The sequence below is a fragment of the Streptomyces sp. NPDC016562 genome (genome assembly GCF_043076955.1).
Classification (GTDB): Bacteria; Actinomycetota; Actinomycetes; order Streptomycetales; family Streptomycetaceae; genus Streptomyces.
Genome location: NZ_JBIBRZ010000006.1, coordinates 303,517 through 414,709, shown reverse-complemented (window position 1 = coordinate 414,709; position 111,193 = coordinate 303,517). Strand labels below are relative to the sequence as shown.

107 protein-coding genes and 1 riboswitch (2 of these 108 running past the window's edge) are annotated in these 111,193 nt (G+C 72.7%); of the genes, 58 read left to right on the top strand and 49 right to left on the bottom strand.

Features of this window, described 5'->3' with window-relative positions:
* On the bottom strand, positions 1–485 hold the 5' portion of the coding sequence (locus ACF059_RS25500; RefSeq protein WP_392061183.1) for a glucosyl-3-phosphoglycerate synthase. Its footprint begins 466 nt before the window's first position; the window shows 485 of its 951 coding nt (coding positions 1–485); its start codon is at positions 483–485; the stop codon falls past the left edge of the window.
* A gap of 186 nt (positions 486–671) precedes the next feature.
* A riboswitch (SAM riboswitch) is annotated at positions 672–827 on the top strand.
* A 17-nt stretch (positions 828–844) separates the two neighbouring features.
* On the opposite strand from ACF059_RS25500, the gene thrC reads away from it, so the two are divergent.
* The 4 genes from thrC (at position 845) to groL (ending at position 5,002) form a co-directional block, all read left to right on the top strand.
* Complete coding sequence (gene thrC / locus ACF059_RS25495) at positions 845–2,119, top strand: threonine synthase (RefSeq protein WP_360894041.1); 1,275 nt, start codon at positions 845–847, stop codon at positions 2,117–2,119.
* Between the two features lie 40 nt (positions 2,120–2,159).
* Positions 2,160–2,438, top strand: coding sequence for a MoaD/ThiS family protein (locus ACF059_RS25490; protein WP_366869209.1), 279 nt, complete (start codon positions 2,160–2,162; stop codon positions 2,436–2,438).
* 402 nt (positions 2,439–2,840) lie between these two features.
* Positions 2,841–3,047: a cold-shock protein gene (locus tag ACF059_RS25485; RefSeq protein WP_030009783.1), complete on the top strand. Its 207-nt coding sequence runs from the start codon at positions 2,841–2,843 to the stop codon at positions 3,045–3,047.
* Positions 3,048–3,379: 332 nt separating this feature from the next.
* Positions 3,380–5,002 carry a chaperonin GroEL gene (groL, locus tag ACF059_RS25480; RefSeq protein ID WP_360894033.1) on the top strand — a complete coding sequence of 541 codons (1,623 nt, stop codon included), beginning with the start codon at positions 3,380–3,382 and terminating at the stop codon, positions 5,000–5,002.
* Between the two features lie 102 nt (positions 5,003–5,104).
* On the opposite strand, the gene ACF059_RS25475 is transcribed toward groL, so the two are convergent.
* Positions 5,105–5,677 carry a Uma2 family endonuclease gene (locus ACF059_RS25475; protein ID WP_392061228.1) on the bottom strand — a complete coding sequence of 191 codons (573 nt, stop codon included), beginning with the start codon at positions 5,675–5,677 and terminating at the stop codon, positions 5,105–5,107.
* A gap of 137 nt (positions 5,678–5,814) precedes the next feature.
* On the opposite strand from ACF059_RS25475, the gene ACF059_RS25470 reads away from it, so the two are divergent.
* Positions 5,815–6,426 carry a phosphoribosylanthranilate isomerase gene (locus ACF059_RS25470; protein WP_392061178.1) on the top strand — a complete coding sequence of 204 codons (612 nt, stop codon included), beginning with the start codon at positions 5,815–5,817 and terminating at the stop codon, positions 6,424–6,426.
* Between the two features lie 60 nt (positions 6,427–6,486).
* Here ACF059_RS25470 and ACF059_RS25465 read toward each other — a convergent pair whose 3' ends face one another.
* Positions 6,487–6,831, bottom strand: a complete 345-nt coding sequence (locus ACF059_RS25465) for a protease inhibitor I9 family protein (RefSeq protein WP_392061175.1) — start codon at positions 6,829–6,831, stop codon at positions 6,487–6,489.
* A gap of 372 nt (positions 6,832–7,203) precedes the next feature.
* Here ACF059_RS25465 and ACF059_RS25460 point away from each other — a divergent pair, with 372 nt between their 5' ends.
* Positions 7,204–8,382 (top strand): S8 family serine peptidase, encoded by a 1,179-nt coding sequence (locus ACF059_RS25460; protein ID WP_392061173.1) that lies wholly within the window; start codon positions 7,204–7,206, stop codon positions 8,380–8,382.
* 4 nt (positions 8,383–8,386) lie between these two features.
* Here ACF059_RS25460 and ACF059_RS25455 read toward each other — a convergent pair whose 3' ends face one another.
* Together ACF059_RS25455 and ACF059_RS25450 are read right to left on the bottom strand one after the other, a co-directional pair.
* Positions 8,387–8,641: a DUF397 domain-containing protein gene (locus ACF059_RS25455; RefSeq protein WP_392061170.1), complete on the bottom strand. Its 255-nt coding sequence runs from the start codon at positions 8,639–8,641 to the stop codon at positions 8,387–8,389.
* A complete protein-coding gene (locus tag ACF059_RS25450; RefSeq protein WP_392061167.1) occupies positions 8,625–9,461 on the bottom strand; it encodes a Scr1 family TA system antitoxin-like transcriptional regulator in 837 nt (278 codons plus the stop codon). The genes ACF059_RS25455 and ACF059_RS25450 overlap by 17 nt, the downstream gene beginning before the upstream one ends.
* 113 nt (positions 9,462–9,574) lie before the next feature.
* Here ACF059_RS25450 and ACF059_RS25445 point away from each other — a divergent pair, with 113 nt between their 5' ends.
* Together ACF059_RS25445 and ACF059_RS25440 are read left to right on the top strand one after the other, a co-directional pair.
* Positions 9,575–9,796, top strand: coding sequence for a hypothetical protein (locus ACF059_RS25445; RefSeq protein ID WP_366869200.1), 222 nt, complete (start codon positions 9,575–9,577; stop codon positions 9,794–9,796).
* The gene (locus ACF059_RS25440; RefSeq protein WP_366869199.1) at positions 9,793–10,479 is read left to right on the top strand and encodes a hypothetical protein; all 687 of its coding nucleotides are present in this window, start codon (positions 9,793–9,795) and stop codon (positions 10,477–10,479) included. The genes ACF059_RS25445 and ACF059_RS25440 overlap by 4 nt, the downstream gene beginning before the upstream one ends.
* On the opposite strand, the gene ACF059_RS25435 is transcribed toward ACF059_RS25440, so the two are convergent.
* The 4 genes from ACF059_RS25435 to ACF059_RS25420 form a co-directional block, all read right to left on the bottom strand.
* Positions 10,466–11,446 carry a GNAT family N-acetyltransferase gene (locus ACF059_RS25435; protein WP_392061163.1) on the bottom strand — a complete coding sequence of 327 codons (981 nt, stop codon included), beginning with the start codon at positions 11,444–11,446 and terminating at the stop codon, positions 10,466–10,468. The two genes, ACF059_RS25440 and ACF059_RS25435, sit on opposite strands and share 14 nt — an antisense overlap.
* Before the next feature lie 102 nt (positions 11,447–11,548).
* On the bottom strand, positions 11,549–13,054 hold the full coding sequence (locus tag ACF059_RS25430) for a PTS transporter subunit EIIC (protein ID WP_392061160.1): 1,506 nt from the start codon (positions 13,052–13,054) through the stop codon (positions 11,549–11,551).
* Between the two features lie 58 nt (positions 13,055–13,112).
* Positions 13,113–14,048, bottom strand: a complete 936-nt coding sequence (gene murQ / locus ACF059_RS25425; protein ID WP_392061157.1) for an N-acetylmuramic acid 6-phosphate etherase — start codon at positions 14,046–14,048, stop codon at positions 13,113–13,115.
* Positions 14,045–15,115: a MurR/RpiR family transcriptional regulator gene (locus tag ACF059_RS25420; RefSeq protein ID WP_392061154.1), complete on the bottom strand. Its 1,071-nt coding sequence runs from the start codon at positions 15,113–15,115 to the stop codon at positions 14,045–14,047. The genes murQ and ACF059_RS25420 overlap by 4 nt, the downstream gene beginning before the upstream one ends.
* A gap of 66 nt (positions 15,116–15,181) precedes the next feature.
* Here ACF059_RS25420 and ACF059_RS25415 point away from each other — a divergent pair, with 66 nt between their 5' ends.
* Together ACF059_RS25415 and ACF059_RS25410 are read left to right on the top strand one after the other, a co-directional pair.
* Positions 15,182–15,553 carry a hypothetical protein gene (locus ACF059_RS25415; protein WP_392061152.1) on the top strand — a complete coding sequence of 124 codons (372 nt, stop codon included), beginning with the start codon at positions 15,182–15,184 and terminating at the stop codon, positions 15,551–15,553.
* Positions 15,550–15,819: a DUF4031 domain-containing protein gene (locus tag ACF059_RS25410; protein WP_360893999.1), complete on the top strand. Its 270-nt coding sequence runs from the start codon at positions 15,550–15,552 to the stop codon at positions 15,817–15,819. Before ACF059_RS25415 ends, ACF059_RS25410 begins: the two co-directional genes overlap by 4 nt.
* 15 nt (positions 15,820–15,834) lie before the next feature.
* Here ACF059_RS25410 and ACF059_RS25405 read toward each other — a convergent pair whose 3' ends face one another.
* Together ACF059_RS25405 and ACF059_RS25400 are read right to left on the bottom strand one after the other, a co-directional pair.
* The gene (locus tag ACF059_RS25405; RefSeq protein WP_392061149.1) at positions 15,835–17,046 is read right to left on the bottom strand and encodes a Cmx/CmrA family chloramphenicol efflux MFS transporter; all 1,212 of its coding nucleotides are present in this window, start codon (positions 17,044–17,046) and stop codon (positions 15,835–15,837) included.
* Positions 17,047–17,119: 73 nt separating this feature from the next.
* Positions 17,120–17,776 carry a hypothetical protein gene (locus ACF059_RS25400; RefSeq protein WP_392061146.1) on the bottom strand — a complete coding sequence of 219 codons (657 nt, stop codon included), beginning with the start codon at positions 17,774–17,776 and terminating at the stop codon, positions 17,120–17,122.
* A 150-nt stretch (positions 17,777–17,926) separates the two neighbouring features.
* Between ACF059_RS25400 and ACF059_RS25395 the strand changes: the two genes are divergently transcribed.
* Positions 17,927–18,622: a copper homeostasis protein CutC gene (locus tag ACF059_RS25395; protein WP_392061143.1), complete on the top strand. Its 696-nt coding sequence runs from the start codon at positions 17,927–17,929 to the stop codon at positions 18,620–18,622.
* 67 nt (positions 18,623–18,689) lie between these two features.
* Here the strand turns inward: ACF059_RS25395 and ACF059_RS25390 are convergent, their stop codons facing one another.
* Positions 18,690–20,756 (bottom strand): HelD family protein, encoded by a 2,067-nt coding sequence (locus ACF059_RS25390; RefSeq protein WP_392061139.1) that lies wholly within the window; start codon positions 20,754–20,756, stop codon positions 18,690–18,692.
* Positions 20,757–21,080: 324 nt separating this feature from the next.
* Between ACF059_RS25390 and ACF059_RS25385 the strand changes: the two genes are divergently transcribed.
* Positions 21,081–21,266: a hypothetical protein gene (locus ACF059_RS25385; RefSeq protein ID WP_392061137.1), complete on the top strand. Its 186-nt coding sequence runs from the start codon at positions 21,081–21,083 to the stop codon at positions 21,264–21,266.
* Between the two features lie 267 nt (positions 21,267–21,533).
* Positions 21,534–22,307: a glycosyltransferase 87 family protein gene (locus ACF059_RS25380; protein ID WP_392061134.1), complete on the top strand. Its 774-nt coding sequence runs from the start codon at positions 21,534–21,536 to the stop codon at positions 22,305–22,307.
* On the opposite strand, the gene ACF059_RS25375 is transcribed toward ACF059_RS25380, so the two are convergent.
* Positions 22,265–23,908 carry a DNA repair helicase XPB gene (locus ACF059_RS25375; protein ID WP_360893984.1) on the bottom strand — a complete coding sequence of 548 codons (1,644 nt, stop codon included), beginning with the start codon at positions 23,906–23,908 and terminating at the stop codon, positions 22,265–22,267. The two genes, ACF059_RS25380 and ACF059_RS25375, sit on opposite strands and share 43 nt — an antisense overlap.
* A 109-nt stretch (positions 23,909–24,017) precedes the next feature.
* Positions 24,018–24,635 (bottom strand): DUF4291 domain-containing protein, encoded by a 618-nt coding sequence (locus ACF059_RS25370; protein WP_392061132.1) that lies wholly within the window; start codon positions 24,633–24,635, stop codon positions 24,018–24,020.
* 138 nt (positions 24,636–24,773) lie between these two features.
* On the opposite strand from ACF059_RS25370, the gene ACF059_RS25365 reads away from it, so the two are divergent.
* A complete protein-coding gene (locus ACF059_RS25365) occupies positions 24,774–24,992 on the top strand; it encodes a hypothetical protein (protein WP_392061129.1) in 219 nt (72 codons plus the stop codon).
* 11 nt (positions 24,993–25,003) lie between these two features.
* On the opposite strand, the gene ACF059_RS25360 is transcribed toward ACF059_RS25365, so the two are convergent.
* Complete coding sequence (locus ACF059_RS25360) at positions 25,004–25,633, bottom strand: DUF6368 family protein (RefSeq protein WP_392061126.1); 630 nt, start codon at positions 25,631–25,633, stop codon at positions 25,004–25,006.
* Positions 25,634–25,679: 46 nt separating this feature from the next.
* On the bottom strand, positions 25,680–28,226 hold the full coding sequence (locus tag ACF059_RS25355; protein WP_392061123.1) for a helicase-associated domain-containing protein: 2,547 nt from the start codon (positions 28,224–28,226) through the stop codon (positions 25,680–25,682).
* Between the two features lie 86 nt (positions 28,227–28,312).
* On the opposite strand from ACF059_RS25355, the gene ACF059_RS25350 reads away from it, so the two are divergent.
* The gene (locus ACF059_RS25350) at positions 28,313–29,272 is read left to right on the top strand and encodes a hypothetical protein (protein WP_392061120.1); all 960 of its coding nucleotides are present in this window, start codon (positions 28,313–28,315) and stop codon (positions 29,270–29,272) included.
* 212 nt (positions 29,273–29,484) lie between these two features.
* On the opposite strand, the gene ACF059_RS25345 is transcribed toward ACF059_RS25350, so the two are convergent.
* Both ACF059_RS25345 and ACF059_RS25340 read right to left on the bottom strand, forming a co-directional pair.
* On the bottom strand, positions 29,485–30,525 hold the full coding sequence (locus ACF059_RS25345; protein ID WP_392061117.1) for a DMT family transporter: 1,041 nt from the start codon (positions 30,523–30,525) through the stop codon (positions 29,485–29,487).
* 20 nt (positions 30,526–30,545) lie between these two features.
* On the bottom strand, positions 30,546–30,977 hold the full coding sequence (locus ACF059_RS25340; RefSeq protein WP_392061114.1) for a DUF2000 family protein: 432 nt from the start codon (positions 30,975–30,977) through the stop codon (positions 30,546–30,548).
* Between the two features lie 49 nt (positions 30,978–31,026).
* On the opposite strand from ACF059_RS25340, the gene ACF059_RS25335 reads away from it, so the two are divergent.
* Both ACF059_RS25335 and ACF059_RS25330 read left to right on the top strand, forming a co-directional pair.
* On the top strand, positions 31,027–31,851 hold the full coding sequence (locus ACF059_RS25335) for an AraC family transcriptional regulator (RefSeq protein ID WP_392061112.1): 825 nt from the start codon (positions 31,027–31,029) through the stop codon (positions 31,849–31,851).
* 164 nt (positions 31,852–32,015) lie between these two features.
* Complete coding sequence (locus tag ACF059_RS25330; protein WP_392061110.1) at positions 32,016–32,675, top strand: HAD family hydrolase; 660 nt, start codon at positions 32,016–32,018, stop codon at positions 32,673–32,675.
* Positions 32,676–32,677: 2 nt separating this feature from the next.
* Here ACF059_RS25330 and ACF059_RS25325 read toward each other — a convergent pair whose 3' ends face one another.
* Positions 32,678–32,929: a hypothetical protein gene (locus ACF059_RS25325; protein WP_392061107.1), complete on the bottom strand. Its 252-nt coding sequence runs from the start codon at positions 32,927–32,929 to the stop codon at positions 32,678–32,680.
* Positions 32,930–33,108: 179 nt separating this feature from the next.
* Between ACF059_RS25325 and ACF059_RS25320 the strand changes: the two genes are divergently transcribed.
* A complete protein-coding gene (locus ACF059_RS25320) occupies positions 33,109–33,492 on the top strand; it encodes a cold-shock protein (RefSeq protein WP_322975534.1) in 384 nt (127 codons plus the stop codon).
* A gap of 72 nt (positions 33,493–33,564) precedes the next feature.
* On the opposite strand, the gene ACF059_RS25315 is transcribed toward ACF059_RS25320, so the two are convergent.
* The 4 genes from ACF059_RS25315 to ACF059_RS25300 form a co-directional block, all read right to left on the bottom strand.
* Positions 33,565–34,440, bottom strand: coding sequence for a 1,4-dihydroxy-6-naphthoate synthase (locus ACF059_RS25315; protein WP_392061104.1), 876 nt, complete (start codon positions 34,438–34,440; stop codon positions 33,565–33,567).
* Positions 34,427–35,152, bottom strand: coding sequence for a futalosine hydrolase (locus tag ACF059_RS25310; protein WP_392061102.1), 726 nt, complete (start codon positions 35,150–35,152; stop codon positions 34,427–34,429). The genes ACF059_RS25315 and ACF059_RS25310 overlap by 14 nt, the downstream gene beginning before the upstream one ends.
* 12 nt (positions 35,153–35,164) lie before the next feature.
* Positions 35,165–35,653 carry a DUF2771 domain-containing protein gene (locus ACF059_RS25305; RefSeq protein ID WP_360893951.1) on the bottom strand — a complete coding sequence of 163 codons (489 nt, stop codon included), beginning with the start codon at positions 35,651–35,653 and terminating at the stop codon, positions 35,165–35,167.
* A gap of 192 nt (positions 35,654–35,845) precedes the next feature.
* Positions 35,846–37,216, bottom strand: a complete 1,371-nt coding sequence (locus ACF059_RS25300; RefSeq protein ID WP_366865774.1) for an MFS transporter — start codon at positions 37,214–37,216, stop codon at positions 35,846–35,848.
* Between the two features lie 327 nt (positions 37,217–37,543).
* Here ACF059_RS25300 and ACF059_RS25295 point away from each other — a divergent pair, with 327 nt between their 5' ends.
* The 3 genes from ACF059_RS25295 (at position 37,544) to ACF059_RS25285 (ending at position 40,388) form a co-directional block, all read left to right on the top strand.
* Positions 37,544–38,470 carry a DUF3027 domain-containing protein gene (locus ACF059_RS25295; protein WP_361953453.1) on the top strand — a complete coding sequence of 309 codons (927 nt, stop codon included), beginning with the start codon at positions 37,544–37,546 and terminating at the stop codon, positions 38,468–38,470.
* Positions 38,471–38,567: 97 nt separating this feature from the next.
* On the top strand, positions 38,568–38,786 hold the full coding sequence (locus tag ACF059_RS25290; RefSeq protein WP_392061098.1) for a hypothetical protein: 219 nt from the start codon (positions 38,568–38,570) through the stop codon (positions 38,784–38,786).
* Between the two features lie 126 nt (positions 38,787–38,912).
* Complete coding sequence (locus ACF059_RS25285; RefSeq protein WP_392061095.1) at positions 38,913–40,388, top strand: flotillin family protein; 1,476 nt, start codon at positions 38,913–38,915, stop codon at positions 40,386–40,388.
* 58 nt (positions 40,389–40,446) lie between these two features.
* Here the strand turns inward: ACF059_RS25285 and ACF059_RS25280 are convergent, their stop codons facing one another.
* Positions 40,447–41,469 carry a WD40 repeat domain-containing protein gene (locus ACF059_RS25280; RefSeq protein ID WP_392061092.1) on the bottom strand — a complete coding sequence of 341 codons (1,023 nt, stop codon included), beginning with the start codon at positions 41,467–41,469 and terminating at the stop codon, positions 40,447–40,449.
* 76 nt (positions 41,470–41,545) lie between these two features.
* Between ACF059_RS25280 and ACF059_RS25275 the strand changes: the two genes are divergently transcribed.
* On the top strand, positions 41,546–42,223 hold the full coding sequence (locus tag ACF059_RS25275; protein ID WP_392061090.1) for a GDSL-type esterase/lipase family protein: 678 nt from the start codon (positions 41,546–41,548) through the stop codon (positions 42,221–42,223).
* A 97-nt stretch (positions 42,224–42,320) separates the two neighbouring features.
* Here ACF059_RS25275 and ACF059_RS25270 read toward each other — a convergent pair whose 3' ends face one another.
* From ACF059_RS25270 to ACF059_RS25255, 4 genes are all read right to left on the bottom strand, one after another.
* On the bottom strand, positions 42,321–43,310 hold the full coding sequence (locus ACF059_RS25270) for an aldo/keto reductase (RefSeq protein WP_392061087.1): 990 nt from the start codon (positions 43,308–43,310) through the stop codon (positions 42,321–42,323).
* A 213-nt stretch (positions 43,311–43,523) separates the two neighbouring features.
* Positions 43,524–44,078: an RNA 2',3'-cyclic phosphodiesterase gene (thpR, locus tag ACF059_RS25265; protein ID WP_392061084.1), complete on the bottom strand. Its 555-nt coding sequence runs from the start codon at positions 44,076–44,078 to the stop codon at positions 43,524–43,526.
* 77 nt (positions 44,079–44,155) lie between these two features.
* Complete coding sequence (locus tag ACF059_RS25260) at positions 44,156–45,511, bottom strand: MFS transporter (protein ID WP_361953438.1); 1,356 nt, start codon at positions 45,509–45,511, stop codon at positions 44,156–44,158.
* Positions 45,512–45,536: 25 nt separating this feature from the next.
* Entirely contained in the window at positions 45,537–45,974 is a 438-nt protein-coding gene (locus ACF059_RS25255; RefSeq protein WP_360898601.1) for a MarR family transcriptional regulator, read from the bottom strand.
* A gap of 131 nt (positions 45,975–46,105) precedes the next feature.
* Between ACF059_RS25255 and ACF059_RS25250 the strand changes: the two genes are divergently transcribed.
* Entirely contained in the window at positions 46,106–46,288 is a 183-nt protein-coding gene (locus ACF059_RS25250; protein ID WP_030010567.1) for a hypothetical protein, read from the top strand.
* 11 nt (positions 46,289–46,299) lie between these two features.
* Here the strand turns inward: ACF059_RS25250 and ACF059_RS25245 are convergent, their stop codons facing one another.
* Positions 46,300–47,748: an NCS2 family permease gene (locus tag ACF059_RS25245; RefSeq protein WP_361953434.1), complete on the bottom strand. Its 1,449-nt coding sequence runs from the start codon at positions 47,746–47,748 to the stop codon at positions 46,300–46,302.
* 128 nt (positions 47,749–47,876) lie between these two features.
* Between ACF059_RS25245 and ACF059_RS25240 the strand changes: the two genes are divergently transcribed.
* Together ACF059_RS25240 and ACF059_RS25235 are read left to right on the top strand one after the other, a co-directional pair.
* The gene (locus tag ACF059_RS25240) at positions 47,877–48,203 is read left to right on the top strand and encodes a DUF2530 domain-containing protein (RefSeq protein ID WP_392061080.1); all 327 of its coding nucleotides are present in this window, start codon (positions 47,877–47,879) and stop codon (positions 48,201–48,203) included.
* 105 nt (positions 48,204–48,308) lie between these two features.
* Complete coding sequence (locus ACF059_RS25235) at positions 48,309–50,777, top strand: HAD-IC family P-type ATPase (RefSeq protein WP_392061077.1); 2,469 nt, start codon at positions 48,309–48,311, stop codon at positions 50,775–50,777.
* A gap of 21 nt (positions 50,778–50,798) precedes the next feature.
* Here ACF059_RS25235 and ACF059_RS25230 read toward each other — a convergent pair whose 3' ends face one another.
* Entirely contained in the window at positions 50,799–51,212 is a 414-nt protein-coding gene (locus tag ACF059_RS25230) for a nuclear transport factor 2 family protein (protein ID WP_392061075.1), read from the bottom strand.
* 111 nt (positions 51,213–51,323) lie between these two features.
* On the opposite strand from ACF059_RS25230, the gene ACF059_RS25225 reads away from it, so the two are divergent.
* Together ACF059_RS25225 and ACF059_RS25220 are read left to right on the top strand one after the other, a co-directional pair.
* Positions 51,324–51,893 (top strand): PadR family transcriptional regulator, encoded by a 570-nt coding sequence (locus ACF059_RS25225; protein ID WP_392061072.1) that lies wholly within the window; start codon positions 51,324–51,326, stop codon positions 51,891–51,893.
* Positions 51,880–52,668 (top strand): SGNH/GDSL hydrolase family protein, encoded by a 789-nt coding sequence (locus ACF059_RS25220; protein ID WP_392061068.1) that lies wholly within the window; start codon positions 51,880–51,882, stop codon positions 52,666–52,668. The genes ACF059_RS25225 and ACF059_RS25220 overlap by 14 nt, the downstream gene beginning before the upstream one ends.
* Before the next feature lie 86 nt (positions 52,669–52,754).
* Here the strand turns inward: ACF059_RS25220 and ACF059_RS25215 are convergent, their stop codons facing one another.
* The gene (locus ACF059_RS25215; protein WP_392061065.1) at positions 52,755–55,922 is read right to left on the bottom strand and encodes a sacsin N-terminal ATP-binding-like domain-containing protein; all 3,168 of its coding nucleotides are present in this window, start codon (positions 55,920–55,922) and stop codon (positions 52,755–52,757) included.
* A 193-nt stretch (positions 55,923–56,115) separates the two neighbouring features.
* A complete protein-coding gene (serC, locus tag ACF059_RS25210) occupies positions 56,116–57,237 on the bottom strand; it encodes a phosphoserine transaminase (protein ID WP_366865759.1) in 1,122 nt (373 codons plus the stop codon).
* A 142-nt stretch (positions 57,238–57,379) separates the two neighbouring features.
* On the opposite strand from serC, the gene ACF059_RS25205 reads away from it, so the two are divergent.
* The gene (locus ACF059_RS25205) at positions 57,380–58,363 is read left to right on the top strand and encodes a DMT family transporter (RefSeq protein ID WP_392061061.1); all 984 of its coding nucleotides are present in this window, start codon (positions 57,380–57,382) and stop codon (positions 58,361–58,363) included.
* 40 nt (positions 58,364–58,403) lie between these two features.
* Here the strand turns inward: ACF059_RS25205 and ACF059_RS25200 are convergent, their stop codons facing one another.
* Positions 58,404–58,790 (bottom strand): DUF4440 domain-containing protein, encoded by a 387-nt coding sequence (locus tag ACF059_RS25200; RefSeq protein ID WP_392061058.1) that lies wholly within the window; start codon positions 58,788–58,790, stop codon positions 58,404–58,406.
* A gap of 21 nt (positions 58,791–58,811) precedes the next feature.
* Complete coding sequence (locus ACF059_RS25195; RefSeq protein WP_392061055.1) at positions 58,812–59,795, bottom strand: helix-turn-helix transcriptional regulator; 984 nt, start codon at positions 59,793–59,795, stop codon at positions 58,812–58,814.
* 39 nt (positions 59,796–59,834) lie between these two features.
* Between ACF059_RS25195 and ACF059_RS25190 the strand changes: the two genes are divergently transcribed.
* A complete protein-coding gene (locus ACF059_RS25190; RefSeq protein WP_392061052.1) occupies positions 59,835–60,290 on the top strand; it encodes a hypothetical protein in 456 nt (151 codons plus the stop codon).
* Between the two features lie 71 nt (positions 60,291–60,361).
* Here the strand turns inward: ACF059_RS25190 and ACF059_RS25185 are convergent, their stop codons facing one another.
* The gene (locus tag ACF059_RS25185) at positions 60,362–61,993 is read right to left on the bottom strand and encodes a CocE/NonD family hydrolase (RefSeq protein WP_392061049.1); all 1,632 of its coding nucleotides are present in this window, start codon (positions 61,991–61,993) and stop codon (positions 60,362–60,364) included.
* Positions 61,994–62,314: 321 nt separating this feature from the next.
* On the opposite strand from ACF059_RS25185, the gene ACF059_RS25180 reads away from it, so the two are divergent.
* The 7 genes from ACF059_RS25180 (at position 62,315) to ACF059_RS25150 (ending at position 71,519) form a co-directional block, all read left to right on the top strand.
* A complete protein-coding gene (locus tag ACF059_RS25180) occupies positions 62,315–63,145 on the top strand; it encodes a TIGR03084 family metal-binding protein (protein ID WP_392061046.1) in 831 nt (276 codons plus the stop codon).
* Positions 63,142–65,058, top strand: a complete 1,917-nt coding sequence (locus ACF059_RS25175) for an acyclic terpene utilization AtuA family protein (RefSeq protein ID WP_392061043.1) — start codon at positions 63,142–63,144, stop codon at positions 65,056–65,058. Before ACF059_RS25180 ends, ACF059_RS25175 begins: the two co-directional genes overlap by 4 nt.
* Entirely contained in the window at positions 65,055–66,653 is a 1,599-nt protein-coding gene (locus ACF059_RS25170) for an acyl-CoA carboxylase subunit beta (protein WP_392061040.1), read from the top strand. Before ACF059_RS25175 ends, ACF059_RS25170 begins: the two co-directional genes overlap by 4 nt.
* 8 nt (positions 66,654–66,661) lie before the next feature.
* On the top strand, positions 66,662–68,602 hold the full coding sequence (locus tag ACF059_RS25165; RefSeq protein WP_392061037.1) for an acetyl/propionyl/methylcrotonyl-CoA carboxylase subunit alpha: 1,941 nt from the start codon (positions 66,662–66,664) through the stop codon (positions 68,600–68,602).
* Positions 68,599–69,759 carry an acyl-CoA dehydrogenase family protein gene (locus tag ACF059_RS25160; protein WP_392061034.1) on the top strand — a complete coding sequence of 387 codons (1,161 nt, stop codon included), beginning with the start codon at positions 68,599–68,601 and terminating at the stop codon, positions 69,757–69,759. Before ACF059_RS25165 ends, ACF059_RS25160 begins: the two co-directional genes overlap by 4 nt.
* Before the next feature lie 417 nt (positions 69,760–70,176).
* On the top strand, positions 70,177–70,914 hold the full coding sequence (locus ACF059_RS25155) for an enoyl-CoA hydratase family protein (RefSeq protein ID WP_392061032.1): 738 nt from the start codon (positions 70,177–70,179) through the stop codon (positions 70,912–70,914).
* The gene (locus ACF059_RS25150; RefSeq protein ID WP_366865747.1) at positions 70,902–71,519 is read left to right on the top strand and encodes a TetR/AcrR family transcriptional regulator; all 618 of its coding nucleotides are present in this window, start codon (positions 70,902–70,904) and stop codon (positions 71,517–71,519) included. The genes ACF059_RS25155 and ACF059_RS25150 overlap by 13 nt, the downstream gene beginning before the upstream one ends.
* A 71-nt stretch (positions 71,520–71,590) precedes the next feature.
* Here ACF059_RS25150 and ACF059_RS25145 read toward each other — a convergent pair whose 3' ends face one another.
* A complete protein-coding gene (locus ACF059_RS25145; protein WP_360898557.1) occupies positions 71,591–72,697 on the bottom strand; it encodes a citrate synthase 2 in 1,107 nt (368 codons plus the stop codon).
* 200 nt (positions 72,698–72,897) lie between these two features.
* Here ACF059_RS25145 and pdxH point away from each other — a divergent pair, with 200 nt between their 5' ends.
* Positions 72,898–73,560, top strand: coding sequence for a pyridoxamine 5'-phosphate oxidase (gene pdxH / locus ACF059_RS25140; RefSeq protein ID WP_392061029.1), 663 nt, complete (start codon positions 72,898–72,900; stop codon positions 73,558–73,560).
* 264 nt (positions 73,561–73,824) lie between these two features.
* Here pdxH and iscB read toward each other — a convergent pair whose 3' ends face one another.
* Positions 73,825–75,459 (bottom strand): RNA-guided endonuclease IscB, encoded by a 1,635-nt coding sequence (gene iscB, locus ACF059_RS25135; protein ID WP_392061026.1) that lies wholly within the window; start codon positions 75,457–75,459, stop codon positions 73,825–73,827.
* Between the two features lie 310 nt (positions 75,460–75,769).
* Here iscB and ACF059_RS25130 point away from each other — a divergent pair, with 310 nt between their 5' ends.
* Positions 75,770–77,074: a PAS domain-containing protein gene (locus tag ACF059_RS25130; protein WP_392061023.1), complete on the top strand. Its 1,305-nt coding sequence runs from the start codon at positions 75,770–75,772 to the stop codon at positions 77,072–77,074.
* A 46-nt stretch (positions 77,075–77,120) separates the two neighbouring features.
* Here ACF059_RS25130 and ACF059_RS25125 read toward each other — a convergent pair whose 3' ends face one another.
* Positions 77,121–77,876: an SIS domain-containing protein gene (locus tag ACF059_RS25125; protein WP_366865743.1), complete on the bottom strand. Its 756-nt coding sequence runs from the start codon at positions 77,874–77,876 to the stop codon at positions 77,121–77,123.
* A gap of 291 nt (positions 77,877–78,167) precedes the next feature.
* Between ACF059_RS25125 and ACF059_RS25120 the strand changes: the two genes are divergently transcribed.
* Both ACF059_RS25120 and ACF059_RS25115 read left to right on the top strand, forming a co-directional pair.
* A complete protein-coding gene (locus ACF059_RS25120) occupies positions 78,168–78,860 on the top strand; it encodes a metal-dependent transcriptional regulator (RefSeq protein WP_360898551.1) in 693 nt (230 codons plus the stop codon).
* A gap of 284 nt (positions 78,861–79,144) precedes the next feature.
* Positions 79,145–80,032, top strand: a complete 888-nt coding sequence (locus ACF059_RS25115) for an alpha/beta fold hydrolase (protein WP_392061020.1) — start codon at positions 79,145–79,147, stop codon at positions 80,030–80,032.
* Positions 80,033–80,115: 83 nt separating this feature from the next.
* On the opposite strand, the gene ACF059_RS25110 is transcribed toward ACF059_RS25115, so the two are convergent.
* The 3 genes from ACF059_RS25110 to ACF059_RS25100 all read right to left on the bottom strand — a co-directional run bounded on the left by ACF059_RS25110 (position 80,116) and on the right by ACF059_RS25100 (position 83,393).
* Complete coding sequence (locus ACF059_RS25110; protein WP_392061017.1) at positions 80,116–81,741, bottom strand: transporter; 1,626 nt, start codon at positions 81,739–81,741, stop codon at positions 80,116–80,118.
* A complete protein-coding gene (locus ACF059_RS25105) occupies positions 81,738–82,595 on the bottom strand; it encodes an ABC transporter ATP-binding protein (protein WP_392061014.1) in 858 nt (285 codons plus the stop codon). The genes ACF059_RS25110 and ACF059_RS25105 overlap by 4 nt, the downstream gene beginning before the upstream one ends.
* A 111-nt stretch (positions 82,596–82,706) precedes the next feature.
* The gene (locus ACF059_RS25100; RefSeq protein WP_361953709.1) at positions 82,707–83,393 is read right to left on the bottom strand and encodes a bifunctional DNA primase/polymerase; all 687 of its coding nucleotides are present in this window, start codon (positions 83,391–83,393) and stop codon (positions 82,707–82,709) included.
* Between the two features lie 214 nt (positions 83,394–83,607).
* Here ACF059_RS25100 and ACF059_RS25095 point away from each other — a divergent pair, with 214 nt between their 5' ends.
* Positions 83,608–84,990 (top strand): transcriptional regulator, encoded by a 1,383-nt coding sequence (locus ACF059_RS25095; protein WP_366865738.1) that lies wholly within the window; start codon positions 83,608–83,610, stop codon positions 84,988–84,990.
* 313 nt (positions 84,991–85,303) lie between these two features.
* Complete coding sequence (locus ACF059_RS25090; RefSeq protein ID WP_392061010.1) at positions 85,304–86,524, top strand: hypothetical protein; 1,221 nt, start codon at positions 85,304–85,306, stop codon at positions 86,522–86,524.
* A 32-nt stretch (positions 86,525–86,556) separates the two neighbouring features.
* Here ACF059_RS25090 and ACF059_RS25085 read toward each other — a convergent pair whose 3' ends face one another.
* Positions 86,557–87,843 carry an ABC transporter substrate-binding protein gene (locus ACF059_RS25085; protein WP_392061007.1) on the bottom strand — a complete coding sequence of 429 codons (1,287 nt, stop codon included), beginning with the start codon at positions 87,841–87,843 and terminating at the stop codon, positions 86,557–86,559.
* 243 nt (positions 87,844–88,086) lie between these two features.
* Here ACF059_RS25085 and ACF059_RS25080 point away from each other — a divergent pair, with 243 nt between their 5' ends.
* Both ACF059_RS25080 and purU read left to right on the top strand, forming a co-directional pair.
* Positions 88,087–88,533 carry a hypothetical protein gene (locus ACF059_RS25080; RefSeq protein WP_360898623.1) on the top strand — a complete coding sequence of 149 codons (447 nt, stop codon included), beginning with the start codon at positions 88,087–88,089 and terminating at the stop codon, positions 88,531–88,533.
* A gap of 14 nt (positions 88,534–88,547) precedes the next feature.
* Entirely contained in the window at positions 88,548–89,459 is a 912-nt protein-coding gene (purU, locus tag ACF059_RS25075; protein WP_392061004.1) for a formyltetrahydrofolate deformylase, read from the top strand.
* Positions 89,460–89,687: 228 nt separating this feature from the next.
* On the opposite strand, the gene ACF059_RS25070 is transcribed toward purU, so the two are convergent.
* Positions 89,688–90,206: an EF-hand domain-containing protein gene (locus ACF059_RS25070; protein WP_392061002.1), complete on the bottom strand. Its 519-nt coding sequence runs from the start codon at positions 90,204–90,206 to the stop codon at positions 89,688–89,690.
* Positions 90,207–90,515: 309 nt separating this feature from the next.
* Between ACF059_RS25070 and ACF059_RS25065 the strand changes: the two genes are divergently transcribed.
* Positions 90,516–91,097, top strand: coding sequence for a sigma-70 family RNA polymerase sigma factor (locus ACF059_RS25065; protein ID WP_361953691.1), 582 nt, complete (start codon positions 90,516–90,518; stop codon positions 91,095–91,097).
* Positions 91,094–92,443, top strand: a complete 1,350-nt coding sequence (locus tag ACF059_RS25060; RefSeq protein WP_392060998.1) for a maleylpyruvate isomerase N-terminal domain-containing protein — start codon at positions 91,094–91,096, stop codon at positions 92,441–92,443. The genes ACF059_RS25065 and ACF059_RS25060 overlap by 4 nt, the downstream gene beginning before the upstream one ends.
* A gap of 411 nt (positions 92,444–92,854) precedes the next feature.
* On the opposite strand, the gene ACF059_RS25055 is transcribed toward ACF059_RS25060, so the two are convergent.
* Positions 92,855–94,450 (bottom strand): class I adenylate-forming enzyme family protein, encoded by a 1,596-nt coding sequence (locus tag ACF059_RS25055; RefSeq protein ID WP_392060994.1) that lies wholly within the window; start codon positions 94,448–94,450, stop codon positions 92,855–92,857.
* 125 nt (positions 94,451–94,575) lie between these two features.
* Here ACF059_RS25055 and ACF059_RS25050 point away from each other — a divergent pair, with 125 nt between their 5' ends.
* The 4 genes from ACF059_RS25050 to ACF059_RS25035 all read left to right on the top strand — a co-directional run bounded on the left by ACF059_RS25050 (position 94,576) and on the right by ACF059_RS25035 (position 98,708).
* Positions 94,576–95,817 (top strand): amidohydrolase family protein, encoded by a 1,242-nt coding sequence (locus tag ACF059_RS25050; protein ID WP_361946904.1) that lies wholly within the window; start codon positions 94,576–94,578, stop codon positions 95,815–95,817.
* Positions 95,808–96,962, top strand: coding sequence for an acyl-CoA dehydrogenase (locus ACF059_RS25045; protein ID WP_392060991.1), 1,155 nt, complete (start codon positions 95,808–95,810; stop codon positions 96,960–96,962). Before ACF059_RS25050 ends, ACF059_RS25045 begins: the two co-directional genes overlap by 10 nt.
* Positions 96,963–96,967: 5 nt before the next feature.
* Positions 96,968–97,885, top strand: coding sequence for an acyl-CoA dehydrogenase family protein (locus tag ACF059_RS25040; protein ID WP_392060988.1), 918 nt, complete (start codon positions 96,968–96,970; stop codon positions 97,883–97,885).
* A gap of 358 nt (positions 97,886–98,243) precedes the next feature.
* A complete protein-coding gene (locus ACF059_RS25035; RefSeq protein ID WP_392060985.1) occupies positions 98,244–98,708 on the top strand; it encodes an ATP-binding protein in 465 nt (154 codons plus the stop codon).
* A 180-nt stretch (positions 98,709–98,888) separates the two neighbouring features.
* Here ACF059_RS25035 and ACF059_RS25030 read toward each other — a convergent pair whose 3' ends face one another.
* A complete protein-coding gene (locus tag ACF059_RS25030) occupies positions 98,889–99,593 on the bottom strand; it encodes a hypothetical protein (protein ID WP_392060983.1) in 705 nt (234 codons plus the stop codon).
* A 200-nt stretch (positions 99,594–99,793) separates the two neighbouring features.
* Here ACF059_RS25030 and ACF059_RS25025 point away from each other — a divergent pair, with 200 nt between their 5' ends.
* Positions 99,794–100,219 carry a VOC family protein gene (locus ACF059_RS25025; protein WP_392060980.1) on the top strand — a complete coding sequence of 142 codons (426 nt, stop codon included), beginning with the start codon at positions 99,794–99,796 and terminating at the stop codon, positions 100,217–100,219.
* A 41-nt stretch (positions 100,220–100,260) separates the two neighbouring features.
* On the opposite strand, the gene ACF059_RS25020 is transcribed toward ACF059_RS25025, so the two are convergent.
* Positions 100,261–101,187, bottom strand: coding sequence for a cyclase family protein (locus ACF059_RS25020; protein WP_366865720.1), 927 nt, complete (start codon positions 101,185–101,187; stop codon positions 100,261–100,263).
* Positions 101,188–101,317: 130 nt separating this feature from the next.
* On the opposite strand from ACF059_RS25020, the gene ACF059_RS25015 reads away from it, so the two are divergent.
* From ACF059_RS25015 to ACF059_RS25000, 4 genes are all read left to right on the top strand, one after another.
* Positions 101,318–102,229 (top strand): SDR family NAD(P)-dependent oxidoreductase, encoded by a 912-nt coding sequence (locus ACF059_RS25015; protein WP_392060977.1) that lies wholly within the window; start codon positions 101,318–101,320, stop codon positions 102,227–102,229.
* A gap of 56 nt (positions 102,230–102,285) precedes the next feature.
* Positions 102,286–103,485 (top strand): acyl-CoA dehydrogenase family protein, encoded by a 1,200-nt coding sequence (locus tag ACF059_RS25010; RefSeq protein ID WP_392060975.1) that lies wholly within the window; start codon positions 102,286–102,288, stop codon positions 103,483–103,485.
* Entirely contained in the window at positions 103,482–104,549 is a 1,068-nt protein-coding gene (locus tag ACF059_RS25005) for a Zn-dependent alcohol dehydrogenase (protein ID WP_392060972.1), read from the top strand. Before ACF059_RS25010 ends, ACF059_RS25005 begins: the two co-directional genes overlap by 4 nt.
* A gap of 102 nt (positions 104,550–104,651) precedes the next feature.
* On the top strand, positions 104,652–105,215 hold the full coding sequence (locus ACF059_RS25000; RefSeq protein WP_392060969.1) for a hypothetical protein: 564 nt from the start codon (positions 104,652–104,654) through the stop codon (positions 105,213–105,215).
* 28 nt (positions 105,216–105,243) lie between these two features.
* Here ACF059_RS25000 and ACF059_RS24995 read toward each other — a convergent pair whose 3' ends face one another.
* Complete coding sequence (locus ACF059_RS24995; RefSeq protein ID WP_392061225.1) at positions 105,244–105,867, bottom strand: flavin reductase family protein; 624 nt, start codon at positions 105,865–105,867, stop codon at positions 105,244–105,246.
* Between the two features lie 171 nt (positions 105,868–106,038).
* Between ACF059_RS24995 and ACF059_RS24990 the strand changes: the two genes are divergently transcribed.
* The 3 genes from ACF059_RS24990 to ACF059_RS24980 all read left to right on the top strand — a co-directional run bounded on the left by ACF059_RS24990 (position 106,039) and on the right by ACF059_RS24980 (position 108,649).
* Positions 106,039–106,860 carry a hypothetical protein gene (locus ACF059_RS24990; protein ID WP_392060966.1) on the top strand — a complete coding sequence of 274 codons (822 nt, stop codon included), beginning with the start codon at positions 106,039–106,041 and terminating at the stop codon, positions 106,858–106,860.
* Positions 106,861–106,928: 68 nt separating this feature from the next.
* Entirely contained in the window at positions 106,929–107,669 is a 741-nt protein-coding gene (locus ACF059_RS24985) for a hypothetical protein (RefSeq protein ID WP_392060963.1), read from the top strand.
* Between the two features lie 161 nt (positions 107,670–107,830).
* On the top strand, positions 107,831–108,649 hold the full coding sequence (locus ACF059_RS24980) for a VOC family protein (protein WP_392060960.1): 819 nt from the start codon (positions 107,831–107,833) through the stop codon (positions 108,647–108,649).
* 22 nt (positions 108,650–108,671) lie between these two features.
* Here the strand turns inward: ACF059_RS24980 and ACF059_RS24975 are convergent, their stop codons facing one another.
* Both ACF059_RS24975 and ACF059_RS24970 read right to left on the bottom strand, forming a co-directional pair.
* Positions 108,672–109,472, bottom strand: coding sequence for an enoyl-CoA hydratase/isomerase family protein (locus tag ACF059_RS24975; protein ID WP_392060957.1), 801 nt, complete (start codon positions 109,470–109,472; stop codon positions 108,672–108,674).
* A 51-nt stretch (positions 109,473–109,523) separates the two neighbouring features.
* On the bottom strand, positions 109,524–111,193 hold the 3' portion of the coding sequence (locus ACF059_RS24970) for an acetate--CoA ligase family protein (RefSeq protein ID WP_392060955.1). 565 nt of this gene lie beyond the right edge of the window; 1,670 of the gene's 2,235 nt are visible here — the last part of the coding sequence; the start codon falls outside the window, past its right edge; it ends in the stop codon at positions 109,524–109,526.

Below are 111,193 nucleotides of genomic sequence, written 5' to 3'. Positions count from 1 at the left end.
CGGTCGTACATCGCCTTGACGAAGTGCACGTCCGGCTCGGTGAGCAGCGGCCCGACGATCCCCGAGACGAAGGAGGCCGAGAAGTCCCGCAGGTCGGCGTCGACGAAGCAGACGATGTCACCGCTGGTGGCCAGCAGCGAGCGCCACAGCACCTCGCCCTTGCCGTGCAGCGCCGGGATCCTCGGCAGGATCTCGTCGCGGTGCACCACCCGCGCTCCGGCGTCCGCGGCGACCTGCGCGGTCCGGTCCTGCGAGCCCGAGTCGACGACCAGCAGTTCGTCCACCAGGGGGACGGGCGGTCCCTCGATCAGCTCGCGCCGGATCGTCTCGACGATCGCGCCGACGGTGGCTTCCTCGTCGAGCGCGGGCAGCACGACGCTGACCGTGCTGCCTGTCGCCCGTTTCCGGTCGAGCAGCTGGTCGAGCGGTCGGTCGGCGGCTGACCAGGAGCGGTCGGCCAGCCAGCGCTCCACCTCTTCCAGCACTCTCGGCACTCCCTGTTTCGTCCCCTGTATGGACCGGTTTGTGATCCATCTCGCGGTTCGGACGGCTGTCTCAACCACCCGGCCCTTCGGTTACAGTCTTGAACAACGCGAAGGACCACCGCATGCCGGGGGTCCCCGCGAACAAACGCACCGGCGCGCCACAGAGCGCGTATGCCGGTGCCATACCGCTCATCCAGAGGGGCAGAGGGACACGGCCCGTTGAAGCCCCGGCAACCCTCCAGTCGGTTCTCGTGATGCGTCACACGCATCCCCGCGAGGTCCCCGGCTAGGGAAGGTGCCAATTCCGTCTCATGGCGAAGTGCGCCATGGGGAAGATGAGGAGAAAGGGCCTCGCCATCATGGCTGCACAGACTGTCGCCACCTCTGTCGATCTCGGACCTGCCACCGGCCTCTCGTGCCGTGAGTGCGGTACCCGCTTCGAACTCGGCCCCATCTTCGCGTGCGTCGAGTGTTTCGGACCGCTGGAAGTCGCCTACGACCTTCCCACCGGTGACCCCGAAGCCCTGCGCGCCGCGATCGAGGCCGGCCCGAACAACATCTGGCGGTACGCGCCGCTGCTGCCCGTCCCCGCGGACGTGGCGTCCAAGCCGAGCCTGAACCCGGGCTTCACCAAGCTCGTGGACGCGGCCAACCTGGCCAAGGAGCTCGGCGTCACCGGCAAGCTCTACGTCAAGGACGACTCGGGCAACCCGACGCACTCCTTCAAGGACCGCGTCGTGGCCATCGCCGTCGAGGCGGCCCGCGCCTTCGGCTTCACCACCCTGTCCTGCTCCTCCACGGGCAACCTGGCCGGCGCCGTCGGCGCCGCGGCCGCCCGGGCGGGCTTCCGCTCCTGCGTGTTCATCCCGCACGACCTGGAGCAGGGCAAGGTCGTCATGGCCGGTGTCTACGGCGGCGACCTGGTCGGCATCGAGGGTAACTACGACGACGTCAACCGCTTCTGCTCCGAGCTCATCGGCGACCCGCTGGGCGAGGGCTGGGGCTTCGTCAACGTCAACCTGCGCCCGTACTACGGCGAGGGCTCCAAGACCCTGGCGTACGAGATCTGCGAGCAGCTCGGCTGGCGGCTGCCCGACCAGATCGTGATCCCGATCGCGTCCGGCTCGCAGCTGACGAAGATCGACAAGGGTCTGCAGGAGCTGATCAAGCTCGGCCTCGTCGAGGACAAGCCGTACAAGATCTTCGGCGCCCAGGCCGAGGGCTGCTCCCCGGTGTCGACCGCCTTCAAGGCCGGTCACGACGTGGTCCGCCCGCAGAAGCCGAACACCATCGCCAAGTCGCTGGCCATCGGCAACCCGGCGGACGGCCCGTACGTCCTGGACATCGCGCGGCGCACCGGCGGTTTCGTCGAGGACGTCAACGACGAGCAGGTCGTCGAGGCCATCAAGATCCTCGCCCAGACCGAGGGCATCTTCGCCGAGACCGCGGGCGGCGTGACCGTCGGCGTGACGAAGAAGCTCATCGAGAACGGGCAGCTCGACCCGGAGCTGACGACCGTCATCCTCAACACCGGTGACGGCCTCAAGACCCTGGAGGCGGTGGCCGCGGACAGCGGGCAGACCGCCACCATCCGCCCGAGCCTGGACGCCTTCCGCGCCGCCGGCCTGGCGTGACCTGACCAACCCCCTGCTCTACCGGAAAGGCAGTAGCGCCATGAGCGTCAACGTCCGCATCCCCACCATCCTGCGCACCTACACCGGCGGCAAGGCCGAGGTCCCGGCCGAGGGCGCGACCCTCGCCGAGGTCATCGAGTCCCTGGAGAAGAACCACCCGGGCATCGCCGCGCGCGTCCTGGACGACCAGGGCAAGCTGCGCCGCTTCGTGAACGTCTACGTCAACGACGACGACGTGCGGTTCGAGGGCGGGCTGGAGGCGGTGACGCCGGACGGCGCCGGTGTCTCGATCATCCCCGCCGTGGCCGGCGGCTGCTGACCTCCGCGGAATCCGACGGGACGCGAAAAAACAGAATTGCCCCCTCCGCTAAAAGCGGAGGGGGCAATTCTGCTTGATTGGGCGCGGTAGAGTTGGGGAAGTCCCCTCCGCGGTTCTTGCCCGCCGCATATGAACGGGCCGCGTGAGGGTCGACATCGGGCCAATGTGCAAGCGCGGTATGGGGCTTTGGCGAGATATGTCGGGCCCGAGTTGCCCTGGAAGATGCCAGATTTTCACTCTATTTCAATGTTTCTCGGTGCCCAGAATTCTCGTCGGATTGACCTGTTGCAGACAGCACTCGCGCAGATACATTCAGCCTCGGTCGACGCGTTCCGGCGCAAGTTCTGACCCGGGAGCGCGAAGTGCGTTCCCGCGCAAGGGCCAGTAATAGGGGAGTTAGGCATGGCTCAGGGCACCGTCAAGTGGTTCAACGCGGAGAAGGGCTACGGCTTCATCGCGGTCGACGGTGGTGCGGATGTGTTCGTCCACTACAGCGCCATCCAGATGGACGGGTACCGCACCCTTGAAGAGGGTCAGCGGGTCGAGTTCGAGATCTCGCAGGGCCAGAAGGGTCCGCAGGCGGACATGGTCAAGCTCGCGCTCGGCTAGTCCTGAAGCGGTCGACCAAGACGAACGACCAAAGACCTACGAGGGGCCCACATCCTGGACACGGGATGGGGGCCCCTCGTGCGCGTGCCCGGTGCTGACGGGGGTGCGGCGCGGTCGACACCCGGGTGTTGGCCCAAGCCGCTTGCACTCGGAGGGGTCGAGTGCTAATCATTGGCGTTAGCACTCTCCCGGTGAGAGTGCTTAAAACGAGGACCGGGTCGGTGAGGCCCGCAGGGTCCGGCGGGAAGGAACCGCCGGGCACGCAGGCCGTCCGTCGCGGGCGCGGGCGCGGTCCGGGAGCAATCCACCGCTGTCCGGGAGGACCACTTCAGATGGCCAAGATCATTGCGTTCGACGAGGAGGCCCGCCGCGGTCTCGAGCGTGGGATGAACCAGCTCGCCGACGCCGTCAAGGTCACCCTTGGCCCCAAGGGTCGCAACGTCGTCCTTGAGAAGAAGTGGGGCGCCCCCACGATCACCAACGATGGTGTCTCCATCGCCAAGGAGATCGAGCTCGAGGACCCGTACGAGAAGATCGGCGCCGAGCTGGTCAAGGAAGTCGCCAAGAAGACGGACGACGTCGCCGGCGACGGTACGACCACCGCCACCGTGCTCGCCCAGGCACTCGTCCGCGAGGGCCTGCGCAACGTGGCCGCCGGCGCCAACCCGATGGCCCTCAAGCGTGGTATCGAGAAGGCCGTCGAGGCCGTCTCCGCCGCCCTGCTCGCCCAGGCCAAGGATGTCGAGACCAAGGAGCAGATCGCTTCGACGGCCTCCATCTCCGCCGCCGACACCCAGATCGGCGAGCTCATCGCCGAAGCCATGGACAAGGTCGGCAAGGAAGGCGTCATCACCGTCGAGGAGTCCCAGACCTTCGGTCTGGAGCTGGAGCTCACCGAGGGTATGCGCTTCGACAAGGGCTACATCTCGGCGTACTTCGCCACCGACATGGAGCGTATGGAGGCGTCCCTGGACGACCCGTACATCCTGATCGTCAACTCCAAGATCGGCTCGGTCAAGGACCTGCTGCCGCTCCTGGAGAAGGTCATGCAGTCCGGCAAGCCGCTGCTGATCATCGCCGAGGACGTCGAGGGCGAGGCCCTGTCGACCCTGGTCGTCAACAAGATCCGTGGCACCTTCAAGTCCGTCGCCGTCAAGGCCCCGGGCTTCGGTGACCGCCGCAAGGCCATGCTCGGTGACATCGCCATCCTCACGGGCGGCACCGTCATCTCCGAGGAGGTCGGCCTCAAGCTGGAGAACGCCGGTCTCGACCTGCTCGGCCGCGCCCGCAAGGTCGTCATCACCAAGGACGAGACCACCATCGTCGACGGTGCCGGTGACAGCGACCAGGTCGCCGGTCGCGTGAACCAGATCCGCGCCGAGATCGAGAACTCGGACTCGGACTACGACCGTGAGAAGCTCCAGGAGCGCCTCGCGAAGCTGGCCGGCGGCGTGGCCGTCATCAAGGCCGGTGCCGCGACCGAGGTCGAGCTCAAGGAGCGCAAGCACCGCATCGAGGACGCCGTTCGCAACGCGAAGGCGGCCGTCGAGGAGGGCATCGTCGCCGGTGGTGGCGTGGCCCTGCTCCAGGCCTCCTCGGTCTTCGAGAAGCTCGACCTGTCGGGTGACGAGGCGACCGGCGCCAACGCCGTGAAGCTCGCCCTGGAGGCCCCGCTCAAGCAGATCGCCGTCAACGGTGGTCTCGAGGGTGGCGTCGTCGTGGAGAAGGTCCGCAACCTCACCGTGGGCTGGGGCCTGAACGCCGCGACCGGCGAGTACGTCGACATGATCGCCGAGGGCATCATCGACCCGGCGAAGGTCACCCGTTCCGCCCTGCAGAACGCGGCGTCCATCGCGGCCCTCTTCCTCACCACCGAGGCCGTCATCGCCGACAAGCCCGAGAAGGCCGGCGCCGGCGCCCCGGGCGGCATGCCGGGCGGTGACATGGACTTCTGATCGACCCCTGGCTCCGGCCTCTGGTTGATCGGCTGTTCTCGTACCGAGGGCGGCACCCTCTCCTGGCGGAGGGGGTGCCGCCCTCGGGCGTTTTCCGGCCCGCTAGAAGCCGGTGGTGTCCAGTTCGAAGCCGAAGGGCTCCGGGACGGGCAGCGGCTCACCGAAGGACACCGTCTTGCGGGACCGGTACCCGTGCGGGGAAGGGTCCCAGAAGCAGGTGATCTCCAAGCCCTGCATGTCCACGACCAGGTAGACCGGCACGAGCTGGCCGTACACCTCCAGCTTTTCGTTCCAGTCGACGTCCTTGGTGGAGACGGACGTGAACTCGCCGACCAGCGACAGCGCCGCTCCATCCGCGTACAGCCCGTCCTCTTCGAACGCCGCCTCGTCTGCGACGTACAGGTCCGGCCCGTAGCCGCGTTCCGACGCTGCGAATCGGAAGAGGAAGGGCGAGGTGTCCGCGAAGTGCCCCTTCGGGACGTGAGCCTGGAGCTGCTCGCGCAGCATTCGCATGCGGCGGGAATAGCGCAGTTGCGAAAACGGCGACACGACGATCTTCCCCCGGATGAGCTCGGCCTTGAAGCCGTCTGGCGTGTTCAGCTCCGCGACCGTGCGCAGGAGTGTCTCGAACGTCGGCGGTGCCGCCTGCTCTATGGGTGTGGCCCGTTCGATCATGATCGTCACCGTCGTCCTCCGCGTGGTGTGCCGTGCACTGGGCGTGGGCTCCGTTCCAGGCTAGCGGCGTGTGGATGGCCTCGCCCGGGTGCCGAGACGGATACCCACCCCTCGGGGGGTTTTGATTGACTGGGGACATGAGCGATCTGTTCGTCAAGATCTGCGGGCTGCGGACCGCGCACGACGTCGACGTGGCCGTGGCGGCCGGGGCCGATGCGGTGGGGTTCGTGTTCGCGCCCGGCAGCCCCCGTACGGTCGACGCCGCGACCGCGCGGGACCTCGCCCGGCGGGTGCCGGACGGGGTGCTGACCGTCGGGGTGTTCCGGGGGCAGCCGGTGGACGAGGTGCGCCGGTTCACCGATGACAGCGGCGTACGGGGCGTGCAGCTGCACGGCGAGGAGGGCCCGGAGGACTTCGCGGCGCTGCGCGCCGGCGGCCGGACCCTGCTGCGGGCCACCGCCGAGCGCGTGCGGCGCTGCGGCGAGTACGGCGAGGACCTGCTCCTGCTCGACGCCCCCGACCCCGGCTCCGGCACGCCGTGGAACTGGGGCTCGGCGGACTTCACCGCGCCCGAGGGGCGCTGGCTGCTGGCGGGCGGGCTGAACCCGGGGAACGTGCACCGGGCCGTCGAGGTCACCGGCGCGTGGGGCGTGGACGTGTCCAGCGGGGTGGAGCGGGAGCGCGGGGTGAAGTCGCCGGACCTGATCCGCGCCTTCATCGAAGCAGCGCGCGGCCAGGACGGCGCGTAGGCGCCCAGGGCGCGCCTCAACACCAGGGGAGTTGGGAGCGGCGCCCCGCCGGGCGGCCGGCTAGACGGCTGCGCCGAAGGAGGACGCGCTGCCGTCCTCCTCGACCGATTCCACGAGCGCCGTCGCCCGCAGGGCCTCGGCCTGCTCGGGGGAGAGGCGGGCCGCGAAGCCGTTCAGCGTGCTGCGGTAGACGTGGATCGGGGTGAGCCCGTACGCCTGGGCGACGACGGCCGGGTCGAGACCGGGGCGCACGGCCACGATGTACGTCGGCCAGTCGGCGGCCGGGGCCGTCTGAGGGGCGGGAGCGGGCGGGGCGGTGGAGGCGTGGGCGGGCAGGGCGGCGACGGCGGCCAGTGCGGCGGCGGCGACGGCCGTCGGCAGGGCCCAGCTCGGACGAGTGCGCATGGGGCGAGGCCACCACGTGCGGCCGGGCCGGTCAACGACATCCGGGGGTGTGGCGGGTGCAGGGGAGCGCACCGGCCGTGCGCCCGCTGAAGTGGGGGCGGGCCGTACGGGTGATCTTGCCGGGGCGCGCCGCGCCCGCGCGGGCCGGGACCGCGCGGGGCGCGGCCGCGACGGCACGGGGAGGGCCCTCTCCGCAGCTTGTGCGCCTGGGCGCGTTGCCGAGCCCGCCGGACGATCCGCCGGATGGGCGGGGTGGTTCAAGCCGCGCCGGGGCGGCGCCCGAAGGAAGGGGTGGCCGTCCCCGCAGAGCGTTCCTCGCCGTGGGGGCGGCTCACCCATGCCGACCCTCCACCCCGTCAGGGAGTCCTTTCCATGCGCCTGCTCGCACGTCTGGCCACCGCCACCCTCCTCGCCGTGACCCCGGCCGGGGTCACCGCGGCCTCCGCCGCCGCCCCGGAGCCGACCCCGGCCCCGCTGGTCACGGCGGCCAACCCGGTGCCCGGCAAGTACATCGTCACCCTGACGAAGGGCCAGGACGCGGCGAAGCTCGCGAAGAAGCTGGGCCTGAAGCCGTCGTTCGTCTACACGGCGGCGATGAACGGATTCGCGGTCCCGCTCACCTCGACGCAGCTGACCCTCGTCCGCACCAGCCTGGGTGTGGAGAAGGTGGAGGAGGACGCCTCGGTCCGGGCCCTGCCGACGCCGACCGCCGGGGCGAGGCGCGCTCCGTCGAACTCGTGGGGCCAGGACCGCATCGACCAGAAGAGCCTGCCGCTCGACCAGAGCTTCACCACCCAGGGCAACGGCGCCGGGGTGACCGCGTACATCCTCGACACCGGCATCGACTACCAGCACGCCGAGTTCGGCGGCCGCGCCACCTTCGGCTACGACGCGATCGGTGACGGCCGCGACGGCCAGGACTGCCAGGGCCACGGCACCCACGTCGCGGGCACGGTCGCCGGCGCGACGTACGGCGTGGCGCGCAAGGCGAACCTGGTGAGCGTCCGCGTCCTGGGCTGCGACGGCAGGGGCACCTTGTCCGGGATCATCGCGGGCATGGACTGGGTGGCGAAGAACGCCAAGCAGCCCGCCGTACTGAACGGCTCCCTCGGCGGGGACAAGTCGACTGCGGTGAACGACGCCGCGACCGCCCTGTCCGACGCGGGCGTCCTGCCGGTGATCGCGGCGGGCAATTCCGCGGTCGACGCGTGCACCATCTCACCCGCGTCCGCTGCTCGCGTGGTCACCGTCGGCGCCTCCAACCAGTGGGACGAGGAGACCTTCTTCTCCAACTTCGGCCCGTGCGTGTCCCTCTACGCGCCCGGCCAGGCCATCGTCTCCGCGAAGCTCGGCGGCGGCAGCGTGGCCCTCGACGGAACGTCGATGGCCGCGCCGCACGTCGCCGGCGTCGCCGTCCTCTACAAGCAGGCCCACCCGACGGCGGCCCCGGCGGAGATCGCCGAGTTCCTCGACGAAGAGTCCACCAAGGACTCTCTGCAGAGCCTCAGCAAGGGCAGCCCGAACCAGCTGCTGTTCACCGGCGGTCTGTGACCCGTCAGAGCGTCGCGACGAAGGTCGCCCAGGCCCGTGCGTGGAACACCACGTGCGGGCCTTCAGGCTGCTTGGAGTCCCGGACGGGGACGAGGTCGGGGTGGCCGTCGGCGACTTCGAGGCAGTTGCCTCCGTCGCCAGCGCTGTACGTCGACTTGCGCCAAGTCGCCATTTCCACGCAGCTGCCACCGTCGCCACCGCTGTAGCTGGACTTGTGCCAGACGGCTACCGACAGGTCGTACTCAGGTGTGCTGGTCATGTTCGTATTCCTCCGCCACCGACTCGATCATGGCCAGGGACTCCCGAGGAGAGAGCGCTTGGGCCGTGAGGAGATCGTAGGTCAGGGTGTGCTGAGCCACCGTGGCCGGATCGTCGAATAGTTGGCCCATCCCGACGCCATCTACATACGAGAGTGGGGGAGCGTCGCTGAAGGACATCAGCTTGAGGGTGCCCGCCAGGCCCGAGTGGAAGCCGGCGCTGAAGGGCAGTACTTGCACGATGACGCGGTGAGACCGGATCAGGCTCGCGATGTGACGGAGCGCCCCTGCCAACACCGACGGATTCTCCCCACCCCGGCGCAGTACAGCCTCGTCGAGGACACACCAGAACAACGGGGTAGTTGGATCGCGGAGCAGCTCGGCCCTCACCATCCGGTTGGAGACCAGCTCGTCGATCGCCTCCTGCGTCGCGGTCGGCTGATAGGCGCGGCAGACCTCCCGAGCGTACGAGGCCGTCTGCAACAGCCCGGGAACGATCTGCGGCGCGTACTCCCGGATAGACGTCGCCAGCGCCTCCGCCTCGGCCGCGGCCGCGAAGTGGTCCGGGTACTTGGACTTGGCCGCCGCCTCGCAGTTGCGGGTGAAGAAGCCTCCCGTGCCGAGGATTTCGTCGATCTTGATGGCGTATTCGAGGTGCATCCGGCGGGTACCGGCTTCGAGTTGGCCGATGAACGAGCCGCTCACGAAGAGGGGTTCTCCCAACTCGGCCTGACTCATGCCGGCGCGCTCGCGCGCCACGCGGAGTTCGGCGCCGAGGAGGGCGCGGGGTGAGGTGGAGGGGTCGAGGTCTTTTCCTGCCATGGCAACTCCCTGGAACACGTGGGGTTGTTGCGGGTTTCGCATTGAAAGGCTAGCGAGCGGGTCGCCACTCTGAGTGTCGAAGTCGGATACTCAGAGTAGAAAGGTGACATGTCATGGTGCTCACGCCACAGGAGCGCATGCAGGCGGCTGAGGAGGCCGTCCAGCAGCTGAGGGAGTCCCTCGCCGGGGTCGGCGTCCTCTTCCCCTCGCTGGACGTGGAGCGGGTCTCGGCCGCGGGCTCGTACGGGCTGCCGCTGGTCGATCTCGGCCGCTGCAACCTGGACACCGCGCTCCGCCTCGCCGCCGTTCTGCACGAGCGGGCGGCCGGCGCGTGAGCGAGGCGGTGGAGGCGGCGGAGTTCGCCTTCGAACTGGGCTGGAAGCTGCGCGGGCTGGAGACGGCCCTGGTCGGCGGTGCGTGGCGGCGTAAGGGCATGGGGCCTGCCGTGCGCGTGCGGAGCGCGGCGGGCGGGCTGTTCACCGCCGTCGGGGACGACGGGGAGCGGCGCGAGACGCGGTCGGCCGAGACCGCGGACGAGGCGACGGCGCTCGTGCACGAGGCGTTGGGACTGACGGCGTGGCGGCCGCTGCCGCCTCCGCCGCCGGGGTGGCAGCGGTTCACGCTGGTCCACTGCCCGGTGCAGGAGTGCCCGGAGTACGAGGACGCGCGCTACGCGTCCCTCAAGGCGCGGCCTCCGCAGGGGTGTTCGCCCGCCGAGGTCGGCGGGTACTTCGCGCTGCGCTGTGAGCGGCCGGGAGCGCGGCTGCTGGACGCGGTCGCGGAGACCTGCCGGGAGATCCGGCAGGAGCACGGCCTGCTCATGAACGACCTGGGCATCGAGAAGCTGGGGGAGTGGGCGGCGGACGGTACGGACGGCTGGGGCGCGGAGATCGTCGGCCAGCTGCTGCTGATGGCGGCCGAGCGCGGGCCCAAGCTCGGCTACAGCGAGGACGACCTGGTGCGGTTCCTGCGGGCCGCGGCCGCGGGCCCTCGGTGTGAGGCCGTCACGGGCGGCTGACCAGGTCCGTGCGCAGGCGGGCGTGGAGGTGCTCGTCGTGCCAGCCGTCCGCGTGGAGGAGGGCGCCGCGCATGGTGCCCTCCAGGGGAAAACCGGCCTTGGTGGCGATGGCGCAGGAGGCGGGGTTGGCGACCGAGTGGGTGATGCGCACGCGCTGGAGGCCCAGTTCGTCGAAGGCCCAGCGGGCGATGAGGTCCGTGGCGGTGACCATGAGCCGTTTGCCGCGTCCGGCGGGGAGCAGCCAGTAGAGGATCTCGCCGCTGCCGCCGCGGAGATCGAGGTCGGCCACGCCGATCAGGCCGACGGCCGGGCCGCCGATGGCGGGGGCGATCGCCCAGATCGCGGCCTCCTCGGCCTGCCAGAGGCCGCGGAAGCGCGCGATGCGGTCCTCGGCCTCCGCCAGGGTGCGGTGGCCGGGGCGGTTCCAGTGCTGGATGTCGGGGTCCTTGCAGGCCGCGACCAGGGAGGGGGCGTCGTACGTCTCCCAGGGCCGCATCAGCATCCCACCGGGGAGGGCGAGCCCGGGCTGGGGCAGGGAGGACATCCGGCCGGCGGGCACGACCGCGGGTATGGGCTCGCAGGCGCGGAACCGGGCCAGGAGGGCGCGGCCCTCGGGGCCGTCGGGGCGGAAGGACTGCCGGGCCAGCTCGGGCGGGACGGCCGGGCCGTGGAGGCGGGCCTCGTGGCAGCCGAAGCAGAACCGCGCCTCGAACAGCGGGGGTTCGAGCGCGTCGCGGTAGGCGCGGATCGCCCAGCCGGGGTGCCGGCCGCAGGGGTGCGGCCCGCCGGGGTGTGGTGCGCTGCTCGGCAGGGCGGCGATCAGGGTGAGGGCCGGCTGCGCCTCGGCCGGGGACCAGACGGCGACCGGCTTGCCGGGGTGGGGTTCGTCGTGGCCGGGGGGCTCGGGGTCGACGCGTATGACCTCGAAGAGGGTGGCGCGGGCGAGGACTTCGGTGGGGAGCAGCATGGGCACAGCATCGTGCGCGCCGCTCCCCACCGGCCAATCGGTGAGGGCGGGGGCGGGCGTTTTCGGCCAAGGGGGGCTTCAGGCCAGGGCCGGGGATCTACGTCAGGACGTCAGGGCCGGGGCCTTGTCGGGTTCGGTCACCGTGCCCGGGGTGGGGTCCGGGTCGGTGTTCAGGTCGGCCAGCATCCGGCTGGTGAAGCCGAAGAAGTAGGTGGCGGCGAAGCCCACGAGGTAGCCCACGGTCAGGCCGCCCGCGTAGACGGCGACGGTGGCGCCCATGCCCGAGGTGCCGTCCAGGAGGGGGAACAGGGCCCAGCCGGAGGGCCCGATGGCCGTGGAGCCGAAGGACAGGCCGAGCTGGTGGAAGAGGCCGACGAAGGCGCCGCCCGCCGCGCCGCCCACGCAGGCGGTGACGAAGGGGCGGCCGAGCGGCAGGGAGACGCCGTAGATCAGCGGTTCGCCGACGCCCAGGAAGCCCGCGGGGAGCGCGGACTTGATGGTGGCGCGCAGCGAGCGGTTGCGCGGGAGCCGGTAGTAGACGGCGATGGCCGCGCCGACCTGGCCCGCGCCCGCCATGGCGAGGATGGGGAGCAGGACGGTGTGGCCGGTCTGGTCGATGAGGGTGGTGTGCAGGGGGATCAGGGCCTGGTGCAGGCCCAGCATGACGAGGGGCAGGAACAGTCCGCCGAGGACCAGGCCCGCGAAGGCGCCGCCGGTGTCGAGCAGGCCGTTGGCGAAGGCGCCGATGGCGGCGGAGGCCTCACCGGCCAGGAACATCAGGCCGAAGAGGGTGACCAGGCCCGGGATCAGGACCGTAAGGGTGGGGGTGACCAGGACGTCCAGGACCTCCGGGACCCACCGGCGGCACCACTTCTCCACGTGCACGGCGAGCAGGGCGGCGGCGAGCGCGCCGAGGACGCCGCCCTGGCCGGGGGAGAGGGAGTGACCGAAGGCGTCGATCTTGGCGACGCCGGGGAAGACGATGATCGCGGCGACCGCGCCGCCCAGTACGGGCGTGCCGCCGAACTCCTTGGCCGTGTTGTGGCCGACGAACACCGCGATCAGCGACAGGAAGCCGGAGGCGATGGCCGTGAGGGCCGGGACGACGGCGGGCAGCCAGCCGAGGTTGCTGAGCATGCCGCCCAGGCCCGCGATGATGCCGCAGCCGATCAGGGCGGGGATGAGCGGGACGAAGATGTTCGCGAGGCGGCGCAGGAACAGTTTGAAGGGGGTGGAGTTGCGTGCCTTCTGCGCCTCCTTCAACGCGGCGCCCCGGTCGGCCAGTCCGTCGCCGGTGACGGGGTGTGGGTGCGGGTGCGGGCGCGGGGCGGCGGGGGCGGCCGGTGAGCGGCCCTCCTCGACCAATGCCTCGAACTGCGGGGTGACGCGGGCGACCGCGCCCGGGCCCAGCACGATCTGGTAGGTGTCGTCGTCGACCACGCCCAGGACCGCCGGGAGGGCGCGCAGGGCCTCGTCGTCGACGAGCGAGCGGTCCCGCAGGCCGATGCGCAGGCGGGTCATGCAGTGCGCGATCGAGGTGATGTTGTCCGGGCCGCCGACCAGGGGGAGGATCGCGGCGGCGGTGGCGCGGTTCGGGTCCGTGGACATGGAGGGTCGCCTTTGCCGTAGGGGGAGAGGGGGCAGCGGGCCTGTCGGCCGGGGTCCGTCAGCCGCTCTGTTGGCCGGTCTGGGTGAGGGCGGCGCGCAGGTGGCCCCCCGAGGCGCTGAGGAGTTCGGCGGCCCGGCGGCCGTCGACACCGCCGAGGATGACGAGGACCGCGTTCTTGACCTCGCCGTCCGTGGCGCTCAGTGCGGCTTCGATCTCCTCGTCGGGTGCGCCGGTGGCCAGTGCCACGATGCGGCGGGCTCGGGCGCGCAGCTTCTCGTTGGAGGAGCGCATGTCGACCATGAGGTTCCCGTACGTCTTGCCCAGGCGGATCATCGTGATCGTCGAGATGAGGTTGAGGACGAGCTTCTGCGCGGTGCCCGCCTTCAGGCGGGTGGAACCGGTGAGCAGTTCGGGCCCGACGACGACCTCGATGCCGTGCTCGGCGGCGGCTGCGAGCGCGGAACCGGCGTTGCAGGACAGGCCCACGGTGAGCGCGCCGCGCGTACGGGCGTACGTGACGGCGCCGATCGCGTACGGGGTGCGGCCGGAGGCGGAGATGCCGATGACGGTGTCGTCCGGGCCGATGCCGAGCGCGCTCAGGTCCTCGGCCGCCAGCTCCGCGGAGTCCTCGGCGCCCTCGACGGACCGCACCATCGCGCCGGGGCCGCCCGCGATCAGGCCGATGACCTGGGCGGGATCGGTGTTGAAGGTGGGCGGGCACTCGCTGGCATCCAGGACGCCCATCCGGCCGGCGGTGCCGGCGCCCGCGTAGACCAGCCGCCCGCCGCGGGCCATCCGGGGCGCGATGGCGTCGATCGCGGCGGCGATCCGCGGCAGCTGGCCGGCGACGGCGGCCGGGACGGTGGCGTCCTCGGCGTTCATGGTGCGGGCGATGTCGAGGGTGGGGAGCCGGTCGATCTCGGCGAGTTCGGGGCGGAAGGCCTCGGTGGTGAGGGTGGCGAGCTGGGCGCGCAGTTCGGCGGACGCGGTCATGCGGGCTCCTGGGTGTCGGGGCGGCGGGTGCGGCTGGGGTGGGGGCGGTGGGGGCGGTGGGCGAGGGCCTCGCGGGTGGCGGCGAGGGCGGGGGCGGCCCGTTCGTACGTCCGCTGCGCCACGCCGACGTACAGGCAGTCGGTGACGAGGAGCTGGCCGGTCCGCCCGGACAGGGCGGCCGGGCGCAGCGCGGTCTCGCGGGCGGCGGGGGTGGTCAGGACGAGGTCGGCGTGGCGGGTGACGGGGCTGTCCGGGCGGGTGGTGAGGGCGATGGTGGTGGCGCCGCGTGCGGAGGCGGTGCGCAGCGGCTCGATCACGTCGTCGTCGTCCGGGGCGCCGGAGGGGGTGAGGGCGAGGGCCACGTCGCCGGGGCCCAGCTGGACGGCGCCGGTGACGGCCAGCTGCGGGTCGCTGGGGGCGTGGGCGAGCAGGCCGATGCGCAGCAGCTTCTGGGCGAGGTCCTGGCCGACGGGGGCGCAGGCGCCGAAGCCGTAGACGTCGACGCGGCGGGCGGTGGCGAGGGCGGTGACGGCGGCGGCCAGCTGGGTGAGGTCGAGCCCGGCGGCGGTGTCGGTGAGGGCCTGCGCCTCCGCGTGGGCCAGCTTGGCGACGACGTCGGCGAGGGGGTCGTCGACGGCTATGTCGGCGGTGCCGGCGGGCGCGGGCGCGGGTGCGGGTGCGGCTGCGGGCGCGGGCGCGGCGCCGGCTTCGGCCACGGATTCCGGCCCGGATTCCGGCCGGGATTCCGGCCGGGTGGCGAGGGCCGCCAGGGCCGCGAGGGCGAGGCGCAGGTCGCGGTAGCCCGCGTAGCCGAGGAGGCGGGCGGTGCGGACGACGGTGGCCTCGCTGGTGCCGGTGCGCTGCGCGAGGGCGGTGACGGTGAGCCGGGCACAGCCTGCCGGGTCGGAGGCGACGGCGTGCGCCACGGCCTGCGCGGAACGGGTCAGGGAGGGCGCGAGGGCGCGGACGCGGGCCGGGAGCGCGGAAGGGGGCGGCGGGAGCTGCCCGCCGGGGCCGCGCGGGGCGGGATCGGCCGGTTTGGACGTTTCCTTCGCTTTCCTGCTCACCTGTGAAATCTATTTTCAGGCGTGCGCGCGGGCAATCCGCCATTGGGTCGGGTCCACAATGGCCCCATGGACCACGCGACCCCCCTGGAACAGGCGCTGCATGTCGCCCGCGCACTGGTTCTCGCCGATCTCGCCGCCGGCGAGGTCGCCGAGGCCGATGTCGTCTCCCTCGTCGAGGACTCGGTCACGCACCGCCGGTGGTGGGTGGAGCAGTGGCCGGAGGGGGTCGACTATCTTCCCGGACTCGTCGCCCAGGACGTGCAGGACGCGCTGTTGCACAAGTACGGGCGCTGGCCGCTCTGCCCGGTCTGCGCCCACGGCGAGCCGCACGCGCTGGACGTGGAGCCGGAGCTCGGACCCGACCCGCACTGGGTGTGCTCGGAGGCGGGCGTGAAGGTGGCGGCGGTCGGCGGCCTCGGCCCGGTCCTGCGCCGGTGACCGTCTACATAGACCCGCCGACCTGGCCGGGCCACGGCCGTATGTGGTCGCACCTGGTCAGCGACGTCTCGTACGAGGAGCTGCACGCCTTCGCGGCGAGCATCGGCTGCCCGCCGCGGGCCTTCGAGCGGGACCACTACGACGTGCCCTCGTACCGCTACGCAGACGCGGTCGCCGCGGGCGCGGTCGAGATCGGCAGCAAGGAACTCGTCCGCCGCATCACGGAGGCGGGGCTGCGCCGCCCGAAGGGCCGCCCGCAGGTGTAGACGGCGTAGGACAGCTCAGGAGGCGCGCGCCGTTTCCTGCGCCGCCGTGGCCGGGATCGAGGAGGCCACCACGCGGCCCGGCGTACGGCGGTCCAGGCGCAGGGCCAGGGCCGTGAGGGCGATCGCGGTGAGGGTCATGGCGGCGCCCGCCCAGGCGGTGGCGGAGAAGCCGAGGCCCGCGTCGATGACCGTGCCGCCGAGCCAGGGGCCGCCGGTGTTGCCCAGGTTGAACGCGGCCGTGGTGGTGGCTCCGGCCAGGGTCGGGGCCGCGCCCGCCACGTTGAACATGCGGGCGTTGAGGGCGGGGGCGGTGAAGAAGGCCGAGACGCCGAGCAGGAAGGACAGGGCGATCGCCGCCACCTGGACGGACGCGAGCAGGGCGAGCGCGGTCAGGAACACCGTCGAGGCGGTGATGCCCCAGATCATCACGCCGAACAGGTGCGCGTCCGCGACCCGGCCCCCGACGGTGGTGCCGACGAGCGCGCCCACGCCGAAGAGGGCGAGGATCCAGGGGACCCAGCGCGAGTCGAGCCCGGCCACGTCCGTGAGCAGCGGTGACAGGTAGCTGAAGGCGCAGAAGACGCCGCCCGCGGCCAGGGCGGTGATGCCGATGGCGAGCCACACCTGGCGGTCGCGGTAGATGCGCAGCTCGCGTCCCAGCGAGGGCTTCTCGGCGGGCAGCGGGATCTTCGGGATCAGCGCGAGGATGCCGACGAGGGCGACCGCGGAGGCCGCGCCGACCGACCAGAACGCGGAGCGCCAGCCCAGGTGCTCGCCGAGGAAGGCGCCGGCGGGGACGCCGAGGACGTTGGCGATGGACAGGCCGCCGATCATGACGGCCATCGCGCGGGCCCGCTGGTCCTTGTCGACCATGGCGATGGCGACGGCCGCGCCGACGGCCCAGAAGCCGGCGCAGGCCAGGGCGGAGACCACGCGGGAGGCGAAGAGGAGCTCGTAGGAGGGGGCCAGCGCGCCCGCGACCTGCCCGAGGCCGAAGAGGCTGATCAGCGCGATGAGGGTGGTGCGGCGCGGCAGGCGCAGGGTGGCCACGGCGAGCAGGGGCGCTCCGACGACCATGCCGATCGCGAAGGCCGATATCAGCAGGCCGGCCTGCGGGATGGTGACGTCCATGTCGTCGGCGATGGGCGGCAGCAGCCCGGAGAGCATGAATTCGCTGGTGCCGAGCGCGAAGACGGAGAGGCCGAGGACGTAGACGGCGACGGGCATGCGAGAGCGGCGTAGGTCATCAGCGGGCATGACTGTCATCAACCACGGCGCAGTCGATCACATTCCCCGCATGTCAGGACAGGTCGGCGAGCTCCGCGCTGAGGTTGGCCCGGGCGGGGGCCTCCCAATGCGTGGCGCCGTAGGGGGTGCGGAAGAGCCGCGGCAGGTCGAGCAGCTGGCGCAGGACGGCGGCGCGGCCGGCGCGGAAGGCGTCCTCGGGGACGAAGCCGTACTCGGCGCGGACGGCGGCGGCGTAGGCGGCGTAGGCGTCCGGGGGCCCGGCCAGGACGGCGAGGTCGGCGTCGCACAGGGCCTCGCCGTTCGTGTCGCCGGGGGCGGGGTCGTGGGTGACGGTGAGCCGGACCAGGCGGGCCACCTCGGCGGTGCGGGCGGGGCCGATGCCCAGCTCGGGCAGGGCGCGCTCGGCCAGGGCGGCGCTGCGCTCCTCGTTCTCGGAGCGGTCGGGGCGGTAGACGGCGTCGTGGAACCAGGCCGCCAGCTCGACGGCGGGCGGGTCCTCGGCGTGCGGCGCCAGTACGTCGATCCGGGCCAGTACGTCGGCCAGGTGCGCGGTGGTGTGGTAGCGGCGCTGGGGCTCGGCCCAGGCGGTGAGGAGGCGCTCGGCGTAGGGGGCGGGATCGCGGTCGGCGGGGGCGCCGGCGGCGGTGACGGTCGCCCGCCAACGGGCGTGGAGCCGCGCGGTGTCGGCGTGCGGGGTGCCTGTGTCCATGGGCACATTGTGGGGTGGCGTGATTGTGCTGGTGAAGGGCGGGGGGAGCCCCGTACCCTGAATATTGGACTAGACCTATTTCGAGACCTGTTTCGAAGACCCATTCCGACAGACCCAATGTCCCTACCGGACGACGAAGGACGGCAACGAATGAGCAACCGTGCGCTCCTGGAGGTGATCGCCCTCGACGTGGAGGACGCGGTCGCGGCCCAGGCCGGTGGGGCGGACCGACTGGAGCTGGTCACTGACATCGCCGCCGACGGGCTGACCCCGTCGCGCGAGACCTTCGCGGCGATCCGGGCCGCGGTCGACATCCCGCTGCGCGTGATGCTCCGCCTGTCCGACGGCTTCGCGGCGGGCGACGCCGACGCGGTCGCCGCACTGGTCCGGGCAGCGCGGGAGCTGCGGGCGGAGGGCGCGCGGGAGTTCGTCCTCGGCTTCCTGACCCCGGACGGCAGCCCGGACCTGGCCGCGGTCGAGACGGTCCTGGCGGAGCTGGACGGCTGCGCCTGGACCTTCCACCGGGCGATCGACCGCGCGGCGGACCGCGACCAGCTGCGCAAGGCCCTGGCGGATCTGCCCGGGCTGGACACGTACCTGACGGCCGGGTCGGCGGCCGGGGTCGACGAGGGCCTGCCGGTGCTGCTGGCCGAGGCGGCGCGGCAGGGCGAGCCGGGGTACCGGGCGCGCATCCTGGTCGGCGGCGGCCTCACCCTCGCGCACCTGCCGCGGCTGCGCGAGGCGGGCATCGACGCCTTCCACATCGGCGGCGCGGCCCGCCCCTCCGGCTGGAACCGCCCGGTCTCGGCGGATGCGGTCGCGGAGTGGCGGACGGCGCTGGGCTAGCGCAAATCCAGCCCCTCCGGCGTTTGAGGAGCGGGGGTTCGGGGGCAGCGCCCCCGACCCTCGGCGGTCAGGCCAGCGCCGGCGGGAGCGGGGCCGCGTGCAGCAGGGTCAGGCCCGAGACCGCGCGGGTGAGGCAGACGTACAGGCGGCGCAGCCCCGTCCGCTCGTCCGGCTCGCCGTCGACGATCGCCGCGGGCTCGTCCAGGACCACGTGGTCGTACTCCAGGCCCTTGGCCAGGGAGGCCGGGACCAAGGTCAGCCGGGACTCCGCCGTCGTCTCCTCGCCGGGCGCCAGGTACGCCAGCCCCGCCGCCCGCAGGGCGTCGGCCAGCACCGGGATCCGCGCGTCCGCCGCGATCAGGCCGATCGAGCCCTCGTAGGACAGCGAGGAACGGCAGGCCTCGACCACCTCCGCCGTCAGACCGCCGGAGGCGACCGGCGAGATCCGCAGCGACCCCGGCGCCTCCCGCACCGAGGAGACCGGGGCCAGCCCCGGGGAGATCGACGGCAGCAGCCGGGAGGCGTACGCGATCACCTCGCGCGGCACGCGGAAACCGGCCGTCAGCTCCTCCACCACCGCCTGCGGCTTGCCCAGGTGCGCGAGGGCCTCGTCCCAGCTGCGCGTGGCCCACGGGGTGGTGCCCTGCGCGAGGTCGCCCAAGACCGTCGCCGAGCCCGTCGTGCAGCGCCGCCCCACCGCCCGGTACTGCATCGGCGACAGGTCCTGCGCCTCGTCGAGGACCACATGGCCCAGCGAATGCGTCCGCTCCACCAGGTCGGCCGCCTCGTCGATCAGGACCAGGTCCGCCGCCGACCACTTCGCCGACTTCACGCTCCGGAAGGGCTTCGGCCACAGCAGCAGCTTCTGCTCGTCGTCCGAGAGCAGACCGTCCGCGTGGGCGGCCAGGAAATCAGGGTCGGACAGCAGCCGCAGCACCAGCTTCGCCGGGTCGACCGGCGGCCAGATCTCCTTCACCGCCGCCTTCACCGCCGCGCCCCGCGCCACCGCGTCCTGCACCCGGTCGTCGGGGGCCTCGCCCGCCTGCTCCATCCGTACGAGCACCGCATGCGCGATCCGCTGCGGCAGGGCCTCGCGGGCGGCGCCGTAGCGGATGTCGCGGACCTGGAGCTCCTCGACGATCTCGGCCAGCTCGTACGCCGGCACCCGCCAGCGGCGCGAGCCGCGCACCACCATCAGCGGCTCGGTGGGCGCCGTCACGTGGGAGCGGACCGCGCGGCGCAGTACGTCCGCCATCCGGGCGTCGCCCTTGACCACGGCGGTTTCGGCCGGGTCCGTGTCGCGTACCTCCAGGCCCTCGCGGGCGACCAGGTCGTCGACGGTGGCCTGCTTGACCTCCAGCTCGCCCAGGGCGGGCAGGACCTGCTCGATGTAGTGCAGGAAGGAACGGTTCGGCCCGATGACGAGCGTGCCGGTGCGGGCGAGGCGGTCGCGGTGCGCGTACAGCAGGTATGCGACCCGGTGCAGGCCCACCGCCGTCTTGCCGGTGCCGGGGCCGCCCTGCACGCAGACGGAGCCGGACAGGCCGGAGCGGACGATCTCGTCCTGCTCGGGCTGGATCGTCGCGACGATGTCCCGCATGGGGCCGACGCGCGGGCGCTCGATCTCCTGCTGGAGCAGCTTGCTGACGGAGGCGGCCTCGGAGGGGTCGCAGAGGTGCTCGTCCTCGTACGCCGTCAGCTCGCCGCCGGTGTAGCCGAAGCGGCGGCGCAGCGCGACGTCCTGCGGGTCGGTCCGGGAGGCCCGGTAGAACGGCTGGGAGACGGGCGCGCGCCAGTCGATGACCATCGGGTCGCCGTGGGCGTCGTGGACGTGGCGGCGGCCGATGTACAGGGGGCCGTTGGGTGCCTCGGGCTCGGCGGGGCCGGGGGCGTGCAAGTAGTTCAGGCGGCCGAAGAAGAGCGGGGTGTGGGCGAGGTCGGCGAGCGCCTTGATGCGGTCGTCGATCTGGGCCTTCAGGACGGCCGCGTTGACCCAGTTCGCGGTGACGTCGCGGATGTCGAGGGACTCGACGTCCGCGCGCATGGCGCGCAGCGCGAGGCGGGAGGCGGCCAGGTGGGCCCGCTCGCGGGCGAGCGGGTCGTCGTGCGTGGTCTCGGGGGCGTGCGCGGGCACGGGACTGCCTCCAGCTGCTGGGTGCGGAACAGATGGCCCGCCGGTTTCCGGCCGGCGGGCGGCTCTCCCCGATGAGGCGGCGGGAGGCGGCAAGAGCGGAGATTCTAGCCACGCCGACCGGGCTGCGCGAATGAATTCCGGGCGCGGCCGGGGGGTCGCGAGTCCCTCCCGACCGGGACCTCCGTACGGGTGTCATACCCGGGGGTGTGATACCTGCGGCAGAGCCACTAGGGGGTGCCATGGGCCGGGAGGAGGAGGCGGGGGGCCTTGATGTTCCGCCCGCAGAGCGATGCGACGTGCGAGCCGCACACGCACCATGGATTCATGAGCACCGCAACCTTCACCCCGATCCAGGGCGGCCGCCCGCGCGGCGCCACAGCCCTCTCCGACTCCCGCCCGGCCCACGGCTTCGGCGGCGTCCTACGCGCCGCCAAGGTCTTCGCGGCGGCCGCCGTAAGCGTCGTCGTCCTAGGCGAATACGCAGAAGACGCCGGCGTCATACGCCGTTAACCCACCGCCGCGGCCGCCCCCCGGCCCCTGCCCGCGCACTGCGGGCGCACCTGCGGGCGCCAGCCCGGGACCTGCCCGGCGCTGCCGCGAGTGCCCGCTGGCCTCCCGCCGCCCACCGCCGCCCTGCGGGCGGACCCGCCCGGCGCTTGCCCGCTGACCGTCCGCCGACCTGCTGGCGACCGCCGCCGACCACCGACGGCCTTTGGCCGAACTTCTACCGTCACGGGACCTGCGCGGTGGGGGTGATGATCCACTAGGGTCACGCGCGTGACTCGGAGTCCCGCGACCAGGCGTTCGCCGTCGTTTCTCAGCTGTGTGCTGGTGACGGGCTCGCTGCTCGTGTGGGGCGTGCTGTGCATCGCTCTGCGGATTCCGATGGCCGACGCCCTGGTCCATGGCTTCTCCGCCGCCGAGTGGCGTCCGCCCGCCGCCTATCCGCCGTTCGCGGCGATCCTGTTCACGCCGGCCGCCTGGCTGCCGGCCGGGGTGCTGAAGGCCGTGCTCGTCATCGGCAACGCCGGCCTGCTCGCCCTGCTGATCACACTGTCCTGCCGTCTCGCGGGACTCCCGCCCCGGCCCGGGCCCGTCCTGGCCGCGACCATCGCCGGGCTGTGGCTGGAGCCCCTGCTCCAGGCCCCGCTGCCCGCCCAGATCAACATCACCCTCGCCTGCCTGGTCCTGTGGGACCTCGGCCGTCCCGGGTCCGCGCTCGGCAAGGGCTTCGCGCTGGGCGTCGCCGCCGGGATCACGCTGATCCCGGCGGCGATCGCCGCGTACCTGCTGCTGACCCGCCGCGTCCGGGCCGGCCTGACGGCGCTGGCCGCCTTCGCCGGTACCGCCCTGCTCGGCCTGCTCGTGCTCCCGGAGGCCTCCGCCGAGTTCTGGACCCGCCACCTCCCGGCAGCGGGCCAGGCCCTGCTGCTGGACTGGCCGACCCTCTGGGTCTGGTGCGTCCCGCTGCTGGCGGCCCTGATCGCCCGAGCGACGACGGTCCCGCGTCAGTCCGCGGCCAGCAGCTCGTCCGCGTCCATGATCCGGTAGGCGTAGCCCTGTTCGGCGAGGAAGCGCTGGCGGTGCGCCGCGAAGTCCTGGTCGATCGTGTCGCGCGCGACGACCGAGTAGAACCGCGCCTCGTGGCCGTCCGCCTTCGGACGCAGCACCCGGCCCAGCCGCTGCGCCTCCTCCTGCCGGGAGCCGAAGGTGCCCGACACCTGGATGGCGACCGTGGCCTCCGGCAGGTCGATGGAGAAGTTCGCGACCTTCGACACGACGAGCACGCTGATCTCGCCCTCGCGGAAGGCGTTGAAGAGCTTCTCGCGCTGCGCGTTGGAGGTCTCGCCCTTGATGACCGGGGCGTCCAGGTGCTCGCCCAGCTCGTCGAGCTGGTCGATGTACTGCCCGATGACGAGGGTCTGCTCGCCCCGGTGCTTGCGCACCAGGGCCTCCGTGACCTTCCGCTTCGTCGCGGTCGTCGCGCAGAAGCGGTACTTCTCCTCCGTCTCGGCGGTCGCGTACGCCAGCCGCTCCGACTCGGTGAGGTTCACGCGGACCTCCACGCAGTCCGCCGGCGCGATGTAGCCCTGCGCCTCGATCTCCTTCCACGGGGCGTCGAACCGCTTCGGGCCGATGAGGGAGAACACGTCCGACTCGCGGCCGTCCTCACGCACCAGGGTCGCCGTCAGCCCGAGGCGGCGCCGCGCCTGGAGGTCCGCGGTGAACTTGAAGACCGGCGCGGGCAGCAGGTGCACCTCGTCGTAGACGATCAGGCCCCAGTCCCGGGAGTCGAAGAGCTCCAGGTGCGGGTAGACGCCCTTCCGCTTGGTGGTGAGGACCTGGTACGTGGCGATCGTGACCGGGCGGATCTCCTTGCGGGTGCCGGAGTACTCGCCGATCTCCTCCTCCGTCAGGGAGGTCCGCTTGACCAGCTCGTGCTTCCACTGGCGCGCCGAGACGGTGTTCGTCACCAGGATGAGAGTGGTCGCCTTGGCCATCGCCATGGCGCCCGCGCCGACCAGCGTCTTGCCGGCGCCGCAGGGCAGGACGACCACACCCGACCCGCCGTGCCAGAACCCCTCGACGGCCTGCTGCTGGTACGGCCGCAGCGCCCAGCCGTTCTCGGCCAGGTCGATCTGGTGCGCCTCACCGTCGACGTACCCGGCGAGGTCCTCGGCCGGCCAGCCCAGCTTGAGCAGCGTCTGCTTGATCTGCCCGCGCTCGGAAGGGTGCACGACCACGGTGTCGGGGTCGAGCCGCGCCCCGACGAGCGGCGTGATCCGCTTGGACCGCAGGATCTCCTCCAGCACGGGGCGGTCGGTGCTGGTCAGTACGAGCCCGTGCACGGGGTGCTTGGAGAGGGTGAGGCGGCCGTAGCGCGCCATGGTCTCGGCGACGTCGACGAGCAGCGCGTGCGGGACGGGGTAGCGGGAGAACTCGACGAGCGCGTCGACGACCTGCTCGGCGTCGTGCCCCGCGGCCCGGGCGTTCCACAGGCCGAGCGGGGTGATCCGGTAGGTGTGGATGTGCTCGGGAGCCCGCTCCAGCTCGGCGAAGGGGGCGATGGCGCGCCGCGCGGCTCCGGCGAGCTCGTGGTCGACCTCAAGAAGGAGGGTTTTGTCGCTCTGGACGATGAGAGGCCCGTTCACGCACGTCCCTTTCCGGCGGTGAGACGGCCACCCGGGCGCGGGCGGCCAAACCTCCAGTCTGCCGCATCGCCGAGCGGGCGGCGTGGTTCTGTGCCGCGGAGCGGATCGACTACGCGCCGAGGTGAGGCAAGGGCCCCGAGGGGTACGGGGTTTCCACCGGCAGCAGGGCGCGCGCGGCCGCGTGCTCGCCGGCGCGGACCAGGCCGTGGATCTCCCGGGCCAGCGGGGTGACGTCGCGGATGGAGACCGTCCACTCGTCGGCGTACGCGCGTGAGGCGGGCCCGGACAGGCCCAGCTGGAGCGAGCGGTGCGGCAGCGGGTTCAGGTGCAGGTCGCGCTCCGGGTCCCACTGCACGCGGGCGGGCGCCTCGCGCAGGGCCGCCTTCCAGGCGGCCTGGTCGGGGTGGGTACCGGGCTCGTAGTGCGAGAGGCAGGCCTCGCGCAGGGCCTGGTCGAAACCCGCGCGGGTGATCTCGACGGCCAGGACGGTCTCCTGGTCGCTCTTGGTCGCCCAGCCGCAGCGGTACATCATCCACAGGAACGACGGCTTGATCCACGTCATGCGCTCGCGCTTCCAGGCGGCCGGGAACCGGCCGTCCCGCGCGGCGGGGTCCCCGAGGTGGGGGGCGTAGGCCTGGTAGACGGTGAGCGTGGTAATGGTGTGGGCGGCGCGGATCTGGCGGGCGGGGAGGGCTGGCGTGGCCTGCGTGCCTTGCGTGTGTTGCATGGAGCCAGGGTGGGGGGCCGGGGGGCCGGCCGGCGACCGGTTTTCGGGTCCGACCGGATCAACGATGACCGTCACGCCTGGTTGGGCCGGGCGGGCCGGTGGGCGTGTCTCGGGGGTGGGGGCGTCGTTCAGCAGGGCATGAAGAAGATCGTTACTGCTGCTCTCGTCCTCGCGGGCGTCGCGCTCGCCGCTCCCGCCCACGCCGACGACGACGCGAACCTCAGCGACCCCTTCGGCTCCGCCGGCGTCGTCTGCACGCTGGAGACCGCCGTCGTACCCGTCCTCACGGAGGCCACCGGCCATGTCGGGGACCAGCACGACAACTGCTCCCACGGCAACGTCCTCGACACGCCATAGGCCGGCCTCGGCTACTTGAGCAGGCGGAAGGCGGGGTGCGCGGCCCAGGCCCGCAGGAACTCCGCCGTTCCCAGCGCCATCCAGTCGTCCGCGATCCCCAGCACTCCTGGAAGGCCGGCGACGACCGGCCCCTGTCCGTCCAGCAGCTCGGCTTTGGCCACGCCTCCGATGACGTCCATGACGGCGGCGGTCAGCAGGGCCGTGGCCACGTGGTCGATCTCGCCGTTGCAGCAGGCGCTGACATTGACGGCATGGGTCGGTCGGAAGCCGAGGACGGTCTCCACCTCGGGCTCGTCCTCGTGCTCGGCCTCGAAGGTGCTCTCGTCGCCGGCGCCGGGCCCCATCAGGTAGACCAGGAAGGGCCGACGCCAGTCCTCGCGCTGCGGATTGAATCCCACCAGCGCCGTGAGCGCCTCGTCCGCGGTGGCGTCGCCGAGGAGCACGAGCGGGAACGGCTTTCGCCAGTCCTCCTCCCGTCTGTCCTCGACGCCCAGTCGCTCTGCGGGCACGTTGACATCGAAGAACCCGGGCCGCTTCTCGTCGAAGTGGGAGGAGAGCCCCACCATCAACGCGCGGAACTCCCCCAGCGCGGCAGGGGAGAGCGGCTCCGCCAACTCGATCACCAACGTCGGTCCGGACATGCCGGGAGCCTAGTGCTGTGGCCGGAGCGGGGCCCGGGCCGCGGGGCTATATGTGGTCCTCCGCCAGTTCCGCCACGCCCGTGATGCGGTGGAGGGCGTACGTGCGGACTTCGTCCGCCGTGTGGTCGTAGCCCGTCACGAAGCCGCCCTCCACGCGGACCGGGGCGATGACCCGCTGGCTGGCCGCGCCGTCCGCGTTGACGTAGCCGATCCAGACCGCCGAGCCCGTGAGGGCCGCCGCCTGGACCGTGGCCAGGGTCTCCGCCGCGCTGGTGCGCGGGAGTTCGCCCGGGACGACCGACGACCCGGACGCCCCCGCCGCCGGCTCCTTGCGGACCGCCGTCGCCGCCGCGTCGCCCGCGCGGATGGCCCGTACGGCCGCCCCCAGGAGGGTGTCGTCCGGGACCGGCGGGCCGTCCGGGACCGGTACGGGGGCCGTGCGCGGCGGGGCGCGGTGGGCGTCGGCCCGGGAGACCAGGACGTCGCCGGTACGGGACTCCGCGGCGGGCGCGTAGCCCATCGCCCTCAGCCCGTCGAGCAGCGCGTTCGGTTCGGCCTGGGCGGCCAGGACGGTCGGGGCGAGGCGGCGCAGCCCCAGCCCCGCCGAGCGCTTGTCCGCCAGGATCTCGCCCAGCATCGCGTCGTCGTCGCAGCGCACGTACGCGGACGCGGCGCCGACCCGGAGGTGGCCGTGGCGCCGGGCCACGTCGTCGATCAGGTAGGTCAGGGGCTGCGGGACGGGGGTGCGGCTGTGCTCCTTCAGGAACGCGTGCAGGTCCGCGGCGGCGTGCCCGGCGTCCAGGGCCCGGCGCACCGAGCCGGGCGTGAACCGGTACACCGTCGCCCCGCCCTTCGACTCCACGTCCGCGAGCACCGCCAGGGTGTCGCCGAGCGGGCGGCGCAGCGGGCCGGGGGCCACCGCCGTCAGGTCGGCCTGGAGCAGGACGTGGTCCACCGGCTCGGGCAGGAGCGGGGCCAGCAGCGGCGCCGGGTCCTGGTGGGCGAGCAGCGCGCGGCCCGGCCCCGACAGGGCGCCGCGGCCGGTCACGCCGAGCACCTCGGCCTCGGTCAGCGTCCAGCGCGCCAGGCGGGCGCGCAGGTCGCTCGTACCGCGGACGGGACGCTCCCACGCGAGCCGGGCGAGGACCGCGTCCGGGTCGGCGGCGGCGCCCTCGGGCAGGGCGGCGAGCAGTTCGAGGACGCGTCGGCGCACTTCGGGGGCGGCGGAGCGGTCGAGTTCGGGGCCGAGGGCCGAGAGCGTGCGCCCCTTGGAGTCCTGCTCGCCGACCAGACCGGCCGTGCGGGTGGCGGGCAGCCAGGCGGTCACCAGCGCCGACCACCGCTCGGGCGGGGCCAGTTCGCACCAGTCGTCGAAGGCGGGCGTGGGCGCGTACCGCTCGTCCGCCTCGCCGTCGCTGGCCAGCAGCCCGGCCGCGTAGGCGAGTTCGACCCAGAAGGCCGCCTGCGGCTCGGACACGTCGAGGGTGACCGCGGCGCGCTTGAGGTCCCGTACGGACAGCCCGCCCGCCCGCAGCACCGGCGGGCCGGCGTGCTCCCAGGACTTCACCAGCTCCTCGACGGTGGACAGCGCGGCCAGCGCCTGCCCGGCGGCGTTCGCGTCCACAGCCTGTGGACGGTGTTCGCGGTGCGCGGGCACCGGCGGAGGCACCGGCGCGGTGTCCCGGTGCGCGAGGCCGCCGCGCAGGTGGAGCGCCACCTCGCGGGGCAGGACGACGGTCCGCGCCGTGGCGGGCAGCAGCAGGCCGCGGTCGCGCAGCCAGCGCACCGGCGGGGTCGGGTTCGGGGTCACCTCGCCGTACGGCGGTCCCCACACGAGCCGGCCCAGCACCTGATGGGCCTCCGCCGGGGCCTCGTCGAGCAGCGCCGACATCCGCTCCGGGTCGGTGAACAGGCCGGTCAGCGCGGTCACCGCGGACACCGGGTCATGGGTGGCGGGCAGCCCGGCGGCCGCCACGATCTCCTGGACGCGGGTCGGCGACATCCCGGCGGTGGCCTCGGCGACGGTGGGTCCCAGGCCGGTCGGGGAGGGGCGCTGGGCGGAGGGGGCGAGCAGCTCGCGGGCGGTGCGGACCAGACGCAGCCGGTCCTCGTCGCCCCACACCAGGGCCTGGTCGCGCAGGGCGGCCACGGCCCGGGGGAGGGCGGCGCGGGCCCGCTCGTCCTCGCCACCGGTCAGCAGCGACTCCAGTACGGGGTACGGGCACGGGTCCGGGGCCACGGCGAGGGCCTCCGCCGTCTGGAGCGTGAACCGGTCCAGGCGCTCCAGCGCCCGTACGACCGAGGCCCGGGTGCCGGCGCGGGTGGCGAGCTGGGTGATGTCGCCGGGCACCGGGCTGAGCAGGTCCGGGCGGGCGTGCAGCAGCGCCGACAGGGCCGCGTCGTCGCGGGCGCGCAGTGCCTCGGCGAGGGAGCGCGGGGCGGCGGTGCCGGTGCCGGTGCTGCCGCCGGTGGACGTGCCGGGCGCGTTGGACGTGCCGGGTGCGGCGGATCCTCGCGCGGTGCTTGGCTCGGGCACGGTCGCCTCCTGGTCGCGTCGGCCGGTCAGTCTGCCGGTCAGTCGGCCGGTCCCCATCCGGTCAACGGTATCCGCTGCGCCCGCAGCAGCTCCACGGGCGCACGCGCTACCTTCGGTTCGGGGCGTACGGGAGGAGCGTGGGCGTGGGGATCGAGAGCGACCATCTGGTCTACGAATATCTGAGCCGGGTCGGGGACTTGGCGCAGCAGCGGCACCTTTCCTCCGGGGAGCGGATGCGGCTGGTGGCGGGGCTGCGGGACGAGATCGACCGTCGGCGCGCCAAGTACGACCCGGACACCCCGGCTGCCGTACGGCGCATCCTGGAGCGCATCGGCACGCCGGAGGAGGTGCTGGACACGCACGGCGGGGGTCCGGCTGCCGACGCCTCGGCGGGCGGGCGTGCGGGTGCGGTGGTTCCGGCCGTGCCGGCGCAGCGGGGGCCGGCGGGGCCGGAGAACGTGCCGCCGCACCTGGCCGGGCTGGACGAACTCGGGCCGTCCGGTGGGGCCGAGCCGGACTGGTGGCGGGTCTCCGCCGCGGCGTACGGGGCGGGGCCGCAGGTCGAGGGCTTCGCGGGCGGCATCGAGATGCCGGAGCCGCGGTTCACGGCGGGGCCGGAGGAGGACGAGGACGCGCCGTCGCAGCCTGGGTCGGGCTCGGCTGGTCCTGAGGAGGGGCGTGGGAAGACCCTCGTACGGGTCCTGCGCGAGCGGCGGCGCGCGAAGAAGGAAGCGGCGGCCGCGGCTCCCGAGGCGGTGGCCCCGGCGGGGCGGCCGCGCCCGAACGCCTTCCTGCTGCTGGCCGCGGCCGTGCTCGTCGTGGGCGTGGTCAGCGGGTACTGGCTGGTGCTCGTCGTGGGCTGGCTCCTGCCGTACGCGTCGCGCGGGCTGGCTCCTGCGGAGCGCAAGTGGGCCGTCTTCGGGCCGCCGGGGGTCGTGCTCGCGGGGGCGGCGGTGTGGTTGTGGGGCCGGATGAACGGCAAGTGGGGCGAAAGTCTGGCCGACGAGCAGCTGAGCGGGGCGCTGCAGGGGATGGGACCGTGGGTCCTGCGGGGCGCGGCGGTGGCGTCGGCGCTGTATCTGGTGTGGCGGGCCCGCCGGTAGCCCGTGGCACTTGGCGGGTGGAGCGGCCGCGCCGCCGCTACCGGGGCTCCGCCCCGGACCCCGGGTGCACGTGAGGGGGCCGGAAAGCGGTTACCCACCCAGGGCCGGGGGTGGGGCCCTGAGCGGGTGATGAGAGTGCGCATCGCCTTCCCCCCGGAAGCGATGCGGTGGTTCTCCAGCAGTTTGAGACCCCTGTCAGGGCGGCCGTCGAATCAGCCCTTGCTGAAGGGTCCCCCGCCTTCGGCTCCTGAACTGGGAGCGAGTACGGCCGGCTCGGTCTCTCGCTCGGCCTTCGCGGCCTCCCCCTCGGGCTGCTGCGGGGCACGCTGGCGCAGACGGCCTTGCGTCACGGCAAGCAGGGCACCGGCGAGCATGACGACAGCGCCCGCCAGCTGGAGTCCGCCGAAGGACTCACCGAGGAAGACGACGGCGCAGGTCACGCCGAACACGGGGACGGTGAACATGATGACGGTCGCGGTCGACGGGCTGACGACCCTCAGGCCCCGGTAATAGAAGAGGTAGGCCATGGCAGTGGGCCCCACGGCGAGGTACACGACGTTCAGCCATGTCGTCGAGGACAGCGCGCTCCATTCCACGTCCGGGAACGCCGGCACCGCAAAGAGCAGCAGGGCAAACGCCCCCACGAGGGTGCCGAACGTCGTGGCCCGTAGCGGGTCCATCCCTACCAGGACCTTCTTCGAGGCGATGCTGTACACCGCCCAGGACAGCGCACCGAGCAGGTAGACCAGGTCCCCGGTCAGCCTGGATCCGCCCGCATTCACGCCCGTACCCCCCGCCCCGATGAAGAACACGACGGCGCCTGATACTCCCAACGCCAAGCCGCCGATCCGGGCAGCCGAAGCCTTCTCCCGGCCCATGGCCAGAAGAATTCCCGTCGTGATGACCGGACTCAGCACCGGAACGATAATGCTTCCGTCGATCGAAGGAGCCAGGGAAAGGCCCCAGAAGAAGAACAGGTTGTAGGCGAAAACCCCGATGAGGCCGGCGGCCGCCGCACGAACGACCTGCGAACGTGTAAGAGCCGTCCCCCCTGCCTTCCGCCCGATGAAAACGAGCAGAACCACCAGAATGACCGCGCCGCCACCGAATCGTAGGGCCGCCGCGACCTGATGGGGCATATGCCCCACCACTGATTTAGAGCTGGCGAAAGCGCTGCCGAAGAACGCCATGGTCGCGAGCAGGTACATATACGCCTGGGCGGATTCGCTCCGCAGTGACAATTCCTTTTCCATGCCACGCCCCTAAGGAGACGTCACGGGTGCATTCGAGCACCCTTGATGATCTTGTCCACCGCGTTGCGCGGCCCATACACGGCCATGCCGACAAGGTCCAGCTGGTCCCGGTGAACAGCAGCAACGGCGGCCCGGTTGTCCCGGTCGTTGTTGGTGGTGAAGAGGTCGGTGGTGAAGACCGACAGGGGCAGACCCCGGCCGACGGCACGCTGATGCGAGGTGACCAGGGCCTCCTTGCTCGCCTCGAAGACAAGAACCGGCTGGCGGAACATGGGCAGGTACTCGGTCTCGTCGGCATCCGAATAGGGTTCACCGATTACTTCCGGAACCTTGCGTCCGATTCCACTAACGAGGAAGGCGGTCATGTTGAGGCGCTGCCACACCTGAAGATCGTCACGCAAGACCACGGCGATCTTTGTCTCAAAACGCACGGGTTCGTTCACGTTGTCCATGCATGAATCAAACCCCGAACACCCGGGTCAAGTCTTGTACGATCTTTGCATGCTTGATCATCCGCAGGTCCGCGCATGGCGCCCCGCCCTGGCGGGAATCGAAGAGGTCTACCACGCCCGCATCACCGACCACGTCTATCCCATGCACACGCATGACTCCTGGACGCTGCTGATCGTCGATGACGGCATGGTCCGATACGACCTGGACCGGCACGAACACGGCGCCCTGGATCAAATGGTCACGCTGCTTCCCCCGCACGTCCCACATAATGGACGCTCGGTCACCCCGACCGGTTTTCAAAAGCGGGTTTTATATCTGGACTCCTCGCAGTTGGGCGACAGCCTCATCGGCCTGGCGGTGGACAGCCCCGTCATGGAGGACCTCCTGCTGCGCCGACGTATCCATCAGCTGCACCAGGTGCTGGAGCACACCGGCGACGAACTCGAGGCGGAGAGCAGGTTGGCGCTGGTGTCCGAGCGCCTGCGCGACCACCTGGAACGGCACTTCGAGGACCGCGCCCCGACACGCGACGCCGGCATCGCACACCGGCTGCGCGACCTTCTCGACGAGAAGTTCGTGGAGGGCGTCAGCCTCCAGGAGGCCTCGGCGGCGCTCCACGTCCACCCCGCCCACCTCGTCCGCGTGTTCAGCAAGGAGTTCGGCATGGGCCCGCACCAGTACCTGACTGGACGTCGCGTGGACCTCGCCCGCAAACTGCTGCTCGCAGGCATGCCTCCGCGCCTGGTGGCGGCCTCGGCTGGCTTCTACGACCAGTCCCATTTCAACCGGCACTTCAAGCGTGTGCTGGGCACCAGCCCAGGCCGCTACGCCCGCAGCGGCCCGGCCCGCTACCTGGCTGGTTCACCGGCCTGAAACGTCGCCTCGCTGGTGCGTCGGGAGCGGCTGGCCCGTCCACCCGCTCGCCCCGGGACGCAAAACGCCCGCTGCCAACTGCCAGAAGTACAACGTAACGGGGCACACCCACGCGGACTGGCCTGCCAAGCCGCAGGTCGCTGGGGATCGGCACAATGGGGGGTATGCAGCTCACCGTCGGTTTCGACCTCGATATGACCCTCATCGACTCGCGTCCGGGCATCAAGGCCGCCTTCCTCGCGCTGTCGGCGGAAACGGGGGCGTTCATCGACGCCGACGCGGCCGTCAGCCGGCTGGGGCCGCCGTTGGACCAGGAGCTCGCGCACTGGTTCCCGCAGGACCAGGTCCCGGCCGTGGCCGACCGGTACCGGGAGATCTACCCGACCCACGCCATCGCGCCGAGCCCGGCCATGCCGGGCGCCCGTGAGGCGATCCGGGCCGTTCAGGCGCTCGGTGGCCGCGCGATCGTCGTCACGGCCAAGCACGAGCCCAACGCCCGCCTGCACCTGGAGCACCTGGCCATCGAGGCGGACGCGGTCATCGGCTCCCTGTGGGCGGAGGCCAAGGCCGGTGCGCTGCGCGAGTACGGCGCGCAGGTCTACGTCGGCGACCACGTGGGCGACGTACGCGGCGCCCGTACGGCCGGGGCGCTGTCGGTGGTGGTGCCGACCGGGCCGTGCCCGGAGCCGGAGCTCAGCGCGGCGGGCGCGGACGTGGTCCTGCCGGACCTCACCGCGCTGCCGCAGTGGCTCGCGCGGTACGTCGCCGACCTGCCCGGGCCCCGTCGTCCGCAGGACGTCGACGAGAGCCGAGGCACCGCGTAGGGCTATCCCTGCGAGGCCCGGGCCGCCTTGCGCTGGGCCGCGGCCGAGCGCAGGACGCCCGCCGCGGAGATGGCGAAGCCGACGCCCATGAGCATGCACACGGCCCACGCGTACGACGGGAAGGGGTCGGTGTCGAGGAACAGCGGAGCCATCGTCGCCAGGGTGGCCACGGCCCCGGCGATGAACACGATGCCGCCGGCCTTGACCAGTCCGTCGCCGGGCCGCGCTTCGTCGCAATCAGGAGTAACAGTCACCCGACCAGGGTAGTTGCCTGGCCGAAGGCAGCCGACGGTGAAGGACCGGGGAACGTCTTGTCACCCGGCCCCTGACCATTAGCCTTGAGGTGGCGGGTCACACATGGCCCGCTGCGCTGTTGTCCGGAGCCGTTCCGCGGAACTCCGGCCCCCGACGAGCACAAGGACAGAGGACGGACGTGCCTACCGGCAAGGTCAAGTGGTTCAACAGTGAGAAGGGCTTCGGCTTTCTCTCCCGCGACGACGGCGGTGACGTCTTCGTCCACTCGTCGGTGCTCCCTGCCGGGGTCGACTCCCTCAAGCCCGGCCAGCGCGTCGAGTTCGGTGTCGTCGCCGGCCAGCGCGGTGACCAGGCACTTTCGGTGACGGTACTGGACCCGGCACCGTCCGTCGCGGCGGCCCAGCGGCGCAAGCCCGACGAGCTCGCCTCCATCGTGCAGGACCTGACGACCCTGCTGGAGAACATCACGCCGATGCTGGAGCGCGGTCGCTACCCCGACAAGGTGCACGGCACGAAGATCGCCGGTCTGCTGCGTGCGGTGGCCGACCAGCTCGACGTCTGACCGCCCGCGCACACCGGCGCCCCGCCACTCGAAAGAGCGGCGGGGCGCCGGTGTTCGCGCGTCCGCGGCGGCCTACGGGAAGCTGAGCGCGCCGGGCGCGATGGCCGGTACCAGACCCTCGGCCGCGGCCCGGGTCAGCAGCCCGCGCACCGCCGCGTAGCCGCTGTCGCCGAGGTCGGCGGTGAACTCGTTCACGTAGAGCCCGATGTGCTGGTCGGCGACGGCCGGGTCCAGCTCCTGCGCGTGGGCGCTGACGTACGGGCGCGAGGCCTGCGGGTCGTCCCAGGCCATCCGCACCGACGTACGGGCCGCCTCGGCCAGCCCCCGCAGCCGCTGCTCGCCCAGCGAACGCTTGGCGATGATCGCGCCGAGCGGGATCGGCAGGCCGGTCGTGGACTCCCAGTGCTCGCCCATGTCGGCCAGGCGGTGCAGCCCGTAGTCCTGATAGGTGAACCGGGCCTCGTGGATGACCAGTCCGGCGTCCACCCGGCCGTCCCGGACGGCCGGCATGATCTCGTGGAACGGCAGCACGACCACCGAGCCGACGCCCTCGGGCAGGACGTCCGCCGCCCACAGCCGGAACAGCAGGTAGGCGGTGGAGCGTTCGCTCGGCACGGCCACCGTCTTGCCGGCGAGGGACACGCCCGGCTCCCGGGTGAGCACCAGCGGACCGCAGCCGCGCCCCAGCGCCCCGCCGCAGGGCAACAGCGCGTACTCCTCCAGCACCCAGGGCAGCACGGCGTACGAGACCTTCAGCACGTCCAGTTCGCCGCGCTCGGCCATGCCGTTGGTGAGGTCGATGTCGGCGAAGGTGACGTCGAGCTCGGGCGCCCCCGGGACCCGGCCGTGCGCCCAGGCGTCGAAGACGAAGGTGTCGTTCGGGCAGGGGGAGTAGGCGATCCTCAGCGGTTCGGGCGAATCATGCTCTTCGTGGTCAGCGGTGCTCATGGCGTTCTCCCCAGTTCGCGAGTACGGGACCCAGCACGCGCAGGCCCTCGGTGAGCGCGGCGAGCGCGTCCCCGATCCGCCAGGCGGCGCGGTCGCGCGGCCCCACGGCGTTGGACACGGCGCGGATCTCCAGTACGGGCAGCCCGTGCGCGGCGGCCGCCTCCGCGACCCCGAATCCCTCCATGGCCTCGGCCCCGGCCAGCGGGTGGCGGGCGCTGAGCTCGGCGGCGCGGGCGGCGGTGCCGGTGACGGTGGAGACGGTCAGCACGGGCGCGAGCAGCGCCCCGGTCGCCTCGGCGGCGCGGGCGGCGAGTTCGGCGGGCGGCAGGTGCACGCTGCGGCCGAAGCCGAGTTCCTGCACGTCGATGAAGCCCTCGGGCGTGTCGGCGCCCAGGTCGGCGGCGACGATCGCGTCGGCGACCACGAGGGAACCGGGCGGGGCGGCGGGCGCGAACCCGCCGCCGATGCCGGCGGAGACGACGAGCGCGTAGTCGCCGAGGGCCAGGGCGGTGGCGGTGCCCGCGGCGGCGGCCGCCGGCCCGACGCCCCCGGCGAGCACGTCGAAGGCGATTCCCGGGAGGTCCCGGCGGTGGACGAGGTAGCCGCCGGGAAGCGTGCGCGGCTCAGGTCCGGGGGTGTCCGGGTGAGGTGTCAGACCCGCGGCGACGGAGTCCGCCTCCGCCGCCACCGCGGTCACGACGAGCGCGCGCACCGGGCTCGCCCGTTACTTGAGCTTGAGGTTGAAGGTCCAGACGGCGAGCGGCTTGCCGTCCTCGCCGGTCTGGAGGAACGCCAGCTTCTTCGAGGCGGGGGCCTCGCCCTGGCCGCCGGTCGCGAAGACGTCGGCGCCCGGGAAGCTGCGGTAGGTGTTCGCGGAGGGCTCGGTGATCGGCTGGCCGTCCAGGACCGCCGACCACCGCTTGCCGTCTTCGACGACCTCCGGGTCGACACCGAGACGCAGCGTGTCGCCGCGCGCGTAGTCGATGGTCTTGGCGTCCTTGAGGTTGGTGAGGCACTCCTGGACCTGGTCCATGGAGAGCGGTTCCTTGCCGTCGTGGCAGGACGCTTCGGCGGACACCGACGCGGTGCCGACCGTCACGGTCGCCAGCGGAGTCGGCTTGTCGCAGGCCGAAAGGAGGAGGAGGCCGGCGGACACGGCTCCGAGGGCCGCGACGCTGCGGCGGGCCCTACCCGAGAAAAGCGGTGCGGTCATGAGCCGAAGGCTATCGGGCCGGTGGGCCGCGTCGCCGCACGGGGTCCCGCCGTGTGGCGTCCGCCGGTGTGCGGTGTGGCATCGGCCGGGGTGGGGTGCCGGGTGCGGCGCCGTTGCCGGGGGCGCCGCCCCCGGGCCCCCGCGCCTCAAACGCCGGCGGGGCTGGAATTGTGCCCGGCGGTGTGGGCGTCGTTACGCCACGCGGGGGCGGGACGTGCCTGGTTGGTGGCGGGGGGCCGACAGGACGCCGCGTACGGCCATCGTCGTGCCCAGGGCGACCACGACCGCGGCCACCGACATGCCCAGGACGCCGTTCAGCGGCAGGGCGATGCCGATCGCGCCGCCCAGGACCCACGCCACCTGGAGCAGCGTCTCCGAACGGGCGAAGGCCGAGGTGCGCACCGCCTCCGGGACGTCCCGCTGGATCATCGCGTCCAACGAGAGCTTCGCCAGGGCCTGGCAGAAGCCCGCCGTGGCGCCGAGCACCGCCATGAACACCCCGCTGAAGAACACCGCCGCCAGCACCGCCACGCCCAGCGTCAGGCACAGCACCGACGCGATGATGGCCTCCGGCGCCCGGGCCCGCAGCCACGCGCCCACCGCCGTGCCGCAGGCGTTGCCCACGCCCGCCGACACGCCCACGACGCCCAGCGACACGGCCGCGCTCTGCCCGGCCAGGGGATGCTCGCGCAGCAGGAACGCCAGGAAGAAGATCAGGAACCCGGACAGCCCGCGCATCGCGGCGTTCGCCAGGAGCCCGCACAGCACGGACCGGCTGACCGTCCGCAGGCCCGGCCGCTTCGAGTGCGCCTCGTGCGTGGACAGCCGCGCGCGCCGCTCGCCCTTGGCCTCGTCCACCTTGTGGGGCAGCGTGAACGCCGCGAAGGCGCCGCACGCGAAGATCAGGCAGGCCCCGTACAGCGGCCACTGCGGCCCTATCGCGTTCAGCCCGGCGCCCAGCGGCGCGGCCAGGCCCGTGGCCAGCAGGCCGGCCAGTGTGACCCGCGAGTTCGCCTTGACGAGTGAGAACTTCGGCGGCAGCAGCCGGGGCACCACCGCGCTGCGCACCACCCCGTACGACTTGGACGCCACCAGCACGCCCAGCGCCGCCGGATACAGCTGGAGCCCGCCCGTGGCCACCGCGCCCGACATCATCAGCGCCAGCAGCGCCCGGGCCAGCATCGCGGCCGCCATCGAGGCCCGGCGGCCGTGCGGGAGCCGGTCCAGGAGCGGACCGATCACCGGGGCCAGCAGGGTGAAGGGGGCCATCGTGATCGCCAGGTACAGGGCCACCCGGCCGCGTGCCTCGTCCGTGGGGACGGAGAAGAACACCGTGGAGGCCAGCGCCACCGTGATCATCATGTCGCCGGCGCCGTTGATGGCGTGCAGCTCGATCAGCTTGCCGAGGCCCGACTCACCGGCTCCGTGCGCGTGCGTGGCCCGCCGGATGCCCCGGGCCGTACCGGTGAACGGCAGGTGCAGGGCACGCCCCAGAGCCCGGCCGGCCCGCCTGGCCGGTCCCGAGCCGTCGTCGGACGACCGAACGGGTGCCACACTCGACATAGTGCCCCACCCGGCCCTCTCCAGCGCCCCCCGGCGCGTCGCGAGGACGCGGGCTTGTCCGCGAATCGGACCTTGCATGTGTGCCCGAGGCTTAAGAGGAGGTAGCGTGCGTAGCGCGCCACCGGCGGTTGCTCCTGGCCGCGCGCCTCTTCGCGATCCCGCAGAATGGATTGCATAAAGGTGCGCCCGGAGTCCGATCGGGTGCGGACGTCGACGCGGCCCTCTGGTCCGCTCCGCCCGCGCCACGCACGGACAGCACCGACGGGTCGTTGTGGACGACAGTACGGACGGCGCACACGTGAGACGGCGTAGGAGAGAACGAGACCAGTGAGTGCTGCGACGACGCGAAGCCGTACCCCGCGTACCCCCGACCGCCTGTGCGTCGAGGCGGTAGAACTCGCCCGCGCGGCGGCCGAGGAGGCCGCCTTCCCCGGCGTGGTGGGGTCGCACGTCTCCGCCGTCGCGGAGGGCGACCGGGTCGTCACCCACTTCTTCGAGTGCAAGGAACCGGGCTACCGGGGCTGGCGCTGGGCCGTCACCGTGACCCGCGCCTCCCGCGCGAAGAACGTCACGCTCGACGAAACGGTGCTGCTCCCGGGCGACGACGCGCTGCTGGCCCCCGAGTGGGTGCCGTGGAGCGAGCGGCTGCGCCCCGGCGACATGGGCCCGGGCGACCTGCTGCCCACCGACGCCGAGGACCTGCGGCTGGAGCCGGGCTGGACGGGCGAGGACGCCCCGCCGCCGAACTCGGTGGTCTCCGCCGAGATGGCCGAACTGGTCGAGGCCGAGGACGCCGACGTCACCGACCGCACGGTGGTCCCGGTCCGCGGCTCCATCACGTCCGTCGCCGAGGAACTGGGCATGCGGCGCGCGCGGGTGCTGTCCCGGTACGGGCTGCACAGCGCGGCCGACCGCTGGGACGAGGCCTTCGGCGCGAAGACCCCGATGGCACAGGCCGCGCCCGCCTCGTGCGTGTCCTGCGGCTTCCTCGTCGCGATCGGCGGCTCGCTGGGGCAGGCCTTCGGGGTGTGCGCGAACGAGTTCAGCCCGGCCGACGGCCGCCTGGTGTCGCTGTCGTACGGCTGCGGCGGGCACTCGGAGGCCGCCGTCATGCCGGCGCCGCTGCGGCCGGCCCCGCCGGTGCTCGACTCGATGGCCTCGGACGAGTTCACCCTGCGGCCGGTCACGGCCGCCGCGGACACCGGTTCCGTGACGACCGCGGACCTCGAAGCACCGGACCTCGGGCACTCGTAGCCGCGGGCCGGGCCGCAGTCACCGGGCCGGGCCGTGGTCATGCCGTAGGCGCGTCGCGGGCGGTTCCGCGCGCGCCGTGGACCCGTACCCTCGGTCCATGGGGGACACGGACATGGTGGGAATGACCGGCCGGGTGACCGGGACGGTCGGGCCGGGCCTGGTCGGCGAGGTCATCGTGCGGATCCGGGGCGGGGCGGAGCACTTCCTCGCCCACCCGGTCGCGGGGACCGGCCGGCTGACCGTCGGGACGGTGGTGACGGTCGTCGAGTACCTGCCGCCGCGCACGGTGTACGTGATGGCCGCCTACGACAACTGACGCCGCGCGCGACCTGTGCGTATCAGGATCGCGACAGACCCGGCCCACGTCTTCACGCGGGGGCGCGGCGGGCGCAGACTCGCCCTCATCGGTGCCGAACGGCACTGACCTAAGGGGGCGTTGCCGATGACCATCGGCGTCGTGGCGGGAATCGTTCTCGCCGGAGTCATGGCCGTGATCGGCCTGTTCAAGCTCATGTGGCGGGTGGCCGAACCGAACGAGGCGCTCGTCATCTCCGGCTCCACGCACAAGACCGAGGGCCTCGGTCAGGGCATGGGGTTCAGGATCGTCACCGGGCGCGGAACGCTCGTACTGCCGGGGGTGCAGGCGGTACGCAAACTGTCCCTGGACCTCAACGAGACGCAGCTGTCGGTGGACTGCGTCACCCACCAGGGCATCCCGCTGCGCGTGAAGGGCGTGGTGATCTTCAAGGTCGGCGACGACCTGGTGTCGATCGCCAACGCGGCCCGCCGCTTCCTGGACCAGCAGAAGATGATGCCGGAGCGCGTGCACATCGTCTTCGCCGGTCATCTGCGGTCCATCGTGGGCGGGTTGACGGTCGAGGACATGATCCGCGACCGGGAGAAGCTGACGGGCCAGACCCGGATGGCCTGCGGCACCGAGATGGAGAAGCTGGGCCTGATCGTCGACTCGCTCCAGATCCACGAGATCGAGGACCCGACCGGCTACATCAAGAACCTGGCGATGCCGCACGCGGCCGCCGTGCAGCGGGACGCGCGCATCGCGCAGGCCGAGGCGAACCGGCTGGCCACGGAGGCCGAACAGGCCGCCTTCGCCCGCATGGCGGAGGCCACGCGGGACAGCGAGATCCTGCAGGCCGGCTACCAGGCCGAGCGGGACAAGGCGGCGGCGACCGCCCGCCAGGCCGGTCCGCTGTCGGAGGCGGCCGCCCGCCAGGAGGTCGTCGTCCAGGAGACCCGGGTCGCGGAGCTGGAGGCGCACCGGCGCGAGCAGCAGCTGCAGGCGGACGTGCGCAAGCCGGCGGACGCGGCGGCGTACGAGACGAGGACCCGGGCGGAGGCGGAACGCGACGCCCGGATCTCGGCGGCCCAGGCCAAGGCGAAGGAGACGGAGCTCGCGGCGGCGGCCGAGGCGACGCGGGTGACGACCGCGGCGACGGCCGACGCGGCGGCCACGGAGGCACGCGGCCTTGCCTCGGCGACGGCGACCCGGGCGACCGGTGAGGCGGAGGCGGCGGCGACGCAGGCGCGGGGCCTCGCGGAGGCGGAGTCGGCGAAGGCCCGCGGGCTGGCCGAGGCCGAGGCGATCAAGGCGCGGGCCGCGGCGCTGGCGGAGAACCAGGAGGCGGTGGTCGCGCAGCAGCTGGCCGAGAACTGGCCGGCGATCGTGGAGGCCGGCGCGGCCGCCTTCGGGAACGTGGAGCACATGGTCCTGCTGAACGGGGCGGAGGGCATGTCGGAGATGTTCGCGAAGGCCCTGACGATGGGCGGCACGGGCCTGGGCGTGGCCCGCCAGCTCCTGGCCTCGATGTCCCACGAGGCCCCCGCCGCGTCGGGCGCCCCCGCGCGCGGCTCCGCCGGCCCGACCGTCAACGGGCGCATCCCGGTCCACGAGGAGTAACCCCCTGCCGAGGCGCCGCTTCGGGACCCCGGGCCTCCGGGGCCCCGCCGCGGTTGTCTCAGTCGCGCGGCCGTCGGCGTAGCAGGCGCTTGGCGGCGAAGACCAGGACCAGGCCGCCCGCGAGGACGAGGGCGCCCTTGCCGAAGCTGCCGGTGGGCTCCGGGGAGGGGGCCGGATCCGCGGGGGAGCCCGGCTTGGGGGCGGCCGCGGAGGGCGGGGGAGTCGTCACCGGGACCGCGATGACCCGGCTGCCCTCGCCCTCCGCGCCGAACATCAGGGCGGCCCCGTCCGGGGTGTACGTCACCGACTCCGCCTGGCCCTGCCACGGCGCGTCCACCCGCTCGCCGCCGCCCTGCGGCCGGCCGTCCTTCCACGGGTAGGTGCGGGCCGTGAAGTAGCCGCGCAGGGTCAGCCGGCCGCCGTCGGGCGAGAACGCCCCGTCCGTCACCCACGGCACGTCCGCCACCCGGCGGAACACGTTCGACGCGCCGTCGCCCGCCACCAGCTCGGCGGGGCCCTCGTACAGCCCGCCCTTGTTCTCGTCCTTGCTCGCGATGTACACCCGCCCCGTCACCGGATGCACCATCAGCGCCTCGGCGTTGCGCGGCCCGTCCGCGTACCGCACCGTGAACTGCGTGGCCTTGACCGTGACGTCGCCCAGGGTCTTCGGCTCCGGGAAGCGGTAGATCCACACGTGGTCCCAGGTGCCGTTCCGGTTGTCGCCGATGTCCCCGACGTAGAGCTGCCCGTCCGGCCCCAGCGAGATCGCCTCGACGTCACGCGGCTTGCCGATCCCGGTCAGCGTCACCCGGGCCACCGTCTTGCCGGTCGCGGAGTCCACCGCGTAGACGTACGGGCCGTCGTCGCTGTCGTTGTGCGTCCAGTACACGCCCGGATGGATCCGGCTGGCCGCGAGCCCGCTCGACTCCTTGATCCGCGGGTCGGAGATGGTGAACGAGGAGGCGCCGGCGCCCTCCGCCGCGAAGGCGGCGGCGCCCGGCGGCAGGGCGAGGGCGGCAGCGGCGACGGCAGTGACGGCGGCAACGGCGGCGACGGCGGCGGACGGCAGGGGCAGGCGCATTCCCCCAGCCTGCCAGCACCTGCCGCGTGTCCGGCGTCACAGACGCTTCCGCCGCGCGATCCGCGATGATGACCGGATGCGTTTCATGTTCGTCGGCGACTCCATGACCATCGGACGCGCCGGCGACTACACCTGGCGCTACCGGATGTGGCAGCACCTCAGCTCGACCCTCGCAGGCCCCCACCGGATCGTCGGCCCGCGCAGCGAGCTGTACGAGGGCTCCGACGCGTACGCCGACCCGGGCTTCCCCGAGCACGCCCGCCGCCACCTCGCCGGCTGGGGCGAGGGCTGGCAGCACATGGCCCCCCTCATCGGGCCCGCCGCCCGCGAGGGCCGCGCCGACGTCCTGCTCGTCTCCCTCGGCCTGATCGACCTCGGCTTCTACACCGACGCCGACCAGACCGCCGTCAACGTCCGCCGCTTCGTGGCGGCCGCTCGGGAGGCCCGCCCCGGCATCCGGATGGTCCTGCTCCCCGTCATACCGAACGTCCGGGCCGAGAAGGACGCGCCGTTCGCCGCCGAGGTCGCCCGCTTCAACGAGCTCCTCGCGAAGGCGGTCGCCGACCTGACGACGGCGGCCTCGCCGATCCTGCTGGCCGCGCGGCCGTCCGGGTACGACATCCACCAGGACACCTATGACGGCACCCATCCCAACGCCTCCGGCGAGCACCGCCTGGCGGGGGAGTTCGCGGCCGTCCTGCACCAGGCGTGGGGCATCGGCGGCCCCTACCGGCCGGCGCCGCAGCCCCGGTAACGCACCCTCAGGTCCCCTCAGGATCCGTGCGCGACGAAGGCCGCCGCCCCTGCGCAAGGGGCGACGGCCGACGACCGAATGCAGATGTACTACCGGATCACCAGGCGAAGGCCTCCGGGGAGGGCCCCGGCCCGGGGAAGATCTCGTCCAGCCCGGTCAGTACCTCTTCGCTCAGCTCCAGCTCCAGCGCCCGCAGCGCACTCTCCAGCTGCTCGGCGGTGCGCGGGCCGACGATGGGGCCCGTCACGCCCGGACGGGTCAGCAGCCAGGCCAGGGCGGCCTCGCCGGGCTCCAGGCCGTGCTTGTCGAGCAGGTCCTCGTACGCCTGCACCTGCGCCCGTACCGTGCTGTCGGCCAGCGCGTCCGCGGAGCGGCCGGAGGCGCGGCGGCCGCCCTCGACCTCCTTCTTGATGACCCCGCCGAGCAGGCCGCCGTGGAGCGGGGACCAGGGGATGACCCCGAGGCCGTACTCCTGGGCCGCCGGGATGACCTCCATCTCGGCGCGCCGCTCGGCGAGGTTGTAGAGGCACTGCTCGCTGACCAGGCCGACCATCCCGCGGCGGGCCGCGGTCTCGTTGGCCTGGGCGATCTTGTAGCCGGGGAAGTTGGAGGAGCCCGCGTAAAGGATCTTGCCCTGCTGGATCAGTACGTCGACGGCCTGCCAGATCTCCTCGAAGGGGGTCCGGCGGTCGACGTGGTGGAACTGGTAGACGTCGATGTGGTCGGTGTGGAGCCGCTTGAGGCTGGCCTCGACGGCGCGGCGGATGTTGAGCGCCGACAGCCGGTCCTCGTTCGGCCAGGGCTCGCCCTCGGGGGACATGGAGCCGTAGACCTTGGTGGCCAGGACCGTCTTCTCCCGCCGGCCGCCGCCCCGGGCGAACCAGGTGCCGATGATCTCCTCGGTGCGGCCCTTGTTCTCACCCCATCCGTACACATTGGCGGTGTCTACGAAGTTCAGACCCGCGTCGAGGGCGGCGTCCAGGATGGCGTGGCTGGTCGGTTCGTCTGTCTGCGGACCGAAGTTCATCGTGCCGAGTACAAGTCGGCTGACCTTGAGTCCGGTGCGTCCGAGCTGCGTGTACTTCATGGGGCACAAGCCAACTGCTTCGAGTCCACTCCAGGCAAGACCTGTTGGCGCAGCGGCTGTTCACGGAGTGACGCACGCGACACCCGGCGGCCCGGGCGGGTGGTGGGGGTTACTGGCCTACGGCAGCCGCCACGGCCACGACGACGAACATCAGCACGAGCACACCGGCCATCACACGGTTTCTGGTCTTGGGATCCACCCGTCGAGCCTAACTCAGCCGGAGAGCGGCCAGGCCTGGACGGTCTCGTAGCGGGGCTGCTCGCCGGGCACGCCGCTCACCGGGAGGTTGCTGCGGACCAGGCTGAGGGTGTCGACCTGCCAGGCGGTGCCCTCGAAGCCGGCGAGGGCGTCCAGGTACGGGCCGAGGGGAGTGGTGGCGTGGCGGCTGCGGGCCAGGGTGAGGTGGGCGGTGTACCGGCGGTGCTGGTCCATCGGTACCCCGGCCCGCCGCGCGGCGGCGTCGGCCCGCTCGGCGAGCATCCGCAGGGCGGTGAGCTCCCCGGCGGCGCCGACCCACAGGGCGCGGTCCCCGAAGTGCCCGCAGCCGTGCAGCCGCAGCGCGAAGGGCGCCGTGCGGTGGGCGGCCCGCTCCAGGCGGGCGTACAGGTCGGGGAGCACCTCGTCCCGTACCTCGCCCATGAAGGCGAGCGTGAAGTGCCATGCCGCCTGCCCGGTCCACGTCAGCCGGTCGTCGCGCAGCGGGTCGACGGCCCGAGCGAGCTCGGCGACGGCCGCGGGGGGCGGCAGGACGGCTGCGAACAGTCTCATGGGCCGAGCGTATGCCGACCCCCCGCGCTTCGGACCTCCACAGGGCCGGATTCAGGCCCCGCGGGGGCCGGCCTCGGTCAGGCGACCTTGACCAGCTCCCGGTGCCGGACCGACGGGACGAAGGCCACACCGCGCCGGTCCACCCGCAGGCGCAGGTTGCCCACCCGGGCCAGGACCACCGCGATCGCCGCGGAGGCGGCCAGCGAGATCAGACCGCCCGCGGCCATGCCGACCCGCGCGCCGTACGTGTCCGTGATCCAGCCCAGCAGCGGCGCGCCGACCGGGGTGCCGCCGGTGAAGACCATCATGTAGAGGGCCATCACCCGCCCCCGCATCTCCGGGTCGGTGGCCATCTGCACGCTGGAGTTGGCCGTGACGTTGACCGTCAGCCCGAAGACGCCGATCGGCACGAGCAGCGCGGCGAACAGCCAGAAGCCGGGCGCGAAGGCCGTCACGAGCAGCAGGACCGAGAACAGCACGGCGGCGGTCACCAGCAGCCGCAGGCGGGAGTGGCCGCGCCGGGCGGCGAGCAGGGCGCCCGCGAGGGAGCCGGCCGCGATCAGGGTGTTGAAGAGCCCGTAGGTGCCCGCGTCCCCGTGGAAGACGTCGCTCACGAACGCCGACAGCCAGATCGGGAAGTTGAACCCGAAGGTCCCGATGAAGCCGACGAGCGCGATCGGCCAGATCAGCTCCGGCCGGCCGGCGACGTACTGGAGTCCTTCGCGCAGCTGGCCCTTGGCGCGGGGCCGGGGTTCGACCGGGTGCAGCTCGGCGGTGCGCATGAGGAGCAGGCCCGCGATGGGCGCGGCGAAGGACAGGCCGTTGAGCAGGAAGGCCCAGCCGGAGCCGACGGCGGTGATCAGCACACCGGCGATCGCCGGTCCGACCAGCCGGGCGGACTGGAAGTTGGCCGAGTTCAGGCTGACCGCGTTCGCCACCTGGTCCTTGCCGACCATCTCGGGGACGAACGTCTGGCGGGCCGGGTTGTCGACGACGGTGATCAGGCCGAGCAGGAAGGCGGCGAGGTAGACGTGCCAGACCTGGACCTGTCCGGCCAGGGTGAGGACGGCGAGTGCGACGCCGGTCAGGCCCATCGCGCTCTGGGTGGCGAGCAGCAGGGGCCGCTTGGGCAGCCGGTCGGCGAGTACGCCTCCGTAGAGCCCGAACATCAGCATCGGCAGGAACTGCAGGGCGATGGTGATGCCGACGGCGGAGGCGGAGCCGGTCAGGGAGAGGACCAGCCAGTCCTGGGCGATGCGCTGCATCCAGGTGCCCGTGTTCGAGACGACCTGTCCGGTCGCGAAGAGCCGGTAGTTCCGGATCCTCAGCGAGCTGAACATCGAGTTCCGGCTCGCGGGTGCCGCGGTGCGCGCGGCGGTCGTGGGGGTGGATATGTGGCCGGGTGCGGAGTCTGCTCCGGTTCCCGTACTCAAAAGCGTTCGCCTCCTGGCGTCGTTCCTACAGGTGCGCGAGCTTCTCCAGGACGGGTGCGGCCGCGCGCAGCTTGGCCCATTCGTCCTCGGTCAGCTCGGCCGCGAGCCCGGCCAGGAAGGCGTTGCGCTTGCGGCGGCTCTCTTCGAGCATCGCTTCGGCCTCCTCCGTCTGGCGGACCACCTTCTGGCGGCGGTCGTCGGGGTGCGGTTCCAGCGTGACCAGACCCTTGGCCTCCAGCAACGCGACGATGCGAGTCATCGACGGCGGCTGGACGTGCTCGCGCCGGGCGAGCTCTCCGGGGGTCGCCTGGCCGCAGCGGGCGAGGGTGCCGAGGACCGACATCTCGGTCGGGCTCAGCGATTCGTCGACGCGCTGGTGCTTCAGGCGTCGGCCCAGTCGCATCACGGCGGAGCGGAGATCGTTCACGGCGCCGGCATCGTCGCCATGGGTGAGGTCAAGCATGTATTTAGAGTAACTCATTACTCTGCCTAAAGAAGAACGGTTTCCGCGGGGTGTGGGGGCGGTCACTCGTAAGGGTGAGACGGCGGCGGAAAGTGACCCGCGTACGCACCCTCTGCCCCGACTCTTTCGGCATGGGGACACATGTGCTGAGCATGCGCATAGACGGGGAGCTCCTCGACAGGCTCCGGATCCATGCCGCCAAACGCGGAATGAGCGTCCAGGACTACGTGGTCCGGACGCTCATTCGCGATGACTTCGACGAGCGCTTCAAGGCGGCCGTCGACGAGACGGAGAAGTTCTACGGGCTGACGTGAGCCCGGGCGGGCTACGTGAGGCCCAGGGCCGGCATCGCGTAGTAGAAGACGAACACCGCCGACACCACGTACATGGCCACCGGGACCTCGCGGCCCCGGCCGGTCGCCAGGCGCAGGGCGCAGAAGCTCACGAAGCCGATCCCGATGCCGTTGGTGATCGAGTAGGTGAAGGGCATCATCACCATGGCCAGGAAGGCCGGGACGGCGATGGTGAAGTCGCTCCAGTCGATGTCCTTGACCGAGCCCGCCAGGATCAGGAAGCCGACCGCCACCAGGGCGGGCGTGGCCGCCTGGGACGGGACCATGGTCGCCAGCGGGGTGAGGAACAGCGCCACGGCGAAGAGGCCGCCCGTCACGACGTTCGCCAGGCCCGTACGGGCGCCCTCGCCGACCCCGGCCGTGGACTCCACGAAGCAGGTGGTGGCCGAGGAGGAGGTGGCGCCGCCCGAGGCGACGGCGAGGCCGTCGACGAGCAGGACCCGGTTGATCCCGGGGAACTCGCCGGTCTTCTTGTCGATCAGCTTGGCCTCGTCGCCGACGCCGAGGATCGTGCCCATGGCGTCGAAGAAGCAGGACAGCAGCACGGTGAAGACGAAGAGGGCGCCGGTCAGCACGCCGACCTTCCCGAAGCCGCCGAACAGGCTGACCTCGCCCACGAGCCCGAAGTCGGGCGCGGCCACCGGGTTGCCCGGCCAGGCCGGGACGGTGAGGCCCCAGCCGGAGTCGGGCAGCTTGGCGATCAGCTGGACCACGACGGCGACGACGGTCATGACCACGATGGAGATCAGGATCGCGCCCGGCGTCTTGCGGATGAGCAGCGCCAGGGTGAGCAGCACGCCCACGACGAAGATCAGCACGGGCCAGCCGTCCAGGTGCCCGGTGCCGCCGAGCTGGAGCGGGACCGTGGTGTGCGCGGCGTCCGGGATGCGGGAGACGAAGCCCGAGTCGACCAGGCCGATCAGCATGATGAACAGGCCGATGCCGATGGCGATGCCCTTGCGCAGGCCCAGCGGGACGGCGTTCATGACCCGCTCGCGCAGGCCGGTGGCGACCAGCAGCATCACGACGAAGCCGGCCAGGACCACCATGCCCATGGCGTCGGGCCAGCTCATGCGCGGGGCGAGCTGGAGGGCGACGACCGTGTTCACGCCGAGGCCGGCGGCCAGGGCGATCGGGACGTTGCCGATGACACCCATGAGAAGCGTGGAGAACGCGGCCGTCAGGACGGTGGCCGTGACCAGCTGGCCGCCGTCGAGCTGGTGCCCGTACATGTCCTTCGCGCTGCCCAGGATGATCGGGTTGAGCACGATGATGTAGGCCATCGCGAAGAAGGTCGCGAAGCCGCCGCGGACCTCCCGGGCGACGGTCGAGCCGCGCTCGGAGATCTTGAAGTAGCGGTCCAGCCCTCCGGAGGGTTCCTGGAGGGACGGTTCCGGGGCCGTGGCCGTGGGGGTGCTCATACGGTCCTCATTGGGTGGTTCATACGAAGAAAATGGGCCACGCCCACATCGTTTCAGTATGAACACATGAACGAAGGGCAGTCCATCTCCGCGCGTAGACCCCGGATTCGGGCGCCTAGACTGACGGCATGGCGAAATGGACCCCGAAGCACGAGGCGCCCGAGCCCCTGGAGGGCCCGATCGTCGCCACCATCACCGGCGGCACGATCCTCTGGTTCGCCCTGTTCGTGGTCCAGCTCCCCTTCTACGGATGGTTCGCCGACCGCGGTCAGCTGTGGTGGGTCTGGACCTGCGCTGCCGGCGGCTTCCTCGGCCTGATCGGCATCTGGTACGTCCGGGGCCGCGACGCCGCCCTCAAGCGCCACGCGGCGGCGGAGGCCATGTCTGCCGCCTCGGCGGAGCGGGACGAGCGGCACGAGCGGGACGAGCGGCCCGGTCAGGACCCGCAGGCCTAGCCCGCTCGGCCGCCCCCGACCAGGGGACGATTCGGGTCATCCTGAAGTCGGATCTTCGGACTTCTCGGCGGGTGAAGCGTTCGAAGCCCCCTTACCGTCGAAACCATGACGCAGCGGGCGAGGATCGACCAGGACGGGCCGGAGCCGAGCGGCGGCGGCGCCCCCGGCACCGCCATCGACGCGGGGGCCGAGCTCGATCCGGTGCACCCCGTGCAGCCGCCCGCGCCCCGGTTCAAGCCGGCGGGCCTCAGTACCGCCGAGGTCGCCGAGCGCGTCGCGCGCGGAGACGTCAACGACGTGCCCGTGCGCAGCAGCCGCTCCACCGCCGACATCATCCGTGCCAACGTCTTCACCCGGTTCAACGCGATCATCGGCGTGCTCTGGGTGATCATGTTCTTCGTCGCGCCCATCCAGGACAGCCTCTTCGGCTTCGTGATCATCGCGAACACCGGCATCGGCATCATCCAGGAACTGCGCGCCAAGAAGACCCTCGACAGCCTCGCCGTCATCGGCGAAGCCAAACCGAGCGTGCGCCGTGACGGCCGTACCGCCGAGATCTCCACCTCCGAGATCGTCCTCGGCGACGTCATCGAGCTCGGCCCCGGCGACAAGGTCGTCGTCGACGGGACCCTCGGCGAGGCCGAAGGCCTGGAGATCGACGAGTCCCTCCTCACGGGCGAGGCCGATCCCGTCCTGAAGAAGCCCGGCGACCTCGTCATGTCCGGCTCGTTCGTGGTCGCGGGCGGCGGCGCGTTCACCGCCACCAAGGTCGGCCGCGCCGCCTACGCCGCCCAGCTGGCCGAGGAGGCCTCCCGCTTCACGCTCGTCCACTCCGAGCTGCGCTCCGGCATCTCCACCATCCTCAAGTACGTGACCTGGATGATGGTCCCGACCTCCATCGGCCTCGTCATCAGCCAGCTCGTCGTCAAGGACTCCAACCTCAAGGACTCCATCGCCCGCACCGTCGGCGGCATCGTCCCGATGATCCCCGAGGGGCTCGTCCTCCTCACCTCCGTGGCCTTCGCGATCGGCGTCATCCGGCTCGGCCGCAAACAGTGCCTGGTCCAGGAGCTGCCCGCCATCGAAGGCCTCGCCCGCGTCGACGTGGTCTGCCTCGACAAGACCGGCACCCTCACCGAGGGCGGCATGGACGTCACCGAGCTCCGCCCGCTCGGCGGCGCGGAGGAGGCGTACGTGAAGAAGGTGCTCGGGGCGCTGGGCGAGTCCGACCCCCGGCCCAACGCCAGCCTCCAGGCGATCATCGACGCCTACCCCGACAGCGCGGAGTGGCGCTGCACCGAGTCGCTGCCCTTCTCCTCCGCCCGCAAGTACAGCGGCGCCAGCTTCAGCGAGGGCGACGGCGAGAACAACACCTGGCTGCTCGGCGCCCCCGACGTGCTGCTCCCCGCCGGGGACTCGGCCCTGGAGGAGATCAACGAGCTCAACGAGCAGGGCCTGCGCGTCCTGCTGCTGGCCCGCTCCGGCCGCGAACTGGACGACGAGGCCGTGGCGACCGGGGTCCGGCCGACCGCCCTGGTCGTCCTGGAACAGCGGCTGCGCCCCGACGCCGGCGAGACGCTGCGCTACTTCGAGGACCAGGACGTCAGGGCGAAGGTCATCTCCGGCGACAACGCGGTGTCCGTCGGCGCGGTCGCCGGCAAGCTCGGGCTGCCGGGCGCGGAGAACACCGTGGACGCGCGGAAACTGCCCTCCGAGCAGGCGGACATGGCCCGGGTCCTCGACGAGAACGCCGTCTTCGGGCGCGTGACCCCGCAGCAGAAGCGGGACATGGTCGGCGCCCTCCAGTCCAAGGGCCACACGGTCGCGATGACGGGCGACGGCGTCAACGACGTGCTCGCCCTCAAGGACGCCGACATCGGGGTGAGCATGGGCTCCGGCTCGGAGGCCACCCGGGCCGTCGCCCAGATCGTCCTCCTCAACAACAGCTTCTCCACGCTGCCCTCGGTGGTCGCCGAGGGCCGCCGCGTCATCGGCAACATCACCCGGGTGGCGACCCTCTTCCTCACCAAGACCGTCTACTCGGTGCTGCTCGCCGTCCTCGTGGTCTGCTCGCAGGTCGAGTACCCGTTCCTGCCCCGCCACCTGACCCTGCTGTCCACGCTCACCATCGGCGTCCCGGCCTTCTTCCTGGCCCTGGCCCCCAACAAGGAGCGCGCGCGGCCGCACTTCGTGCGACGGGTCATGCGGTACGCGATCCCGGGCGGCGTGATCGCGGCGACGGCCACCTTCGCCACGTACCTGCTCGCCCGCGCCCACTACACGGGACCCGACGCCCTCAAAGCGGAGACGAGCGCGGCCACGCTGGCCCTCTTCCTCACCTCGATGTGGGTCCTGGCGATCATCGCCCGCCCGTACACGTGGTGGCGGGTGGGCCTGGTCGGGGCGATGGGCGGCGCCTTCCTGATCGTCCTCGTGGTGCCGTGGCTCCAGGATTTCTTCCAGCTCAAGCTGGAGGGCGCCACGATGCCGTGGATCGCGGTGGCCATCGCGGCGGCCGCGGCGGCCCTGATCGAGTTCACGTTCCGGTGGGTCGACCGCAGGTTCCCCGCCTAGACGCTGTGGCCTTTCAAGGGTTCAGACGAGGCCGTCGGCGGTCAGGCCCGCGAGGACGGCCTGGCCCAGGGCCTGTACGGCGGACAGCGGGCGGACCATCACGGTGAACTCCTTGACCCGGCCCTCCTCGTCGAACTGGAGCAGGTCGATGCCGTGGATCTGCTTGCCGTCCACGGTGGCCCGGAACGGCAGGATCGCCGACGGGGTCTGCGCGGGGTCGGTGCTGGTCTCGGCCGTCCCCTCGAAGTGGCCGACGTAGCGCAGGTCCTCGAAGACGCGCAGCAGGACCCCGAAGAGCCCCATCACCATGGGCCGGCCCTCGAACGGCGTGAACTTCACCGGGCTGTACAAGCGGATGTCCTCGGTGAACAGGTCTTCCAGCGCGGCGAGATCGCGCTTCTCCACGGCGGCGCGGAAGCGGTCGGCGGTGTCCATGGCTCCTCCTGGTGTGCGTGCGGGCGTCCGGTGGTCATAGTCATGAAATTGACTAGTCAGTTTCTTGAGTATGATGCGAGAGCGGACGAGGAAAAGGAAGGGGCCGCGGCGATGGCCTTGCGACATGCGGTACTGGCGGCGCTGCTGGACGCCGAGTACAGCGGATACGAGCTGGCGAAGTCCTTCGGCATCGGCGTCTCCAACTTCTGGCACGCCTCTCCCCAGCAGCTCTACGCCGAACTGGCCAAGCTGGAGAAGGAAGGGCTGGTCGCGGGCCGTCAGGTGGTCCAGGAGGGCCGGCCCAACAAGCGCCTCTTCCAGGTCACCGGCTCCGGCCGCGCCGAGTTGGAGGCGTTCGCCGCGGGCCCGTCGAAACCCCCGGTCATCCGGGACGACCTCCTCGTCAAGGTCCAGAACGCCGACCGCATCGGCGGCGCGGCGGTGATCGAACAGCTCGAAGAGCGGGCGGCCGCGGCCGACGCCAAGATCGAGCTCCTCGGCAAGGTCCTGCGCAAGATGCGCGGTGACCTCGACGAGGAGGAGTTCCTGCGCCGGGGCGAGCGCATCGGCGGATACCTGACCGGCCTGCGCGGACTGGCCTTCGAAGAGGGCCACCGGGACTGGTGCCGCCGCACGGCGGCCATCTTGAGGGAGAGGCGGACCGACCATGGCCACGGGTGAATACCTGCGGTACGTCGCCCTGGGCGACAGCCAGACCGAGGGCCTCGGCGACGGGGACGACACCGTGGGCCTGCGCGGCTTCGCCGACCGCTTCGCCGAGCACCTCGCGGCCGCCAACCCCGGGCTCCAGTACGCCAACCTGGCCGTACGGGGACGCCTCGCCGGTCAGGTCCGCGCCGAGCAGCTCGGCCCCGCGCTGGCCCTGCGCCCCGACCTGGCCACCGTCGTCGCCGGGGTCAACGACGTGCTCCGGCCCCGGTTCGACGCGGCGCAGGTCGTCGGGCACCTGGAGGCGATGTTCGCCGAACTCACCGCCGCCGGGGTCCAGGTGGCGACCGTGACCTTCCCCGACCTGAGCCGGATCGTGCCGCTGGCCCGGCCCGTGGGGCCGCGCGTGCACGAGCTCAACACCCGCATCCGCGCCGCGGCGGCCCGCCACGGCGTCGCCGTCGCCGAGACCGCCCGGCCGGCCATCGTCACCGACCCCAGGCTGTGGACCGAGGACCGGCTCCACGCCAGCTCCCTGGGCCACGAACGGATCGCCGCGGCCCTCGCCCAGGCCGTCGGCCTGCCCGGCAGCGACGACAGCTGGACGCTGCCCCTGCCGCCCGCGGCCGTCCCCGCCGACCGCTCGGCCGTCACGGCCGTCGCGGCCGAACTGCGCTGGGTGGCCGCGTTCCTCGGCCCCTGGCTGGGCCGCCGCCTGCGCGGCCGCTCCTCCGGCGACGGCCGCACGGCCAAACGCCCGCACCTGGCGCCCCTGACCAGGGCTTGACCCCTGGTCAAGGCTTGACGACCTCTGGCCGGGCGCTTGACCTCCGGCCAGGGGCCTGACCTCTGACCAGGGGCTTCAGCCCTGGCTCAGTCGAACCACCGGTCCCGGGCCAGTTCGGCGGTCCGGGACGGGTCCTCCAGCAGGGCCGCGACCTCGAAGCGGCGGGGCCACTGGCGCGCCGACCAGGCCAGGCCCGCCGCGACGCCCTCCAGGGTCGCGGCGTGCACGGTGCCGTCGGGGGTGCGGCGCCAGTCCAGTTCGATGCCGCCCGCGATCAGTTCCTCGTGCTCGACGTAGGTCTCCGGCGTGGCCGGGCCCAGCAGCACGCGGACCGACTCCGGGACCTCGTGCACCTCGCCCGGCGTGCTCACCTCCGCCGGGACCGTCTCCGACAGGCGCCGCACCTGGAGGAGGTCCGCCAGGTCCGCCGCACGCGACGGGCTGACCGGCAGCAGGGGCAGGCCCGCCGTCAGCGGCAGCAGGTCCGGGGCGTCCGCGATGACCGCCTCGGCCGCGTCCACCACGAGCACCTCGCCGTCCACCACCGCCCGCAGCTCGTCCGGCAGGGTGACCTGCTCCGGGTCCAGATCGGCCAGCGCCCCGTACAGGCCGTGCAGCTGCCGGTCCGTCACCTCGCGGTCCGGGTCGGCCAGCCGGGCCAGCAGTTCCGCCGCGCCGCCGGGCTCGTCCAGCAGGGCCGCCACGGTGGTCCGTACGCCCAGGGCCCGCAGGACCTGCTCGTCCTCGAAGCCCGTGGCGTCCGCCGAGGTGTAGAGGCCCTCCAGCAGCGGGTCGCCGCCCGCGGCGCGCAGCCCGGCCGGGCGGCGGCCGTCGAGCACCGGGTGGTCGCGCAGCCACCAGGCGGTGTACGGGCGCACCGACTGCGTGGTGCCGTCCGGGAGGAGGATCCGTACGGGCTGGGTCAGGGCGTCGCGCAGCGGCGGCTGCGCCAGCATCGCCAGGGCCTGGGGCCAGCAGTCGTCGTCGACCAGGTCGAGGTCGCGGACCGCGATGAGTTCCGTGGCCACCGGGGGGACCGGGGTTTCGGGGAGCTGGTCCAGTACGTCCTCGCACCACACGTCCACCGCGTCCAGCAGACCGGCGTCGTCGGGCTCCGCGAAGTCGCCCTCGCGGGGCTCCAGTTCGTCCGGGTCCAGGACGACGTCGGTGGCGCGGACCAGCTGGAAGGTGGCGAGGACCCCGCAGGCGGTGAGGGTGTCCGCGTCCCAGCGGGCGGCCAGCTCGGCGTCCACGTACGGGACCTCGTCCTCCCGGATGACGGAGGCCAGGGGGCTGCCGGGGAGGAGGAGTTCGCCCGCCGGGGTCAGTTCGCCGTCCTCGTCGGGAAGGGCCAGCGCGCCCAGCCAGGGCTCGTCGCCCGGGGCCAGGTCGGCGTCGCGGATCAGCCCCAGGACCACCTCGGCCAGCTCGTCGGCGTCCAGGGTGTCCGCGTCCTCGTCCCAGATCTCCCCGGCGTCCAGGGAGGCGGCCACCGCCGCCCGCACCTGCGGGGTGGTCAGGACCGCCCGCGGGGTGGCGGGGAGCGCGCCGAGCTTCTCCAGCAGGGGGTGCGCGGCGTCCGGGTGGGCCACCTTCAGGCCGAGGCGGGCCAGGTCCGCGGGCGTCTCGGCGTACGGGAGCAGGACGTGGCGCGGCCCGATCGTCGTACGCCCTCCCCCAGAGCCTCCGGCCTGGGAGGGACCCCCAGCGAGCGGTACGGGCAGCCCGGACAGCCGGTCGGGGTCCACCCCGGCGAGGCTGTCGTAGAGCCGGTACCACCACTCGGGGGTCCGCTCGATGCCCGCGATCCGCTCGATGGCGTCACCGAGGGGGAGCCGGCCCACACCCAGGGTGCGCAGCTCGGCGCGGCGCTCCAGGCCCGCCGGCAGCAGGGTCGGCAGGACCTCGGCCAGGACGCGTACGGTGTCGGCGCCCGCGCCCTCCACCACCTCGGCCTCGAAGGGCCGCAGGGCGCCCCGCTCCTCCGCGTGCTCGGGCGGGGCGGCCGGTGCGAGGAACGCCGTACGGGGCAGGCGCTGGAGCACGGCGGCGCGCAGGGCCCCGTCCAGTTCGCCATTGCCGAGCGGACCGGGGACCAGGTCCACGAGACCGGTGCTGACCGGGTCCCAGGAGCCGAGGAGCTCCGCGTACGCGTCGGCCGCCCGCTCCACGAGGAAGTCGGTCAGCGGCCCCGGCGCGGGGTGGCGGCGGGTGGTGTCCAGCGGCAGGGTCGCGATGAGCAGGGCCGGGATGCCCAGCGGCTCGTCGGTGGGGGTCGGCGCGTGCACCACGGGCGCGGTGACCGGGCGCAGCGGGGCGCCGTCTTCGTCGACGGGCACCGACCAGGACACCGCCCAGGCGGGCCGCAGCCGCTCCTCCACGGGCCGGTCGGCGAGCAGTGAACGCTCGATGGGGCCGCCGTGACGCACGGTGCGCCAGCGGCTGGTGCGCGTGCCGGTGGCGGTGGTGTCCTCGATGACGGTGTACGCGCCCTCGTCACGGCGCTGGAGCGTGCGGGTGCCCCCGGCCGGGGTCTCCACCACGACCTCGCGCAGCCCGGGCAGGGTGAGCAGCAGGGCGTCGTCGATGCCGGTCAGCAGCCGCTCCACCAGGTCCTCGGCGGCGGCGTCGCGCAGCGGGAGGACCACGACGGTGTCGTAGCCCTCGGGGGCGCTGCCCTCGGCGGGCAGCGGGAGCCGCAGCAGCGGCACGTGCCCGTCACGGCGGCGCAGTTCGTCGCCGAGGCCGGGACTGCCGACGGCGGCGTCCCGGGCCAGCTCGCGGGCCTCGGCCAGGGACCAGCGGACCCCGCCGTGGCGGCCGAGCACCGCGGGCTCGTCGCAGACGGCCAGGACGGCGGCGAAGCCGACGCCGAAGCGGCCGACGCTGTCGTCGGCGGACTCCCGCTTGGCGGAGGCGCGCAGGGTGCTCAGCGACTCCACGCCCGTCGCGTCCAGCGGGGCACCGGTGTTGGCGACGGCCAGCAGCGCCTGCCCGCGGTCGCCGGGACCCGGGTGCAGGGTGAGCCGCAGCCGGCCGGGCACCTTGGCCCGGGCCGCGGCGTCGGCGGCGTTCTGCGCCAGCTCGACGACGAGCCGGTCCCGGTAACCGCCGAGCGCCAGGTCCTCCTCGGCGTTGGCGTCCTCGCGGAAACGGGCCGGGCCCGCGCCCCAGGCATCGAGCACCCCGCGCCGCAGCCGGGCCGTGCCGAAGGGGTCCACGCCGCTCTGTGCCGCCGTCACTCGCACGCTCACGCCGCTGCCTCCAAGCTGTGCCTTCACGAATCGCCGGGCCCCGAACTGCCCGAACGTCCTGAAGGTACCGCCTGGAGCGCCGGGTCCCGCCCGTGAGGTGAGCGCACACGACCCCACCGGCGCACGACTGAGCCCCCGGCGACGGCGGGTCACGGGGGGCTCAGGAACGTGCGCCTTCAGCCACTGGCTGCGGTCAGAGCTTCTCGATCACGTAGTCGATGCAGGCGGTCAGCGCCTGCACGTCCGCCGGGTCGATCGCCGGGAACATCGCGATGCGGAGCTGGTTGCGGCCGAGCTTGCGGTAGGGCTCGGTGTCCACGATGCCGTTGGCGCGCAGCACCTTGGCGACGGCCGCCGCGTCGATGTCGTCCGAGAAGTCGATCGTGCCGATGACGGCGGAGCGCTTGTCGGCGTCCGCGACGAACGGGGTCGCGTACTTCGACGCCTCGGCCCAGCCGTACAGGTTGCGCGCGCTGGCCGCCGTACGCCCGGTGGTGAACTCCAGACCGCCCTGGCTGTTCATCCACTCCAGCTGCTGGTTCAGCAGGAAGAGGGTGGCCAGCGCCGGGGTGTTGTAGGTCTGGTTCTTCAGCGAGTTGTCGATCGCCGTCGGCAGCGAGAAGAACTCGGGGATGTGCCGGCTGCCGGAGGCGTGCACGCGCGCGGCGCGCTCCAGGGCGGCCGGGGAGAACGCCGCCAGCCACAGGCCGCCGTCCGAGGCGAAGGACTTCTGCGGGGCGAAGTAGTAGACGTCCGACTCGGTGATGTCCACCGGCAGACCGCCCGCGCCCGAGGTCGCGTCCACCAGGACGAGCGACCCGGCGTCCGCGCCCGCGACGCGCTTGACCGGCGCGGCGACACCCGTCGAGGTCTCGTTGTGCGTGTACGCGTACACGTCCACGCCCGCCTCGGCCACCGGCTCGGGGTGCGTGCCCGGCTCGGAGGAGATCACGGACGGCGCGTCCAGCCACGGCGCGAGCTTCGCGGCCGTGGCGAACTTGGAGGAGAACTCGCCGAAGGTGAGGTGCTGGGACTTCCGCTCGATCAGACCGGCGGTCGCGATGTCCCAGAAGGCGGTGGAGCCGCCGTTGCCCAGGATCACCTCGTAGCCCTCGGGGAGGGAGAAGAGGTCCCGGATGCCCTGGCGGACCGAGCCGACCAGGTTCTTGACCGGAGCCTGCCGGTGTGAGGTTCCGAGCAGGGAGGTACCGGTGGCGGCGAGGGCGTCCAGCGCCTCGGTCCGCACCTTGGAGGGGCCCGCGCCGAAGCGTCCGTCGGCGGGCTTGATGTCAGCGGGAATCTGGATCTCAGCCACGAGCGGAGCGTATCGGGTCCTGGTCGGAGCGCTGTGAGCGCGTCCACCGGATGAGACGCGTCGCACGCGCGACACGAAGCCGTAGCGCATATGTAAGGCAAGGCAAGCGGAAGGACTCCTTACGGACCCGTAATCTGGAGAAATGACCGCACCTCCCGCCCCCTCGTCGGCCACGACCCCCACTCCGTCCCCGGCTCCGGCTCCGGCCCCGACCGTGGCCGTCTCGGCCGCGGCGCCCCTCGCCGAGCCGCCCGCAGGGAGTGCGGCGGCCCGGTTCGGGCCGGTCGCGCTGGTGATCTCGGCGGGGATCTCGGTGCAGTTCGGCGCGGCCCTCGCGGTCATGATCATGCCGAGGGTCGGGGCGGCGGGGGTGGTCACCCTGCGGCTGACGGCCGCCGCGATCGTGCTGCTGCTCCTGTGCCGCCCCAAGGTCCGCGGGTACTCCCGCTCCGACTGGGGCACGGTGCTCGCCTTCGGCCTCGCGCTGGCCGGCATGAACGGACTCTTCTACCAGGCCATCGACCGGATCCCGCTCGGCCCGGCCGTCACCCTGGAGGTCCTCGGGCCGCTCGCGCTCTCCGTCGTCGTCTCCCGGCGGCTGGTGAACGTGCTCTGGGCCGGCCTCGCCCTCGGCGGCGTGGTCCTGCTCTCCGGGCACGGCGGGGGCGGCCTCGGCTTCGGCTCCCTCGACGCGCTGGGCGCGGCCTACGCGCTGGGGGCGGGCGCGATGTGGGCGGCGTACATCGTCTTCAGCGCGCGGACGGGCCGCCGCTTCCCGCAGGCCGACGGCCTGGCCCTCGCGATGGCGGTGGCCGCGGTCCTCTCCCTGCCCCTCGGCGTCGCCCAGGCGGGCTCGGCGCTCCTCGTCCCCGGCACTCTCGCGCTGGGCGTCGGCGTGGCCGTCCTGTCCTCCGTCCTGCCCTACACCCTGGAGCTGCTCGCCCTTCGGCGCATGCCGGCCCCGACCTTCGCGATCCTGATGAGCCTGGAGCCGGCCATCGCGGCCACTGCGGGCTTCCTCGTCCTCCACCAGGCCATGTCGGCCCTGGACGCCCTGGCCATCGCCCTGGTGATCGCGGCGAGCATGGGCGCTGTGCGGTCCCAGATGCGGAAAAAGGCCGCCTGAGGGGCCTGCAGCCGTCCCTCGGCCCCGGCGGGCGGCGCGGTCAATCGCCCGTAGGCGGTACGGGGGTCGCCTGGTGGTAGTACATCCGCCACCCCGCGCCCGCACTCCGCTCGCGCCAGAGCGAACTGCGCCGTGCCCGCTGCCCGCCGATCGTGGTCTCGTAGGTCAGGTGCACCACCCCGGGCGCCAGCACGACACCGGTCATCCCCGACGGCTCGTAGCGCGGGCCGTCCTGCGACGCGCCGTCCATCTCCGGCAGGGCCGCCACCATGTCCTCGCACGTCCAGCGCCGCCCCGAGGCGCCGACCTCGACGAAGTCCGGGTCGAGGAGCTCTGCGACCAGCGACCGGGACACGCGCACAGAAGGGTCCATCAGGCGCAACTCGCCCGCGATGGCCCGGCCCACCTCGTCCGTTTCTCCGCTCATGAGGGCATCTTCGCGCAGGGTTCAGCCGTACGGGGTCCCGTAGCGCGTCGTCATCGACGTCAGGGTGGTGTGGATGCGGGTGCGCAGGGTCGGTGGGGAGAGGACCTCGGCTTCCGTGCCCAGGGCGAGGAACTGGGACTCCGCGTGGGACTGGGACTCGATCGGGAGCACCGCGCGCGTCCAGCCCGGCAGGTCCGGGTCCGGTTCGCCCGTGGCGGTCAGGGCGCGGGCCTGGGCGCCGGTGAGCTGGGCCGCGGCGCGCGGGGAGAGGCGTACCAGCGCCTCCTCCGGGTGGAGGCGGGCGTGGAAGTCGGCCTGGGTGCGCCGCCAGTGGGTCGCCAGGTCGAAGCCGTCGGGGAGCTGCGCGGAGCGGGCCGTCTCGGTGACCGCGAGGATCTGGTCCACCCGGTAGGTGCGCGGCTGAGGCTGCCCGTCGGCGGGACCGGCCACCAGGTACCAGCGGCCCGCCTTCAGGACCAGCCCGTACGGGGCGAGGAGCCGGTCGACCTCCCTCGGCTCCTTCCAGCGCCGGTAGCGGACCTCGATCACCCGGCCCCGCCACACCGCGTCGGCGACCTGCGCGAGGTACGGGGTCTCCTCGTGCTCCGCGTACCAGCCCGGCGCGTCCAGGTGGAAGCGCAGCCTCATCCGGTCCGCCTGCGCGCGCAGTTCGGCCGGGAGCGCCGCCCGCAGCTTGAGCTGGGCCGCCGACAGGGCCGGACCGAGGCCCAGTTCGGCCGCCGGGCCCGGCATCCCGGTCAGGAACAGGGCCTCCGCCTCGCCCGCGCTGAGCCCCGTCAGGCGGGTGCGGTAGCCGGCGAGCAGCCGGTAGCCGCCGCTGTGCCCGGCGTCCCCGTACAGCGGTACGCCCGCGGCGGCCAGCGCCTCCGCGTCCCGGTAGACCGTACGGACCGACACCTCCAGCTCCTGCGCGAGCTCGGCCGCGGTCATGCGGCCCCGGGTCTGGAGCAGGAGCAGGATCGACAGCAGACGGCTCGACTTCACTGACACAGGATGTCAGGGGAGCGCTCCTACCGTCCTCGCATGAACGCATTCGACTTCCTCGCCGGCACCTGGGACGTGACCAACCGCTGGCGCACCGATTTCCTCGACGCGGACAGCGCGTGGGAGGAGTTCCCGGCCGTGTCCCGCGCCTCGCGCCACTTCGACGGCGGCGCCAGCTTCGACGAGATCGACTTCCCGACGAAGGGGTTCGGCGGGCTCACGCTGCGCCTCTTCGACCGGGAGCGCGAGGAGTGGTCGCTGTACTGGTCGAGCCGGCGCACCGGGAAGCTCTTCCCGCCCGTCACCGGCCGCTTCGACGGCGGGCGCGGGGTCTTCGAGGGGGAGGACACGCATGCGGGGAAGGCCGTCCGCGTGCGGTTCGTGTGGTCGGGGACGGCGCCGGGGGAGTCGCCGCGCTGGGAGCAGTTCTTCTCGCCCGACGAAGGCGCCACCTGGATCCACAACTGGACGATGGACTTCGCCCGTCGTCCTTGAAAGCCGTACGCCCGCCCGCCGGCCACGGGGGACGGGGGGCGGGCGTATCTCCTCGGCCGGCCGCCGCCGGCTCAGCCGAGCGGCAGGTCCAGGTACGAGGGCGTCGCCTCCGGCGAGGTGAACGCCAGGGTCGCGCGCGGCAGGTTGGCGTCGCCGTAGAACGGATCGCGGGCGTCGACGACCAGCATCAGCCGGTTCCCGCGCGGCACGTCGTACGCCGTCGCCTGGAGCTCGATGTCCGCGCTGATCAGGCTGTCGGGCGGCGAGTCGAGGTCGGTGTACGGGGCGTGCGTGACGAGGTGGGCCGTGCCCTCCGGCGCCACGTCGAGGAGGTACGCGACGAAGGTCGACCCGGGATTCGCGGCCCGGTACGTCACGCGCAGCCGCGGTGTGCCGCGCAGCCGGGTGGTCTCCGCGACGGGCGCCCCGGTCCACACGGCGGCGACGGTGCGGTCGATGTCGTCCGTCGCGTAGACCTTCGGGCGGCCGGCCATCTCCGCGTACCCGGACTCGACGACCTTGTCGGCGACGGTCGCCGGGGTGTCCACCCCGCACAGCACGGTCGCCGTCCAGCCGGCCTGCGCGTCGTCGGCCTCCTCGACGAGCTCCCCGTCGTCCGCCAGGTACACCCGCTCCACGTGCTCGGTGAGGGACGGCCAGGTCGGTCGGGGTTCGAGGGTCTTGCTCCACATGACCTCGCCGACGACCTGCCCTTCGTCGCCGATGCCGTTGTCGACGTCCTTGAGGTGGTGGTCGAACCAGCGGTGGGCGTCCGTCCAGATCCGGTTCGGCAGGCCCAGCATGCCGGTCATCTCGGGGCCGGAGTGGTCGCCTATGGAGACGGCGAGGCGCTTGGGACCGGTCAGTTCGTTGAACATCTTCAGGGTCTGGTTCGGCGGGAAGAGGGTCTCGTGCCAGGCGTGCGAGAAGAAGACGGGCACCTGGCGGCGGTTGAGCTCCTTGATGTGGGTGAAGGGTGAGCGCGTCTCCGCCCAGCGCAGGGTCCCCGGAACGTCGCGGTCGGCGAGGACGTTGTCGAAGACGGTCTGCGTCTGCGGGCTCAGCCGCGCCTTCGCGGCCGCCGCGAGCAGGGCCCGTACGGCCGCGACGTGGCGGGTGGAGTTCTCGTAGAACGCCTCGCCGAGGTCGCCCCACGTGCTGAGCGCGACGACGGCGTGGACGCGGGTGTCGTGCGCGGCGACCAGCTGGCTGATCCCGGAGCCGTACGAGTCCCCGAGGAAGCCGATCTTCGTCACGGGGCCCGTGCTGCGCTCGATGATGTGGTCCAGGGCCCGGCTGCCGTCGGTGACGTCGAGCGCGCCCGCCACGTCGACCTCGCCCTCGGAGCCGCCGAAGCCGCGGGCGGAGTAGGCGAGGACGTTGTACCCGCGCAGGGCGAAGGCCGTGGCCTGGACCGCGTACGGGAGCCAGCCGAGGCTGGTCCAGGGCGAGGGCATGACGATCACCGGGCGGGGGCCGGTGCCGGTGTGCCGCCACAGTGCGGCGTCGAGGAGGTCCCCGTGGGCGCCGGTGACCTTGCCGCGGGTGAAGACGGCGACGGAGCGGATTTCGGCGACCTCGGCGGCGCGGGCCGGGGCGAGGCCGGTGACGTCGCCGCTTTCGAGCGCGGTGACGAAGGCGCTCAGGGCGGTCGCGTCGAGCTCGGGATACAGGGAGAAGGGGGGCTGGGCGGGTGAGGTCACGTCATTCCATCCTCTTCGTCGAGGGACACGCACACGAACATGCAGCGGAACGTCCGGTGCCAGTGTCGGCGGGACATCCGTGACGTAGCGCGGGTTTCCGGCGTACGGCCGAAATCGCCTCGGGGTGGTCGGTGGGCCGCCGCGCCCTGGACCTGCGGTCGGCGCCGGTGCGGTCCAACTCCCGTTCGGATGCCGGGCTTTGCGGAGTGTGGCGGGAAGGCGTCGCCCGATGGGGCCGGCGCTGAGAAAATCATGCAAGCGTGCTTGATTGTTTTTCCGGGTGCTGCCAGTCTTCCCCTCACGCCGAGAGGGGAGCGCACCGTGCCTGATCCGTCCGCCGCCGACGCAGCACCCGACGCAACCGCCGCCGTCTTCGAAGATCTGCGCCAGGAGGGCGAGGAACTCGACGCCCTGGTGGCCGAGTTGGGGACAGCTGACTGGGCCCGGCCCACCCCCTCGCCCGGCTGGACCGTCGCCCACCAGATCGCCCACCTGCACTGGACCGACCGGGCCTCGCTGCTCGCCCTCACCGACGCCACCGCCTTCGGAGTCCTGGTCGAGGAGGCCGTGAAGGCCCCCGACTCCTTCGTCGACGAGGGCGCGCGGGAGGGCGCGGCGCTGGCGCCCGCCGACCTCCTCGCCCGCTGGCGCACCGGCCGCGCCGCACTCGGGGAGGCGCTCGCCGCGGCCTCGCCCGGCGCCCGCTTCCCCTGGTACGGGCCGCCCATGAAGGCCGCCTCGATGGCCGGCGCCCGGCTGATGGAGACCTGGGCGCACGGCCAGGACGTGGCCGACGCGCTCGGCGTGCGCCGCACCCCGACCGCGCGGCTGCGGCACGTGGCGCGCATCGGCGTACGGGCCCGCGACTACGCCCACGCCGTTCACGGACTGCCCGCGCCCGCCGAGGAGTTCCGGGTGGAACTGACCTCACCCGACGGCTCGCAGCTGTGGACGTACGGCCCGCCCGGCGCCGCGCAGCGGGTCACCGGCCCGGCGCTCGACTTCTGCCTCCTGGCGACCCGGCGGGCCCACCGCGCCGACCTGGCCCTGGTCGCCACCGGCCGCGACGCGGACCGCTGGCTGGACATCGCGCAGGCCTTCGCGGGCCCGGCGGGGGCCGGACGAGCACCGTCGGCGCAGGGCCCCCGATGACCCGGCGGCCGCTGCGGATCGCCAACGCCTCCGGCTTCTACGGGGACCGCTTCGGCGCCCTGCGCGAGATGCTGACCGGCGGCCCGCTGGACGTGCTGACCGGGGACTACCTGGCCGAGCTGACCATGCTGATCCTGGGCCGCGACCGGCTGAAGGACCAGAGCCTCGGCTACGCCAAAACCTTCCTGCGCCAGCTGGAGGAAGGCCTCGGGCTCGCCCGCGAACGGGGCGTACGGATCGTCGCGAACGCCGGCGGTCTCAACCCGGCCGGACTCGCCGACGCGGTACGGGACTTGGCGGGCCGGGTGGGCGTTCCCGTCCGCGTGGCCCACGTCGAGGGGGACGACCTGACGCCGTACGAGGGCGCGCTGACGGCCAACGCCTACCTCGGCGGCGGCGGGATCACCGCCTGCCTGCGGGCCGGCGCGGACGTGGTCGTGACCGGCCGCGTCACGGACGCCGCGCTGGTCAGCGGCCCGGCCGCCTGGTGGTTCGACTGGGCCCCGGACGACTACGACCGGCTGGCGGGGGCGGTGGTGGCGGGCCACGTCCTGGAGTGCGGAACCCAGGCCACCGGCGGGAACTACGCCTTCTTCACCGCGCACGACGTCCGCCGTCCGGGGTTCCCGCTCGCGGAGATCGCCGAGGACGGCACCGCGGTGATCACCAAACACCCGGGCACGGGCGGTACGGTCTCGGCCGGCACCGTCACCGCACAGCTCCTCTACGAGACCCAGGGCGTGCGCTACCTCGGCCCGGACGTCACCGCCCGCCTGGACACCGTCCGCCTGACCGGCGACGGACCCGACCGCGTCCGCATCAGCGGGGTCCTGGGCGAACCTCCGCCCGACACCCTCAAGGTGGGCGTCACCCGCATCGGGGGCTGGCGCAACGAGGTCGTCTTCGTCCTGACCGGCCTGGACATCGAGGCGAAGGCGGCCCTGGTCCGCGCCCAGCTGTCCGACGCGCTGGAGGGCGTGGCCAGTGCCGACTGGACGCTGTCCCGTACGGACCACGAGGACGCCCCGACGGAGGAGACGGCCAGCGCGCTGCTGCGGCTGGTGGTGCGCGATCCCTCGCCGGACCGGGTGGGCCGCGCGCTGACCTCGGCCGCGATCGAGCTCGCCCTGGGCAGCTACCCGGGCTTCCACGTGACGTCCCCGCCGGGCCCGGCCCAGCCGTACGGGGTCTTCACCTCGGCCCTGGCCCCGGCCGACGCCGTCCCCCACACGGCGGTCCTCCCGAACGGCACCCGCGTACCGGTCCCGGCGGCCGCGCGAAGCCTGCCCCTCCCCGAGCCCGGGCCGCCCGCCCCCGCCCCCGGCCCCCGGGCCTCCGCCCCGCACCCGCCGGGGGCGCTGCCCCCGGACCCCCGCGCCTCAAACGCCGGCGAGGCTGGATTGTCGGCCCCGCCCCCGCCCGCGCCCGTGGAGCGGGGTTCGGGGCGGAGCCCCGGTTCCCCCGCCTCGCCGGAGGCGGAGGCATCGGCCCCGGGGCGCAGCCCCGCCGGACCGACCACCCGCGCGCCGCTCGGGGCGATGGGCCCCGCCGGGCCGACCACCCGCGCCCCGCTCGGGGCGGTCGCGGGGGCTCGTAGTGGTGACAAGGGGGGTGATGCCAACGTCGGCGTGTGGGTGGGGACGCCCGGCGCGTGGGAGTGGCTGCGCGCCGCTCTCACGGTGGAGGTGCTGCAGGACCTGCTGCCCGAGACCCGGGGGCTCGCGGTGGTCCGTCACGAGTTGCCGAACCTCCGCGCACTGAACTTCGAGATCCGCGGCCTCCTCGGCGACGGCGTCGCCTCCGGTCACCGCTTCGACCCGCAGGCCAAGGCCCTCGGCGAATGGCTCCGCGCCCGCCACCTCGACATCCCGACGCACCTGCTGCCGTCCGCCCCGGAGGGGACCCGCCCATGACCCGCCTCGGCACCACTGTCGACCCAAACGCCCCCGAGTACGCGCAGGCCCGCCGCGCCGCGCTGGAACGCCTCGCCGCCCTCGACGCCGAGCACGCCAAGGCGCTCGGGGGCGGCGGCGAGAAGTACACCGCCCGCCACCGGCAGCGCGGCAAGCTCCTCGCCCGCGAGCGCATCGAGCTGCTCCTCGACCCGGACACCCCGTTCCTGGAGCTGTCCCCGCTCGCCGCCTGGGGCAGCGACTACCCCGTCGGTGCCTCCATGGTCACCGGCATCGGCACCGTCGAGGGCGTCGAGTGCCTGATCACCGCCAACGACCCCACCGTCCGAGGCGGCGCCAGCAACCCCTGGACCCTGAAGAAGGCGCTGCGGGCCCACGAGATCGCCCGGCAGAACCGGCTGCCCTGCATCAGCCTCGTCGAGTCCGGCGGCGCCGACCTGCCCTCCCAGAAGGAGATCTTCATCCCGGGCGGCGCGATCTTCCGCGACATCACCCGGCTCTCGGCCGACGGGATCCCGACCATCGCCGTCGTCTTCGGCAACTCGACCGCCGGAGGCGCGTACGTCCCCGGCATGTCCGACCACACCGTCATGATCAAGGACCGTTCCAAGGTGTTCCTCGGCGGTCCGCCCCTCGTGAAGATGGCCACCGGCGAGGAGAGCGACGACGAGTCCCTCGGCGGAGCCGACATGCACGCCCGCACCTCCGGCCTCGCCGACCACTACGCCCTCGACGAGTACGACGCGATCCGCCGGGCCCGCCGCATCGTCGCCCGCCTGAACCACCGCAAGCCGCACGCCGACCCGCCCCCGGCCGAGGAGCCCCTGTACGACCCCGAGGACCTCCTCGGCATCGTCCCGGCCGACCTCAAGACCCCCTTCGACCCCCGCGAGGTCATCGCCCGCCTCGTCGACGCCTCGGACTTCGACGAATTCAAGCCGTTCTACGGCCCCAGCCTCGTCACCGGCTGGGCCACCCTCCACGGCTACCCCGTCGGCATCCTCGCCAACGCCCAGGGCGTGCTGTTCAGCGCCGAGGCCCAGAAGGCCGCGCAGTTCATCCAGCTCGCCAACCAGCGCGACACCCCGCTGCTCTTCCTCCACAACACCACCGGCTACATGGTCGGCAAGGAGTACGAGCAGGGCGGCATCATCAAACACGGCTCGATGATGATCAACGCGGTCTCCAACTCCCGCGTCCCGCACCTGTCCGTCCTCATCGGCGCGAGCTACGGAGCCGGTCACTACGGCATGTGCGGCCGCGCCTACGAGCCCCGCTTCCTCTTCGCCTGGCCCAGCGCCAAATCCGCCGTCATGGGCCCCCAGCAGCTCGCCGGGGTGCTCTCCATCGTGTCCCGGCAGTCCGCCGCCGCGAAGGGCCGGCCCTACGACGAGGAGGCCGACGCCGGGATGCGCGCCTTCGTCGAGGCGCAGATCGAGGCCGAGTCCCTGCCGATGTTCCTGTCCGGGCGGCTGTACGACGACGGCGTCATCGACCCGCGCGACACCCGCACCGTCCTCGGCCTGTGCCTGTCGGCCGTCCACAACGCCCCCGTCGAGGGCGCCCGTGGCGGCTTCGGCGTCTTCCGGATGTGAGCCCGCACATGACCCTTCACTCCCTCCTCGTCGCCAACCGCGGTGAGATCGCCGTACGCGTCCTCCGCACCGCCCACGCCCTGGGCCTGACCACCGTCGCCGTCCACTCCGACCCCGACGCCGACGCCCTGCACGTCCGCCAGGCCGACGCGGCCGTACGCCTGCCGGGCGCGGCCGCCGCCGACACCTACCTGCGCGGCGACCTGATCATCCGGGCCGCGCTGACCGCGGGCGCCGACGCCGTCCACCCCGGCTACGGCTTCCTCTCCGAGAACGCGGACTTCGCCCGCCAGGTCCAGGCCGCCGGCCTGACCTGGATCGGCCCGCCCCCCGAGGCCATCGAGGCCATGGCCTCCAAGACCCGCGCCAAGGAACTGATGCGCGCCGCCGGGGTCCCGCTCCTCGAACCCGTCGACCCGGCCACCGCCACCGCCGCCGAGCTGCCCCTGCTGCTGAAGGCCGCCGCGGGCGGCGGCGGACGCGGCATGCGCGTGGTCCGCGACCTCGACGGCCTCAAGGAAGCCCTCGACGCGGCCGGCGCCGAGGCCCGCTCGGCCTTCGGCGACGGCGAGGTCTTCGCCGAGCCCTACGTCGAAGGCGGCCGCCACATCGAGGTGCAAGTCCTCGCCGACGCGCACGGCACCGTCTGGGCGCTGGGCACGCGCGACTGCTCCCTGCAACGGCGCCACCAGAAGGTCATCGAGGAGGCCCCCGCGCCCGGCCTGCCCGACGCCCTGCGCGAGAGCCTGCACACGGCCGCCGTCGCCGCCGCCCGCGCCGTGTCCTACCGCGGGGCGGGCACCGTCGAGTTCCTCGTCACCGCCGACGGACGCCCGTACTTCCTGGAGATGAACACCCGCCTCCAAGTGGAACACCCCGTCACCGAAGCGGTGTTCGGCCTCGACCTCGTCGCCCTCCAGCTGCGCGTCGCCGAGGGCGCCGCCCTGCCCCCGTCACCCCCGCAGCCCATCGGCCACGCCGTGGAGGCCCGCCTCTACGCCGAGGACCCCGCCCAGGACTGGCGCCCCCAGACCGGCGTCCTGCACACGCTCGCCGTCCCCGGCGAGGTCCGCGTGGACACCGGATTCACCGACGGGGACACCGTCGGCGTCCACTACGACCCCCTGCTCGCGAAGGTCATCGCCCACGCCCCCACCCGCACCGAGGCCGTACGCGTCCTCGCCCGCGCCCTCGCCACGGCACGCATCCACGGGCTCACCACCAACCGCGAGCTCCTCGTACGCTCCCTGCGCCACCCGGAGTTCGCCGCCGGACGGCTCGACACCGGCTTCTACGACCGCCACCTCGCCACCCTCACCACAGGCGCCCCGGACCCCACCCCGGCCGCCCTCGCCGCCGCCCTCGCCGAGGCGGCCCCCGCCCCCGGCGCCTCCCTCGCCGCCCGCCTCGGCGGCTGGCGCAACGTCCGCTCCCAACCGCACACCCGCCGCTACACGGATGCCGCCACCGGGACCGCGTACGAGGTCCAGTACCAGCCCGTGGACCATCCCGGCATCCGCGTCCTGGCCGCCACCCCCACCCTCGTCACGCTCGAAGTCCACGGGATCCGGCGCCTGTTCCACGTGAAACATAATTCGAACAAGACCGAGGTCTACGTGGACTCTCCCCCTGCCTTCGGCGGGGGGACCCCCACGCTCGGCGCCCACACCTTCACCCCCGTCCCCCGCTTCCCGGACCCCCAGGACCGCACCGAACCGGGCTCCCTGCTCGCCCCCATGCCCGGCACCGTCGTCCGCGTCGCCGAGGGCCTCGCCCCCGGCAGCCCCGTCGCCGCCGGGCAGCCCCTGCTCTGGCTGGAGGCCATGAAGATGGAGCACCGCATCCTCGCCCCCGCCTCCGGCACGCTCACCGCGCTCCACGCCGTCACCGGCCAACAGGTCGATTTCGGCGCCCTGCTCGCCGTAGTCCAGGAGGAAACGCCAGCATGAGCCCCGTCATCGAATCCCAGGAACACCAGGCACTGCGCACCGCGGTCGCCGCCCTCGGCCAGCGCTACGGCCGCGCCTACCTCGCCCGCACGGCCCGCGAAGGCGGCCACCCCGACGAACTGTGGGCCGACGCCGCCAAGCTCGGGTACCTCGGCGTCAACCTCCCGGAGGAGTACGGAGGCGGAGGCGGTGGCATCGCCGAACTGTCCATCGTCCTGGAGGAACTCGGCGCCGCGGGCTGTCCCCTCCTGATGATGGTCGTCTCGCCCGCCATCTGCGGCACGGTCATCGCCCGCTTCGGCACCGAAGCCCAGAAGCAGACCTGGCTCCCCGGCCTCGCCGACGGCACCCGCACCATGGCCTTCGGCATCACCGAACCCGACGCCGGATCCAACTCCCACCGGATCACCACGACGGCCCGCCGCGAAGGCGACGAGTGGATCCTGCGCGGCCGCAAGGTCTTCATCTCCGGCGTCGACATCGCCGACGCCACGCTCATCGTCGGCCGCACGGAAGACGCGAAGACCGGCCGCCTCAAGCCCTGCCTGTTCATCGTTCCGCGCGACACCCCGGGCTTCGGCCGCTCCGTCATCGACATGGAACTCCAGGCGGCGGAAAAGCAGTTCGAACTGACCCTGGACGACGTCCGCCTCCCGTCCTCCGCCCTGATCGGCGACGAGGACGCGGGCCTCCTCCAGCTCTTCGCCGGCCTCAACCCCGAGCGGATCATGACGGCCGCCTTCGCCATCGGAATGGGCCGCTACGCCCTCACCAAGGCCGTCGACTACGCCAAGACCCGCCAGGTGTGGAAGGAGCCCATCGGCGCGCACCAGGCCGTGGCCCACCCCTTGGCCCAGGCCCACATCGAGCTGGAACTGGCCCGCCTGATGATGCAGAAGGCCGCCGCGCTGTACGACGCGGGCGACGACATGGGCGCGGGGGAGGCCGCGAACATGGCCAAGTACGCGGCGGGCGAGGCCTGCGTGCGCGCGGTGGACCAGTCCGTCCACACCCTGGGCGGCAACGGCCTCACCCGCGAATACGGCCTGGCCTCCCTGATCACCGCAGCCCGCGTCTCCCGCATCGCCCCGGTCAGCCGTGAGATGATCCTCAACTTCATCTCCCACCAAACCCTGGGCCTCCCCAAGTCCTACTGACCCCCCGGAGGAACGCCCGGCCGCGGGGCGGTCCCGCACCTGCGGCACGGCGTGGGGCGGGGACCCGCAGGAGGGTCCCCGCAGGACGAGCGCACAACCCAGGCCGCCCATCGCGACCCCACCCGCAGGCGCGAGCCGAGGAGACCCTCGTGCGGGGCCCCGCCCCACCCCTCAACCCGACCCGCACCGGACCAAGCCCCCACCCCAGGGCCGCCACTCGCCAAACCGCCCGCAGGGCACCACCAAGCCGCCCGCACGGCACACCACCAAGCCGCCCGCAGGGCACCCCGCACGGCACCGCCCAGCCACCCGCAGGGCACACCGCCAAGCCGCCCGCAGGGCACCGCGTACCCTCCCCCGAGGGACCCACCCAGGCCCGCCGGACAAACCCCCACCGCCAACCACTCCGGAGGAGACATGGCCCCACTCGTGCACGCCGCCCAGGCAACCGGCATCGCCACCCTCACCCTGGACTCCCCGGCCAACCGCAACGCCCTCTCCGCCACCCTCGTCGCCGAACTCCGCTCCGCCCTCGCCACCGCCGCCGCGGACACGGACGTCCGCGCCGTCGTCCTCACCCACACCGGCACCACCTTCTGCGCCGGGGCCGACCTCACCTCCCCCTTCGACCCGGGCGATTTCCTGGCCCTGCTCCGCGAGATCGCCGAACTGCCCCGCCCCGTCGTCGCCCGCATCACCGGCCACGTCCGCGCCGGCGGCCTCGGCCTGCTCGGCGTCTGCGACATCGCCGCCGCCGGGCCCCGGTCCTCGTACGCCTTCACCGAGACCCACCTCGGCCTCGCCCCCGCCGTGATCTCCCTCCCGCTGCTGCCGCGCCTCGACCCGCGCGCCGCCGCCCGCTACTTCCTCACCGCCGAGGCCTTCGACGCCGCCGAAGCCGCCCGCATCGGCCTCCTCACCCTGCACGCCGACGACGTGGACGCGGCCCTGGCGCCCGTACTCGCCGGCCTGCGCCGGGCGTCCCCGCAGGGCCTGGCGGCCGCCAAGGCGCTGACCACGGCCGCCGTACGCGAGGCCCTGGACCGCGACGGCGCGCGCCTGACCGAGCTCTCCGCGAAGCTCTTCGCCTCCGCCGAGGCCCGCGAGGGCATCACCGCCCGCTTCGAACGCCGGGAACCGTCATGGGCGCTGTAACGAAACCCGGCCAGGCCCCCACACCCGGCCCCGGCCCCAAACAGGCCCGCAGCCGCGTCACCCGCCGCCACCTCCTGGAGGCAGCCGTGTCCTGCCTGGCCGAGCACGGCTGGGCCGGGTCCACCGTCTCCGTCGTCGCCGAACGGGCCGGCGTCTCCCGCGGCGCCGCCCAGCACCACTTCCCGACCCGCGAGGACCTGTTCACCGCGGCCGTCGAATACGTCGCGGAGCAGAGGTCCACGGCCCTGCGCGACCTCTTCCACTCCGGCCCGGCCGCCCGCCCCGCCGCGATCGAGGCGCTCGTCGACCTCTACACCGGCGCCCTCTTCCGGGCCGCACTCCAACTCTGGGTCGCCGCCTCCAACGAGGAGCAGCTACGCCCCCGGGTCACCGAACTGGAGGCCCGGGTCGGCCGCGAGACCCACCGCATCGCCGTCGAGCTGCTGGGCGCGGACGAGTCGGTACCGGGCGTACGGGAGACCGTCCAGGGCCTCCTCGACATGGCCCGCGGCCTGGGCCTGGCCAACGTCCTCACCGACGACCGTGCCCGCCGGGCCCGCGTCGTCGCCCAGTGGTCCCGCATCCTGGACGCGACACTCGGCTGAGGACGGCCGGACAACACAAGGGCGCCGCACCCCGTACGGAATGCGGCGCCCAGGCGTCGCCGGTAGGACGATCACGCAGTCTCGGCGATGTCCGCGTACCCCTCGATCTCCTGCGGGTTGCGCCGCCCCGGCCCCGTGTAGCGGGCCGACGGCCGCACCAGGCGGCCCGTGCGCTTCTGCTCCAGGATGTGCGCGGACCAGCCCGCGGTACGGGCGCAGCTGAACATCGACGTGAACATGTGCGCCGGGACCTCGGCGAAGTCCAGCATGATCGCGGCCCAGAACTCCACGTTCGTCGCCAGGACCCGGTCGGGGCGGCGCGCGTGCAGCTCCTCCAGCGCGGCCTTCTCCAGCGCGGCGGCGACCTCGTAGCGCGGCGCGTCCAGCTCCTTGGCCGTGCGGCGCAGCACACGGGCGCGCGGGTCCTCCGCGCGGTACACGCGGTGCCCGAAGCCCATCAGCCGCTCGCCCTTGTCCAGGGCCTTCTTCACGTACGCCACGGCGTCACCGGTGCGCTCGATCTCCTCGATCATGCCGAGCACCCGCGAGGGCGCCCCGCCGTGCAGCGGCCCCGACATGGCGCCGACGGCGCCGGACAGCGCGGCCGCGACGTCCGCACCGGTCGAGGCGATCACCCGCGCGGTGAAGGTGGAGGCGTTCATGCCGTGCTCGGCGGCCGAGGTCCAGTACGCGTCGACGGCCTTGACGTGCTTCGGGTCCGGCTCGCCCCGCCAGCGGATCATGAACCGCTCGACGACGGACTCCGCCTTGTCGATCTCCGACTGGGGCACCATCGGCAGGCCCTGGCCGCGGGCGGACTGGGCGACGTACGACAGCGCCATGACGGCGGCGCGCGCGAGGTCGTCGCGGGCGGTCTGCACGTCGATGTCGAGCAGCGGTTTCAGACCCCACACGGGGGCGAGCATGGCGAGCGCGGACTGCACGTCCACGCGGATGTCACCGGAGTGGACCGGGATCGGGAAGGGCTCGGCGGCCGGCAGCCCGGGGTTGAACGCGCCGTCGACCAGCAGACCCCAGACGTTGCCGAAGGACACGTGACCGACGAGGTCCTCGATGTCGACCCCGCGGTAGCGGAGCGCACCGCCTTCCTTGTCCGGTTCGGCGATCTCCGTCTCGAACGCGATGACCCCTTCGAGCCCGGGTACGAAGTCGGACATCAGGCGGCTCCTCAGATAGTGCGAACACGCGCGGCTCCCGGCGTGACTCGCGGTCCGGCGCGGTCATCCCCGTTGATGCCCGGCACGGCCGAAGGTCACCCGTACGGGAACCTTCGGACCGGCCCCAAGATTTTGTCGTTTCTGCCGGGACTGCGGAAGCGTGACATACGGCACACCGCCTTCGGCCCGGCTGCGGCAGGATGGCCCGCGTGACCGACCACGACATTGACCCCGCCACGATGCGCAAGCAGTACCGCTCGGAGATCGTCGAGGAGGACAGCCTCGCCGAGGACCCGATGCGGCAGTTCGCCCGATGGTTCCAGCAGGCCGTGGAGTCGCACCTCTTCGAACCCAACGCCATGGTCGTCTCGACGGCCACCCCCGACGGCCGGCCCAGCTCGCGCACGGTGCTGCTGAAGCAGTTCGACGAGCGGGGCTTCGTCTTCTTCACCAACTACGCCTCCCGCAAGGGCCGCGAAATCGCCGAGAACCCGCACGTCGCGCTGCTCTTCCCCTGGCACCCCATCGCCCGCCAGGTGATCGTCACCGGTACGGCGACCCGTATCGGCCGCGACGAGACGGCGGCCTACTTCCGCTCCCGCCCGCACGGCTCCCAGCTGGGCGCCTGGGCGAGCGAGCAGTCCAGCGTGATCGCCTCCCGCGCGGAACTGGACCGCCGTTACGCGGAGCTCGCCGCCCGCTACCCGGAGGGCGAGCAGGTCCCGGTGCCGCCGGAGTGGGGCGGCCTGCGGGTGGTCCCGGAAGCGGTGGAGTTCTGGCAGGGCCACGCGAACCGCCTGCACGACCGGCTGTACTACGTCCTGGACGCGGGCAAGTGGCGCATCGAGCGCCTGTGCCCGTAAGGACCCGGGGCCGGACGTCCTGAGGAACGGGTCGTCCTGGAACAGCAGACGACCCGCGGGCTCGGGTTTCTCCCCTGCAGTGGGAGAAGCCGGCCGGACGTACCGGCGAGCCCGCGGGTCGGGTGACTGCTGTGGATTGGCGCCAGGCGCTTGCGCCGGGCACCGCACTGGGTGCGTGCGACGACGGGCGCTTAGCCCGCAGCCACCTCACGCGTCCGGAGTTCATACATTTCCGGGATCACCTCCTTTCAGTGTGGGACCACTCTAAGCAGGTCCGTGGTGGTCGCTCAATGGAATTTCGGCGGCGAATCCGTAGGTGTATCCATCGGCTCTCTGGAGTAGCCGCAGATTCCGGTGGGAGACATCAAAGCGGCAGGTCAGCGTCGTGATGCGATGCTGGCCGCCGGCCCGGACCGCGACGCGTCCCACCCAGTTGCCGACCCACTTCCCCCTCGGGACGACGGCCGCCACCAGGTCCCCGGTCGCGTATCCGTGGTGGACCTTGCCGCGCGGCCGCTGCAAGCGGGGGAACCCGAAGCGGTCCGGGGTCGTCCGGGCGTACGAACCGCGCCCCGTCGACGCCACCACGAGGATCCGGGCGGGTACGCGGACGACGGCGTCCCCGCGTTCGTGGTCGACGACCCCGGTGGCCAGGGCGTCAAGGGTGTGGCTCTTCGGCCACCCCATGGCGGACCGGTTCCAGACGGTACGACCGCCCGACCATGCATGCACCGGCACACCCAGGGTGACGAGAGCCTCCACGAGCTGGAGCCGGGTCGCGTTCATGGCGGCTACGTCGTGCAGTGGTCTCCTCAGCTGAGTGATCACACGTTCCAGACGTGCGGGCCGGTCGGAGAGGAATTCCTCGACGCGTGCCGCCCCCTTCGCCTGATTGCAGGGAACGCAGGCGAGAACGAGGTTCGACACCCGGTCGGATCCACCACGACTCCGGGGGCGGACGTGTTCGATGTCGAGAGGCACTCCCGTGGCATCGCAATAAGCGCAAGATCTCTTCCATTTGGCCAGAAGAAACTCCCTGAGCTCGGATCCTGCATGCGTCGGCGCCTCGCGCTCCTGCCGGTCGGCCGACATGACCTCCGCGAACGCGGTCGTGTCGAACGCCGCCTGTTCCACGTGGATCTCCGTCACCGGCGCGTATCGGCTCAGTCGTGTGACGAGGGACAGGGTCGAGTCGATGCGATGGCGCAAGGACGGCGGAAGCCAGCCGGGCGGCCTGGTCCGGTTGTCCCGTCGAGGTGCGCGGTAACGGAGGTTCGCCGAGCGCCTTCGGCGGCGGTAGCCGGCACGTCGCCCCATGGCGCCGTGGATCTGTCGCCCCCGGTGCCGGAGCTCGATCGTGATCAGCCCCCGGCGGGCGACGGCGGTCCGCCCCTGCGGGCCGACTCGCTCTTGTTCGTCCACGATGGCGATGCCCGTCGTTCTGGAGCCGGGATCGAGGCGGAGCTGTACGCCCTGGACCGTGGAACCGGCGCGGGTCCGGTGTGTGAGCCGGATGGTGAAGGGAGCCCGACGCGCGACGACGGCGCGCCCCCTGTCGAGTAACTCGCGAGCGCGGGCGGGATGGCACGGCATGAGCGGTTCGCCCCCTTTCGCGAGTACGAACACCCGGGCCGCCGCCGGGCGGGGAGCGTCACCGCTCCCGGTCTCTGCCGTCGCCGCTGACGGAGCAGCGGATCCGGCGTGTCGCCGACGCGTCCCGGTGCGGACGCCGCCGGTCTCCCCTCGCCCATGTTCCAGACCGGTGCCCGGTACGGCGGCCGGGAGCCCGTGAGCCGTTTCGTCCCTGCTCCCAGGGGTGTCTGCGCTCGCGGATTCCAGAGCAGGCTGCTGAGGAAGCACAGCCTGGTGGGTCTGCTCACCTGCAAGGAACGTAGTCATCGAGGCACCTCAACTGATCCGGGGATCGTGATGACTGGGGCTGGTCACTCATGTGAGGGAGCGAGTGACCTCCCTTCTCGTGGTTCTCCGGACGCTACGCACGGGGATCGCCGCGGGCGGACGGATCCGGGCGGGGTCACTCGAACGTGTGGTCGTACTGGTGGGGGGCGGCCGGGGGTGCGCGGGGCTTCGTGAAAGAAACGCGACCGGATTTCTCGTACCCAATCCGGGGAAAGCGGTGTGGGCTGCGTCACGTTCCAGTTGAATGATCCGACGTGCCGCACACGCGAACACCTGCAGGGGGTGTCAGGTGAGTGCTTCCGGACGTCACGAGATCGCCGACGATCTGCTCGCAGCGCTGCTGGACGGGATGGACGCAGCCCTGTGCGCGTTCGACTCCGACGGGGTGATCACCCACTGGAACCGTGAGGCCGAGCGGGTCCTCGGCTGGTCCGCCGCCGAGGCCGTGGGGCGCAAGGGGTTCGAGGGGTGGGCGGTGCGGGCCGCCGACGCTCAGGACGTGCAGGACCGGCTCATGGCGGCCCAGCACGTGCCCGGACGGCAGGTGCACGAGTTCGCGCTGCTGACCAAGGACGGCGGGCGGGTCCTCGTACGGACCCAGTCCGCCGGTGTGCCGGGCGCCGACGGGAAACCCGCCGGGGTGTACTGCGCCTTCAGCGAGGTGCACGCGCAGATCGACCTGGAGCGGTCCATCGCGCTGAGCGAGGCGCTGATGGAGGACGCCTCGTGGGGTGTGGTCCTCGTCGACGTCGATCTGCGGCCCGCCGTCGTCAACGCGCACGCCGCGCACGCCTTCGGGACGGGTCGTACCGCGCTGCTCGGGCGGCCGCTCGGGGAGCTGCTGGCCCAGGGCGTGGAGGAGCTGGAGGGCGCCCTCCAGCACGTGCTCGCCGAGGGGGCGCCGCCCGGGCCGGTGGAGGTGTGGGTGTCGGTGCGCACGGCGGAGGGGGTGCGGCGCAGGTGCTGGCGGTGCGGGTTCCTGCGGCTGGCCTCGCCGCTGGCGGAGGAGCCGGTTCCGCTGGGGGTCGGGTGGCTGTTCCAGGACGTCACCGAGGCCCGGCAGGCCCAGTTGGACACCGCCCGGCTGCGGTTTCGGTCCCACCAGCTGCACCGTGCGGGGCGGGCCGCCGCGGAGTGCGAGGACCCGGCCGAGGCGGCCGCCGTACGGCTGGACTACGCCCTGGCCGGCTTCGCCGAGCACGTGCTGCTCGACGTACTGGATCCGGCGGCCGACCCCGAGCGGCGCAGGCTCGTACGGTCGGCCGCGTCACCCCCGGCGCTGCGGGGGCCCGGATCGATCCCCGTGCGGTATCCGGCCGGGCATCCGGCGTTGCAGGCGCTGGACCGGATCGGCTCGGTGCGCGCCAGCGCCCCGGGCGGGGAGGCCGACGCGGAGTGGGCGGGGGCGCGGCAGTGGCCCGAGGGCGCGGCGCACGCGCTGTGCACGGTGCTGCGGAGCCGGGGCCGGACCCTGGGGGCGCTGACGTTCCTGCGCGGGCCGTCGCGGGCCGCCTTCGAGAGCGCGGACGCGGCGTACGCGGAGGAGGTCGCGGCCCGGATCGCGGCGGACCTGGACCTGGCGGCGCGAGCTTAGGCCGGGCCGGCTCAGCGGCAGGCCCGGCTCAGCGGCGGGCCCCGGCTCAGTGGCGGAAGAAGATCCGGTCGCCGTACTGCTGCATCACGCGGCCGTTCCACTCGTGGCCGCCGTCGACGTTGCCCGAGCGCAGCATCGGGGGCTCCAGCCCGCGGGCGGCGAGCTCGCCGGCGGCCGCCGCCATCACGGCCTGCATGATGGCGCTGGTGACGACGGTGGAGGCGGGGGCGAAGGGGGCGTCGATGCCCTCGGCGCTCAGCTCCGCGTCGCCGACCGCGATCTTGCTGTCCAGGACGACGTCGCAGTGGTCCTTGAGGAAGGTGCCGGAGACGTGCCGCGACTTGGTCTCCGTCGCGTACGCCACCGAGGTGACGCCGATGACCTTCAGGCCGATGGCGCGCGCGTTCATGGCCATCTCCACGGGCAGCGCGTTGCGCCCGGAGAGCGAGATGATCACGAGGACGTCGCCGTCGGAGGCCGGGCTGCTGTCCAGGACCGCGCCCGCGAGCCCGTCGACCCGTTCGAGGGCGCTGCCGAGGGTGGCGGGCATGACGTCGACGCCGACGGTGCCGGGGACGGCGAGGAGGTTCATCAGGGCGAGTCCGCCGGCCCGGTAGACGACGTCCATCGCGGGCAGCGAGGAGTGGCCGGCGCCGAAGGCGAAGAGGCGCTTGCCGGCGGCGACGGCGTCGGCGATGACGGCTCCGGCCTCGGTGATCCGTGCGGACTCCTCGTCGCGCACCTTCTCCAGCAGGCCGATGGCCGCGTCGAAGAACTGACCGGCCAGCTTGCTCTCGCTCATACGCCGATGGCCCTTCCGGGGTGGGGGTGCGGGGTGGGGTGCGTCCGTGTCCGCCGCTCACCGTGCGGTCTGGACCAAGGGCGTGTCAATACGCACGCCGATCCGGGCCCGGTACGCACGGGGTTGATGCGCACGCAGATGCCCCGGGGAGGCGCGGGGGATGTCCGGGGCATATCCGGAGGGATGTCCCGGGAGGTCCGTGACTGGTCTTGACCCCAGGCGCGGGACGGTTGTCCGCTCGATGCGTCAGAATTGGGGGCAGGGCCAGCGCACGCTATCCGAGGGGCATGAATGTCCGGACTGATCGATACCACGGAGATGTATCTCCGCACCATCCTCGAGCTGGAAGAGGAAGGTGTGGTCCCGATGCGCGCCCGCATCGCCGAACGGCTCGACCAGAGCGGACCGACGGTGAGCCAGACGGTGGCACGCATGGAGCGCGACGGCCTGGTGGGCGTCGCCAGCGACCGGCACCTGGAGCTGACGGAGGAGGGGCGGCGGCTGGCGACGCGCGTGATGCGCAAGCACCGGCTCGCGGAGTGTCTGCTCGTCGACGTCATCGGCCTGGAGTGGGAGCACGTGCACGCCGAGGCCTGCCGCTGGGAGCACGTGATGAGCGAGGCGGTGGAGCGGCGGGTGCTGGAGCTGCTGCGCCACCCGACGGAGTCGCCGTACGGGAATCCGATCCCCGGGCTGGAGGAGCTGGGCGAGAAGGCCGAGGCCGATCCGTTCCTGGAGGACGGGATGGTCAGCCTGTCGGAGCTCGACCCGGGCACCGAGGGCAAGACGGTGGTCGTGCGCCGGATCGGGGAGCCGATCCAGACGGATGCCCAGCTGATGTACACGCTGCGGCGTGCGGGTGTGCAGCCGGGTGCGGTGGTGAGCGTGACCGAGTCTCCCGGGGGTGTGCTGGTGGGCAGTGGTGGCGAGGCCGCCGAGCTCGACGCGGAGGTCGCCTCGCACGTGTTCGTGGCGAAGCGCTGACGCCTGCGTCGGCCCGCCTGTAAGGGGACTGTGGTGGGGCGGTCCCGGCGCCTCGCGGCGCCGGGACCGGTCCTCCCCTGGTGACCTGGAGCCCCGAGCTCTCAAGGTCGTCCCCTTCGGACCGTCTTCCCCGAGCGGCCCGCCTCCCTGTTGAAAGGATCTCCATCGGCAGCGGCGGCCAATCCTTGAGGAAGGTCACTCGAAAGAGCGGTGTTGTGGGCCAGAACCCCGTTTTCGAATGCGGGTTCGATAGTCTGGCGGGGAGCGAAGGGGGTGCATCTGCGGTGGTAGAGCGCGTCGATGTGACAGGGGCCGAAGGCGTGCGCCTGGCCGCCTGGGAATTCCGCGAACCGGCCGCCCAGCCCGGCGCCGAGCCCGACGCCCGCCCCGCGGTGCTGTTACTTCACGGCCTGATGGGCCGCGCCCTCCACTGGAGCGGCACCGCCCGCTGGCTCCGCGAGCACCGCCGCGTCGTGGCCCTGGACCAGCGCGGACACGGCCAGAGCGCCCGCCCGCCCGCCGGTCCCGCCCTGCACACCGCCCTGAGCCGCGAGGCGTTCGTCGCCGACGCCGAGGCCACCGTCGAGCAGCTCGGCCTCGCCCCCGTCACCCTCATCGGCCACTCCATGGGCGCCCTCACCGCCTGGCAGCTCGCCGCCCGCCGCCCCGACCTGGTCGAAGCCCTGGTCATCTGCGACATGCGCGCCTCGGCCCTCGGGGAGGCCTCGCAGCAGGAGTGGGCGGACTGGTTCCACCGCTGGCCGCTGCCCTTCCCCAGCCAGGACGCGGCCCGCCGCTGGTTCGGCGAGGAGGACCCCCGGGTGGAGCGCCCCGACCCCGGCCGGGGCGCCTTCTTCGCCGAGGTGATGTACGAGGCCGAGGACGGCTGGCGCCCCGTGTTCTCCCGCCGCCAGATGCTGACCGCCCGCGAGACCTGGGTCCACGACGCGCACTGGGAGGAGCTGGCCCAGGTCCGGTGCCCGACCCTGGTCGTCCGCGGCCTGGACGGCGACCTCGGGCGCGCCGAGGCCCAGGAGATGGTCCGCGTCCTCCCCGCCGGCCAGTATGCGGAGATCCCCGACGCCGGCCATTACCTCCACTACGACCAGCCGGCGGCCTGGCGCGCGGCCCTGGAGCCCTTCCTGGAAGGAGTCCGAGCCGCAGCGCCGTGACGGGGCCGGGCGCCGCGGCCCCGTGACGGGGCCGGGCGCCGCAGCTCCCTGATGAGGGCCATGGCGGCTGGGGGGCCGGCGCCTCAGCCCTTGCTCACGGCCAGCAGGATCTCCGGCAGCTTGCGCGCCACCGTCGGGGCGGCCAGGCGCAGGCCGGACCAGGTGGCCAGGGCGCCCCAGGCCACGCCCAGCGGGAGCAGGATCCAGGAAACGTCCTGGTGCTCGCCGGTGTGGAGCCAGACCGTCAGCACGATCACCGGAGCGCAGATCAGCGCCGAGGAGAACAGCCCGGCGAAGATGCCGGCCCACGCGAGCCCGGCCTGGCCCGGCGCCACGTTCTTGAAGGCGCCGTCCGACGGGATGGAGTACGGGAAGCGCGCCGAGGCCACGGCCCCGGTGCAGAGCATCGACCCCAGCAGGGCCAGGGACAGGCCCAGGGCCGCGGGGAAGGAGCGCCACTCGCCGATCACGGCGGCCGTCACCACCGAGACGAGGACCGTGTACGGGACGGTGACCAGGGCCAGCGCGGCCGCCCGCCCGCGCAGTTCCACGTAGGCGTCCCGCCGCGTCGAGATGGTCTGCGCGACCATCCAGAACGCCGAGGTGTCCTGCCCGAACTGGTTGTACATCTGGACGCCGAGCATGCCCGCGCCGAAACAGGCGAGATAGACCGACCCCGTGCCCTGGAGGGCGTTGAAGACCGGCACGATCAGGCCGATCGCCAGCGCGGTCACCCACGAGGCCTTCGTCTTCGGGTCGCGGACGACGTAGCGCAGGGTGCGCTGCATGACCGCGCCCGTCCGGCCGGCCGGCAGCAGCGACCAGACGCCGCTCGCGCCGCGGTCCTTGGACGGTGTGGCCGCCGCGATGGTCGAACCGTCCGGTGTGACCATCAGCTTGGTCAGGCTGCGCTCCCAGAACCACAGGAGCCCGGCCAGGGCCGCGAGCGTCAGGGCCAGTTGGGCGGCCGCGACGCCGTACGCGCCCTCGCTCGCCGAGTCCACCATGCCGACGGCGGTCGCCGGCGGCAGCCACCGCACCACCGCCTCCGCGGGCTCCAGCCGGCTCAGGCCGCCGGTCTCGAACAGGCGCTGGCTGGCGAAGTTGGCCAGCTGGGCGCCCACCGCGATCAGCAGGCCGCTGAGCAGGGCGAGGTCACGCCCCTTGCGGCTGGTCAGCAGCCGTACGTTGGCCGTGGCCACCGCCCGCGCGAGGGTCACGCAGCCGAGCACCAGCAGGGGCGCGGCCACCACCGCGGCCACCGCGCCGGCCGCGCCGCGCGCGACGGCCACCACCGAGCCGACCGCCAGGCACAGCGTGAAGAGCGGCCCGATGCCGACCAGCGAGGAGGCGAGCAGGGCCCGTACGAGCGGCCGCGGCCGCAGCGGCAGCATCACCAGCCGGCTCGGGTCGAGCGTCTCGTCGCCGCTGGGGAAGAACAGCGGCATGAAGGTCCAGCCGAGCGCCAGGATCGCGGCCAGCAGCACGACGACGGTTCCCGCGTGGGCGTTGCCGTGCAGCAGGGCCAGACCGAGCGTGACGAAGAAGCCGACGAGCAAGGCGAAGGCCAGCGTGCTGAAGTAGACGGCCTTGCGCTTGGAGGAGCCCTTCAGGCCGTTGCGCAGCAGCGACAGCTTGAGGCCGACGAAGATCCGGGTGAGCGGGACCGGGGCGGACGGTGCCGCGGGCGTGGCGGCGGGCGTGGTCATCGCGGGACCGCCCCGGAGCCTCCGCCGAACGAGCCCCCTCCGAGCCACTCCAGCGAGTCGCCGGCCGCATCGCGCCCGTGCGCGCCGACCAGTTCGAGGAAGGCGGCCTGGAGGGAGGGCGCGGAGCCCCGTACGTCGGCCAGCGGGCCCGCGGCGCGGATCCGGCCGGCGGCCATCACGGCCACCCAGTCACAGAGCGACTCGACGAGCTCCATCACGTGGGAGGAGAAGACGACCGTGGCACCGGACGCGGTGTAACGTTCCAGCACCCCGCGGATGGTCTGCGCCGACACCGGGTCGACGCCCTCGAACGGCTCGTCCAGGAACAGCACTTCGGGATTGTGCAGCAGAGCGGCCGCCAGGCCGATCTTCTTCCGCATGCCCGTCGAGTAGTCCACCACCAGCTTGTGCTGCGAGCCCGCGAGGTCCAGGACCTCCAGCAGCTGCGTCGCCCGCTTGTCGGTCTCCTCGCCCGGCAGCCCGCGCAAGCGGCCCATGTAGCCGAGCAGTTCGCGCCCCGACAGCCGCTCGAAGAGCCGCAGCCCCTCCGGCAGCACGCCGATCCGCGCCTTCACCACCGTCGGGTCCGCCCACACGTCGTGCCCGGCGACGAACACCCGCCCCATGTCCGGGCGCAGCAGCCCGGTCACCATCGACAGCGTCGTCGTCTTGCCCGCCCCGTTCGGGCCCACCAGACCGATGAACTGGCCCGCGGGCAGCTCCACGTCGATCCCGGCGACGGCCACCTGCTCGCCGAAGCGCTTCCACAGACCTTCCACCCGCACCGCGGACGGCGCGGTTCGCGCGCCACCCGTCCCGTACGTTCCACCCGTCGCATCGCCCTGGTCCGGCATGCGCCTGCCTCTCGTGACATCCCCGTTGGTCGTTCTTTCCTCACGATAGGAGGCGGGGAAGAGGCCCGAGCATTACTTATGTCATGAGTTTCCGGCCATCAGCCGCGGACCTCAGGCCTGGCGCCGCTTGCGGTCCGCCGCCGCCTCGCTCCCGCACGCGTACGCCAGCGCGTCGATCAGCTCCTCCGTGTCCGGCAGCCACCGGTTCGCCGGTGTGGGCCGCCGCGCCCACTGCACGGCGCCCCGGCCGCCGAAGCGGGTGGGCGGGGCCGCCACGTACTCGCCCTCGCCGCGCGCGAGCAGGTCCAGGCCCGTCGGCGACCAGCCCAGCTTGCGCACGAGGTCCGTCACCTTGACGCCGGCGCCCGGCAGGACGAAGAACAGCATCCGGTGGTCGGGCGTCAGGGTGACCGGTCCCAGGGTGCGCTGCATCCGCTCCAGCCGTGCCAGCGCCAGGAAGCCCGCCGACTCCGGCACGTCCAGCGCGTCGAACGTCCGGCCCGTCGGGAGCAGGATCGAGGCCGTGGGGTGCTTCGCCCAGATCCGCCGCACCTGCACCGCGCTTCCGGTGGCCTGCGCCGCCCAGTCCTTCACCGTCGGGTGCGCGCCGGGCACCGGGCAGTCCGCCACCCCGCAGGAGCACAGTTCCCGGCCGTCACCGGCCTCCAACCAGGTGCCGGCGAAGACATCCCAGTGCCGTTCTTCCGCGTACCGCACGGCATGGTCCAGCAGCAGTTCGCCGCGCTGCTTGGGGATGGGTGCGGTCTCCGTGACTCCGATGGTCTCTTCCACGCCCATCACAACTGCCCGGGTCACCCGGAGTTACGGGCGTAAACCGGCCGGTGGGCGGTGCATCGATCCTGCATACGGGGCGCACTGATGCACGCGTGGGGGCGCGTAGGAGCCCGGGGCGCTGCAGTTGGGTAGCGACACGACGCAGAGCGGAAGATTCTCCGCACATCAGGCGGGAAGTGATCATTCCAGCGATCACCCGCGGCCACAGGGGGTTTTCATGGCAGCCAGGCCTCTCGTCGCCCGCCAGCCGAACGAACGGCTGCAGGCGCTCATCCAGGAAGCCGGGTGCTCCAACGCCGGGCTCGCCCGGCGCGTGAACATGTGCGGGGCCGAACACGGCCTCGATCTCCGCTACGACAAGACCTCAGTGGCGCGCTGGCTGCGCGGCCAGCAGCCGCGCGGCCGGGCCCCCGGCATCATCGCCGAGGCGATCGGGCGCAAACTCGGCCGGACCGTCACCATCGACGAGATCGGCATGGCCAACGGCAAGAACCTCGCCTCCGGCGTCGGCCTGCAGTTCTCCCCGACCGTGATCGGCGCGATCGAGCAGGTCTGCGAGCTGTGGCGCAGCGACGTCGGCCGCCGCGACTTCCTCGCCGGATCCAGCGTGGCCGCCTCCGCGCTCGTCGAGCCGAGCCGCGACTGGCTGATCACGGGGGCCGATGCGCAGGTGGCCCGGAGCGGCGGCTCGCGCGTCGGCATGCCGGACGTCGAGGCGGTCCGGGCGACCACCGAGGCGCTCAAGGAACTCGACCACCGCTTCGGCAGCGGGCACGTCCGGCCGGTGGTCGTGCACTACCTCAACTCGGTGGTGTCCGGGCTGATCGGCGGCTCGTACCGGGAGCCCGTGGGGCGTGCGCTGTTCGCGGCCGTGGCCCGGCTGACGGAGCTGGCGGGCTACATGGCGGTGGACACCGGCCAGCCGGGGCTCGCGCAGCGCTACTACATCCAGGCGCTGCGCCTGGCCCAGGCGGCGGGCGACCGTGCGTACGGGGGCTACGTGCTCGCGGCGTCCATGAGCCACCTCGCCGCCGAGCTCGGCAACCCGCGGGAGATCGCGCAGCTGGCCCGGGCCGCGCAGGAGGGGACGCGCGGGCAGGTCACGCCGCGGGTCGAGGCCATGTTCTACGCCGCCGAGGCGCGCGGGCACGCGCTGCTGGGGGACGGCAGGGCGACGGCGGTGCTGTCCGCGCGGGCGGTGAGCGCGCTGGAGCGGGCCGAGCCGGAGTCGGGCGACGACCCGGTGTGGATCCGCCACTTCGACGAGGCGTACCTCGCGGACGAGCTGGCCCACTGCCACCGGGACCTGGGGCAGGCGGAGGCGGCGGGCAGGCGGGCGGAGGAAGCGCTACGGGGTCTGCCCGCGGGCAAGGAGCGGCGCCGGGCGATCGGGCTGCTGCTGCTGGCGGCGGCGCAGGTGCAGCAGCGGGAGGTGGAACAGGCCTGCCAGACCGCCACGAAGGCGGCGGACCTGCTGGAGGGGCTGCGGTCGAACCGGGGCGCGGAGTATCTGGAGGACTTCCGGGCGCGGCTTGATCCCTATCGGGAGGAGGCGGCTGTGCGGGAGTTCGGGGCTCGGCTGGATGCGAGGGCTGCGTGACGCTGGCCGTCGCCGGTTCGCTGGCCGCGGCTTGCGGTGCCCGTCCCGTGCCGGTGCCCTGGCCGTGCGGGTGCCGGTGCCGGTCCGCTGCCGGGGCTCCGCCCCGGACCCCGCGCCTCAAACGCCGGCGGGGCTGAAAGAGCGGGGCTCCGCCCCGGACCCCGCGCCTCAAACGCCGGCGAGGCTGAAACAGCGGGGCAGCGCCCCAGGGTTGTCGTTGTGGCGGGCTGGAGTGGCTGACGGGGGTGGGGGGTGACCGGGTAGCGTGATCCGGACGGTTCCATACGTTCGGGCTAACGCAGAAGGAGTCCCGGTGTCGCAGAGCGGACGAGGGGGTGCGCCCCAGCCGGGTGCCCCGTGGGGTCCGGACCCGGCGTCCGGGCAGCAGGCGTACCCGGAGCAGCCGCAGCCACCGCAGCCCGGCCGGCCCGCGTACGGGTATCCGCAGGAGGTGCCCGGGCACGTGGTGGGGCCGGGGTACGAGGGGCCGGGGGATCCGCACGGCTACGGCTACCCGCCCCTGCCCGAGGCCGTCACCCAGTACATACCGCCCGTACCCGCCGGCCCCGCCGGCCCCGCCGCTCCTCACGACGAGGCCGCGACTCAGTTCATACCGCCCGTCCCGGCCGGCCCCGCCGCCCCGCACGAGGAGGCGGCCACGCAGTTCATCGCGCCCGTCCCGTCCGTGCCCGAGGACTTCGACGGGCTGTTCCGCAGCGACGACGCCGCCGGGCACACGCAGCACCTGCCGCCCGTCCAGGAGCCCGTGCTGCGCCAGCCGCCGCCGCGGCCCTACCCGCCGCGCGCGCAGGGCCCCGTACCGCCCCGGCACCAGCAGCCGCAGCCGCAGCCGTACCCGCAGCAGCAGTACGCCCCGCCCCCGCCGGTCGAGGCCGAGGCGGGGCGCCGGCTCTCGCCCGGGATCATCGCCGCGGTCGTCATCGGCCTGGCCGTCGTCGGGCTCGGCGTCGGCTCGCTGCTCAGTGACAACGAGCCGCAGAACAACGACCCCGGCGCGGTGCCCGCCGCACCGACCGCGAGCGGCGCCTCCGCGCAGCCCGGCGGGGAGGCCCCCGTCGACCCGGGCCGCCCGCAGGCGGTCCAGCTGGACAAGCTGCTCGCGGACAGCAACGACAGCCGGGCCACGGTGATCAAGGCCGTGGAGGACATCAAGAGCTGCGCCAACCTCGACCAGGCGGCCTCCGACCTGCGCGGCGCGGCCCGCCAGCGCGAGGAACTCGTCACCCGGCTCAAGGAGTTGAAGCTGGACAAGCTCCCGGACCACGCGAAGCTGTCGGCGGCCCTCACCAAGGCCTGGCAGTCCTCCAGGGACGCCGACAACAGCTACGCCGCCTGGGCCGAGGACGTCGAAGGCGACAAGTGCAAGGACGGCAAGGCCAAGGCCACCAAGAACGCCGCCGAGGGCAACAAGTCGAGCGGGGAGGCGACGAAGGCCAAGGAGTCGGCCGCGGCCCTGTGGAACACGATCGCGACCAAGTACGGCCTCACCCAGCGCGACAAGTCACAGCTGTGAGCGGTCGGTGCCCGTGGTGACTCGCCCGTGGCTCACGCGGCCCGTGGGGCCTGTTCCAGGGTCGGGGTCATGTCCAGGGGCGCCTCGCCGGGCTGCGCCACGAGGCGGCCCGACTGGACGACCTGGAAGCTGACCCGGCCGTTGACGATGCGGGGGAAGCCGGCGACGGCGCGCATGTCCTGGTAGCGCCAGCTCAGGTCGGGGGTGAGGCCGCCGGTCTTGACGGCCTGCGACTCGTTCAGCGACCGCTTCACCGTGCGCGCGGTGACGCGCTCGCCGTCCTTGGCGCGCTTGAGGACCTCGGTCAGCACGGTGTACGCGATCCACGTGGTCTGCGTCCCGCTGTCGTCGGGGTCGACCCCGTCGTCGCCGAACGCGTACTCGGAGACGACCTGCCGCATCGGCTCCCAGAGGGGGTCGGTGGCCACCGGGTACCAGCTGGTGACGTACGCGCCCTCGAAGGAGCTCTCCTTGCCGCCCGTGCGGTCGATCAGGGACTGGCTGAGGCTGCCGAGGACCGAGGAGATCTGCGGCTTCCTGCGCTGGACGTCGGTGCGGCGGAAGGCGTCGAAGAAGGTCTCGGTGCGCTCGCCGAGGACGGCGGTCACGCAGCCCTTCTCCTTTTCCTTCTCCTTGCCGCTGCCGGTGGTGTGGGCGATGGCCTCGCGGGCCTGCGGTACGAAGTCCGCGGAGTCCTCGGCGGCCCGGATGTCGGAGGCGTCGGCCATCTTGTTGGCGCGCAGTCCGGCGTTGAGCAGCACCGGGAGCGTGTCGCCCGCGAGGGTGTCGGGGCGGACCAGGGCGACCTGGTCGCAGGCGCGGCTGAGCTGGTGGCCGGCGCCGGCGATGAGGACGGGCTGGCCGCCGTTGACCGGGTAGGACAGGGGGGACTGGAACTCCTCGGCGGAGAGGCCGTAGCCGCCGATGAAGGGGATGCCCTCGGTCTCCAGCGGGGCCATGAAGGCGCGGCCGTGCTGGCTGTAGGACCCGACGACGGCGACGGCCTTCTCGGCGACGGCCTTGCGGGCGCAGTCGGCGGCGCCGGTGGGCGTGTTCTTCTCGTTGCAGGTCAGGACGCGCAGCCGGTGGCCGTTGATGCCGCCCTTGGCGTTGGCCCAGCGCTCGTAGGCCTTGGCCATGCCGATCATTCCCGGCATGTTGGTCGCTTTGGTGCCTTCCGGGGCGAAGGTCATGACGGTGATGGTCCCCCCGGAGCCCCCCGAGCCTCCGGGGAGCACCCCGCACCCGGCGACGAGACAGGCACCCATCGCCGTGGCCACGAAGGTGCGGGAGAGGGATGAGCGTCGCGAGTTGGTCATGTCCATGCACCATTCCGCTTCAGCGGTAACGGTCGAGTGAGATGGACACAACATCGGGTGACGCGCCGGTGAATTACGGGGGTGATCTCCTGGTGGTGCTCGGGGGCGCCGCCCCGGTCGATCGCGGGGCGCAGCCGTCCCCAGCCGCCTCAAGATCGCGCTGAACAGGAACGTACGATCGAAAGCGTGACATTCGCCCAAGGTTCGAAGAACTCTTCCCGACGCGGTGGCCGCTCCTCCACCATGGGCGGCATGCCCCTCAACGACATGCCCTGGTGGCGCTGGCGCTGCAACGTGCGCTCGGCGCTGCACATGCTTTCCGATCCGGCGTTCCACGAGGACACCTGGCTGGCCGGCGACGAGGGGTACGGGGACGTCACCGACGCCGTGTACCGGCTCGTCGAGGACACCTGGCTCGACAGCTGGTCCGCCGAGAAGTACGTCGGCACGATCTTCCGCGACTCGCAGGAGGCGGCCCTGGTCGACCTCGCCGTGCTGCGGGTGCTGCGGATCATGCACCAGGTCGGCCCCGACGCCCCCGTCTCCGCCTACCTGGAGCACCACGCGTGGCCCGAGGCGGTGCGCGCCGCGCGCGAGGCGCACGTACGGCTGGCGGAAGCGGACGGGGACGACCCGGATGTCCGGCCCACCTCGCTGGACGTTCTGAGGATCCTCACCCGCGCGGTGTGAAAGGCTGTGCGGTCATGAGCGACGCGCATTCCCCGGCCCCGGCCCAGCAGCCACAGTCCGAGCCTCAGTCCGAGCCTCAGGCCCAGTACGTCCTGACCGTGTCCTGCCCCGACAAGCAGGGCATCGTGCACGCCGTGTCGAGCTACCTCTTCATGACCGGCTGCAACATCGTGGACAGCCAGCAGTTCGGAGACCGGGAGACCGGGCTCTTCTTCATGCGGGTGCACTTCGAGGCCGAGTCCGCCGTGACGCTGGAGAAGCTGCGCGCCAGCTTCGCCGCGATCGGCGACTCCTTCCGGATGGACTGGCAGATCCACCGCTCCGACGAGCGCATGCGGATCATCCTGATGGTGTCCAAGTTCGGGCACTGCCTCAACGACCTGCTGTTCCGCGCGCGGATCGGGGCCCTGCCCGTCGAGATCGTGGCCGTGGTCTCCAACCACACCGACTTCGCGGAACTGGTCGGCTCCTACGACATCCCGTTCGTGCACATCCCCGTGACGAAGGACACGAAGGCGGCGGCGGAGGCCCAGCTGCTGGAGCTCGTGCGCGCCGAGAACGTCGAGCTGGTGGTGCTGGCCCGGTACATGCAGGTGCTGTCCGAGAACCTGTGCAAGGAGCTGAGCGGGCGGATCATCAACATCCACCACTCGTTCCTGCCGAGCTTCAAGGGCGCGAAGCCGTACCACCAGGCGCATGCGCGCGGGGTGAAGCTGATCGGCGCGACCGCCCACTACGTGACGGCGAACCTCGACGAGGGGCCGATCATCGAGCAGGAGGTCGAGCGGGTGGGCCACGAGGTCACCCCCGACCAGCTGGTGGCCATCGGGCGCGACGTGGAGTGCCAGGCGCTGGCGCGGGCGGTGAAGTGGCACAGCGAGCACCGCGTGCTGCTGAACGGGGCGCGGACGGTGGTGTTCGCGTAGGTCCGGGCACGCGGACGGGTGTGCCCTCGGTAGGTCCTGGGCGGCTTCCGTTAGGCCCTGGGCGGGCCCTCGGTAGGGCCTGGGCGGGCTCCCGGTAGGACCTGGCCCGGGCTCCCGGTAGGGCCTGGCCCGGGCTCGGTCGTGCGTGGCCGGCGCCCGCGGGGTCCGGGAAGATCCCGCGGGCCGGCCGACGGCGGCGGCCGGCGGCCGGCGGTCGGCCCGCGGCCGTCAGGCGTCGGGGGCCTCGACGCCGCAGTACGCCGCGAACGCCTTCAGGATGTCGTCCTCCGCGAGGCGGCCGTCGCCGTCGGGGTCCAGGCCCGCGGCCACCTGGGTGGCCAGCTCGGGCGCGGTGCCCAGGACGCGCAGGACGCGGGCGGCCGCCGTCGGGGTGGCGCCGGCGCCGTCCTCGTCCGCCACCGCGATCACGGCCCGCAGGAACGGCCGCGCGATCTCCGCGAACCGGTGCGGGTTGTCCCGCAGCCGCTTCGCCGCCCCGGTGATGAACTCCTCGCGGGACACCCGCTGGTCCCCGTCGACGTCCGCGATGCCGGCCATTCCCTGCCAGAACGCCTCGGCGCCCGCGAAGACGGCCTGGCCCTTGTCCGACCGGGCAGCGGTACCGAATTCGGCCAGGACGGCCTTCGCGGCCGCGCTGAAGTCCTCCCGGTCGATATACCCGGACCCGTCCTGGTCGAAGGTGGCGAATCGGGCGGCGATCTTGCGCTCGTATTCTGCGCTGTCCATGTTCGGCGTTCCGCCTTCACGTGTGCGTGGGGTACAGATTCAAGACAAGGCAGGAGCGTAAGGCCTAGGTGGCCCGAGCGTTAAGCGAAGTGGTCAAGCAGGCGGCCGCATCGAACCCGCGCACGGGGAGCGCGGCGGGGCGCGCACACCTGTCCCCATGTGCCGTGGGCGGTACCACCGTTCACGCCCCGCCACGCCTCTATCACGCAGGGCGCTCTTCCAGGGCCAGGTTCTGCCAAAACAGGCGCGAACCGTCATGTGCCCACTACATTCGATGGGTCGACACACGGCCCACGGCTGGGGGCACTTATGGCGAAGGACGCACCACCGCGCTGGGACCGCCGCATGCAGCAGCGCCTCGCCCGCGGCGAGGCCGCCGCGCTCGGGGAGTTGTACGACCGCTTCGCCTCGCTCGTGCACAGCCTGGCGCACCGGGTGCTGGGTGACGAGAAGGCGGCGGACCGCATCACCCGTGAGGTCTTCGGCTACATCTGGGAGAACCCGGACGCCTACGACCCCAAGCAGGGCTCCATGCGCTCCTGGGTCGCCCGCATCACCCAGGGCCAGGCGGTGGCCCGGCTGCGCCAGGCCGAGCTGGGACGGGGCTCGCGCGAGGAGCTGGAGCAGAAGGTGCGCAGCGCCAATGCGGCGGCCCGCGCGGACTACATCGTGACCTCCATGCCCGCGCCGCTGCGCGCCGCGCTCGAACTGGCCTACTTCCAGCGGCGCGACTACCGGCAGGCCGCCGCCGACCTGCGCATCAGCGAGGACGAGGCGCGCCGTCGGCTGCGGCTCGGGCTCCAGTTGCTGTCGACCGCCAACGCCCTCCCGCAGGAGGACGCCGCCGCCCAGTCCGGCTACGGCCCGCGCGAATACGGAACCCCTCGATGAACGGTCCCGCCGAGTCACCCGACGACGGATACGAGCGGCCGCGCGGCGCGCCGCGCATACCGGGGCCTCGCGGCGCCGCCGACGACCTCGACCCGGGGCAGGCGCCGACGTCGCTGCCCGCGGGGGCGGACGGGACGTCGGGGCCGGGGTGGGAGGGGTTGTCCGCGGCGTGGCCGAAGGCGGTGCCCGAGCGGTTGCCGGAGCCCGAGGTGTCTTCGCCGTCCGTGTCGTCCGCTCAGGCCGTGCCGCCCTCGCACGCCGTACTGAAGTCCCTGCTCGGCGCGTGGGCGCTGGCCGCCTGCTCCGCCGAGGAGACCCAGGCGGTGGAGGACCACCTCACCGAGTGCGCGCCCTGCGCGGAGGAGGCGCTGCGGCTACGCGACGCGGTGGGGCTGCTGCACCCGGAGGAGAACCTCGACCTCAAGCCGCTGCTGCGCTCGCGCGTGCTGGAGGACTGCCTCGGCAAACGGCCCGCGCGCATCCCCGTACCGGCGTGGGCGAGTCCGTACGACACCGAGACGGCGCGGCTCGACGCGCTGCTCCAGGACTTCGGGGACTCGGAATGGCACACCCCGGTGCGGCTGAAGTGGTTCGAGGAGGAACAGCGCCGGACGCAGCGGACCACGGTGGCGGGGGTCATCGGCCATCTGCTGACGGTGGACGGGCTGATCGCCACCGCGCTGGGGCTGGACGACCCGCTGGGGCCGGACGCGCCGCGGGGCGGTCCGACCGTACGCACCGAGCACTTCTGGCACGCGGCGGCGCACCCGCCCACGCGGCAGGTCCGCGAGCCGTGGCGGGAACAGGGCCACACGCTGGTGCGCACGGTCTCCTTCGCGGGCCGGGGCGTCGCCGAGCTGACGGTGGACTACGGACACTTCGCGCTGCCGCTCGCGGACGCGTTCCTGGAGCGCGCCTTCGAGTGCTGGGTGCACGCCTGGGACATCGCGGATGCGGTGGACTACCCGTACGAGCCGCCGTCCGGCCCCCACCTGCACCGGATGATCGACCTCGCGGCGCGGCTCCTGCCCGAGGCGTTGGCGAAGCGCCGGCGCGACGGCCTGGCGGCCCCCGCGCGCGGCCTGGTCGCGGCGGGCGCGCCGGGGCGGACCCTGCACCTGGAGATCGAGGGCGCGGGTGGCGGCGGCTGGGACATCGCGCTGGACTCTCCTGCGGCCAAGCCGTCGCCGGAGCGGACGGTGGCGGAGATCGCCCTGGACGGCGTCGAGTTCTGCCAGCTGGCCGCGGGCCACATCTCCCCCGAGGATGCGGCGGCGGGCCAACACGGCGACCGCGAGGCCATCCGGGACGTGCTGTTCGCGGCGGCTTCGCTGAGTCGGATGTAGGGGGATTGGGGGCGGGGGCCCCTGGGGCGGGATCAGAGATGCGTATGGGGGTTTCCCGTCAGTCTCATCGTCTCTCCGTGTCGGGCCGGTCCCTCAAGGGCGCTCCCTTCGGTCGCGTCGCTGCGCGATGGCCTTCGGCCACCCTTGACCGACCGTCCCGCCCCGGACATACGAAGACTGACGGGAAACCCCCAAAGGAACGGGCCGGGGGTTCTGGTCCAGGGGCGGGGAGAGCAGGGATGCGCGGGGCGGTCGGGGGCGCTTCAGATCGCTACGTGCTTCTCGCGGCTTGGCGTCTGGCGGCCGTCCGGGGCTGGGCATAGGCCGCCACAGGTCGCGACGCGCTCCTCCGTGGCCGCGTCTGCGGTCTGCTGGGGATCATTGCGATCGTGGGCCGCTGAGGCTCGGGCTTCAGGCGTACCGTTCGCGGAGTTTGTACTTCAGGACCTTGCGGAGGGCTTCGTTGCGGGGGAGGGCGTCCAGGAGTTCCAGCTGTTCCGGGAGTTTGTGGGGTGCCAGGCCCTGGGTGCGGAGGTAGGTCGTCAGCTGGGGGAGGGTCAGGGGGGCCGCGCCCGGGGGTTGTTCCACGACGGCGCAGACGCGTTCGCCTCGGGTGGGGTCCGGGAGGCCGATCACGGCTACGTCGGCTACGGCCGGGAGCTGGTGGAGGAGGTCCTCGATCTCCTTCGCGGAGATGTTCTCGCCCTTGCGGATGATGACGTCCTTGCTGCGGCCCGTGAGGACCAGGTAGCCGTCGGGGGTGAGGTGGCCGAGGTCGCCGGTGATCAGGTAGCCGTCCTGGTCGAAGACCTCCGCCGACTGGTCGCGGTTCAGGTAGCCCTGGCAGACGGCCTCGCCCCGGAGGCGGACCTCGCCGTCCGTGTTCGGGGGGAGTGGGGTGCCGTCCGGGGTGGTGATGCGGATGGACATGCCCGCCGGGGGGCGGCCCTCGGTGGTGGCGAGGTTTTCGGGGGTGTCGTCCGGGGCGCCCATGGTGATCATCGGGACCTCGGTCATGCCGTAGCCGTGGGTGAGCTGGCAGCCCAGCTCGCGTACGACGGCGTGGTAGATCTCCGGCGGTTTGGGGGCGCCGCCGCCCGCCAGGAGGCGGAGCGTGGGGATGAGGGGGGTGGCGGGGGCCTTGCGTTGTTCGGTGAGGAACATCGAGTAGAAGGCCGTGGAGCCGCCGGCGACGGTGACGCCGTGGCGTCGGTAGCCGTCCAGGGCGTCGGGCATCGCGAACTTCTCGAAGAGGACGGCCGGGAAGCCGTACAGCAGGAGCATCACGGTGTAGTCGGGCCCGGCTATGTGCGCGAAGGGGAAGGCCATCGAGCCGACGTCGGAGGGGGTCAGGTGCAGGGCGTGGGCCAGGCAGGAGCCGCCCGCGATCAGGGAGCGGTCGGTGTGCAGGACGCCCTTGGGGTCGGAGGTGGTGCCGGAGGTCCAGTAGATCCACCGGACGTCGGTGCCGGAGGCGGGGGGCGGGGGCAGTACGGACGGGTCGCCGTCGGGGAGGTCGTCGTAGGCCTCGAAGGCTCCGCGTGCGGCGAGGCGGTCGGCCATGGCCCGGTAGTCGTGGCCCCGCCAGAGTCCGGGGTGGGCGAAGAACTCGGCCTTGGCCTCGCGGAGCGCGAAGCCGACCTCCCGGTCCCGGTAGAAGGGGATGACGGGGCTCTGTACGGCGCCGATGCGGGCGAGGGCCATGGAGAGCAGCACGGTCTCGATGCGGGTCGGCAGTTGCCAGGCGACGACCGTGCCGGGGCGCACGCCCATGGCGTGGAGGCCCGCGGCGACGCGTTCGGAGCGGTCGCGCAGTTCACCGAAGGTGAGCCGGCGGTCGGCGGCGGGGTCCTCGGCGGCCTCGATGAGGACGGGGGCGTGCGGGGTCAGTGCGGCCCGGCGTGCGATCAGTTCCCAGAGGGTCGCGGACCGGGCCAGTTCCGCCGCCTGTGCGGCGGTCGCCGCCTGCGCGGCGGTGGTCGTACCCGACGTCGTGCCAGGCGGCATGTCAGACCTCCCCTTAGCTGACGAATAGTCAGATCCAGCGCAGAGCGTAGAGCGCTGACGCTTGTCGGTCCAGGGGTGGCGGGGCTAGCTTGTTTCTGACGATCCATCAGAAATGGGAGACGGTCATGGAACTGGAACTGCCTCGGATCATCAGCGTCGACGATCACGTGATCGAGCCCGCCCACCTCTTCGACGTCTGGCTGCCGGCCAAATACCGCGACCGCGGGCCCAAGCCGCTCACCGCCGGCATCGGCGAGCTCGCGTACACGGGCGGCAAGTACGTGATCACCATGGACCCCGACGGCCCGCCCACCGACTGGTGGATCTACGAGGACCTGAAGTTCCCGTACAAGCGCAACATCGCCGCCGTCGGATTCGACCGCGACGACATGACGCTGGAGGGGATCACGCGGCAGGAGATGCGGCGCGGCTGCTGGGACCCCAAGGCACGCCTCGCCGACATGGACCTCAACCACGTCGAGGCCTCGCTGTGCTTCCCCACCTTCCCGCGCTTTTGCGGTCAGACCTTCGCCGAGGCGCACGACAAGGAGGTGGCCCTGGCCTGCGTGCGCGCGTACAACGACTGGATGGTCGAGGAGTGGTGCGGCGACAGCGGCGGCCGGCTGATCCCGCTCTGCATCATCCCGCTGTGGGACATCGACCTGGCGGTCGCGGAGATCCGGCGCAACGCGGCCCGGGGCGTGCGGGCGGTGACCTTCTCCGAGATCCCGACCCACCTGGGCCTGCCGTCGATCCACTCCGGCTACTGGGACCCCTTCTTCGCCGTCTGCCAGGAGACCGGGACGGTGGTCAACATGCACATCGGGTCCAGCTCCCAGATGCCCGCCGCATCCCCCGACGCGCCGCCCGCCGTGCAGGCCTCGCTCAGCTTCAACAACGCCATGGCCTCGATGATGGACTTCCTCTTCAGCGGGGTGCTCGTCAAGTTCCCGACGCTCAAACTGGCGTACAGCGAGGGTCAGATGGGCTGGATCCCGTACGCCCTGGAGCGCGCGGACGACGTCTGGGAGGAGCACCGCGCCTGGGGTGGGGTGCGCGACCTGATCCCCGAGCCGCCGTCCACGTACTACTACCGGCAGATCTTCTGCTGCTTCTTCCGCGACAAGCACGGGATCGCCTCGCTGGACGTCGTCGGGCGCGACAACGCGACCTTCGAGACCGACTACCCGCACGTGGACTCGACCTTCCCGCACACCAAGGAGGTCGCCCTCGACCACGTGAAGGACCTGGACGACGAGACGGTCTACAAGCTGATGCGGGGCAACGCCATCCGCATGCTCGGCCTCGACCTGGACAAGGACCGGGCCGACGGCCTGGACAAGGGCCGGGACGGGCAGTGGAGCTGACCTACACCGAGGAGGAGGAGGACTTCCGGGCGCGGCTGCGCGCCTGGCTCGCCAAGGAACTCCCCGCGCTGCCCGCCAAGCCGTCGCCGGACGACTGGCCGGCCCGGCGCGCGTACGACCTCGGCTGGCAGCGCAGGCTGTACGAGGCCGGCTACGCGGGCCTGCACTGGCCGGTGGACGCGGGCGGGCAGGGGGCCACCCCGACCCAGCACCTGATCTTCCTGGAGGAGACGGAGCGCGCCGGGGCCCCGTACGTCGGCGCGAACTTCGTCGGGCTGCTGCACGCCGGCCCGACCATCGCCGCCGAGGGCACGGCGCAGCAGCGGGCGCGCTGGCTGCCGCCGGTGCTGCGCGGCGAGGAGGTGTGGTGCCAGGGGTTCAGCGAGCCGGACGCGGGCTCCGACCTGGCCTCCCTGCGGACGCGGGCGGTCCGCGACGGCGACGACTACGTGGTCACCGGGTCGAAGATCTGGACCTCGCACGCGGAGGTCGCCGACTGGTGCGAGCTGCTGGTGCGCACCGACCCCGGGGCGCCGAAACACCGGGGGATCTCCTGGCTCGCGATGCCGATGGACGCGCCCGGGGTGACCGTACGGCCGCTGCGCACGCTCGCCGGGTCGACGGAGTTCGCGGAGGTGTTCCTCGACGAGGTACGGGTCCCGGTCGCCAACCGGGTCGGCGCGCAGGACGACGGCTGGCGGGTCACCATGGTCACCCTGTCCTTCGAGCGGGGCACCGCCTTCGTCGGCGAGGTCGTCGCCTGCCGCCGCACCCTGGGCGAGCTGGCCCGCGCGGCGAAGGCGAACGGGCGCTGGGACGACCCGGTCCTGCGGCGCAGGCTGGGGCGGCTCTACGGCGAGTTCGGCGCGCTGTGGCGGCTGACGCAGTGGAACGTCAGCGAGGCGCAGGCCGCCGGCGGGGTGCCGGGCATCGGCGGTTCGGTGTTCAAGCTCGCCTACTCGCACGCGCGCCAGGAGCTGTACGAGGCGGCGGCGCAGGTACTGGGCGCCGCGTCCCTGTCGCTGGAGGAGGAGTGGACGCTGGACCGGCTCTCGTCCCTCTCCTACACGATCGCGGCGGGCACCTCGCAGATCCAGCGCAACATCGTCGCCGAGCGGATCCTCGGCCTCCCGAAGGGCCGGTGAGGGGCGTGGACTTCCAGCTGACGCAGGAGCAGCGGGACCTGCGGGCGGGGGTACGGGACCTGCTGGCGGGGCGGTACGGGCGCGAGGCGTTGCGGGCGTCCACGGATGATCCGTCGGGCCGGGTCGTGGACCGGCGGCTGTGGCGGGAGCTGGGGGACGCGGGCCTCTTCGCGCTGCGTCTGCCCGAGTCCGAGGGAGGGGTGGGGCTGGGGATGCCGGAGACGGTGCTGGCCTTCGAGGAGGCCGGGCGGGTCCTGCTGCCGGGCCCGCTGGTGGCCACGCACCTGGCGGCCGGGGTGGTCCCGGGGGCGGCGCAGGGGACGGCGGTGGTGACGGCCCGGGACCTGGACGGCGGCCTGGTGACGTACTTGGGGGAGGCGGACGCGGTGCTGGCGGCCGACGGTGTGCCGGCCGGCACGCCGGTCCGCTCGGTGGACCCGCTGACGCCGCTGCACCGGGTGTCCGCGTCCGCGTCCGCGGACCCGTACCCGTGCTCGTACCGCTCGGAGGGGGCGCTGCTGACGGCGGCGCTCCAGGTCGGCAGCGCGCTGCGGACGGTGGAGCTGGCGGTGCGCTACGCGGGGGAGCGCGAGCAGTTCGGGCAGCCGATCGGGGCGTTCCAGGCGGTGAAGCACCTGTGCGCGGGGATGCTGGTGCGCGCGGAGGTGGCCCGTACGGCGGTGTACGCGGCGGCCGTGACGGGGGATCCGGGGGAGGTGGCGGCCGCGAAGCTGCTGGCGGACGAGGCCGCGGTACGGGGCGCCCGGGACTGCCTCCAGGTCCACGGCGGGATGGGCTTCACGTGGGAGGCGGACGTGCACCTGCACCTGAAGCGGGCGTGGCTGCGGGCCGAGCAGTGGCGGACGGCGGGCGAGGCGGAGGAGGCGCTGGCGGCGGAGCTGCTGCTGTCGTCGACGGAGTAGCCGGGGTAGCCGGGGTAGCCGGGGTAGCCGAGGGTCACGGGCGTGGCCGGCGAGGCTACGGGCGGGACGGCGGGGGACGCATGTCCGATTACAGAGAGTTGATATCGGTTTGTGTCCTACGCACGCCCCCGTACGGCCCGGACGCGGGGGCCTGCTCCGGTACGCTCCCACGATGCGAGCGGTTGAGCGGCGCGGGAGTCGCACAGTATGCACCACGCCTGGTCCTTCGCGCGGGAATATGCCCGAAGCGCTTGTTGTGGTGACTGTAGGTCAACCATGCTGCTCGGCAACGGGATCACGCTGGGTGATCCCACCCTGTCGCGAGGCGAAGTGTCCGCCGGTTCGGATGGTGTGAGCGGTGCAGGTGCTTCAGGTTCAGCTGGAGGTAGGAGCGGACCCCGCCGAGGTCGGCCGGGCCCGCCGGTGGGCCCGGTCCCGGCTGGCAGGGTCGGGCATAGGGGATGACGAGCCGCTCGCCGAAACGCTGATCCTGCTCATCTCCGAGCTGGTCACCAACGCGGTCGTGCACACGGGCTGTCCGGCCGTCCTGCGGATGCTCTTCGGCGGCCCGGGGGTCCGGGTGGAGGTGGCCGACGCGAGCGACCGCGCCCCGGCCCGCCGACGGGCCGCCGGCGACGACACGGGCGGGCGCGGCCTGGAACTGGTGGACGGGCTGGCGGACCGCTGGGGCTGGCAGCGCGAGGGCGCGGGCAAACGCATCTGGTGCGAGATCGACCGCGCGGCGGGACCGACGCCGGTCGCGGCCCCGGACGACCCGCCGAAAATTCACTCCTCCGTGCGGGAACCGCACGTGTACCTCTAACGAGGTGTTGACGTTCCGTCACATCTTGATCACCCTGGTGTGGAGCGATTCGACGCGAGGGGACGCCAAGGACACGCCTTGACGAGTGCGGGTCGCGGGGTGGCGGCTGCCGTGCCGCGCTCGGGGCGTGCACGCGCGCCGCCGCCACCCGCAGTTCTTCGACCGGGGCGTGCCGGGCTGTCAGCCGTCGGTGCAGATCACGTCGTACGGGCGGCCGATGGCCATGGTCAGTTGCATGGGCTCGGTGGTGCCCGAGGGGCACTCGCTCTTCTGCTTGACGAGGCCGAGCACCTTGGAGGAGCCCGAGCCGGCCGTGGCGCAGGGGACCTCCTGGGCCTGGTCGGTCACGCAGTCGCCCTGGACCAGCTGGCCGCCGCCGGCGCCCGGGTCGCCGGGGTGGTCGCCGGAGAGGTTGCGACCGCAGAGCGTGTTGGTGGGGATGCCGCCCTTCTTGCTGTTGCCGTAGGAGATGCTCACTTGGATCATCAGGTCGGTGCCGGGCGGGCACTGGATGGACCCCGGGAACATGCTGGCGTCCTTGATGTCGATGGCCTTGAAGGTGGCGCCGGAGGCGCTGCACTTCTGCGGCCGGTAGCCGTCGGGCTGGTTCTCCGGGTCCGGGCCGCCGCAGTCGCCGACCTTCCACGAGCTGGACGTGTCGGAGGAGGACTCCGGGTTACCGGGGTCGGAGGACTTCGTGGGCTTCGCGGACGCGGACGCCGACGCGGAGGCGGAGGCGGCGGGCTTGCCGTCGTCCTTGCCGAGCCAGCGGGAGGCGCCGTAGATCCCGCCGACGATCAGGGCCAGGACGACGAAGGCGACGATGCCGCCGCCCGAACGGCGCCGGGGGGCCTGGGGTGGCGTGACCTGGTACGGGTTTGCCATCGCTCCTCCTGGGGGCGGCGGTGGGGCCTGAGTGACGCGAGCTCGGCGTCGCGCGGACGGGGACGCGCCATGGACACCTCATGGTTCCCGTGACGCTGCAACTAGGACGGGAATCGGCCTAGTTGACGCCTACGATCGGTCTCGGTCGTGACCCTGTGCGCGGCCGGGGAGCAAAACCCGCTGGTGAAGGAGTGGACGGCGTGTTGCGAGGACTCACCACCGTCAGTTTCCGGGCCGCCGACCTGGACGCGGCCAAGCGCTGGTACGCCGAACTGCTCGGCATCGACCCGTACTTCGAGCGGCCGGGCTACGCCGAGTTCCGGCTGGGCGACCACCAGCACGAGCTGGGCGTGATCGACAGCCGCTACGCGCCCGGCGGCGCGCCGGCCGGTCCCGGTTCCGGCCCGGGCGGCGCGATCGTGTACTGGCACGTGGACGACGTGCAGGCGGTCTTCGCGAAGCTGCTGTCCATGGGGGCGAAGGAGTACGAGGCGCCCGTGGAGCGCGGCCCGGGCTTCGTCACGGCGTCGGTGGTCGACCCCTTCGGCAACGTGTTGGGCGTCATGTACAACGCGCATTATCTGGAGGTTCTGGACGTGGGCCGGGCGGTGGGCGGGGGCGCCTGAGCGGCGGTGCGCGCCCCGCGCCCCCCGGCCCCGCGCCCCGCTCACAGCACCGCCACCGGGGCGACCGGGGTGCCCACCGCGCCGACGAACGGTTCCGGCATGGCCGAGAGCAGGAAGGCGTACCGGCGTTCTTCTGCACAGGCTGTGGACAACTTTTCGAGGTTCCAGTTCTGGCCCTGGTGCATGCCCATCTCGACCAGGTCGAGGGCGTGGACCGGCAGCCACAGGTCGTCGATCTCCGGCGGGAAGATCTCGAAGGTCAGGGTGTCGTTCGCGACCGCCGCCACGTCGCGCGCGTGGAACCACTGCGGCGTACGGACGGACAGGCCCGGGGACGGGTAGCCGTAGGCGTGCTTGTCGCCCGCCAGGTAGACCTGTATCTGGCCGGTGCGCACCAGGACGATGTCGCCCGCGCGGACGGTGACCCCGCCGAACTCCTCGGCTTCGGCGAGGTCCTCCGGGGTCACCGCGTGGCCGCCGGGGAGCCGGTCCAGCCCCTTCGCGCGGGCCACGTCGAGGAGGACGCCCCGCGAGACGATGTGCCCGGCCTTGTCGATGCCGCTGAACTCGGCGCGGCCGTGCGCGGTGATCGTGGCCGCCGGGCGGCCGTTGTAGATGCGCCCGGAGTGCGAGACGTGCGTGAGGGCGTCCCAGTGGGTACCCGCCTGGAGGCCCATGCTCACGGCGTCGTCGCTGCACGCGACCGTGCCCGGGCCGAAGAGCTCCTGGTTGATCTGCACCATCGTGTGCAGCGGGTTGATCCGGCCGGGGATCATGCCGACCTGGACGCCGTCTTCCTTGAGGGGGAGCGCCAGCGGGATCCGGCGGCCGGTGCGGATCTGCGCCGCGGCGCCCCGTACGACCTCGTCGGTGATCAGGTTCAGGGTGCCGATCTCGTCGGCTGCGCCCCAGCGCCCCCAGTTGTTGACGCGCGCGGCGATGGCGTGGAACTCGGCGGGCAGTGACATGGGCCTCAACAGCTCCTTGCGTAGAAGCGGGGAACGGCGAAACGGGCAAACGGCGACGGGGGCTTGTGCTGGTGCGTCCGGCTCCCCAAGAATCTAACGGTCCGTCAGAAAACGCGGGAAGGGGCCGGACGTGGGGAACTTCTTGGCAGGCAAGGTCGTCGCCGTCACCGGCGCCGGCCGGGGCATCGGGCGGGCCGTGGCACTCGCCGCGGCCGCCGAGGGTGCCAAGGTCGTCGTCAACGACTACGGCGTCGGCATCGAGGGCGGCGAGCCCACCAGCGAGGTCGCCGAATCCGTCGTGAAGGAGATCACCGCCGCGGGCGGGCAGGCCGTCGCCGTGGCGGACGACGTCTCCACCATGGCGGGGGGCCAGCGCATCGTCGACACCGCGCTCGCGCAGTACGGACGCATCGACGGCGTGGTCTGCGTGGCGGGGATCCTGCGCGAGCGGATGCTGTTCAACATGTCCGAGGAGGAGTGGGACCCGGTGGTCGCCACCCACCTCAAGGGCACGTTCACCGTCTTCCGCGCCGCGTCCGCCGTCATGCGCCGACAGGGCGGCGGCACCCTCATCGGCTTCACCAGCGGCAACCACCAGGGCTCGGTCGCCCAGGCCAACTACAGCGCCGCCAAGGGCGGGATCATCTCGCTCGTACGGTCCGCCGCGCTCGGCCTGGCCAAGTACGGGGTCACGGCCAACGCCGTCGCACCCGTCGCCCGGACCCGCATGTCGGCCAACGTGCCCATGGAGCTCAAGGAGATCGGCGAGCCCGAGGACGTGGCGGCGCTGGTCACCTACCTGCTCAGCGACCGCGCCCGGGCCGAGGACATCACCGGGCAGGTCTACACGATCGCCGGCCCCAAGATCGCCGTATGGGCGCAGCCGCGCGAGCTGCGCGCCGGGTACGCCGAGGGCTCCTGGACCCCGGACAAGATCGCCGACTTCCTGCCCGGGACGGTCGGCAAGGACCCGATGCCGATGCTCGCCCAGCTGGAGGCCATGGCCAAGGCGGCGGCCGCCAAGGACCGCCCCAACGCCTAGGCCGGATCCCCGGGCAGGCAAGGCAGGCAGGCCGGACAGGAGGGGAGGGGAACACCGTGGACTTCAGCTTCGGGGCCGAGGACGAGGAGCTGCGCCGGCGCGCCCGGGCGTGGCTCGCGGAGCACCTCGTGGGCCCGTACGCGCAGGCCGTCGGCCTCGGCGGGCCGGGCAGCGAGCACGAGGGCGTCGAGGCCCGGCGGGCCTGGGAGCGCGAGCTGGGCCGGGGCGGCTGGATCGGGCAGGGCTGGGAGGTCCCCGCCGGGGCGTACGGGCAGCAGCGGCTGTCGCTGACCGGGCAGGTGGTGTGGGCCGAGGAGTACGCGGCGCTGCGCGCGCCCGGCCGGGTCGGCCACATCGGGGAGAACCTCCTCGCGCCCACCGTGATCGCGTACGGCAGCCAGGAGCAGCGGGACCGTTTCCTGCCCGGCATCGCGCGCGGCGAGGAGCTGTGGTGCCAGGGCTACAGCGAGCCGGGCGCCGGCTCCGACCTCGCGGGCATCCGTACGGCGGGGGTACGGGATCCGGCCGACGGGCTGTACCGGGTCACCGGGCAGAAGATCTGGACCTCGCTGGCCCGGGACGCCGACTGGTGCTTCGTCCTCGCCCGCACCGAGGCCGGGTCCCGGCGCCACCGGGGGCTGTCGTTCCTGCTCGTACGGATGGACCAGCCGGGCCGCGTCGAGGTGCGGCCGATCCGGCAGATGTCGGGGACCTCGGAGTTCAACGAGGTCTTCTTCGACGGGGCGGTGGCGGCGGAGGTCGTCGGCGCGCCGGGCGACGGCTGGCGCGTGGCCATGGGCCTGCTCGCCCTGGAACGCGGGGTGTCCACGCTCGTGCAGCAGATCGGCTTCGCCGCCGAACTGGAGCGCGTCCTGGCCGCCTACGCGGCGTCGGGCGCGGCGGATCCGGTCCTGTGCGACCGCCTCGTACGCCAGTGGGCCGAGCTGCGCACCATGCGGTGGAACGCCCTGCGCACCCTCGGCTCGACGCCCGACGCGGGCGCACCGAGCGTGGCGAAGCTGCTGTGGGGCGGGTGGCACCGACGGCTCGGGGAGCTGGCGGTGCAGGTGCGGGGGGCGGCGGCGAGCGCCGGACCGGCGCGGTGGGCGCCCGGGCTGGCGTACGAGCACGGGCTCGACGAGGGGCAGCGCCTGTTCCTGTTCACCCGCGCCGACACCATCTACGGCGGCTCGGACGAGATCCAGCGCAACATCATCGCCGAGCGGGTGCTCGGCCTGCCTAAGGAGTCCAGGTGAGAGGCGTCGTGTTCGACGGCAAGCAGGCCCGGGTGGTCGACGACCTGGAGATACGGGACCCGGGGCCGGGGGAGGTGCTGGTGGCGGTCGCGGCGGCCGGGCTGTGCCACAGCGACCTGTCGGTGATCGACGGGACGATTCCGTTCCCGCCGCCGGTGGTGCTCGGGCACGAGGGCGCGGGCGTCGTGGAAGCGGTGGGCCCGGGGGTCACGCACGTGGCGCCGGGCGATCACGTGGCGCTGTCCACGCTCGCGAACTGCGGGGCCTGCGCCGACTGCGACCGGGGCCGGCCGACGATGTGCCGCAAGGCGATCGGGATGCCCGGGCAGCCGTTCTCGCGGGGCGGGCAGCCGCTGTTCCAGTTCGCCTCCAACTCGGCCTTCGCGGAACGCACGCTCGTCAAGGCGGTGCAGGCCGTAAAGATTCCCGCCGACATCCCGCTGACCTCGGCGGCGCTCATCGGCTGCGGCGTGCTGACGGGCGTGGGGGCGGTCCTGAACCGGGCCCGCGTCGACCGCGGCGAGTCGGTGGTGGTCATCGGCAGCGGCGGCATCGGGCTGAACGTGCTCCAGGGGGCGCGGATCGCGGGGGCCACGACGATCGTGGCGGTCGACGCGAATCCGGCGAAGGAGGCGGTGGCGCGGCAGTTCGGCGCCACGCACTTCATCGACGCCTCGGCGGTGGCCGACTCCTCGGCGGCGGTGCGCGAGATCCTGCCGACCGGCGCCGACCACGCCTTCGAGTGCGTGGGCAACGTCAAGCTGATCCGGCAGGCCGTCGACCTCCTGGACCGGCACGGTCAGGCGGTCCTGCTGGGCGTGCCGGGCTTCAAGGAGGAGGCGTCGTTCCTCGTCTCCTCCCTGTACCTGGACAAGACGATCATGGGCTGCCGGTACGGGTCCTCGCGCCCGCAGCGCGACATCGCCCTGTACGCCGAGCTCTACCGGCAGGGCAGGCTGCTGCTGGACGAGCTGGTGACGGAGGTCTACCCGGTCGAGGACTTCGCGAAGGCCGTCGACGACGCCCACCACGGGCGGGTGGCACGCGGGGTCCTGACCTTCTGACCCCCCGGCCCCCAGGTCGTGGGTGGTGGGCCGCGCGGGCAGCGGTGTGATCGTCGGACGGATCCTGCCGGTCCGGCGCGGTGTCGCCTACGATCACGCCTCGTGCCCACAGTGATCGTGACCGTCGTGCTGGCCTTCCTCGGCTACCTGGCGACCTACCTCAACGGACTGCGCCTCGCGCAGCGCCAAGCCCGGCTCGCGCGGATCAACCAGCAGTTGAGCGATTTCTACGGGCCGCTGTTCGCCCTGATGGAGGCGAACAGCCGCACCTACGACACCTTCTCGGCGACCTACGCCCGGCCCGACGGCCGCGACCCCTTCCGGCACGAGATCCCGCCGACCGAGGAGGAGCTGGCCCAGTGGCGGACCTGGGCCACCACCGTCTTCATACCGACCATCCGGGCCATGAGGGACGTGGTGGTCGGCAAGGCGGACCTCCTCATCGAGGAGGAGATGCCGCAGGCCCTCCTCCAGCTGTGCGCGCACGCCTCCGGCTACGAGATCACGGCGGCGCGGTGGGCGGCGGGCGACTACGAGGAGCACCTGTCGCTGATCCCGTTCCCGGGCCGGGAGCTGAGGGAGTACACGCGGGACCGGTTCACCCGGCTCAAGGCCGAGCAGGCGCGGCTGCTGGGGCACCGGTCCGGACGCCGGCCCCCGGGCTGAGCCATGCGACACCCACGGCTGCCGCCGCTCAGGCGGTGAAGCGGCCGAACCTCCCCTTGTGGAAGAGGAGCGGATCGCCCTCGCCGGCCGCGCCCATGGCCACCACCCGGCCCACGACGATGAGGTGGTCGCCGCCGGTGTGCACGGCGTGGATCCGGCAGTCGATCCAGGCGGGCACGGCGTCGAGCTGCGGTGATCCGGTGACGGGCGTGGGGGTGTGGGCCACGCCGGCGAACTTGTCCGCGCCGCTGACGGCGAAGGAGCGGCACAGCTCTCCCTGTTCGGCCCCGAGGACGTTGACGCAGAACACCCCGGCGCGGGCGATGCGCGGCCAGGTGGTCGACGTACGGGCCACCATGAAGGTGATGAGGGGCGGGTCGAGGGACAGCGAGGCGAAGGACTGGCAGGCGAAACCGGCGGGTCCGTCCCCCTCCTCGCCCGCGCCGGGCGGCGCGGTGATGACGGTGACCCCGCTGGCGAAGTTCCCCAGTACGGCCCGGAACTCGGCGGGCCCGACCGGCGCGCGCTCGTCCTCGCCGACGGCCCGCAGGTCGGGGCGCGGCAGCGCGTCGACGGGCTCGGCTTCCCGGTCCGCCGACGCGACGGTGGGGGAGCCGACTGACCTGAGGTATCGGACGACGGTGGCCGCCATCCCTGCGTGTCCCATCACACCGACGATTGAAGCTGACGGAGCGTCAGATCGGAAGGGATGCGGAGCTGTCAACCTGCCTTCAGGGACAGGAACATGACGTTCCATCACGCACGGGTCCGCCTCTGTGTAAGGTCATGGCCAACGACAGTGTCGTCGGGGGCTGGAGCGGGCATGGGCAACGGTTTTCGCTACCGGGCCGAGCGGATCTCGCTGGGTGCGATGGCAGCGGCAGGCATCCTGGTCCTGCTCGCCGATCTCCTCGGATGGCTCGACAAGATGGCCCCCGGGGGCACCCTCCCGAAGATCACGCTGCTCATCCTGAGCACGGTCACCCTCTTCCTCCTGATGGAGTTCGACCGCCTGAAGGTGCTCGAACGCATCGACACCCAGATCTCCGGCCTCACCCTCGACGGCCTGACCGGCGAGCTCCGGCGCCAGCACTACCTCGGCGTGACGCGCGTGCACCCGGTCTTCCCCGACGAGGACTTCATCCGGTTCGTGCGGGCGGCGGAACGGGAAGTGGCCGTCCTGCAGACCTGGATACCCAACCTCAGCCGCCTGCGGGGCGAGCTGCTCGACGCCATCACCCAGCGGCGCGTCGAGGTGCGCATCCTGCTGCTGCACCCGAAGTCCCCCGTGGCGGGCCTGCGCGACGAGGCGCTGCGCACCGGCCGGCCCGCCGGGGCCGTGGACGTGGACGCCAGCCTGCGGATCCTCCAGTCCGTCCACCGCGAACTGCCGCCGGAACTCCGGGACAGGCTGATGGTGCGGGTCTACAACTCCCTGCCGTCGATCGCCGTCTACAAGGCCGACGAGCGCTACCTGGTCAGCTCGTTCCTGCACGGGCAGCTCGCCATCGAGTCCACGCAGATCGAGATCGACGGCAGCGGCACCGTCATGGGACGCGAGGCGCAGAAGGAACTGGACACCCTGTGGGGCATCGGCCGCGCGGTGGACCTGCGCGACCCGGAGAGGTCGATCGACATCCGCTAGCGATCCCCGCACCGGGACGAGACCAGCGAGACCAGCGACACCAGCGAGACGAGATGAGGAGTACGGCCGTGCGGGATCTGGACAGCTTCGAGGACGAGCTGATCGAGCAGTACAAGCAGCACCCGGTGCTCGCGAACATCACGAGGCTGGCGGAGGAGGACTTCGCCGCGATCCTGCTCCAGCGGCGCTTCCTCTCGCTCGCCTTCACCCCGGTCTACGACCTGGCGATCGACCTCCTGCGCGACGAGGTGGGCCTGCGGACGGCCCGGATCATCCTGCGCGAGGAGTATCCCGACAGCCTCGGGTACACGCACTCACACCGCGAGGACATGACCGGCGACATGAGCCGGCTCGGCGTCTCCCGGGCGGCCCTCGTCTCGTCGCGGCCCACCGCGGCGACGAAGCGGGCCATCGACGACACCTTCACCCTGATCGCCGACGCGGGCGAGGACGAGCGGTCCGACCTGCGACTGCTGACCATCCTGCGGTTCTGGGGCGAGGTGCTGGTCTCCGTCGAGTACGGGCGGCTGTGGGAGCGCATGGAGCCCCTGCTCACGCACGCGGGCGAGAACCGCTCACGCTTCTACTACCCCCACCACGTGCACGACGCCAAGGACCGCCCGCTGGAGAGCGTCTCCCTGCTGTCCGTCACCCACTCGGACCGCCTGGCCCTGCGGTTGCGCCAGTTCCTCGACGACGGCGGCCAGGAGGCGGTCGACTGCTTCAAGGACGCCGAGGAGCGGTCGCTGCGGCTCAAGGTGAGCTTCTACGACCAGTTCCGCCCGGCCCTGGAGCGCGCCGGCGGCTGAGGACGCCGCCAGGGCCTTCGTGCCCCGTACGGCCCTCCGTACGGGTGAAACGAGGCGCCCGCGGGCGTCCGTGCGCCCGGGTGGGGGTGCGGGGTCGGCATCGTGGCAGCGGCCGCACCGCCGCCGCTGCGCCGACGACGCCGTACTCCCGGGAGGACCCCATGCTCGGCACCGACTTCCGTACCGGATCACCCAACTGGCTCGACCTCGGCAGCCCCGACCCCCAGGCGGCCGCCGCGTTCTACGGCGCCGTCTTCGGCTGGAGCCACGCCTCCGCGGGTCCCGACGCCGGCGGGTACGGCTTCCTCCAGCTGGACGGCAAGACCGTCGCCGGGCTCGGGACGCTGACCGACGAAGGCGCCCGGTCGGCCTGGATGGTGCACTTCAGCACGCCGGACGCGCGGAAGACCGCCGACGCCGTGAAGGCGGGCGGCGGGCGGATCCGGGTGGAGCCCATGGACGTCATGGGCGAGGGCTGGCTGGCGCAGGCCACCGACCCGCAGGGCGCCGAGTTCGCCCTGTGGCAGCCCGGCAAGACCGCCGGATTCGAGGTGGCCTCCGCCGAGAACAGCCTGCTGTGGGTGGAACTGCACGTGCCGGACCCCGTCGCGGCCGCCGCGTTCTACCAGGGGCTGTTCGGCTGGCGGCACGAGGAGATGGAGGTGCCCGGGATGACGTACCGGGTGCTGAGCCTCGCCGAAGGCGACCAGCAGGAGACGTCCTTCGGCGGGATCGCGCCCCAGGCGGAAGACGGGGTCTCGGGCGAAGGCGCGGGCGGGGGTGCGGCGGCGGCCGTGCCGCGCTGGGTGCCCTACTTCCACGTGGCCGACGTGGACGCCACCGTCTCGGCGATCGAGGGCAACGGCGGTGCGGTGCTCATGCCCGCGGCGGACGTGCCGGACGTCGGCCGGATCGCGTGGGCCGCCGACCCGGCGGGAGCGGTGTTCGCGCTGCTGAAGCCGAGCCCCCGGCAGGCGTAGCCGTACGGGGGAGAGAGAACGGTCAGCGGCCGACGTACTTGGGCGTGCGGCGCTCCACGAAGCTCGCCACGCCCTCGTTCGCGTCGGCCGTGGTCATGTTGATCTCCTGAGCGGAGGCCTCGGCAGCCAGCGCCGTCGCCCGGTCTCCGTCCAGGGAGGCGTTGACCAGCTGCTTCGCCAGCGCGATGGCCCGGGTGGGGCCCTGGGCGAGACGCTCGGCCCACGCCCGGGCCGTCGCCTCCAGCTCCTCGGCCGGAACCACCTTGTTGACGAGGCCGAGGCGCTCGGCCTCGGCCGCCGGGACGGCGTCGCCGAAGAACATCAGCTCCTTGGCCTTCTGCGGGCCGACGAGGCGGGGGAGCAGGTACGCGCCACCGCCGTCGGGGACCAGGCCGCGGCGCACGAACACCTCGATGAAGCGGGCCGGTTCGGCGGCGATGACGAGGTCGCAGGCGAGGGCGAGGTGGGCGCCGATGCCCGCGGCCGTGCCGTTGACGGCGGCGAGGACCGGCTTCTCGCAGTCGAGGACCGCGGTGATCAGGCGCTGCGCGCCCAGCCGGATCATGCGGGCCACGTCACCGGCGACGCGGTCCCCGCCGGCGGGGGCCCCGCGCAGGTCGGCGCCCGCGCAGAAGCCCTTGCCGGTGGCGGTGATGACGACGGCCCGGACGGCGGGGTCGGCGGAGGCGTCCGCGAGCAGGGCGATGACGCGTTCGCGTTGGGCCGGGGTGACGGCGTTCATGGCCTCGGGGCGGTTGAGGGTGATCCACGCGACGTTGCCGTCGAGCCGGTGGAGGACGTCGTCCCGGGGTGCGTCTGTCATGGCTCAACTCCCGTGGTGGGGTGGTCGGCGGCTGCGGGTGCGGGCGCCGCCTCAGCGGCAGATGGCCAGGGCGTCCAGGGCCACCGCCCCCTGACCGCGCGGGAGGACCATCAGGGGGTTGATGTCCAGCTCGGAGAGTTCGTCGCCCAGTTCCAGCGCCATCCGCTGGATCCGCAGGATGACCTCCACCAGGGCGTCCACGTCGGCCGGGGGAGCTCCCCGTACGCCCTCCAGCAGGGCGCGCCCGCGCAGTTCGCCGAGCATCGCGCGGGCCTGGTCCTCGCCGAAGGGCGGGACGCGGACCGCCGCGTCGTTCAGGACCTCGACCAGGACCCCGCCGAGGCCGACCGTCACCGTCGGGCCGAAGAGGTCGTCCTGCGTGACGCCGACGACCATCTCGACCCCCCGCTCCACCATCTGGCAGACCAGGATCCCGTCGAGCGGGACGTTCTCGTAGCGGGCGGTGTCGGTGAGCTCCCGGTACGCGTCGCGGATCTGGCTCGCGGAGGTCAGGCCGATCTTGACGAGGCCGAGCTCCGTCTTGTGCCCGAGCTGGGGGCCCGAGGCCTTCATGACCACCGGGTAGCCGACCAGCCCGGCCGCCCGTACGGCCGCCGCCGCGCTGGTGACGAGCTGCTCGCGGGGGACCCGTATGCCGTAGGCACGCAGCAGCTGCTTCGCCGCGTGTTCGCTGAGCTGCTGGCCCGGCCGCATGAGGGCCTGCGCCTTGCGGTACGAGGGCGAGGGCGTGCGCGGGGCGTCCTGGAAGGGGGAGCGGTATCCGGCCGTGAAGCGGTGGTGGCCGAGGTAGGCCCGTACGGCGGTGATGCAGTTGCCGAAGGTACGGAAGGTGGCCACGCGGGAGGAGCCCAGCAGCACCCGGCGGTAGGCGTCCTCCGTGCCGACGGGGGAGCCCCAGATCACGCAGATCAGCTTGTCCGAGGCCTCGGCCGCGTCCACCAGGTCCTGGGCGAGCCTGTCGCTCATCGGGGGGAAGGGGCCGGTGATCGGGCAGATGAGGACACCGACGGACGGGTCCGCGAGGATCGCGTCGATGATCTTGCGGCCGCGCCAGTCGCCGACGGGGTGGCCGCCGTTGTCGACGGGGTTGGCGACGTTCAGGTAGGCGGGGATCCACTGGTGCAGCTCGTCCTGCTTGGCCTGCGGGAGGGTGGGCAGGCGCAGGCCCGCCTCCGTGGCCAGGTCGGAGAAGTGGGCCCCGGTGCCGCCGGAAATGGAGTAGACGACGACGCCGTCGGCCTTCGGCTTGCGGGCCCGGGCGAGCAGGGCGGCGGTGTCCTGGAGCTCGTCCAGGCCGTCGACGCGGATGACGCCGAACTGGCGCATGGCGGCGTCCACGACGGTGTCCGCGCCGGTCAGCTTCCCGGTGTGGGAGGCGGCCATGCGGGCGCCGGTCTCGGTGCGGCCGACCTTGACGGCGACGACCGGGACCCCGTTGCGCGCGGCGCGGTCGGCCGCGAGCAGGAAGGACCGGCCGTCCTTGAGGCCCTCCACGTAGCAGGCGATGGCCCCGACCTCGGGGCGCTCGGCGAAGTAGGAGATGAAGTCGGAGGTCTCCAGGTCGGCCTCGTTGCCGGTGGGGGCCCAGTGGGAGAGGCGGATGCCGAGCTCCTGGAGGGTGTACACCGGGCGGCCCTGGTGGCCGGACTGGGTGATGAGGGCGATCGCCGGGCCGTCGAGGTCGTCGCGGAACTCCTCGA

Excerpts from the sequence above, each read along its gene's own strand:
- thrC (WP_360894041.1), top strand. The coding sequence starts at position 845 with ATGGCTGCACAGACTGTCGCCACCTCTGTCGATCTCGGACCTGCCACC.
- ACF059_RS25490 (WP_366869209.1), top strand. The coding sequence starts at position 2,160 with ATGAGCGTCAACGTCCGCATCCCCACCATCCTGCGCACCTACACCGGC.
- ACF059_RS25485 (WP_030009783.1), top strand. The coding sequence starts at position 2,841 with ATGGCTCAGGGCACCGTCAAGTGGTTCAACGCGGAGAAGGGCTACGGC.
- groL (WP_360894033.1), top strand. The coding sequence starts at position 3,380 with ATGGCCAAGATCATTGCGTTCGACGAGGAGGCCCGCCGCGGTCTCGAG.
- ACF059_RS25475 (WP_392061228.1), bottom strand. The coding sequence starts at position 5,677 with ATGATCGAACGGGCCACACCCATAGAGCAGGCGGCACCGCCGACGTTC.
- ACF059_RS25470 (WP_392061178.1), top strand. The coding sequence starts at position 5,815 with ATGAGCGATCTGTTCGTCAAGATCTGCGGGCTGCGGACCGCGCACGAC.
- ACF059_RS25465 (WP_392061175.1), bottom strand. The coding sequence starts at position 6,831 with ATGCGCACTCGTCCGAGCTGGGCCCTGCCGACGGCCGTCGCCGCCGCC.
- ACF059_RS25460 (WP_392061173.1), top strand. The coding sequence starts at position 7,204 with ATGCGCCTGCTCGCACGTCTGGCCACCGCCACCCTCCTCGCCGTGACC.
- ACF059_RS25455 (WP_392061170.1), bottom strand. The coding sequence starts at position 8,641 with ATGACCAGCACACCTGAGTACGACCTGTCGGTAGCCGTCTGGCACAAG.
- ACF059_RS25450 (WP_392061167.1), bottom strand. The coding sequence starts at position 9,461 with ATGGCAGGAAAAGACCTCGACCCCTCCACCTCACCCCGCGCCCTCCTC.
- ACF059_RS25445 (WP_366869200.1), top strand. The coding sequence starts at position 9,575 with ATGGTGCTCACGCCACAGGAGCGCATGCAGGCGGCTGAGGAGGCCGTC.
- ACF059_RS25435 (WP_392061163.1), bottom strand. The coding sequence starts at position 11,446 with ATGCTGCTCCCCACCGAAGTCCTCGCCCGCGCCACCCTCTTCGAGGTC.
- ACF059_RS25430 (WP_392061160.1), bottom strand. The coding sequence starts at position 13,054 with ATGTCCACGGACCCGAACCGCGCCACCGCCGCCGCGATCCTCCCCCTG.
- murQ (WP_392061157.1), bottom strand. The coding sequence starts at position 14,048 with ATGACCGCGTCCGCCGAACTGCGCGCCCAGCTCGCCACCCTCACCACC.
- ACF059_RS25415 (WP_392061152.1), top strand. The coding sequence starts at position 15,182 with ATGGACCACGCGACCCCCCTGGAACAGGCGCTGCATGTCGCCCGCGCA.
- ACF059_RS25405 (WP_392061149.1), bottom strand. The coding sequence starts at position 17,046 with ATGCCCGTCGCCGTCTACGTCCTCGGCCTCTCCGTCTTCGCGCTCGGC.
- ACF059_RS25400 (WP_392061146.1), bottom strand. The coding sequence starts at position 17,776 with ATGGACACAGGCACCCCGCACGCCGACACCGCGCGGCTCCACGCCCGT.
- ACF059_RS25395 (WP_392061143.1), top strand. The coding sequence starts at position 17,927 with ATGAGCAACCGTGCGCTCCTGGAGGTGATCGCCCTCGACGTGGAGGAC.
- ACF059_RS25385 (WP_392061137.1), top strand. The coding sequence starts at position 21,081 with ATGAGCACCGCAACCTTCACCCCGATCCAGGGCGGCCGCCCGCGCGGC.
- ACF059_RS25370 (WP_392061132.1), bottom strand. The coding sequence starts at position 24,635 with ATGCAACACACGCAAGGCACGCAGGCCACGCCAGCCCTCCCCGCCCGC.
- ACF059_RS25365 (WP_392061129.1), top strand. The coding sequence starts at position 24,774 with ATGAAGAAGATCGTTACTGCTGCTCTCGTCCTCGCGGGCGTCGCGCTC.
- ACF059_RS25360 (WP_392061126.1), bottom strand. The coding sequence starts at position 25,633 with ATGTCCGGACCGACGTTGGTGATCGAGTTGGCGGAGCCGCTCTCCCCT.
- ACF059_RS25355 (WP_392061123.1), bottom strand. The coding sequence starts at position 28,226 with ATGGGGACCGGCCGACTGACCGGCAGACTGACCGGCCGACGCGACCAG.
- ACF059_RS25345 (WP_392061117.1), bottom strand. The coding sequence starts at position 30,525 with ATGGAAAAGGAATTGTCACTGCGGAGCGAATCCGCCCAGGCGTATATG.
- ACF059_RS25340 (WP_392061114.1), bottom strand. The coding sequence starts at position 30,977 with ATGGACAACGTGAACGAACCCGTGCGTTTTGAGACAAAGATCGCCGTG.
- ACF059_RS25335 (WP_392061112.1), top strand. The coding sequence starts at position 31,027 with ATGCTTGATCATCCGCAGGTCCGCGCATGGCGCCCCGCCCTGGCGGGA.
- ACF059_RS25330 (WP_392061110.1), top strand. The coding sequence starts at position 32,016 with ATGCAGCTCACCGTCGGTTTCGACCTCGATATGACCCTCATCGACTCG.
- ACF059_RS25315 (WP_392061104.1), bottom strand. The coding sequence starts at position 34,440 with ATGAGCACCGCTGACCACGAAGAGCATGATTCGCCCGAACCGCTGAGG.
- ACF059_RS25305 (WP_360893951.1), bottom strand. The coding sequence starts at position 35,653 with ATGACCGCACCGCTTTTCTCGGGTAGGGCCCGCCGCAGCGTCGCGGCC.
- ACF059_RS25300 (WP_366865774.1), bottom strand. The coding sequence starts at position 37,216 with ATGTCGAGTGTGGCACCCGTTCGGTCGTCCGACGACGGCTCGGGACCG.
- ACF059_RS25290 (WP_392061098.1), top strand. The coding sequence starts at position 38,568 with ATGGGGGACACGGACATGGTGGGAATGACCGGCCGGGTGACCGGGACG.
- ACF059_RS25285 (WP_392061095.1), top strand. The coding sequence starts at position 38,913 with ATGACCATCGGCGTCGTGGCGGGAATCGTTCTCGCCGGAGTCATGGCC.
- ACF059_RS25280 (WP_392061092.1), bottom strand. The coding sequence starts at position 41,469 with ATGCGCCTGCCCCTGCCGTCCGCCGCCGTCGCCGCCGTTGCCGCCGTC.
- ACF059_RS25275 (WP_392061090.1), top strand. The coding sequence starts at position 41,546 with ATGCGTTTCATGTTCGTCGGCGACTCCATGACCATCGGACGCGCCGGC.
- ACF059_RS25270 (WP_392061087.1), bottom strand. The coding sequence starts at position 43,310 with ATGAAGTACACGCAGCTCGGACGCACCGGACTCAAGGTCAGCCGACTT.
- thpR (WP_392061084.1), bottom strand. The coding sequence starts at position 44,078 with ATGAGACTGTTCGCAGCCGTCCTGCCGCCCCCCGCGGCCGTCGCCGAG.
- ACF059_RS25255 (WP_360898601.1), bottom strand. The coding sequence starts at position 45,974 with ATGCTTGACCTCACCCATGGCGACGATGCCGGCGCCGTGAACGATCTC.
- ACF059_RS25250 (WP_030010567.1), top strand. The coding sequence starts at position 46,106 with ATGGGGACACATGTGCTGAGCATGCGCATAGACGGGGAGCTCCTCGAC.
- ACF059_RS25245 (WP_361953434.1), bottom strand. The coding sequence starts at position 47,748 with ATGAGCACCCCCACGGCCACGGCCCCGGAACCGTCCCTCCAGGAACCC.
- ACF059_RS25240 (WP_392061080.1), top strand. The coding sequence starts at position 47,877 with ATGGCGAAATGGACCCCGAAGCACGAGGCGCCCGAGCCCCTGGAGGGC.
- ACF059_RS25235 (WP_392061077.1), top strand. The coding sequence starts at position 48,309 with ATGACGCAGCGGGCGAGGATCGACCAGGACGGGCCGGAGCCGAGCGGC.
- ACF059_RS25230 (WP_392061075.1), bottom strand. The coding sequence starts at position 51,212 with ATGGACACCGCCGACCGCTTCCGCGCCGCCGTGGAGAAGCGCGATCTC.
- ACF059_RS25225 (WP_392061072.1), top strand. The coding sequence starts at position 51,324 with ATGGCCTTGCGACATGCGGTACTGGCGGCGCTGCTGGACGCCGAGTAC.
- ACF059_RS25220 (WP_392061068.1), top strand. The coding sequence starts at position 51,880 with ATGGCCACGGGTGAATACCTGCGGTACGTCGCCCTGGGCGACAGCCAG.
- ACF059_RS25205 (WP_392061061.1), top strand. The coding sequence starts at position 57,380 with ATGACCGCACCTCCCGCCCCCTCGTCGGCCACGACCCCCACTCCGTCC.
- ACF059_RS25200 (WP_392061058.1), bottom strand. The coding sequence starts at position 58,790 with ATGAGCGGAGAAACGGACGAGGTGGGCCGGGCCATCGCGGGCGAGTTG.
- ACF059_RS25190 (WP_392061052.1), top strand. The coding sequence starts at position 59,835 with ATGAACGCATTCGACTTCCTCGCCGGCACCTGGGACGTGACCAACCGC.
- ACF059_RS25175 (WP_392061043.1), top strand. The coding sequence starts at position 63,142 with ATGACCCGGCGGCCGCTGCGGATCGCCAACGCCTCCGGCTTCTACGGG.
- ACF059_RS25170 (WP_392061040.1), top strand. The coding sequence starts at position 65,055 with ATGACCCGCCTCGGCACCACTGTCGACCCAAACGCCCCCGAGTACGCG.
- ACF059_RS25165 (WP_392061037.1), top strand. The coding sequence starts at position 66,662 with ATGACCCTTCACTCCCTCCTCGTCGCCAACCGCGGTGAGATCGCCGTA.
- ACF059_RS25160 (WP_392061034.1), top strand. The coding sequence starts at position 68,599 with ATGAGCCCCGTCATCGAATCCCAGGAACACCAGGCACTGCGCACCGCG.
- ACF059_RS25155 (WP_392061032.1), top strand. The coding sequence starts at position 70,177 with ATGGCCCCACTCGTGCACGCCGCCCAGGCAACCGGCATCGCCACCCTC.
- ACF059_RS25150 (WP_366865747.1), top strand. The coding sequence starts at position 70,902 with ATGGGCGCTGTAACGAAACCCGGCCAGGCCCCCACACCCGGCCCCGGC.
- ACF059_RS25145 (WP_360898557.1), bottom strand. The coding sequence starts at position 72,697 with ATGTCCGACTTCGTACCCGGGCTCGAAGGGGTCATCGCGTTCGAGACG.
- pdxH (WP_392061029.1), top strand. The coding sequence starts at position 72,898 with ATGGCCCGCGTGACCGACCACGACATTGACCCCGCCACGATGCGCAAG.
- iscB (WP_392061026.1), bottom strand. The coding sequence starts at position 75,459 with ATGACTACGTTCCTTGCAGGTGAGCAGACCCACCAGGCTGTGCTTCCT.
- ACF059_RS25125 (WP_366865743.1), bottom strand. The coding sequence starts at position 77,876 with ATGAGCGAGAGCAAGCTGGCCGGTCAGTTCTTCGACGCGGCCATCGGC.
- ACF059_RS25120 (WP_360898551.1), top strand. The coding sequence starts at position 78,168 with ATGTCCGGACTGATCGATACCACGGAGATGTATCTCCGCACCATCCTC.
- ACF059_RS25110 (WP_392061017.1), bottom strand. The coding sequence starts at position 81,741 with ATGACCACGCCCGCCGCCACGCCCGCGGCACCGTCCGCCCCGGTCCCG.
- ACF059_RS25105 (WP_392061014.1), bottom strand. The coding sequence starts at position 82,595 with ATGCCGGACCAGGGCGATGCGACGGGTGGAACGTACGGGACGGGTGGC.
- ACF059_RS25100 (WP_361953709.1), bottom strand. The coding sequence starts at position 83,393 with ATGGGCGTGGAAGAGACCATCGGAGTCACGGAGACCGCACCCATCCCC.
- ACF059_RS25095 (WP_366865738.1), top strand. The coding sequence starts at position 83,608 with ATGGCAGCCAGGCCTCTCGTCGCCCGCCAGCCGAACGAACGGCTGCAG.
- ACF059_RS25085 (WP_392061007.1), bottom strand. The coding sequence starts at position 87,843 with ATGACCAACTCGCGACGCTCATCCCTCTCCCGCACCTTCGTGGCCACG.
- ACF059_RS25080 (WP_360898623.1), top strand. The coding sequence starts at position 88,087 with ATGGGCGGCATGCCCCTCAACGACATGCCCTGGTGGCGCTGGCGCTGC.
- purU (WP_392061004.1), top strand. The coding sequence starts at position 88,548 with ATGAGCGACGCGCATTCCCCGGCCCCGGCCCAGCAGCCACAGTCCGAG.
- ACF059_RS25070 (WP_392061002.1), bottom strand. The coding sequence starts at position 90,206 with ATGGACAGCGCAGAATACGAGCGCAAGATCGCCGCCCGATTCGCCACC.
- ACF059_RS25065 (WP_361953691.1), top strand. The coding sequence starts at position 90,516 with ATGGCGAAGGACGCACCACCGCGCTGGGACCGCCGCATGCAGCAGCGC.
- ACF059_RS25060 (WP_392060998.1), top strand. The coding sequence starts at position 91,094 with ATGAACGGTCCCGCCGAGTCACCCGACGACGGATACGAGCGGCCGCGC.
- ACF059_RS25055 (WP_392060994.1), bottom strand. The coding sequence starts at position 94,450 with ATGCCGCCTGGCACGACGTCGGGTACGACCACCGCCGCGCAGGCGGCG.
- ACF059_RS25050 (WP_361946904.1), top strand. The coding sequence starts at position 94,576 with ATGGAACTGGAACTGCCTCGGATCATCAGCGTCGACGATCACGTGATC.
- ACF059_RS25030 (WP_392060983.1), bottom strand. The coding sequence starts at position 99,593 with ATGGCAAACCCGTACCAGGTCACGCCACCCCAGGCCCCCCGGCGCCGT.
- ACF059_RS25020 (WP_366865720.1), bottom strand. The coding sequence starts at position 101,187 with ATGTCACTGCCCGCCGAGTTCCACGCCATCGCCGCGCGCGTCAACAAC.
- ACF059_RS24995 (WP_392061225.1), bottom strand. The coding sequence starts at position 105,867 with ATGGCGGCCACCGTCGTCCGATACCTCAGGTCAGTCGGCTCCCCCACC.
- ACF059_RS24990 (WP_392060966.1), top strand. The coding sequence starts at position 106,039 with ATGGGCAACGGTTTTCGCTACCGGGCCGAGCGGATCTCGCTGGGTGCG.
- ACF059_RS24980 (WP_392060960.1), top strand. The coding sequence starts at position 107,831 with ATGCTCGGCACCGACTTCCGTACCGGATCACCCAACTGGCTCGACCTC.
- ACF059_RS24975 (WP_392060957.1), bottom strand. The coding sequence starts at position 109,472 with ATGACAGACGCACCCCGGGACGACGTCCTCCACCGGCTCGACGGCAAC.